This is a genomic window from Mycolicibacterium madagascariense, from assembly GCF_010729665.1.
GTDB lineage: Bacteria > Actinomycetota > Actinomycetes > Mycobacteriales > Mycobacteriaceae > Mycobacterium > Mycobacterium madagascariense.
In genome coordinates this window covers 57672-171672 of the sequence record NZ_AP022610.1, presented here as the reverse complement: position 1 = coordinate 171672, position 114001 = coordinate 57672, and the positions used below count along the sequence as shown (strand labels likewise).

At 66.4% G+C, this 114001-nt stretch carries 115 protein-coding genes and 2 pseudogenes (2 of these 117 only partly in view); 65 read left to right on the top strand and 52 right to left on the bottom strand.

What is annotated here, in order from left to right; all coding sequences use genetic code 11:
• Positions 1–2969, bottom strand: the 5' portion of a protein-coding gene (locus G6N60_RS00840) for an MMPL/RND family transporter (RefSeq protein WP_163731156.1). 31 nt of this gene lie to the left of the window's left edge; only the first 2969 of its 3000 coding nucleotides appear in the window; the start codon lies at positions 2967–2969; its stop codon lies beyond the left edge, outside the window.
• A gap of 115 nt (positions 2970–3084) precedes the next feature.
• On the opposite strand from G6N60_RS00840, the gene G6N60_RS00835 reads away from it, so the two are divergent.
• Both G6N60_RS00835 and G6N60_RS00830 read left to right on the top strand, forming a co-directional pair.
• Complete coding sequence (locus tag G6N60_RS00835; protein WP_163731152.1) at positions 3085–4299, top strand: cytochrome P450; 1215 nt, start codon at positions 3085–3087, stop codon at positions 4297–4299.
• Between the two features lie 73 nt (positions 4300–4372).
• Entirely contained in the window at positions 4373–5035 is a 663-nt protein-coding gene (locus G6N60_RS00830) for a TetR/AcrR family transcriptional regulator (protein WP_163731149.1), read from the top strand.
• 21 nt (positions 5036–5056) lie between these two features.
• On the opposite strand, the gene G6N60_RS00825 is transcribed toward G6N60_RS00830, so the two are convergent.
• The 4 genes from G6N60_RS00825 to G6N60_RS00810 form a co-directional block, all read right to left on the bottom strand.
• Positions 5057–5701, bottom strand: coding sequence for a UbiX family flavin prenyltransferase (locus tag G6N60_RS00825; protein ID WP_163731146.1), 645 nt, complete (start codon positions 5699–5701; stop codon positions 5057–5059).
• A gap of 37 nt (positions 5702–5738) precedes the next feature.
• Complete coding sequence (locus G6N60_RS00820; RefSeq protein ID WP_163731143.1) at positions 5739–7283, bottom strand: UbiD family decarboxylase; 1545 nt, start codon at positions 7281–7283, stop codon at positions 5739–5741.
• Between the two features lie 55 nt (positions 7284–7338).
• Positions 7339–7791: a DUF1931 family protein gene (locus G6N60_RS00815; RefSeq protein ID WP_163731140.1), complete on the bottom strand. Its 453-nt coding sequence runs from the start codon at positions 7789–7791 to the stop codon at positions 7339–7341.
• 144 nt (positions 7792–7935) lie between these two features.
• The gene (locus G6N60_RS00810) at positions 7936–9666 is read right to left on the bottom strand and encodes a PucR family transcriptional regulator (RefSeq protein ID WP_163731137.1); all 1731 of its coding nucleotides are present in this window, start codon (positions 9664–9666) and stop codon (positions 7936–7938) included.
• Positions 9667–9956: 290 nt separating this feature from the next.
• Here G6N60_RS00810 and G6N60_RS00805 point away from each other — a divergent pair, with 290 nt between their 5' ends.
• From G6N60_RS00805 to G6N60_RS00730, 16 genes are all read left to right on the top strand, one after another.
• A complete protein-coding gene (locus tag G6N60_RS00805) occupies positions 9957–10643 on the top strand; it encodes an MEDS domain-containing protein (RefSeq protein ID WP_163731134.1) in 687 nt (228 codons plus the stop codon).
• Positions 10610–12091, top strand: coding sequence for a ferritin family protein (locus G6N60_RS00800; RefSeq protein ID WP_163731131.1), 1482 nt, complete (start codon positions 10610–10612; stop codon positions 12089–12091). Before G6N60_RS00805 ends, G6N60_RS00800 begins: the two co-directional genes overlap by 34 nt.
• Before the next feature lie 7 nt (positions 12092–12098).
• Positions 12099–12335, top strand: coding sequence for a hypothetical protein (locus tag G6N60_RS00795; protein ID WP_163731128.1), 237 nt, complete (start codon positions 12099–12101; stop codon positions 12333–12335).
• Between the two features lie 7 nt (positions 12336–12342).
• The gene (locus G6N60_RS00790) at positions 12343–12660 is read left to right on the top strand and encodes a Rieske (2Fe-2S) protein (RefSeq protein WP_163731124.1); all 318 of its coding nucleotides are present in this window, start codon (positions 12343–12345) and stop codon (positions 12658–12660) included.
• A complete protein-coding gene (locus G6N60_RS00785) occupies positions 12657–12947 on the top strand; it encodes an MmoB/DmpM family protein (RefSeq protein WP_163731121.1) in 291 nt (96 codons plus the stop codon). The genes G6N60_RS00790 and G6N60_RS00785 overlap by 4 nt, the downstream gene beginning before the upstream one ends.
• Positions 12944–13948 carry a ferritin family protein gene (locus G6N60_RS00780; protein WP_163731118.1) on the top strand — a complete coding sequence of 335 codons (1005 nt, stop codon included), beginning with the start codon at positions 12944–12946 and terminating at the stop codon, positions 13946–13948. The genes G6N60_RS00785 and G6N60_RS00780 overlap by 4 nt, the downstream gene beginning before the upstream one ends.
• Before the next feature lie 211 nt (positions 13949–14159).
• Positions 14160–14426, top strand: coding sequence for a hypothetical protein (locus tag G6N60_RS00775; RefSeq protein WP_163731115.1), 267 nt, complete (start codon positions 14160–14162; stop codon positions 14424–14426).
• 3 nt (positions 14427–14429) lie between these two features.
• The gene (dnaK, locus tag G6N60_RS00770) at positions 14430–16319 is read left to right on the top strand and encodes a molecular chaperone DnaK (protein WP_163731112.1); all 1890 of its coding nucleotides are present in this window, start codon (positions 14430–14432) and stop codon (positions 16317–16319) included.
• 18 nt (positions 16320–16337) lie between these two features.
• A complete protein-coding gene (locus tag G6N60_RS00765) occupies positions 16338–16844 on the top strand; it encodes a nucleotide exchange factor GrpE (protein WP_246240147.1) in 507 nt (168 codons plus the stop codon).
• A gap of 7 nt (positions 16845–16851) precedes the next feature.
• The gene (locus G6N60_RS00760; RefSeq protein WP_163731105.1) at positions 16852–17757 is read left to right on the top strand and encodes a DnaJ C-terminal domain-containing protein; all 906 of its coding nucleotides are present in this window, start codon (positions 16852–16854) and stop codon (positions 17755–17757) included.
• On the top strand, positions 17754–18071 hold the full coding sequence (locus G6N60_RS00755; protein WP_163731102.1) for a chaperone modulator CbpM: 318 nt from the start codon (positions 17754–17756) through the stop codon (positions 18069–18071). Before G6N60_RS00760 ends, G6N60_RS00755 begins: the two co-directional genes overlap by 4 nt.
• Positions 18053–20677 (top strand): ATP-dependent chaperone ClpB, encoded by a 2625-nt coding sequence (clpB, locus tag G6N60_RS00750; RefSeq protein WP_163731099.1) that lies wholly within the window; start codon positions 18053–18055, stop codon positions 20675–20677. Before G6N60_RS00755 ends, clpB begins: the two co-directional genes overlap by 19 nt.
• A gap of 12 nt (positions 20678–20689) precedes the next feature.
• Positions 20690–21142, top strand: a complete 453-nt coding sequence (gene trxA, locus G6N60_RS00745; RefSeq protein ID WP_163731094.1) for a thioredoxin — start codon at positions 20690–20692, stop codon at positions 21140–21142.
• Positions 21139–21402, top strand: a complete 264-nt coding sequence (locus tag G6N60_RS00740) for a UBP-type zinc finger domain-containing protein (protein ID WP_163731091.1) — start codon at positions 21139–21141, stop codon at positions 21400–21402. The genes trxA and G6N60_RS00740 overlap by 4 nt, the downstream gene beginning before the upstream one ends.
• Positions 21395–23083 carry an FAD-dependent oxidoreductase gene (locus G6N60_RS00735; protein WP_163731088.1) on the top strand — a complete coding sequence of 563 codons (1689 nt, stop codon included), beginning with the start codon at positions 21395–21397 and terminating at the stop codon, positions 23081–23083. Before G6N60_RS00740 ends, G6N60_RS00735 begins: the two co-directional genes overlap by 8 nt.
• Before the next feature lie 144 nt (positions 23084–23227).
• Positions 23228–23506 carry a hypothetical protein gene (locus G6N60_RS00730; protein ID WP_163731085.1) on the top strand — a complete coding sequence of 93 codons (279 nt, stop codon included), beginning with the start codon at positions 23228–23230 and terminating at the stop codon, positions 23504–23506.
• A 33-nt stretch (positions 23507–23539) separates the two neighbouring features.
• Here G6N60_RS00730 and G6N60_RS00725 read toward each other — a convergent pair whose 3' ends face one another.
• The gene (locus tag G6N60_RS00725) at positions 23540–24313 is read right to left on the bottom strand and encodes an alpha/beta fold hydrolase (protein ID WP_163731082.1); all 774 of its coding nucleotides are present in this window, start codon (positions 24311–24313) and stop codon (positions 23540–23542) included.
• Between the two features lie 204 nt (positions 24314–24517).
• Between G6N60_RS00725 and G6N60_RS00720 the strand changes: the two genes are divergently transcribed.
• Positions 24518–25363, top strand: coding sequence for an aldo/keto reductase (locus tag G6N60_RS00720; protein ID WP_163731079.1), 846 nt, complete (start codon positions 24518–24520; stop codon positions 25361–25363).
• A gap of 150 nt (positions 25364–25513) precedes the next feature.
• Here G6N60_RS00720 and G6N60_RS00715 read toward each other — a convergent pair whose 3' ends face one another.
• Positions 25514–26188, bottom strand: coding sequence for a TetR family transcriptional regulator (locus tag G6N60_RS00715; RefSeq protein WP_163731077.1), 675 nt, complete (start codon positions 26186–26188; stop codon positions 25514–25516).
• 681 nt (positions 26189–26869) lie between these two features.
• Here G6N60_RS00715 and G6N60_RS00710 point away from each other — a divergent pair.
• On the top strand, positions 26870–28279 hold the full coding sequence (locus G6N60_RS00710) for a hypothetical protein (protein ID WP_163731074.1): 1410 nt from the start codon (positions 26870–26872) through the stop codon (positions 28277–28279).
• A gap of 93 nt (positions 28280–28372) precedes the next feature.
• Here G6N60_RS00710 and G6N60_RS00705 read toward each other — a convergent pair whose 3' ends face one another.
• The 3 genes from G6N60_RS00705 to G6N60_RS00695 all read right to left on the bottom strand — a co-directional run bounded on the left by G6N60_RS00705 (position 28373) and on the right by G6N60_RS00695 (position 30269).
• Positions 28373–28723, bottom strand: coding sequence for a hypothetical protein (locus tag G6N60_RS00705; protein WP_163731071.1), 351 nt, complete (start codon positions 28721–28723; stop codon positions 28373–28375).
• 172 nt (positions 28724–28895) lie between these two features.
• Entirely contained in the window at positions 28896–29531 is a 636-nt protein-coding gene (locus G6N60_RS00700) for a TetR/AcrR family transcriptional regulator (protein WP_163731067.1), read from the bottom strand.
• 120 nt (positions 29532–29651) lie between these two features.
• Entirely contained in the window at positions 29652–30269 is a 618-nt protein-coding gene (locus tag G6N60_RS00695) for a carboxymuconolactone decarboxylase family protein (protein WP_163731064.1), read from the bottom strand.
• Between the two features lie 364 nt (positions 30270–30633).
• On the opposite strand from G6N60_RS00695, the gene G6N60_RS00690 reads away from it, so the two are divergent.
• The 5 genes from G6N60_RS00690 (at position 30634) to G6N60_RS00670 (ending at position 34012) form a co-directional block, all read left to right on the top strand.
• On the top strand, positions 30634–31176 hold the full coding sequence (locus G6N60_RS00690; protein WP_163731060.1) for a cupin domain-containing protein: 543 nt from the start codon (positions 30634–30636) through the stop codon (positions 31174–31176).
• Between the two features lie 42 nt (positions 31177–31218).
• Positions 31219–31659, top strand: a complete 441-nt coding sequence (locus tag G6N60_RS00685; RefSeq protein ID WP_163731057.1) for a TIGR03618 family F420-dependent PPOX class oxidoreductase — start codon at positions 31219–31221, stop codon at positions 31657–31659.
• Between the two features lie 147 nt (positions 31660–31806).
• Positions 31807–32379, top strand: coding sequence for a TetR/AcrR family transcriptional regulator (locus tag G6N60_RS00680; protein ID WP_163731054.1), 573 nt, complete (start codon positions 31807–31809; stop codon positions 32377–32379).
• Between the two features lie 145 nt (positions 32380–32524).
• Positions 32525–33481: an NADP-dependent oxidoreductase gene (locus tag G6N60_RS00675; protein ID WP_163731050.1), complete on the top strand. Its 957-nt coding sequence runs from the start codon at positions 32525–32527 to the stop codon at positions 33479–33481.
• Between the two features lie 219 nt (positions 33482–33700).
• The gene (locus G6N60_RS00670) at positions 33701–34012 is read left to right on the top strand and encodes a hypothetical protein (protein ID WP_163731047.1); all 312 of its coding nucleotides are present in this window, start codon (positions 33701–33703) and stop codon (positions 34010–34012) included.
• Positions 34013–34028: 16 nt separating this feature from the next.
• Here G6N60_RS00670 and G6N60_RS00665 read toward each other — a convergent pair whose 3' ends face one another.
• The gene (locus tag G6N60_RS00665; protein ID WP_163731044.1) at positions 34029–35090 is read right to left on the bottom strand and encodes an isopenicillin N synthase family dioxygenase; all 1062 of its coding nucleotides are present in this window, start codon (positions 35088–35090) and stop codon (positions 34029–34031) included.
• A 453-nt stretch (positions 35091–35543) separates the two neighbouring features.
• On the opposite strand from G6N60_RS00665, the gene G6N60_RS00660 reads away from it, so the two are divergent.
• Together G6N60_RS00660 and G6N60_RS00655 are read left to right on the top strand one after the other, a co-directional pair.
• Positions 35544–36479 (top strand): DUF1214 domain-containing protein, encoded by a 936-nt coding sequence (locus G6N60_RS00660; RefSeq protein WP_163743236.1) that lies wholly within the window; start codon positions 35544–35546, stop codon positions 36477–36479.
• An 8-nt stretch (positions 36480–36487) separates the two neighbouring features.
• Entirely contained in the window at positions 36488–37816 is a 1329-nt protein-coding gene (locus G6N60_RS00655; protein WP_163731041.1) for a DUF1254 domain-containing protein, read from the top strand.
• Between the two features lie 73 nt (positions 37817–37889).
• Here G6N60_RS00655 and G6N60_RS00650 read toward each other — a convergent pair whose 3' ends face one another.
• Positions 37890–38810 (bottom strand): NAD-dependent epimerase/dehydratase family protein, encoded by a 921-nt coding sequence (locus G6N60_RS00650; protein WP_163731038.1) that lies wholly within the window; start codon positions 38808–38810, stop codon positions 37890–37892.
• A 10-nt stretch (positions 38811–38820) separates the two neighbouring features.
• Positions 38821–39741 (bottom strand): acetoacetate decarboxylase family protein, encoded by a 921-nt coding sequence (locus G6N60_RS00645; protein ID WP_179969620.1) that lies wholly within the window; start codon positions 39739–39741, stop codon positions 38821–38823.
• 162 nt (positions 39742–39903) lie between these two features.
• Here G6N60_RS00645 and G6N60_RS00640 point away from each other — a divergent pair, with 162 nt between their 5' ends.
• The 3 genes from G6N60_RS00640 (at position 39904) to G6N60_RS00630 (ending at position 42290) form a co-directional block, all read left to right on the top strand.
• Positions 39904–40485: a TetR/AcrR family transcriptional regulator gene (locus tag G6N60_RS00640; protein ID WP_163731035.1), complete on the top strand. Its 582-nt coding sequence runs from the start codon at positions 39904–39906 to the stop codon at positions 40483–40485.
• A 116-nt stretch (positions 40486–40601) separates the two neighbouring features.
• Positions 40602–41570, top strand: a complete 969-nt coding sequence (locus tag G6N60_RS00635) for an alpha/beta hydrolase (RefSeq protein ID WP_163731032.1) — start codon at positions 40602–40604, stop codon at positions 41568–41570.
• Between the two features lie 33 nt (positions 41571–41603).
• The gene (locus G6N60_RS00630; RefSeq protein WP_163731028.1) at positions 41604–42290 is read left to right on the top strand and encodes a type 1 glutamine amidotransferase domain-containing protein; all 687 of its coding nucleotides are present in this window, start codon (positions 41604–41606) and stop codon (positions 42288–42290) included.
• Between the two features lie 12 nt (positions 42291–42302).
• Here the strand turns inward: G6N60_RS00630 and G6N60_RS00625 are convergent, their stop codons facing one another.
• The 8 genes from G6N60_RS00625 to G6N60_RS00590 all read right to left on the bottom strand — a co-directional run bounded on the left by G6N60_RS00625 (position 42303) and on the right by G6N60_RS00590 (position 50680).
• On the bottom strand, positions 42303–43403 hold the full coding sequence (locus G6N60_RS00625) for a CaiB/BaiF CoA transferase family protein (RefSeq protein ID WP_281355609.1): 1101 nt from the start codon (positions 43401–43403) through the stop codon (positions 42303–42305).
• 10 nt (positions 43404–43413) lie between these two features.
• Positions 43414–44562 (bottom strand): acyl-CoA dehydrogenase family protein, encoded by a 1149-nt coding sequence (locus tag G6N60_RS00620; RefSeq protein WP_163731021.1) that lies wholly within the window; start codon positions 44560–44562, stop codon positions 43414–43416.
• Between the two features lie 118 nt (positions 44563–44680).
• The gene (locus tag G6N60_RS00615) at positions 44681–46324 is read right to left on the bottom strand and encodes an AMP-binding protein (protein ID WP_163731019.1); all 1644 of its coding nucleotides are present in this window, start codon (positions 46322–46324) and stop codon (positions 44681–44683) included.
• 21 nt (positions 46325–46345) lie between these two features.
• Positions 46346–47209, bottom strand: coding sequence for an alpha/beta fold hydrolase (locus G6N60_RS00610; protein ID WP_163731015.1), 864 nt, complete (start codon positions 47207–47209; stop codon positions 46346–46348).
• A 9-nt stretch (positions 47210–47218) separates the two neighbouring features.
• The gene (locus G6N60_RS00605; RefSeq protein ID WP_163743231.1) at positions 47219–48097 is read right to left on the bottom strand and encodes an SDR family oxidoreductase; all 879 of its coding nucleotides are present in this window, start codon (positions 48095–48097) and stop codon (positions 47219–47221) included.
• A 30-nt stretch (positions 48098–48127) separates the two neighbouring features.
• Positions 48128–48562 carry a type II toxin-antitoxin system Rv0910 family toxin gene (locus G6N60_RS00600; protein WP_163731012.1) on the bottom strand — a complete coding sequence of 145 codons (435 nt, stop codon included), beginning with the start codon at positions 48560–48562 and terminating at the stop codon, positions 48128–48130.
• Positions 48563–48598: 36 nt separating this feature from the next.
• Complete coding sequence (locus G6N60_RS00595; protein ID WP_163731009.1) at positions 48599–49795, bottom strand: lipid-transfer protein; 1197 nt, start codon at positions 49793–49795, stop codon at positions 48599–48601.
• Between the two features lie 21 nt (positions 49796–49816).
• Positions 49817–50680 carry a MaoC/PaaZ C-terminal domain-containing protein gene (locus tag G6N60_RS00590; protein WP_163731006.1) on the bottom strand — a complete coding sequence of 288 codons (864 nt, stop codon included), beginning with the start codon at positions 50678–50680 and terminating at the stop codon, positions 49817–49819.
• A 153-nt stretch (positions 50681–50833) separates the two neighbouring features.
• Here G6N60_RS00590 and G6N60_RS00585 point away from each other — a divergent pair, with 153 nt between their 5' ends.
• Together G6N60_RS00585 and G6N60_RS00580 are read left to right on the top strand one after the other, a co-directional pair.
• A complete protein-coding gene (locus G6N60_RS00585; RefSeq protein ID WP_163731002.1) occupies positions 50834–51865 on the top strand; it encodes an AraC family transcriptional regulator in 1032 nt (343 codons plus the stop codon).
• 161 nt (positions 51866–52026) lie between these two features.
• The gene (locus G6N60_RS00580) at positions 52027–52242 is read left to right on the top strand and encodes a hypothetical protein (RefSeq protein WP_163730998.1); all 216 of its coding nucleotides are present in this window, start codon (positions 52027–52029) and stop codon (positions 52240–52242) included.
• A gap of 240 nt (positions 52243–52482) precedes the next feature.
• On the opposite strand, the gene G6N60_RS00575 is transcribed toward G6N60_RS00580, so the two are convergent.
• Entirely contained in the window at positions 52483–52935 is a 453-nt protein-coding gene (locus G6N60_RS00575; protein WP_163730995.1) for a hypothetical protein, read from the bottom strand.
• A gap of 874 nt (positions 52936–53809) precedes the next feature.
• Positions 53810–54823 carry a helix-turn-helix transcriptional regulator gene (locus G6N60_RS00570; protein WP_163730992.1) on the bottom strand — a complete coding sequence of 338 codons (1014 nt, stop codon included), beginning with the start codon at positions 54821–54823 and terminating at the stop codon, positions 53810–53812.
• A gap of 63 nt (positions 54824–54886) precedes the next feature.
• Between G6N60_RS00570 and G6N60_RS00565 the strand changes: the two genes are divergently transcribed.
• Positions 54887–55327, top strand: a complete 441-nt coding sequence (locus tag G6N60_RS00565; RefSeq protein WP_163730990.1) for a VOC family protein — start codon at positions 54887–54889, stop codon at positions 55325–55327.
• 720 nt (positions 55328–56047) lie between these two features.
• Positions 56048–57001 carry an SPFH domain-containing protein gene (locus tag G6N60_RS00560; protein ID WP_163730987.1) on the top strand — a complete coding sequence of 318 codons (954 nt, stop codon included), beginning with the start codon at positions 56048–56050 and terminating at the stop codon, positions 56999–57001.
• Between the two features lie 156 nt (positions 57002–57157).
• Here G6N60_RS00560 and G6N60_RS00555 read toward each other — a convergent pair whose 3' ends face one another.
• From G6N60_RS00555 to G6N60_RS00530, 7 genes are read right to left on the bottom strand one after another with little or no spacing between them, the layout of a single operon-like run.
• Positions 57158–58057, bottom strand: coding sequence for a PDR/VanB family oxidoreductase (locus G6N60_RS00555; protein WP_246240146.1), 900 nt, complete (start codon positions 58055–58057; stop codon positions 57158–57160).
• A gap of 59 nt (positions 58058–58116) precedes the next feature.
• On the bottom strand, positions 58117–59145 hold the full coding sequence (locus tag G6N60_RS00550) for a Rieske 2Fe-2S domain-containing protein (protein ID WP_163730980.1): 1029 nt from the start codon (positions 59143–59145) through the stop codon (positions 58117–58119).
• Between the two features lie 22 nt (positions 59146–59167).
• The gene (locus G6N60_RS00545) at positions 59168–59932 is read right to left on the bottom strand and encodes an SDR family NAD(P)-dependent oxidoreductase (RefSeq protein WP_163730977.1); all 765 of its coding nucleotides are present in this window, start codon (positions 59930–59932) and stop codon (positions 59168–59170) included.
• Between the two features lies 1 nt (position 59933).
• Complete coding sequence (locus G6N60_RS28440; protein ID WP_246240145.1) at positions 59934–60350, bottom strand: VOC family protein; 417 nt, start codon at positions 60348–60350, stop codon at positions 59934–59936.
• Positions 60311–61429, bottom strand: a complete 1119-nt coding sequence (locus G6N60_RS00540) for a C45 family autoproteolytic acyltransferase/hydrolase (RefSeq protein ID WP_246240143.1) — start codon at positions 61427–61429, stop codon at positions 60311–60313. The genes G6N60_RS28440 and G6N60_RS00540 overlap by 40 nt, the downstream gene beginning before the upstream one ends.
• Complete coding sequence (locus tag G6N60_RS00535) at positions 61426–62250, bottom strand: polysaccharide deacetylase family protein (protein WP_163730974.1); 825 nt, start codon at positions 62248–62250, stop codon at positions 61426–61428. The genes G6N60_RS00540 and G6N60_RS00535 overlap by 4 nt, the downstream gene beginning before the upstream one ends.
• Positions 62247–63707 carry an APC family permease gene (locus G6N60_RS00530; RefSeq protein WP_163730971.1) on the bottom strand — a complete coding sequence of 487 codons (1461 nt, stop codon included), beginning with the start codon at positions 63705–63707 and terminating at the stop codon, positions 62247–62249. The genes G6N60_RS00535 and G6N60_RS00530 overlap by 4 nt, the downstream gene beginning before the upstream one ends.
• A gap of 244 nt (positions 63708–63951) precedes the next feature.
• On the opposite strand from G6N60_RS00530, the gene G6N60_RS00525 reads away from it, so the two are divergent.
• The 3 genes from G6N60_RS00525 to G6N60_RS00515 all read left to right on the top strand — a co-directional run bounded on the left by G6N60_RS00525 (position 63952) and on the right by G6N60_RS00515 (position 65934).
• The gene (locus G6N60_RS00525) at positions 63952–64410 is read left to right on the top strand and encodes an Lrp/AsnC family transcriptional regulator (protein WP_163730968.1); all 459 of its coding nucleotides are present in this window, start codon (positions 63952–63954) and stop codon (positions 64408–64410) included.
• A 127-nt stretch (positions 64411–64537) separates the two neighbouring features.
• Entirely contained in the window at positions 64538–65032 is a 495-nt protein-coding gene (locus G6N60_RS00520) for a MarR family winged helix-turn-helix transcriptional regulator (protein WP_246240141.1), read from the top strand.
• On the top strand, positions 65029–65934 hold the full coding sequence (locus G6N60_RS00515) for an LLM class F420-dependent oxidoreductase (protein ID WP_163730965.1): 906 nt from the start codon (positions 65029–65031) through the stop codon (positions 65932–65934). Before G6N60_RS00520 ends, G6N60_RS00515 begins: the two co-directional genes overlap by 4 nt.
• Positions 65935–66500: 566 nt before the next feature.
• On the opposite strand, the gene G6N60_RS00510 is transcribed toward G6N60_RS00515, so the two are convergent.
• Positions 66501–66860, bottom strand: a complete 360-nt coding sequence (locus tag G6N60_RS00510) for an iron chaperone (RefSeq protein WP_163730954.1) — start codon at positions 66858–66860, stop codon at positions 66501–66503.
• A gap of 125 nt (positions 66861–66985) precedes the next feature.
• Here G6N60_RS00510 and G6N60_RS00505 point away from each other — a divergent pair, with 125 nt between their 5' ends.
• Positions 66986–68221, top strand: a complete 1236-nt coding sequence (locus tag G6N60_RS00505) for an IS256 family transposase (RefSeq protein ID WP_163730950.1) — start codon at positions 66986–66988, stop codon at positions 68219–68221.
• Positions 68222–68871: 650 nt separating this feature from the next.
• On the top strand, positions 68872–69294 hold the full coding sequence (gene arr, locus G6N60_RS00500; RefSeq protein ID WP_163730947.1) for an NAD(+)--rifampin ADP-ribosyltransferase: 423 nt from the start codon (positions 68872–68874) through the stop codon (positions 69292–69294).
• A 137-nt stretch (positions 69295–69431) separates the two neighbouring features.
• Here the strand turns inward: arr and G6N60_RS00495 are convergent, their stop codons facing one another.
• Both G6N60_RS00495 and G6N60_RS28390 read right to left on the bottom strand, forming a co-directional pair.
• Positions 69432–69824, bottom strand: coding sequence for a nitroreductase family deazaflavin-dependent oxidoreductase (locus G6N60_RS00495; protein WP_163730942.1), 393 nt, complete (start codon positions 69822–69824; stop codon positions 69432–69434).
• Positions 69825–69959: 135 nt separating this feature from the next.
• The gene (locus G6N60_RS28390) at positions 69960–70199 is read right to left on the bottom strand and encodes a hypothetical protein (RefSeq protein ID WP_220100358.1); all 240 of its coding nucleotides are present in this window, start codon (positions 70197–70199) and stop codon (positions 69960–69962) included.
• A 947-nt stretch (positions 70200–71146) separates the two neighbouring features.
• Here G6N60_RS28390 and G6N60_RS00490 point away from each other — a divergent pair.
• On the top strand, positions 71147–71569 hold the full coding sequence (locus G6N60_RS00490; RefSeq protein WP_163730938.1) for a hypothetical protein: 423 nt from the start codon (positions 71147–71149) through the stop codon (positions 71567–71569).
• 274 nt (positions 71570–71843) lie between these two features.
• Here the strand turns inward: G6N60_RS00490 and G6N60_RS00485 are convergent, their stop codons facing one another.
• Positions 71844–74192, bottom strand: a complete 2349-nt coding sequence (locus tag G6N60_RS00485; protein ID WP_179969619.1) for an arylsulfatase — start codon at positions 74190–74192, stop codon at positions 71844–71846.
• 245 nt (positions 74193–74437) lie between these two features.
• Between G6N60_RS00485 and G6N60_RS00480 the strand changes: the two genes are divergently transcribed.
• Positions 74438–74635 carry a hypothetical protein gene (locus G6N60_RS00480; RefSeq protein WP_163730935.1) on the top strand — a complete coding sequence of 66 codons (198 nt, stop codon included), beginning with the start codon at positions 74438–74440 and terminating at the stop codon, positions 74633–74635.
• 279 nt (positions 74636–74914) lie between these two features.
• Here G6N60_RS00480 and G6N60_RS00475 read toward each other — a convergent pair whose 3' ends face one another.
• Positions 74915–75796 (bottom strand): helix-turn-helix transcriptional regulator, encoded by an 882-nt coding sequence (locus tag G6N60_RS00475; protein WP_163730933.1) that lies wholly within the window; start codon positions 75794–75796, stop codon positions 74915–74917.
• Positions 75797–76057: 261 nt separating this feature from the next.
• Between G6N60_RS00475 and G6N60_RS00470 the strand changes: the two genes are divergently transcribed.
• The 3 genes from G6N60_RS00470 to G6N60_RS00460 all read left to right on the top strand — a co-directional run bounded on the left by G6N60_RS00470 (position 76058) and on the right by G6N60_RS00460 (position 79323).
• Positions 76058–77077, top strand: a complete 1020-nt coding sequence (locus tag G6N60_RS00470) for an aldo/keto reductase (protein ID WP_163730930.1) — start codon at positions 76058–76060, stop codon at positions 77075–77077.
• A 49-nt stretch (positions 77078–77126) separates the two neighbouring features.
• Positions 77127–78395 carry a M24 family metallopeptidase gene (locus G6N60_RS00465; protein ID WP_163730926.1) on the top strand — a complete coding sequence of 423 codons (1269 nt, stop codon included), beginning with the start codon at positions 77127–77129 and terminating at the stop codon, positions 78393–78395.
• A gap of 79 nt (positions 78396–78474) precedes the next feature.
• Positions 78475–79323, top strand: coding sequence for an alpha/beta fold hydrolase (locus G6N60_RS00460; RefSeq protein ID WP_163730923.1), 849 nt, complete (start codon positions 78475–78477; stop codon positions 79321–79323).
• A gap of 284 nt (positions 79324–79607) precedes the next feature.
• Here G6N60_RS00460 and G6N60_RS00455 read toward each other — a convergent pair whose 3' ends face one another.
• Both G6N60_RS00455 and G6N60_RS00450 read right to left on the bottom strand, forming a co-directional pair.
• On the bottom strand, positions 79608–80525 hold the full coding sequence (locus tag G6N60_RS00455; RefSeq protein WP_163730920.1) for an SAM-dependent methyltransferase: 918 nt from the start codon (positions 80523–80525) through the stop codon (positions 79608–79610).
• A gap of 54 nt (positions 80526–80579) precedes the next feature.
• Complete coding sequence (locus G6N60_RS00450) at positions 80580–82118, bottom strand: FAD-dependent monooxygenase (RefSeq protein WP_163730917.1); 1539 nt, start codon at positions 82116–82118, stop codon at positions 80580–80582.
• Between the two features lie 156 nt (positions 82119–82274).
• On the opposite strand from G6N60_RS00450, the gene G6N60_RS00445 reads away from it, so the two are divergent.
• On the top strand, positions 82275–82991 hold the full coding sequence (locus G6N60_RS00445; protein ID WP_163730914.1) for a TetR/AcrR family transcriptional regulator: 717 nt from the start codon (positions 82275–82277) through the stop codon (positions 82989–82991).
• Positions 82992–83215: 224 nt separating this feature from the next.
• Here G6N60_RS00445 and G6N60_RS00440 read toward each other — a convergent pair whose 3' ends face one another.
• Positions 83216–83842 (bottom strand): TetR/AcrR family transcriptional regulator, encoded by a 627-nt coding sequence (locus G6N60_RS00440; protein WP_163730912.1) that lies wholly within the window; start codon positions 83840–83842, stop codon positions 83216–83218.
• A 153-nt stretch (positions 83843–83995) separates the two neighbouring features.
• Between G6N60_RS00440 and G6N60_RS00435 the strand changes: the two genes are divergently transcribed.
• The 6 genes and pseudogenes from G6N60_RS00435 to G6N60_RS00405 form a co-directional block, all read left to right on the top strand.
• Positions 83996–84526 carry a carboxymuconolactone decarboxylase family protein gene (locus G6N60_RS00435; protein WP_246240139.1) on the top strand — a complete coding sequence of 177 codons (531 nt, stop codon included), beginning with the start codon at positions 83996–83998 and terminating at the stop codon, positions 84524–84526.
• Entirely contained in the window at positions 84523–85113 is a 591-nt protein-coding gene (locus G6N60_RS00430; RefSeq protein ID WP_163730906.1) for a carboxymuconolactone decarboxylase family protein, read from the top strand. Before G6N60_RS00435 ends, G6N60_RS00430 begins: the two co-directional genes overlap by 4 nt.
• 15 nt (positions 85114–85128) lie before the next feature.
• The gene (locus G6N60_RS00425; RefSeq protein ID WP_163730903.1) at positions 85129–86136 is read left to right on the top strand and encodes a hypothetical protein; all 1008 of its coding nucleotides are present in this window, start codon (positions 85129–85131) and stop codon (positions 86134–86136) included.
• 14 nt (positions 86137–86150) lie between these two features.
• Positions 86151–86927 (top strand): alpha/beta fold hydrolase, encoded by a 777-nt coding sequence (locus G6N60_RS00420; RefSeq protein ID WP_163730900.1) that lies wholly within the window; start codon positions 86151–86153, stop codon positions 86925–86927.
• Positions 86928–87781: 854 nt separating this feature from the next.
• Positions 87782–88517 (top strand): annotated as a pseudogene (locus G6N60_RS28435) (IS3 family transposase); the annotation flags it as partial.
• Between the two features lie 30 nt (positions 88518–88547).
• Positions 88548–88646 (top strand): annotated as a pseudogene (locus G6N60_RS00405) (integrase core domain-containing protein); the annotation flags it as partial.
• A gap of 110 nt (positions 88647–88756) precedes the next feature.
• Here G6N60_RS00405 and G6N60_RS00400 read toward each other — a convergent pair.
• The 4 genes from G6N60_RS00400 to G6N60_RS00385 all read right to left on the bottom strand — a co-directional run bounded on the left by G6N60_RS00400 (position 88757) and on the right by G6N60_RS00385 (position 92857).
• Positions 88757–89473, bottom strand: a complete 717-nt coding sequence (locus tag G6N60_RS00400; protein ID WP_246240137.1) for a DUF7064 domain-containing protein — start codon at positions 89471–89473, stop codon at positions 88757–88759.
• Positions 89474–89724: 251 nt separating this feature from the next.
• Positions 89725–90537, bottom strand: coding sequence for a phytanoyl-CoA dioxygenase family protein (locus tag G6N60_RS00395; protein ID WP_163730892.1), 813 nt, complete (start codon positions 90535–90537; stop codon positions 89725–89727).
• 72 nt (positions 90538–90609) lie between these two features.
• Positions 90610–92001 carry a phosphotransferase family protein gene (locus G6N60_RS00390; protein ID WP_163730890.1) on the bottom strand — a complete coding sequence of 464 codons (1392 nt, stop codon included), beginning with the start codon at positions 91999–92001 and terminating at the stop codon, positions 90610–90612.
• Between the two features lie 31 nt (positions 92002–92032).
• Complete coding sequence (locus tag G6N60_RS00385) at positions 92033–92857, bottom strand: enoyl-CoA hydratase/isomerase family protein (RefSeq protein WP_163730888.1); 825 nt, start codon at positions 92855–92857, stop codon at positions 92033–92035.
• Between the two features lie 247 nt (positions 92858–93104).
• Here G6N60_RS00385 and G6N60_RS00380 point away from each other — a divergent pair, with 247 nt between their 5' ends.
• The 6 genes from G6N60_RS00380 (at position 93105) to G6N60_RS00355 (ending at position 98620) form a co-directional block, all read left to right on the top strand.
• A complete protein-coding gene (locus G6N60_RS00380; RefSeq protein WP_170312539.1) occupies positions 93105–94037 on the top strand; it encodes a hypothetical protein in 933 nt (310 codons plus the stop codon).
• Positions 94038–94057: 20 nt separating this feature from the next.
• Positions 94058–94207 carry a DUF7156 family protein gene (locus tag G6N60_RS00375; RefSeq protein WP_163730886.1) on the top strand — a complete coding sequence of 50 codons (150 nt, stop codon included), beginning with the start codon at positions 94058–94060 and terminating at the stop codon, positions 94205–94207.
• Positions 94208–94234: 27 nt separating this feature from the next.
• A complete protein-coding gene (locus G6N60_RS00370) occupies positions 94235–95014 on the top strand; it encodes an SDR family NAD(P)-dependent oxidoreductase (protein ID WP_246240135.1) in 780 nt (259 codons plus the stop codon).
• Between the two features lie 49 nt (positions 95015–95063).
• A complete protein-coding gene (locus G6N60_RS00365; protein WP_163730884.1) occupies positions 95064–96260 on the top strand; it encodes a cytochrome P450 in 1197 nt (398 codons plus the stop codon).
• A 40-nt stretch (positions 96261–96300) separates the two neighbouring features.
• Positions 96301–97899, top strand: coding sequence for a class I adenylate-forming enzyme family protein (locus G6N60_RS00360; RefSeq protein WP_163730882.1), 1599 nt, complete (start codon positions 96301–96303; stop codon positions 97897–97899).
• A 73-nt stretch (positions 97900–97972) separates the two neighbouring features.
• Positions 97973–98620, top strand: coding sequence for a TetR/AcrR family transcriptional regulator (locus G6N60_RS00355; protein WP_163730879.1), 648 nt, complete (start codon positions 97973–97975; stop codon positions 98618–98620).
• A gap of 123 nt (positions 98621–98743) precedes the next feature.
• Here the strand turns inward: G6N60_RS00355 and G6N60_RS00350 are convergent, their stop codons facing one another.
• Positions 98744–99145, bottom strand: a complete 402-nt coding sequence (locus tag G6N60_RS00350; RefSeq protein WP_163730877.1) for a hypothetical protein — start codon at positions 99143–99145, stop codon at positions 98744–98746.
• A 484-nt stretch (positions 99146–99629) separates the two neighbouring features.
• On the opposite strand from G6N60_RS00350, the gene G6N60_RS00345 reads away from it, so the two are divergent.
• A complete protein-coding gene (locus G6N60_RS00345) occupies positions 99630–99962 on the top strand; it encodes a cupin domain-containing protein (protein ID WP_163730875.1) in 333 nt (110 codons plus the stop codon).
• On the opposite strand, the gene G6N60_RS00340 is transcribed toward G6N60_RS00345, so the two are convergent.
• The 4 genes from G6N60_RS00340 to G6N60_RS00325 are packed head-to-tail and all read right to left on the bottom strand — an operon-like array spanning position 99947 to position 102973.
• Entirely contained in the window at positions 99947–100831 is an 885-nt protein-coding gene (locus G6N60_RS00340) for an aldo/keto reductase (protein WP_163730873.1), read from the bottom strand. The two genes, G6N60_RS00345 and G6N60_RS00340, sit on opposite strands and share 16 nt — an antisense overlap.
• A gap of 48 nt (positions 100832–100879) precedes the next feature.
• Positions 100880–101647: a glucose 1-dehydrogenase gene (locus G6N60_RS00335; RefSeq protein ID WP_163730871.1), complete on the bottom strand. Its 768-nt coding sequence runs from the start codon at positions 101645–101647 to the stop codon at positions 100880–100882.
• A gap of 31 nt (positions 101648–101678) precedes the next feature.
• Positions 101679–102491, bottom strand: coding sequence for a carboxymuconolactone decarboxylase family protein (locus tag G6N60_RS00330; protein WP_246240133.1), 813 nt, complete (start codon positions 102489–102491; stop codon positions 101679–101681).
• A complete protein-coding gene (locus G6N60_RS00325; protein ID WP_197746904.1) occupies positions 102488–102973 on the bottom strand; it encodes a (R)-mandelonitrile lyase in 486 nt (161 codons plus the stop codon). Before G6N60_RS00325 ends, G6N60_RS00330 begins: the two co-directional genes overlap by 4 nt.
• 125 nt (positions 102974–103098) lie before the next feature.
• Here G6N60_RS00325 and G6N60_RS00320 point away from each other — a divergent pair, with 125 nt between their 5' ends.
• Positions 103099–103989, top strand: a complete 891-nt coding sequence (locus tag G6N60_RS00320) for a helix-turn-helix domain-containing protein (protein WP_163730869.1) — start codon at positions 103099–103101, stop codon at positions 103987–103989.
• Complete coding sequence (locus tag G6N60_RS00315; protein ID WP_220100357.1) at positions 103986–104786, top strand: shikimate dehydrogenase family protein; 801 nt, start codon at positions 103986–103988, stop codon at positions 104784–104786. The genes G6N60_RS00320 and G6N60_RS00315 overlap by 4 nt, the downstream gene beginning before the upstream one ends.
• A 43-nt stretch (positions 104787–104829) precedes the next feature.
• On the opposite strand, the gene G6N60_RS00310 is transcribed toward G6N60_RS00315, so the two are convergent.
• The 5 genes from G6N60_RS00310 to G6N60_RS00290 all read right to left on the bottom strand — a co-directional run bounded on the left by G6N60_RS00310 (position 104830) and on the right by G6N60_RS00290 (position 108065).
• Positions 104830–105108 carry a cytochrome C oxidase subunit IV family protein gene (locus G6N60_RS00310; RefSeq protein WP_163730866.1) on the bottom strand — a complete coding sequence of 93 codons (279 nt, stop codon included), beginning with the start codon at positions 105106–105108 and terminating at the stop codon, positions 104830–104832.
• A 3-nt stretch (positions 105109–105111) separates the two neighbouring features.
• Positions 105112–105633 (bottom strand): cytochrome c oxidase subunit 3, encoded by a 522-nt coding sequence (locus tag G6N60_RS00305; protein ID WP_308206274.1) that lies wholly within the window; start codon positions 105631–105633, stop codon positions 105112–105114.
• Positions 105634–105719: 86 nt separating this feature from the next.
• On the bottom strand, positions 105720–106487 hold the full coding sequence (locus tag G6N60_RS00300; RefSeq protein ID WP_163730862.1) for a hypothetical protein: 768 nt from the start codon (positions 106485–106487) through the stop codon (positions 105720–105722).
• Positions 106484–107188: a hypothetical protein gene (locus G6N60_RS00295; protein ID WP_163730860.1), complete on the bottom strand. Its 705-nt coding sequence runs from the start codon at positions 107186–107188 to the stop codon at positions 106484–106486. The genes G6N60_RS00300 and G6N60_RS00295 overlap by 4 nt, the downstream gene beginning before the upstream one ends.
• A gap of 253 nt (positions 107189–107441) precedes the next feature.
• On the bottom strand, positions 107442–108065 hold the full coding sequence (locus G6N60_RS00290; protein ID WP_163743215.1) for a TetR family transcriptional regulator: 624 nt from the start codon (positions 108063–108065) through the stop codon (positions 107442–107444).
• Between the two features lie 426 nt (positions 108066–108491).
• On the opposite strand from G6N60_RS00290, the gene G6N60_RS00285 reads away from it, so the two are divergent.
• The 5 genes in view from G6N60_RS00285 to G6N60_RS00265 are tightly spaced (each overlapping or abutting the next) and all read left to right on the top strand, a layout consistent with a single transcriptional unit that may run on beyond the window.
• The gene (locus G6N60_RS00285; protein WP_163730858.1) at positions 108492–109688 is read left to right on the top strand and encodes an MCE family protein; all 1197 of its coding nucleotides are present in this window, start codon (positions 108492–108494) and stop codon (positions 109686–109688) included.
• A complete protein-coding gene (locus G6N60_RS00280) occupies positions 109685–110713 on the top strand; it encodes an MCE family protein (protein ID WP_163730856.1) in 1029 nt (342 codons plus the stop codon). The genes G6N60_RS00285 and G6N60_RS00280 overlap by 4 nt, the downstream gene beginning before the upstream one ends.
• The gene (locus G6N60_RS00275) at positions 110713–111795 is read left to right on the top strand and encodes an MCE family protein (RefSeq protein WP_163730854.1); all 1083 of its coding nucleotides are present in this window, start codon (positions 110713–110715) and stop codon (positions 111793–111795) included. Before G6N60_RS00280 ends, G6N60_RS00275 begins: the two co-directional genes overlap by 1 nt.
• A complete protein-coding gene (locus tag G6N60_RS00270; RefSeq protein ID WP_163730851.1) occupies positions 111792–113165 on the top strand; it encodes an MCE family protein in 1374 nt (457 codons plus the stop codon). The genes G6N60_RS00275 and G6N60_RS00270 overlap by 4 nt, the downstream gene beginning before the upstream one ends.
• Positions 113162–114001, top strand: partial view of an MCE family protein gene (locus G6N60_RS00265; RefSeq protein ID WP_179969618.1) — the 5' portion only. The gene runs 375 nt beyond the window's last position; only the first 840 of its 1215 coding nucleotides appear in the window; it begins with the start codon at positions 113162–113164; its stop codon lies beyond the right edge, outside the window. The genes G6N60_RS00270 and G6N60_RS00265 overlap by 4 nt, the downstream gene beginning before the upstream one ends.

Genomic DNA, 114001 nt, shown 5'->3' with positions numbered 1-114001 from the left:
TCCCCCAGCAGCGTCGCGATGGCGGGCACGGTCACCGTCCGCACGACGAACGTGTCGAGTAACAGACCGCAGCCGATGACGAAGCCCATCTGGACCATGATCTCGATGCTGCCCACCATCAGGCCGAACATGCTTGCGGCGAAGATCAATCCGGCCGACGTGATGACCGAGCCGGTGCTGGCGACCGTGCGCATCACTCCGACGCGGATGTTGTTGGCCGACTCCTCGCGCAGTCGGGAGATGAGCAGCATGTTGTAGTCGGCACCCACGGCCACCAGGATGATGAACGACAGCAGCGGGACGGGCCAGGAGATGTCGTGACCCAGACCGTACTGAAAGACCAGCACGCCCATGCCCAGAGCGGCGGCATAGTTGAGCACGACGGTGGCCAACAGATAGATCGGCGCCAGCACCGCTTGCAGCAGCACGCCCAGGATCAGCGCCACGATGGCGAGGGTCGCAATGGCCAGCAGGAGGAAGTCCCGCACCATCAGTCGCTGAACGTCGAAGTTGATGGCCGGGAATCCCGCCATCGATACCGTGGCGTCGGCCAGCGACGTGTTGGGCGTCGCGGCCCTGGCGACGCCGGTGATGCGCTGGTCCAGTCTCATCGCCTCGGCGGAGTAGGGGTCGAAACCGGACTCGATCGCGAACCGCGCCGTCTTTCCGTCGGAGGAGATGAAGTGCCTGGCCACCTCCGCGAACCGTTGATCCCGCAGTGCAGTCGGCGGCAGATAGAAGCCCGTCGCCGCGTCCGATCCCGACGTGGCCCGCGCCGAATCCTGCAGTTGGGCCGCGACCCGGCTCATCCCACCCAGCATCTCGAGGTTGCTGTCGACCAGGGTGTGGACGCCGACGGCGAGGGCCCGCGCACCGGAGGCGAGCTGCCCGATGCCGCCCTGCAGGCGGGCCATCTGCGCGGGCAGATCCGCCCCCGGTCCGCCGAGCACGGTCATGCTTCGTTCAAGAGTGGTTGCAGCACTTTGCAACTGAGCAATCATGGCGGACGCCGGCGCACCCGCCGTCTGAGCGGTCACCTCGTCACCCAGATTGGCGACCTGATCGAAGAACCCCGCGTCGCGCAGGTCGATGAGCGTCTGCACGTGGTCGCGCAACGACCCGCACTCTGGCGTCGCCGCACAGAGCGGTGAGCCACCCAGCGCCGCCGCCAGGGGATCGATGACGGCGATCGCGCTCGCCGCCCGCTCGGCGAGTGGGCGGATCTGCGTGCCGCCCTCGACGAGGCGATCGACGTTGGGCCCCATGGCGTTCAGCTGACGCAGCGCCGGTTGGAAGCGTTGAATCGTCTGGCCGGCGTGTCCCGCCTCGTCGAGCAAACCGGTCAGCGGCGTCAGCGCGGATCGCACGCTGCCGTCGAGTTGGGTGAGACCGTCGGCCAACCGGTCGGCACCGGCCGCCAGCTTCGACAGATCGCCCTTGCGGGCATCGCCGCCGGCGACTGCGTCGGCGAGCTTGTCGCCGATCCGTCCGTTCTGCCACGACAGCTGAGCCTGATCCAACCGCTGCCCCGTCGGGCGGGTGACGCCCACGACGCGATCGACCCCGGGTATTTGGGCGACCCGCGAGGCCATCTCCTCGAGATCGGCGAGCCCCCTGCCGGTGCGCAGATCCGTCGGCGACTCGACGAGGAGGAACTCCGAGATGATGACGTCCTTGGGAAAGTGCCTGTCCAACAGGCGATATCCCTCGTTGCTCGCGGTGGTGGCCGGCTGGCCCTTGCGGTCGTCGTACGTCATGCGCAGGGTGAGCGCCACCCCGCCGAAGGCCAGCAGCAGCACCAGACTGATGACCAGCAGCGGCACGGGCTTGCGGACGACCGTCACCGCGATCCGGTTCCAGTAGGCGCGCGTCCTGTCCTGGCGTGGTTCGCCGATGCCGCGCTTGGCCGCCAGCACCAGCACCGGCGGCAGCAGCGTCACCGTCGCCAGGCACCCGACCACCACCGCCACCGCGCAGGCGGGGCCCGAGGTGGCGAAGATCGTCAGTTTCGCGAACGCCATCGCCACGAAGGCCAGGGCGACGGTCGCGGCCGACGCCAGGACGACCCGCCCGATGGTCGCCGTCGCGTTGATCACCGCCTCGTCGACGGCGACACCCCGCCGTCGCTGCTCGTGGTACCGGCTGATCAGGAACACCGAGTAGTCGGTGCCCGCGCCCAGCAGGATGACGGTCATGAACGCGATGGTGAACTGGGAGACCGGCATGCCCAGTTCGCCCAACGCCGACAGGACCCCACGGCCGACCCCGAGGCTCGTGCCGATCACGAGCAACGGCAGCATTGCGGTGAACACCGACCGATAGACCAGCAGCAGGATGGCCGCGATCAGACCGGCGGTGGCCAGCGAGATGTACAGCAAATCACGCTCCGCCGCGACGATCTGGTCGCTCATCGTGGCGGCCGGACCGGTGACGCGGGTGACCGTCGACGTGCCGTCGAACGCGCGCGCCGCGATGCGTCGGACCGATGCGACGGACTCGGCGGCCCGCGGTCCCCCCAGCGTCCCGTGGATGCCGACCGGCACGTACCAGGCCTTGCCGTCCGCGCTCACCGCCTCGCCCGCGGTCACCGGATCGGCGAGGAGATCCTGCACCATCTCCACGTTCTGCGAGTCGGCACGCAACGCGGAAACCATTGCGGCGTAACGGCTTCGAGCCTGCGGGCCAAGGCCTGCGGGGTCCTCCATCGCGACGACCACCGTCGTCGTCGACCCCTCCTCGCCGAATGCCCGGCCCATTCGGTCGAGCGTCTGAAACGACGCCACGTCGCGCGGAATGGGGTCCAACGACTGCTGCTGAACCACGGTCTCCAACTGCGGGAACAGCAGCGCGAGCACCACGGCCACTCCGAGCCAGCCACCGATGACGATGCCCCTGTGCGTGACGGCGTACCTCGCGACCGCGGCCAGGCGGCGGCTGTGGGCCTCCTCGCGATGCGGGCGCCTCACCATGGCCGTGCCGTCATCGTCCGGTCGGATCCGCTGTCCGCCATCCCGCCTCCTGAGCCACCAATGCAACGTGCGACATATTGCGTCGAGTGTTGCACAGTGGCTAGCGTGAGGTCGTATGCAGACCCTGGGGCCCCTCGACGTCGAGGGAATCGACTTCGCCTTCGACGATCAACCCGACCTCCACGCCGTACTCGCACGCCTGCGCGAGCGCCGGCCGTACGCGATCGTTCCGTTCGCGGGGGTCAGGGGTGTGCTGCTCCTGACCGACGAGCTGGTCCGCGCGGCCTTCCGCGACGAGACGACCTTCCCCGCCGCGCCGACGTATGCGATGACCACCGAGCCGGTGTTCGGCAGGACCGTGCTCAGCATGTCGGGCGCCGAACACCGCGCCAGCCGCAGTATCGTGTCGGCACCGTTGCGGCGCACCAGGATTCGAGATCATCTCCAGCCGGTGATCGAACCGGTCGTCCACCAGCTGATCGATCGGTTCGCCGCCCGCGGCTCGGCGGATCTGGTGGCCGAATTCACGCACCGCTACTCGCTGCTGATCATCAGCCGCCTGCTGGGTCTGCCCGTCGACGACGAGGCCAGGATCCATCGCTGGGCGCAGGCCATGATCCGGTACCCCTTCGACCCGCAGGCGGCAATCACGTCCGCCGCCGAATTCACGGCCTACGTCGCGCCGCTGGTGGCCGCGCGCCGCCGGGAGCCTGGCGACGACATGATCTCCCTGCTGGTCACCGAAACCACGGAGGACGGCGAAAGCTTTTCGGACGCAGACGTATCGACGTTTCTGCGGATGCTGTTCCCGCTCGGCGCGGACACCACCACGCTGGCGCTGGGCAACATCCTGTCGGCCCTGCTCAATCATCCCGAGCAATGGGACCTGCTGCGGTCCGACCCGCAGCGCCACCTGCAGTCCGCGGTGTGGGAGGGCCTGCGGTGGGAGCCGGCGGTCGGGATGCTGCCGCGTGCGTGCCCGGAGGCCGCGACCTGGCATGGGATCGACATCCCCGCTCTGACCCCGATGATCTTCGCCATCAACGCCGCCAACCGTGACCCGGCGGTATACCCGCGCCCCCACGACGTCGACATCACCCGCAACGCGATGCCGACCGTCTCCTTCGGTCAGGGCCACCACAGCTGCATCGGCAACTGGTTGGCCAACGCCGAACTCGTCACGGCGCTGGGGGCCCTGGTCGAGCGGTTGCCCGACCTCGCACTCGATCCCCGACAGGCCGAGACGTCCGCCGTCACCAGCCAGGTCGGCACCACGCTGCGCGGACCCAACGCGTTGCACGTGACGTTCACGCCCGCCGGGGGCCGCTGACCCGAACGGCGACGGTCTTCAGTCGACGTTCGCTAGGTTGTCAACGGGATGCCCCCACCGGATGGAGAACATCGTGACACCGCGTCGACTTCGCGTCAGCGAGCAGGTCGTTCGTCCTGCCTCCTGGGGTGATCAGCCGCCGGTCGACGACGACGAGGCGCGCCGGCGGCTGCTGGACGCAGCCGAGGCCTGCTACGAGCGGCGCGGTGTCAGTCGCACCACGGTCGACGACATCGCCAAGGAAGCCTCGGTGCACCGCACCACGGTGTACCGGTACTTCGGCACGCGCGACGACGTCCTGGCCTTCGTGCTCCTGCGGGAGACGGCCGACGTCATCGACAGCGCCGAACGGGCGATGTTGGCGGACGGGGCCTTTGGCGATCGGCTGCTCGATGCGCTCGACGGTGCCATCGGTGCCGTCGAACAATCCCGTTGGCTCAGCGTGCTGTTCTCCCCCGACAGCCTGACGATGACGGTGTCCGCCGCGGCGTCGGGTGCGTTCCGCGACCGCATTCGCGACGTGTTGCGGCCCCACGTCGAAGCGGGCAAGGCCAGCGGCGACGTGCGCGAGCAACTGGACCCCGACGCCGTCGCCGACTGGCTGGTGCGGGTGGCCCAGATGCTGCTGATGGACCACCTCACCACCCGGCCCGACGAGACCAGGCCCCAACGCCGCGCGCTGTTGCGCGACTTCGTCATCCCCGGCATCCTCACTCCCGCCCGAGAACGCCGCTGACGCTGGGCGTCCCTCAGCGGCCTAGACGCTTCTGCCGTTGCGCGGCGCCAGGTCGCGCCGCACCGGCTCACCCCAGCGAGCGACGCGGCCGGAATCCAGGTCGAACAGGTCCAGTACCCGTCCGACGGTGTGGTCGACGATGTCGTCGATGGTCTCGGGTCGATCGTAGAAGGCCGGCACCGGCGGAAAGACGATGGCACCCGCCTCGGTGACCGCGAGCATGTTCCTCAGATGCACTGTGGTGAGCGGAGTTTCGCGGACGAGCAGCACGACGCGACGGCGTTCCTTGAGACAGACGTCGGCGGCTCGGGTGAGCAGGCTGGTCGTCACACCGGTCGCGATCTCGGCCAGCGTGCGCATCGAGCAGGGTGCGATGATCATGCCCCGCGTCCGAAACGACCCGCTGGCGATCGCCGCACCCACGTCGGCGGGCGGGTAGCTCACGTCGGCCTTGCGTCGCAATTCCCGCGCCGAGTGCGAGGTTTCGTACGATCTGGTCATTTCTCCGGCTCGGCTGATCACCAGGTGGGTCTCGACGCCCACGGCGTGCAGTTCGTCGAGGAGTCTGACGCCGTAGACGATGCCGGTGGCACCCGATATCCCGACGATGATGCGGTGGGCGCTGCGGTCCGTGTCGAGATCCGTGGCATCGTTCAGGTCCAACATCTTTGGCTCCTCGTCGGCGCGGGCAGTGACGATCGGATCACTCCGGCGGGTAGCCGTAGTCCTGCCAGTGCGAAAGGACCCGTTGTTGCAACGCCTTGGGGTAGGCCGTGGTGAACGAGGCGACCTCGGGCAGGGGCCGACCTATCGCCTGAGCGTGCATGAGGCAGTTGTACAGCGCCTGCCCGCCCCGTCCGGTGAACTTCTCCGACGAGTCCAGGTAGGCGACCCAGAAGCCGAGTTTGGTCTTGCTGAACAGGATTTCGCCGGAACCGGGATGGCAGCGGGTCGCATACGCCCAGACGACCTGGGCCAGATCGGTCGGGTCGATGTCGTCACCCATGACCAGGATCTTGGGAAACTGCCACCCCGTGTGCGACGCGAAGATCGTCTGCCCGATGCGGTGCAGGAAGTCGTCGACGGAGAGGCCGGTGTCGTCGTGCCAGCTGTCGGGGACGGTGACCACCATCCAGTGGGTCGCCGAGTCCAGCGGGATCCAGCAGGCGGTCACGGGCAGCCGCGCCTTGCGACACAGATCCAGGGTCTCGGCCGAGATGCCCAGACCCCATATCGTGTGCACGTCCTCCACCGGCCGCCCCGGCGCTATCACCGGCAGTATCGCCCTGTTGCGGTAGGTCACGGCGGTCACGGTGAACAGCGGCCACGGCTCCGGCTCGCCCATCGTGTATCCGCCGTATTCGCCGAGGGGGCCCTCCATCGCGGTCTCCGTGTCGGAGATGAAGCCCTCCAGGACGATCTCGGCCGTGGCCGGCACGTTCACGTCGACCGTGTCGCACGCGACGAGCTCGACCGGCGCGCCGGTCAGCTGGCTGACGAAGTCGTACTCGTTGACGTAGGCGGGCATCGGTGCGCCGGCAGCCAACATCGCTGCCGGAGGTGCACCCAAGGCCAGGGCCCACGGCGTCGGCTTGCCTTCCTTCTTCCACATGTCGTGCACGATGCCGATGTGCTGCTCGGGGATCACGAGGCCGGTGAGGTGATTGCGATCCACCAGCATGGAGCGGTTCACCGACCAATTCGTCCAGCTGCCGTCCGGCGAGTGCACGATGTTGACGCCGGCCGTCTGGATGTAGCGACCACCGTCGCCATCGTGGATGTACGGCACCGGAAACCGGGTGAGGTCGACGTCGTCGCCGAGCATGACGTTCTGCTTGCACGGCGCCATCTCCCGGGACACCAGGACCGGCTCCAGCACGGGGCGCGACTTCGCCGCGACGTAGGCTTCGACGAGTTCCAGACCGGTGGCCCGTGGGTCGTGACCCATCATCATGGCCAGGCGCGCCAGATAGCACCCGGGCTGGCGGCTCGTCGCGGCGGGCGCCCCCATCGCCCGCAAGCCCGGATCCGCGCCAATGACGTTGGTGAACAACGGCGCAGCGGCCTTCGTCTCGGTGGAATGCCGAATGATGGCGCCCATCTCCAGGTTCCAGTCCACGGGTTGGTCGATCTCCTGGATCTCGCCGATGTCCCTGAGCGCTTCGACGTAGTCGCGAAAGCTGGTGAAGTGACGGCCGACGTGTGCCAGCGGGTCGCTGGGCACCGCGGGGTAAGGAGCAGTTCGCATGGATGTCTCGACTCCTCGGGTCGGGAAGCGTGGTGGTGCTCTGGACGCCAAGCCGTCAGAACACCAGTTGGAAGAGCGTGAACGCGCGGTTCCAGTGGTCGGGCGACGGTGTGGTCATGGTCGGGTCGATCACGCGGAACGACCTGGCGAGCGCAATGCTCAACCCGCCGAACAACTCTGGTAGCAGCTCCTCGGTCTCGTCGTCGAACGTCACGTCGGCCGGCGGTTGCCGCACGACCTGCCGCAGCAGCTCGCGGATCTCCGGTGCCTCCTCGAGTTCGTCGAATTCACGCATCCGTTCCTGGACTCCCGCCGTGATCGGTAGATCCTGTACGGCGATCACGTCCCGCCCGTTGAACCTGGCGGAGTTGCGTCCGGAGATGGCGATGCGATCGATCTCCTCGTCGACGAACTCTCGAAAGCGGCGGATGTCGTTCTTGGCGATCTTGATGCTCGCGACCGAGCGGAAGAGCCGCTGAAACACCGGGATGCCCGACGGGTGCGTCACGTATCACCTCCGGTCCAGGAACGTCACGACCAATGCCGCGAGGACCATGCTTGCACTGCGTCGATGCCCGGGAGAATGTGCTCGCAGGCCGAATGTCGCACTGCGGGTTGGGCCTTGCAGGTCATGGAAGGCCCGCCCGCCGCGCTAGGGCTCCTCGTGCCCCTTCTGATCCAGTGCCGGCGGCAACCCGGTCGTCCTGACGATCCGGGTCGCCAGATGCAGGTTCAGTCGGTCCTCGACGTCCTGCAGATCGCGGCCGGTGATCTCGCGGATCCGGCCGAGCCGGTAGCGCAGGGTGCTTCTGTGGATGGTGAGCGACCGGGCCGCGTCGTCGTAGTTGCCGCCGCAATCCAGGTAGTGCGTGAGGGTGGTGACCAGATCGGCGTTCTTGGTCTGGTCGTAGGTCAGCAGCGGACCGAGCCATTCCATGACGAAGTCGTGGACCTCCGGCCGGTCGCTGGTGCGATCGAGGATGCGGTACAGGCCGAGGTCCTCGAAGCGCCGCCCACCGTAGGGCGACATCGAATCCCGCTGAACCTGCAGTGCCCGTTGGGCTTCCGCGAATGACCGCGGCAGCTCCGAGGCCGTGGCGGCCACCGAGCCGACGCCGATCGATCCCTCGCCGGATGCGACCTCGGCCGCCACCGCGCGATAGAGCGAGCCCGGGTCGGGCGCACCGTCGGTCAGCAGTACGGTCATGGCGGGTCGTCGCACCGCGAGGGCGTGCATCCTCGCGTTGGCCGCCCACCGGCGCGCCGCCGTCGCGATCACGTCGCCGGCGACCCCCGGTTTCCAGTGCAGGACCGTGACGGTGTGGGGTACCCGCAGGTTGTGTCCGAGGGCCTCGGCTCGTAGGCAGGCGCTCTCGTCGTCGGTGCCGGCCAACAGATCTTCGAGGAGGTCGCGGCGCAGCCGGAGCTCCGTTTCGGCCAGCACGCGATGGTGGGCGAACTCCAGTGCCAACACGGTCGCGGCATGCTCCAGCGCGACGATGTCCAGCCGGTCGGCGACCTTGTTCGGATCGTGGACGCGCACCACGCCGAGGATGTTCGCCTTCTGCCTAATGAGCCAGAAGATCCAGTTGCCGTCACGCTGTGGCGTGCCCTGCGCGGCGGTGCGCCGCAGCGTCTCCTCGCGGTTGTCGCCTCCGATCGGTCGGTGCGCATCGGGCTCCGCTCCCCCCGACCACGCCCGCGGATTGCCGAAGACGTCCTCGACGACGACGTTCAGTGACGTCAGCTCCCGCAGCGCGTCGGCGATCCCCTGCACACCCGAGCCGGCGCCCGACACCGCCGTCAGCGTCGCGTGGATCAGGTCTTGTCGCTTCAGCTCGGAAACGGTGTCGGACAACCGTTTTATGGCGCACTGGCGATCCTCCATGAGCGCGCGCTCCTTCTCGAGGAGATCGGCACTCGTCATCGCGGCCGCCGTCTGTTGGGCCAGCGCCCTGAGCAGGAAGAGTTCCTCGGGCGTCGGCGCGCTCTCGGCCCGAACCACCAGCGCACCCTTGGTGCCCTCCACCGCCTGCAGCGCGATCACGTATCGAGACTGACCGTCGGCCAGCTCGACCGTCAGATCCGCACCCGGATTCGCTGCCACGTGGGCGTCCACGCGGCCGTCGAGCTTGCGGTCGGGCTGGCGACCGTCCGCCAGGGCCCCGTTGACGAAGCGGTACGTCGCGTCGGTGCGAAACGCGCCGAGGGAGGACACGGCATTGGCCGCCAACTCGAGTATCGACGCGGCATCGCGGCCGTCGAACATCAACGCCGAGAGGACGAGGACGCCGTAGAGGTTCGACAGCTGGGTCCGAGCCTGCTCCGATGAGCGCATGGCAAACTGGCCGAAGGAGAACGACCCGGGGACCTCGCGCGCCACAGTCAATTACATCCGCTCCCCAGCCCGAGTACAACCGATGATCGTGATGCCAACCTGTCACGAGCTGAACGTGGCGTCTTCGGCCCGTCAGGACAGAATCGTGGGTCGAACTCGACCTCCCGTGCCAAACCGAGCCTTGCCAGCGCGAATTCCCTTGCGGCACCGCTGCGGCGACGGCTGTGGGGTGCGCAGTCCAGCGAAGTTCAGCACGCCGTGACAGTTCCCTGGCCCCCCGGAATGGCATAGCATGATCTTGACCCAACACGACTTCAGATGACCGAGGTGATGCCGTGTCCGATGCCCTCGACGTGGGCGTCACCGGCATCGCAGCAACGCTGGGCGACCACATTTGCGGCCTTTACTCCACCGAGGCCCAGCGCGATCAGATCATGCTTCCGTTCCTTCGGGCCGGTCTGGCGGCCGGCGACAAGTGCATCTGCGTGGTCGACGGGGCCGAATCCCACCAGGTGGTCGCGGCACTGGATGCGCACGTCGACGCCGGAAACTGCATCGCCACCAAGCAACTCGAGGTCATCTGCGCGCCCGACATGTACCTGCGGTCCGGCGGCTTCTCGGCCAACGAGGTGATCGGCTCGTGGAAGGCCGCCATGGCCGACGTCATGTACGACGGTCGGTTCGACGTCGTCCGGGCGGTCGAGACCTGGTCCCGCCGGGAGGTGGTGCCCGACACGGCAGAGCTCGTGGTGCTCGAGTCCGAGATGAACCGGTTCCTCCCGCTGTTCCCCCAGGTCGTCATCTGCCTGTACGACATCAGCCGCTTCGGCAGCGGCATCATCGTCGACCTGCTCAAGACGCACCCCCGGATGCTGGTCGGCGAGATGCTCGTCGAAAACCCCTACTACACGTCACCCGACGCACTCGGGTACGGGGCGCAGCGGACGGGTTCGCAGACGAGGGACGACGAGATCGAAGGGGCGGCGAAATGGTACTTCGACGAGACGACTGGCTCGATCTAGCTCGCAAGGTCGACTGGACGCCCCGCTACGTCGACGAGCGGGACCTGTTTCCGGTCGAGCTCAGCGGCCATCCCTGGCTGCCCCACGACGCCTGGTCCGACTGGAACGAGGCCTACCGCACCACCTATCGCGAGTACGTCACGAATCAGCGCGAGAAGGACGCCGCCGTGCTCGGCGTGCGGTCGGCGTTGAACAAACCGCACCTGTTCGACGATCTCGATCCCGGTTGGGTGCAGCTGGTCAAGTTCCACAACGGTGCGGTCGCGCTCGCCGAGTACGCCGGCGCGGTCGCCGAGCTGCGGATGGCGCGCTTCGGCCGTGACAGCGCCTGGCGGATGATGTCGACCCTCGGTGCGCTCGACGAGATTCGGCACACCCAGATCCCGCTGCTCGTCGGCCACGACATGCTCGCCTACGACGGCAACTTCGACTGGACGCACAAGGCCTTTCACACCGACGAGTGGGTGGTCCTCGCCGCCCGGCACCTGTTCGACGACATGTTCCTCGCCGCCGACGCCATCGACAGCGCCATCCAGCTCAACTTCGTCTTCGAGACCGGGTTCACCAATCTGCAGTTCATGGCGATGGCCGCGATGGCGGACCGCGCCCACCATCATCTGTTCGAGAAGACGCTGGCGAGCATTCAGACCGACGAGGCCCGGCACGCTCAGATCGGTCTCCCGGTCATGCGGACGTTGTTGGAGAACGGTTCTCGGGAGCGGGCCCAGTATCTCGTCGACAAGATGTGGTGGCGGTGCTGGCGACTGTTCCTGGCGTTGACGGGCACCGCCATGGAGTACCTCACCCCGCTGCACGCGCGGACCCGGTCGTTCAAGGAGTTCATGAACGAGTGGGTGACCGAGCAATTCATGAAGAACCTCGCCGAGTTCGATCTCGAGAAGCCGTGGTTCTGGGACCTCTTCGTCGACGAACTCGACTACGCGCATCACAGCTTTCAGCTGGGGTTGTACACCTATCGCACGACGCTGTGGTTCGACGTCGCGCTGCCCGACCGGGCCGAGCGCGAATGGTTGAACGCGAAGTACCCGACGTGGGAGGCGACCTTCGGACCGCTGTGGGACCGGCTCGAGGACAACTGGGCGGCCGGCGGGGAGGCCAACACGCTGTCCTACGGGCTGCCCGCGCTGTGCAACCTCTGTCAGCTCCCCGCACTGTTCGTCCGCCCGGGGTGGAACACGGCCTGCACCCTGGAGTTCGACGGTAGGAACTACCTGTTCTGCTCGCAGCCGTGCCGCTGGATCTTCGAGCAGGAGAGCGCCCGGTTCGCGGGCCACCAGAGCGTGGTCGATCGCATCGTCGTCGGAAGCGCGCCGGGCAAACTGGTGGACCTGCATGGCTGGATGGGCCTCGAGGCGCCCGTCGAGACCGGCAAGGACCTGCGGCGCGGCCTCGACCCGTGGCGGCTCGATCCCATCCCGACGGTGTAGCGCGGCCGTGCGCATCTATCTGTTCGGTTACGCCAGTGACGACTTCCTGGCCAGGGTCGTGGTGACGCCCGACGAACGCACGGTGGCGCAGTTGGCGAGGCAACTGGTCTCGTGGGGCTGGGCGCCGGAGCGGAACGGGCCGCTGACCGTGCGCGACGAAAGGGGGGCTGCGCTCGACCCCGAGTCGACGATCGCGGCGGCCGGACTCGGCAACGGGGACGTCTTCACGGTGGAGCGGGGGTGAGGGCACGGTGACGGACTGGGTGGACGCGGGCACGCTCGACGACGTCTGGGAGGGCGAGATGTGCGCAGTGAGCCTGGGCGCCGTCGACGTCGTGCTGTGCCACGTCGACGGCGAGGTGCACGCGTATCGGGACCGGTGCCCGCATCTGGCCAATCCCCTGTCCCCAGGCGAACTTCGGGACAACCTGCTCACGTGCCCGGCCCACGAATGGGTGTTCGACGCCCGAACGGGACGTGGCGTCAACCCCGAAGGTACTGCGCTGCACCGTCTTTCGGTACGCGTCGACGGCGAACGCATCCTGGTGCACCTGGGGCAGCTCGGATGAGCAGTGCCGACGGGGTCGGACCGGTGCTGCACACGACGCCGTTCGCGCGCTCGGTCGTCTCGACGATCCGCGACGAGAACGACGGCGTCGTGGTGCACGACGAGGGCGCCTACCTCCGCGTGCTGGCGCCACGGGTCTGCCGGTTGTCGCGGACCGGGCTGGAGGCGACGACGGGGTCCTCCGTCCGATTTCCCGGTGAGTTGGAGGTGGTGATGTCGTCGTTCACCGGTGTCATGCACCTGACCGAGGACGGCGCGGTCTGGCGGCTCGCGGGTGAGCCGTCGTGACCCGACCCGATCGGCCGCCGGCCCGCAAGACCTACACGCGACTGCAGACGGGCCGGCGCATCCCCACCGAGTACGAGCTGACGAGCACCGACCTGCACTACAACTACCCCAGGCGCTTCGAACTGCCGGCCAACAACCCGGTCGTCGATTGGTACCACCGCTACCGCGAGGGTTCCGCCCTGCAGGCCCACGACTGGGAGGGTTTCGCCGATCCGCGCAGCACGACCTACCGGATGTACACCCAGCTGCAGGACGGTCGTGAAGACGTCATCGACGGACTGCTGCGCGAGGTCGACGACACGGGCTACGACGCCCGGTTGGACGACGAGTGGGTGGCGTTCCTCGACCGCTGGTATTCCCCCCTGCGCTTCCCGGTGCATGGATTGCAGATGCTGGCCGCCTACGTCGCACAGCTGGCGCCGTCCTCCAGGATCACCAGCTGCGCCGCGTTCCAGACGGGTGACGAGATGCGTCGGATCCAGCGGATCGCCTATCGCACAGTGCAATTGGCGACCGCACCCCTGAGCGACGAGGCCGTGGCCCGACAGCGGGCGGCCTGGGAGGACGCCGCCGCGTTCCAGCCGCTGCGCGAACTCGTCGAACGCGCGCTCGTCGCCTACGACTGGGGCGAGTCCTTCATCGTGACGAACGCGGTCGTCAAACCCCGCCTCGACCGCCTCGTCAATCAGCACGTCGCAGGCACGCTCGCCACCGCGAACGGCGACCCGATCCTGGCCAGCATCCACTTCTCGCTCGACGAGGACGCCCACTGGCACCGTCAGTGGACCGCAGCGCTGATCCGGCACGCCGTCGCCGACGACGCCGCCAACGCCGAGGTGCTGTCGGGCTGGATCGAGAAGTGGACCCCGCTGGCGTCCGAGGCACTCGCAGCCCTGGCCGGCGTCACCGCTGAGGCGCCGGTGCCGCTGGACCCCAGCGCGGTGACGGCAGGCATCGAGGACGCGGTCTCGCGCGAGGTGGACGCGGCGCTGACCCGCTGACGTCGCTTCGCCCGCGCAGGGTGTGAAGGCCTGGTGCTGGCAGGACCAATCCGGATCGACGTTTCGGTCCCGCTGGGTGCACGCGCTCGTCGAATCTGATTGTCAGACTCGGTATTCCGAGGTCACCCGGCGACTCAGCACCGTCGAGTCAGTGGTGGCGGGTGCCTCGGGCACGAGAACTCTCCGAAACCCAGGCGAAGGAATGTCCGTGATGCGAATCCGCGAAACGACGCCATGGCCCGATGAACTGCGGTACCGCCGAGCCGCCTGGCGCTGTTCGGGCGCCCTGATGGGTGCGCTCATCGGGTGGATCCTCGGGCTCTTCAACACGATCGAACCGTTGACCTCGGCCATGGTGTTGGCCGCCTGCGGCCTGACCGCGGGTGCCTGCGTGGGCGCCGCGGCCGGGTTCCTCGTCCAAGCGCTACCGCGCGGTCAACGCGCGCTCCTCTCCGGCACCGGCAATGAAAGGGACTAGACGATGGCAACAGCGGTAGGCATCGACCTCGGCACCACCAACTCGGTGATCGCCGCCTGGCAGGGCGGGGAACCGGTGGTGATCCCCAACACCGAGGGGGCGCGCACCACGCCGTCGGTGGTCGCGTTCACCGAGAACGGCGAACGCCTCGTCGGACAACTGGCCCGGCGGCAGTCGATCATGAACCCCAAGGGGACCATCTATTCGGCGAAACGTTTCATCGGTCGCCGCTTCGACGAGATATCGGAGGAGGCCAAGGCCGTCAGCTTCGACGTGGTCGAGGGCGACGGTGGCGCCGCCCGGTTCGAGGTGCGCGGCAGGCAGTACTCACCCGAGGAGATCAGCGCGCAGGTGCTGCGCAAACTCGTCGAGGACGCGAGCAAGTTCCTCGGGGAGCGGGTCAGGGAAGCGGTGATCACCGTCCCGGCGTACTTCAACGACGCCCAGCGCAATGCCACCAAGGATGCCGGTCGCATCGCCGGACTGGACGTGCTGCGCATCATCAACGAGCCGACGGCCGCCGCCCTGGCCTACGGGTTGGACAAGAAGGGCCACGAGACCGTGCTGGTGTTCGACCTCGGCGGCGGCACGTTCGACGTCAGCCTGCTCGACGTCGGCGACGGAGTGGTCGAGGTGCGCGCCACGGCAGGTGATTCCCACCTCGGCGGTGACGACTTCGATCGCCGGCTGGTGGACCATCTCGCCGAGGAGTTCCAGCGCGAGAACCACATCGACCTCCGCAAGGATTCCCAAGCCCTGCAACGGTTGTTCGAAGCCGCCGAGAAGGCGAAGGTCGAACTGTCCTCGGTGACCCAGACGCAGATCAACCTGCCGTTCGTCACCGCAGACGCCAACGGCCCCAAACATCTCGTGATGACCGTCAACCGGTCCACGTTCGAGGAGCTCACACACGATCTGGTCGAACGCTGCATGGCTCCGGTCAAGCAGGCGATGGGCGACGCCAAGGTGACGGCGAACGACATCGACGAGGTCATCCTGGTCGGCGGGTCGACTCGCATCCCCGCCGTCCAGGACCTCGTCCGTCGCCTCACCGGCGGCAAGGACCCGAACATGACGGTCAACCCCGACGAGGTGGTCGCCATGGGTGCGGCGATCCAGGCGGGCGTGCTCAAGGGCGAGGTCTCCGACGTGCTGCTGCTCGACGTCACCCCGCTCTCGCTGGGCGTCGAGACCGCCGGTGGCGTGATGACGAAGATCCTCGAGCGCAACACCACCATCCCCGCCCGGCGCAGCGAGGTCTTCAGCACCGCGGCGGACAATCAGCCGGCCGTGGACATCGTCGTCCTGCAGGGCGAACGCGAAATGGCCGCGGACAACCGCGTTCTCGGCAGGTTCAAGCTGGAGAACATCCGTCCGGCCCCGCGCGGCGAGCCACAGATCGAGGTGACCTTCGACGTGGACGCCAACGGCATCCTGCACGTCACGGCCCGCGACCAGGACACCGGTGCCGAGCAGAGCATCACCATCAGCGAACAGTCGAACCTCGATCAGCACGAGGTCGACCGGATGCTCGCCGAGGCCGAGGCCCACCGCCGCGAGGACGAGGAACTGCGCAGGCACGTCGACGCGCGCAATGCGCTGGACTCGGCGGCCTATCAGGTCGAGCGTCGGCTGGCCGAGTTGGGCGACTCGGCGGCGCCGCACGACCGGGCCCGCGCCGAGATGCTGGTCGCCGACGCCCGGCAGGCGGTCAGGGACGAGACACCGCTGGAGCGGCTGCAATCGCTGACTTCTGAACTGCAGCAGGCACTTTACGGCCTGCAGCCCGTTTCCGCCGGCGGTACCAACGGGCACCAGGCGACGTCGAGCAACGGCCACGGTGCCTCCGTCGGCGCCGACGACGTGGTCGACGCCGAATTCGATCGGGGCTGACCCGCCATGGTCAGCCCGATGGAGCACACGACGACCGACGAGGACCGCGACGGGCAGAGCCCGTCCGAAGACGTTGCCGCACAACCAGACCTGGACGCCGAGCTCGCCAAGGTCGAGGACCGTTGGCGACGGGCGGTCGCGGATCTGGACAACCTGCGCAAGCGTTACGTCCGCGAACTGGAACGCGAGCGGGCGGCGGAGCGCTCGCGGGTGGCCGCCGCCTGGCTACCCGTCGTCGACAATCTGGAACGGGCGATCGCCCACACCGGTGACCGGTCCGACGCGATCGTCGAGGGCGTGCGCAGCATTCTGGACGAGGGGCTGCAGGTGCTCGAACGGCTCGGCTATCCCCGCGACGAGGAGTCGGGGGTGCCGTTCGACCCGCAGCGCCACGAGGTGGTCGGTCTCGTCGCGCACGCCGACGAGGCGCCGGGGACGGTCGTGGAGGTGCGGCGGCCGGGTTACGGACGTGGTGCCGATCAATTGCGGCCGGCTTCCGTGGTCGTCAGCAGACCCAAGGAGTGAGACGCCGGTGGCGCGCGACCTCTACCAAGTCCTCGGAGTGTCCCGGGACGCGACCGCTGACCAGATTCAGCAGGCATTCCGCACACTGGCACGCAAGTACCATCCCGACGTCAACAAGGATCCCGCGGCCGAAGACCGGTTCAAGGAGATCAACGAGGCGTATCACGTGCTGTCGGATCCGGACACCCGCACGCGGTACGACCGCTTCGGTGACGACTTCCGCCACGTCCCAGAGGACTGGGACGAGCGTACCGCTCGCGGTGGCGTCGGCGGCGCGGGGCGGTCCGGTGCGCGGGTGCGCTACGGGCAGGGTTTCGGCGGTGGCGGCATCGACATCGAGGACCTCTTCGGCGACATCTTCCGGGGCAGTGGCGGATTCGGACCCATTCCCGGTGCCGACCAGGAGGCGGTGCTGGAGCTGACCGTCGAGGAGGCCTATCGCGGTGGTAGGCGCCAGATCTCGCTGGACGGCCGCAGCTATGGCGTCACCATCCCCGCCGGCGTCGTCGACGGGCAGCGCATCCGGCTGGCCGGGGAGGGCGGCCGGGGCAGCGGCGACGGGCCGCCGGGAGATCTCTACCTCAGGGTGCACATCACGCCGGATCCGCGCTTCCGGCTCGACGGCCGCGACGTCACGGTCGATCTGCCGGTCACGCCCTGGGAGGCCGAACTGGGCGCCACCGTCGCGATCCGGACACCCGGCGGCGAGGCGAAGGTCAAGGTGCCCCAGGGATCGTCGACCGGGCGGCGGCTGCGGCTGCGGGGCGAGGGCATGCCCCATCCGCACGGCACGCCGGGGGACCTCTACGCCGAGATCAAGGTCATGGTCCCACCGAAACCCTCGGCGGCAGAACGTGATCTGTTCGAACAGTTGGCGACGGTGTCGACGTTCGACCCGAGGAGGGGACGATGAGCACCCCGGGCCACGCGCTGGCACGCCGACCCGGCCTGCCCCTCGAGGCGTTCGCCGCGCGGTGCGCCCTGCATCCCGACCTGGTGCGCAGACTGGTGGCGCTCGGCCTGGTCTCCTGCCAACGGGATCATCGCGGCGATCTGCGGTTCGGACCAGCCGCGGTGGTGACGATCGCCCGGATTCAGCGGCTCAGGACGGGGCTCGGATTGAACTACGCCGCCATCGGATTGGTGCTCGACCTGTTGGACCGCATCGACGAGCTCGAAACAGCCTCACGACGAAGGAGGACGCCATCGTGGACGTCACCAAGCTGACCCAGAAGTCCCAGGAGGCGCTGGCCGAGGCCCAGGGCATCGCGACCAGGATGGGCCACGTCGAGGTCGACGGCGAGCATCTGCTGACGGCGCTGATCGACCAGCCCGAGGGTCTGGTGCCGCGACTGCTGGATCACGCGGGGGCCGACGTCGCGGCCCTGCGCGCCGACCTCGACCGCGAGCTGAACCGGCGTCCGCGGGTGAGCGGCCCCGGCGCCGCCCCGGGTCAGGTCTCCGTCACCCGGCGGCTCGCGACGCTCCTGGAGGCCGCCGAGCGCGAGGCGCAGCGACTGCGCGACGACTACGTGTCCGTGGAGCATCTCGTCATCGCGCTCGCCGAGGAGGGGACGGCGAGCGCGGCCGGCCGAATCCTGCTCTCGCACGGCGTGACCCGCGATTCCTTCCTGACCGCGCTGACCAAGGTCCGGGGGAATCAGCGGGTCACGTCGGCGTCGCCGGAGGGAGCCTACGAGGCGCTGGAGAAGTACGGGCGCGACCTGGTCGCCGAGGCCCGCGCCGGCACGCTGGATCCGGTCATCGGACGCGACGCCGAGATCCGCAGGGTCATTCAGATCCTCAGTCGCAAGACGAAGAACAACCCGGTGCTCATCGGTGATCCTGGCGTCGGCAAGACCGCGATCGTCGAGGGTCTGGCCCAGCGGATCGTCCGCGCCGACGTGCCGGAAGGTCTGCGGGACAAGACGATCTTCTCCCTCGACATGGGCGCTCTGATCGCCGGCGCGAAGTACCGCGGCGAGTTCGAGGAACGGCTGCAGGCGGTGCTGTCGGAGGTCAAGGCCGCCGAGGGTCGCATCCTGCTCTTCGTCGACGAGTTGCACACCGTGGTCGGCGCCGGGGCGACGGAGGGCTCACTGGACGCCGGCAACATGCTCAAGCCGATGCTTGCCCGCGGTGAGCTGCACATGATCGGTGCCACCACCCTCGACGAATACCGCACGCACATCGAGAAGGACGCCGCGCTCGAGCGTCGGTTCCAGACCGTGCTCGTCGAGGAGCCCGACGTCGAGGACGCCCTGTCGATCCTGCGCGGGCTGCGCGAACGCCTCGAGGTGTTCCACGGGGTGAAGATTCAGGATGCCGCACTGGTCGCGGCGGCGACCCTGTCGCACCGCTACATCACCGATCGCTTCCTGCCCGACAAGGCGATCGACCTGGTCGACGAGGCATGTGCGCGGCTGCGCACCGAAATCGACTCGATGCCAGCGGAGTTGGACGAGATGACCCGCCGGGTCACTCGGCTCGAGATCGAAGAGGCGGCGTTGGCCAAGGAGACCGACGCGGCCAGTCAGGCCCGGCTGGCCGACCTCCGCCGAGAACTCGCCGATCTGCGCGCCGAGACCGACGCCCGGCACGCCCAGTGGGACGCCGAACGACAGGCGATCCGGCGGGTGCAGGAACTGCGCGGTCAACTCGAGCAGCTCCGGCACGAGGCCGACGAAGCCGAACGCGCGTACGACCTGAACCGCGCCGCCGAGTTGCGCTACGGGCAGATCACCGAGCTGGAACGCAAACTGCATGCGGCAGAGGAACAACTGGCGACCAAGCAGGGCGAGAAGCGGTTGCTTCGCGAGGTCGTCACCGAAGACGAGATCGCCGAGATCGTCGCCGCGTGGACCGGCATCCCGGTTGCCCGACTGCAGGAGGGCGAGCGGGAGAAGCTGCTGCGGCTCGACGACATACTGCACGAACGCGTCATCGGCCAGGACGAGGCGGTTCGACTGGTCGCCGACGCCGTCATCCGGGCCCGCTCCGGAATCCGCGACCCGCGCCGCCCGATCGGCTCGTTCATCTTCCTCGGTCCGACCGGGGTCGGGAAGACCGAGCTGGCGAAGACGCTCGCCGCCGCACTGTTCGACAGCGAGGACAACACCGTCCGCCTCGACATGAGCGAGTACCAGGAGCGGCACACGGTGAGCCGATTGGTCGGGGCGCCACCGGGTTACGTCGGTTACGAGGAGGGTGGTCAGCTGACCGAGGCGGTGCGGCGCAAGCCCTACTCCGTGGTGCTGCTCGACGAGATCGAGAAGGCGCACGCCGACGTGTTCAACACGATGCTGCAGGTGCTCGACGACGGCCGACTCACCGACGCGCAGGGACGTCGGGTCGACTTCCGCAACACGGTGGTCATCATGACGTCCAACATCGGATCGCACCACCTGCTCGATGGGGTCACCGCGGACGGCGAGATCAAGCCCGACGCCTACGACCGGGTGATGGCCGAGCTGCGCGCGCACTTCCGGCCCGAGTTCCTCAACCGCGTCGACGACATCGTGCTGTTCACCCCGCTGTCCATGCTGCAGCTCGAGAGAATCGTCGAACTCCAGCTGACGCAACTACGGGATCGATTGGCGCAGCGTCAGATCGAGCTCGTCGTCACTCCGGAGGCGCGTCGGCTGATCGCCCAGCGTGGCTACGATCCGGTGTACGGGGCCCGCCCGCTGCGCCGCTACGTCGCGCACGAGGTCGAGACCAAGATCGGCCGGGCACTGCTCCGCGGTGACATCGGCGGCGGCGGGACGATCCGCGTCAGCGCGCAGAACGACGAACTGGCCGTGGACTATTCGGCATCGGCCGTGGCGGCCTGACGGAGGGATGACATGGAATCCGACATCATCACCTGCCCGCACTGCGCCACGCGCAACCGCGTCCCCGCGGCGGCCACGGGAAGGCCGCGGTGCGCCCACTGCCATCAGTGGTTGCCCTGGATCGCCACGGCCGGCGACGCCGACTTCTCCGACGTCGCCGAGCAGGCGTCGGTCCCCGTACTGGTCGACCTGTGGGCTACCTGGTGTGGACCGTGCCGCATGGTGAGCCCCGCGTTGGAGCAGCTCGCCCGGGAGCGGGCCGGCCGCCTCAAGCTGGTCAAGGTGGACGTGGACCAGGCGCCACAGACGTCGCAGCGGTTCTCCGTGCAGGCCGTCCCGACGCTACTCCTGCTGGAGCACGGACACGTCCTGAAGAGGCAGTCCGGTGCTGCTTCCATTGCGGCACTTCGCAACTGGCTGGACGAGACGCTTACGACCAAGGAAGACAAGGAGGCACGAACATGACGTCTGTGTACGTCGATCCCGACGTGGCGGCGATCCGCCCGGTACGTCCGCACTCGACCGGGTGCGAGGAATGTCTGCGGCTCGGCACGCCGTGGCTGCACCTGCGGCTGTGCCTGACGTGTGGGCACGTCGGCTGTTGTGACTCGTCACCCATGCGGCACGCCCGGGCGCACGCGCATGGGATTGGGCATCCGATCGTCCAGTCCTTCGAACCCGGCGAGAATTGGCGCTGGTGCTACGTCCACGAAGTCTATGTCTGAGGTGATGGTCGACCAGCGCGAATCTGACGCGCTCGTCGAAACCCCAGACGTGTACGGCGCGTACCCGCGGTTGTCCGACGACGAGGTCGCGACGCTCGAAGCAGGCGGCGCCCGGCGCACCATCGACACGGGCGAAGTCCTCGTCCGCGAAGGCGAGCGCGCCGACTACTTCTTCGTCATCCTGTCCGGCAAGGTGGCGGTCACCACCCTCGACGATGCGGGTCATCGACGCGTGCTGAGGGTGCACGGGCCAGGACGGTTCCTCGGCGAACTGGGTGACCTCGAAGGCCAGGCCGCGTTCTACACCGCCGAGGTCGTGGAGCCCGGTGAGGTACTCGTGGTTCCGACCGAACGCGTGCGGGCGCTCGTCGCGGGCGATCCGGCGCTCAGCGATCTGATCCTGCGCGCCTACCTGTGTCGGCGCTCGCTGCTCATCCAGGAGGGCGTCGGGCTCCGGATCATCGGCTCGTGCTTCTCGCCCGACACCGTCCGGCTGCGTGAGTTCGCCGCGCGAAACCGATTGCCGCACCGTTGGTTCGACCTCGAACGCGACGCAGGTGCCGAACGCTTGCTCCAGCGTTTCGGGATCACCACCCAGGACACCCCGGTGGTGATCTGGGGCGGTGCGGTGCTGCGCAACCCGAGCAACGCCGAACTCGCCAGGCGCGTGGGACTGTCGGTGCCGGACGCGACGCCCGAGGAAGCCGACGTCGTCGTCGTGGGCGCCGGTCCGGCGGGGCTGGGCGCAGCGGTGTACGGCGCATCGGACGGGCTGGCCACCGTGGCCATGGAACGGATCGCGACCGGCGGTCAGGCGGGGACGTCGTCGAGGATCGAGAACTATCTCGGATTTCCCGGAGGCATCTCGGGCGGCGATCTGGCCGAACGTGCAGCCCTGCAAGCCGTCAAGTTCGGCGCGCGAATCCTGGTGTCCGCGGAGATCGTGCGGCTGGACTCCAGCGACGGGCACCACCAAATGACCATGGCCGACGGGGCGACGATCGTGGCCAGGGCCGTCGTCCTGGCGATGGGCGCCAGATACCGCAAGCTCCCGGTCCCGGGACTCGAATCCTTCGAGGGCAACGGCGTCTACTACGCCGCCACCGTGCAGGAGGCCTTGCTCTGCGGCACCGGCCCGGTGGTGATCGTCGGAGGAGGCAACTCCGCGGGCCAAGCCGCAGTGTTCCTCGCCGGCCGGGTGGCCAGGGTCTACGTGGTGATCCGCGGTGACGATCTGCGAAAGACCATGTCCCGCTACCTGATCGATCAGATCGAGCGGCATCCCCGCGTGACCGTCCGATCGTGCACCGAGGTGCGTGAGGTGCACGGGGACGACAAGCTCAGAGAGGTCGTGGTCGAGGACAATCGCACCGGTGAACGGGAGTCGATCCAGACCCGCGCACTGTTCGTGTTCATCGGCGCCGATCCCCACACGTCGTGGCTCGCCGACACCATCCGACTCGACGACCGCGGCTTCGTCCCGACCGGCCCGGCGGCCCTCTACTCGGGCGCCTCGGGTGCGCAGCCGCATGCGCCGCGACAGCCCATGATGCTCGAGACCAACCGCACCGGGGTGTTCGCCGTGGGTGACGTACGCAGCGGTTCGGTGAAGCGGGTCTCGTCCGCGGTCGGAGAGGGGTCCATGGCCATTCGGCAGATCCACGAGTACTTCGGAAACTGATTGCGCGGAACAGCTTCGCGCACCGCGCCTGAGCGTTGGCCCCCGACCGTCTGAGGAAGTGCCGAACGGGTGGCGGTGCGGCTGAACGGCGCGGACTCTGGAGTCAGGGGAGCCGTATGCGCTCCCGCGATCGAGGAACGTCCCATGTCCATCACGTCCAGATATGCCGCACCCACGGTGGTGCTCGCCGGAGTAGCCCTGTCGCTGTCCTTCGCGCCGATCGCCGCCGCCGACGGGGCCGACACCGCCATCGACGACCTGCAGGCCCAGGGGTACACGGTGCAGATCAACTATCTCAACGGTGCCTCCGAGGAGCTGTCGTACTGCTCGGTGGTCAACGTCAACGATCCCGACAGCACGCCCCAACCACCATCGGAGACGACGCTGTTCGTCGACGTGTCGTGCCCGAATCACCACGACTGAGCAACGCGCGTCTCGGCGCCTCGAGTTCGACCGTCACCCCGTGGCGCCGAGGATGAGCCGCACCGTCTCCTCCGGTTGATCCCAGTGGGGGAAGTGCCCACAGTCGGCGAACCAGTGCAGGGCCGCGTCGGGAAAGGCCCGCATCGCGGCGTCGGCCTCGCTCGGCAGCGTCACGCGATCGTTGCGTCCCCAGCCGATCGTCACCCGGCCCTTCAACGACCCTGCCGGTGCCCCAAGCTGTTTGGGCCCGTGCACCAGTGCGCGCACCGCGTCGTCCAGGCTTGGCGAGCTGGCGAAGTTGCGCAGTTCCCCCAGCACCAGATCCGCGGGGAGCCGCCACGGCTTGGCGGAGAACTGCAGCAGCAGCGCGGTACGCCCGACGGCGCTCTTGGTCAGGGCGGGCAGCAGCGGCTGAATGCGCTTGACCAAGGCGAGCGACGGTCCCACCGTGGCGCCGAAGATCTTGACCTGCCGGTCGGACCAGAACCCTCCCGGATCGAGCGCGACGAGGTCACCGCCGTGACCGCGGCGGGCCATTTCGAGCACCATGCGGGCACCCATCGAACTGCCGACCACGTCGACGTCCCCGAGATCCTGCTCCGCGATGAACTGCTCCACGGCGTCGGTGAGGGAGGCGACGGAGACCTCGCCGGTCAGGGGTGGGCTCTGGCCGAAGCCGGGGAGGTCGACGGCGATCACCGTGCGCTCGCGGGCCAGGGCGGGGACGACCAGGTCCCAGTTGTGCAGGTTCGAGATGCCGTGGACGAGCAGGAGCGGTGTGCCTGATCCGGTGCGAACTGAGTGCATGCCTACGGATTACCCCGGCCGGGTGAGCTAAACGGATCTCGCCGCGATGGTGACGAGATGCCGGCACCTGACCCACGAGGCCCACCGGCGCGACGCGGTTGTGCACCATCGGGCCCAAGTGCGGTGAGCGATGGCACCGGCAGAATGGGGCGGTCCGGTGGATCGGGGAATCTAGTGGTCGAGTGGGACGCGAGAGGCGGTCGAATGGTGAATCCAGCCCGAACCGTCGCGTTGCGCGCCGGGGAGAAGATCGCGGCACTCGGACAGGGGACGTGGCACTTCGGCGAGAGCACGGGGCGGTGGTCCGACGAGGTCGCCTCGATCCGACTCGGCATCGACCTGGGGATGACGGTGATCGACACCGCCGAGATGTACGGCGACGGCGCGGCGGAGTCCTTGGTCGGCGAGGCGATCGCGGGACGGCGCGACGGAGTGTTCCTGGTGGACAAGGTGTTACCGCACCACGCCACCCGGGAAGGCACCGTACGCGCGTGCCAGGCCAGCCTGCGCCGGCTCGGCGTCGACCACATCGATCTCTACCTCCTGCACTGGCGGGGACGCATACCGCTGGCGGAGACCATCGAAGGCTTCGCGGAATTGACCCGCGACGGGATGATCCGCCATTGGGGCGTCAGCAATTTCGACGTCGACGACATGATCGAACTGTCGGGGATCCGCGGTGGCGACGGGGTCCAGACGGATCAGATCCTCTACAACCCGACCCGTCGCGGCCCGGAGTACGCGCTGCTGCCCTGGCTCGACCTTGCGGGGGTGCCGACCATGGCCTACTCGCCCATTGAGCAGGGCCGACTGCTCGATCACCCGGCACTGCGATCGATTGCGTTGCGGCACAACGCCACTGCAGCGCAGATCGCACTGGCCTGGGTGTTGGACCGCGACGGCGTCATCGCCATTCCGCGCGCCGGCACACCTTCCCACGTTCGGGAGAATGCCTCCGCCCGGGACATCGAACTGACTCGCGACGACCTCGCCGTTCTCGACCGGGCATTCCCGCCGCCCACTCGGCCGCGCCCGCTGGAGATGCTGTGATCTCGACCGTGCTCGCCTGCGCGTCTGGCGGCCCCCGCGCGGGCGCCAGACCCCTCGACTGGCGCCCGCGTGACCTCGGCATACTGTAGGCGTCTACAGCATCACAGAAATGCTCGTGCTCGGCAATCGCTCGACGGTCGCCCGTCTCACCTAACCCGTCTCTGAGCCGTCGTTCTCCGAGCCGTCGTTCTCCGAGCCGTCCGTCTGCACGCCCACGGCGAGGAGCGAGGTGAGCAGCAGCTCGAACGCCCGATCATGGTCAGCCTGGGCAGCACCGACATCTACACCGTCATCATCGGTTGACGCGGCGCGCCTGTTCTCCACACGCTGAGCCAGTACCGAGCCCCGAACCAGCAGCGACACCGCCGCGAGGGTGTCCAACGCCTGTTGACGATCCAGTCCGCCGGCCATCATCGAGGCGACGGCCATGTCCATCTCCCGCTCACGGAGTTCTCGCGACGTCGGGCCGAGCGTTCCGCGAATCAGGATGAGGTCGGTCAGCACCGGATTGCCGAGCAATGCTCGACGCGTCGTGCGCGCCTTGTCCATCATCGACTCCCGCCAGTCACTCGACGCGACGAAGGCGGGTAGCTCGCTGCGCTCCAAGGCGACGTCGGTCATGGCGTCGAGCAATGCCTCCTTGTTGGGCACGTGCCAGTACACGCTGGTCACTCCGACGCCCAGCGATCTGGCGACCAGGGGAATGCTCAACTCGTCGACGGAGCAGCGCGCGGCCACCTCGAACGCGGCCGCCACGATCGTCTCCGCGCTCAGCGTGCCACGCGCCGTGCGACCCGACGGCCGCCGCGAGGCCGAACGTGGCACGTCATCCCCTCATCTTCGGGCCGACCGCACGATGGGACGGCATTGCGCAACGGCCCCATAGTGCTATACGCGGTGGCGCGCCGTCCGACGACCGCCCTCTCTGCGGTCCATGCCAGCCACCCGCACCGGACGTTTGCCACCGCGCGACGATCTCCTCGATCCCGGCGTGACCGCACGCATCCGACGGATGGAACGTCGATCGCATGGGCGCGCGCTCGCCGACCTGGCCGCCTGGGCGCCCGAGCAAACCACATCCAACGACGGCGGATCGAGCCCATCTCAGCGAGGACGTGCGGGGGTGATCGGCACGCTCGGCCAGGAGGCGCGGGCGGTGCTCGGCGACCAACCGGCCGCACGCGCATTCCGTGTGCGAGTCGGCCTGCCAAGCCCGCGTCCTGAAATGCCAACTGGTGCAGTGCTTTGCGCTGGCCATCCCGGCAGGGTGGCCTAGTATAGAGACGGAGTGCAATTATTTTGTAAAGCCGTTCGGCGCCCACACCGCAGGCCCGTCGACCACCGTCATGTCGCGAAAGATTTATTTGACGCCGCTCCCAATTCGTGGGCTATAGTCGCCTCAGCGTCGCCGTCCAGCAAACTGCGGTCACGCCCTTGGGTCTCTCTGGTACGGGTGTCTACTCGTCCTTCTTCTCTCTGAAAGCTGGTCTGATGCAGGTTCTTTGCGTGTCCGGACGGGTCTCGACATCGGCGACGATGGTGGTCGCTGCGGCCGTCGTCTCCGTTGGCGTACTCGGTGTCTCACCGACGCCGGTACCGAACCGATTGGCGGCCCAACTGACGTCCGCCGCCCACGCGGCCGCCGGCACGGTGCAGCACGCCGAGACCGCGCTGCACGACGGGCTGAAGGCGACGGGGCCGACCATCGCCAGCCTGCTCGCCACGTCCCCGGGCGCGCTGTCCACGACCTCGCTACATCAGCTGGCAGCCGTGGCGACCAACCCCGCGGCGATCAAGCCGTTGCTCGCCTCCGGCGCCGTGGTCGGTGGGGCCGGCGCGGGACAGGTGCTGGCAGCCAACGCGCTCGCCGGACTGCCCACGGTGAATCCCGCTGACGTCGACGCGGTGACCGGGGCGATTCAGGCGTTGATCGATCAGTTCCTGGTGTCGTTCCTCAAGGCGCCCGCCGCCATCGGCGTGGCCCTCCAACGCGTTGCGCAGGGGAACGTCAACGGCGCCTTCGAGAGCCTGGAAGACCTCGTCATCCAGCCCATCAAGCTCTTCGTCGCCTCGAAGTACCCGCAGCAAGCGGCCAACGCGATCGGACGATATGTATACAGCCAGGTGGCCGCCGCGGTGATCGCAGCACCCAAGATCTTCAGCGCTCAGGAGGATCGCATCTTCGACCTGTTCACCTCGGCCCGGGCCAGTGTGGTCGACGCGGTGCAAGGAGTCATCTCGTCGCTCGGAACGCTGAACCCCGCCGCGATCGCCGGTGCGGTCACCGCCGGTCTGAGCAACATCGCCAACACCGCCGTCGCCAATACCTTCGGCCCCGACGGTGGCTTCGCCATCGCTCGCGACGTCGTCAACGCTCTATTCAAGGCAGCCTTTCCCGACCCGCCCGCCGTGACCAACACCGTGGTGACCAACACCGCCGTCGCCCTGACGACTCGAGCCTCCTCGACCACGACCTCCGCTCAGTCCTCCACCGGCACAACGGAATCAAGCCCGTCGACCACCACCCATGTCGAATCCACCCATGTCACGTCGGCGGCGACCGACGACACGGCCTCGGGCACGAGCACTTCGGCGTCGGACGCGACCGCTGCCGAGTCGCACACGTCCGATACCCCCAAGGTGACTGCACAGGACACCCCGGCCACGACGGACGGCAGCACCACAACGCACACCACCGCGGCCAAGCCCAACGCCAAGAAGGCGTCGACGAAGACCGTGGACGTCACGTCGGGCAACAAAGTGCAACCCCACGACACGACCGGTGCCTCGGGGACATCGCACGGCGCGTCGTCAGACGAACCCTCGACCGCAACCGATACCTCGGCGACGAAGGACTCCTCCGCTACCGCGACGTCGGATACCCATGCGGCAGCGGACAAGTCAGCGTCGAAGTAGACGACGGGTAACGGGCCGGATCGGCATTAACGCCGCGGCGCCATGTCGGTCCGCGGCCCGCTCCCCTCGACCGTCACGAAGCCGGTTGACCGGCTAGAGGCAGCGAATCGGGTGGAAGAGATCGAAGAGTGGACCCGCGCACGGCCCCACCCAATCCGGTGGCGGTGCGTAGCCGGGCGGCGGATACCAGCCGGCCGGTGGCACCCAGTCGCGCGGCGGATACCAATCGCGGGGCGGCACCCAGCCCCGGCCGGGATAGCCGTCGTTCCATCCCGCCCATTCGGGATGGTGCCAGCCGTCGTGCCACCCGGCGCCGTGCCATCCGCCGTGGTTCTGGCAGTAGTACCCGCAACCGGGATCGGCGGACGCCGTCCCCACCCCGGTGAGGCCCATGCCAAGGACAACCGCCGCCGCCGACACCGCGGCAACTCGTCGTACTCTCATCGCACACTCCTCTGTCATCGATCCCCGGCCTACTGACACGGTCACCGCTGAGCCTGAAATGCGGCTGAAAAACGGCTCGAAATTCGGCATCTTAAGGTGATCTTCAGCTCTTGATCGAAGACACCCGCTGTGGCACAGCGCCATTCGCACTGGGGCCGAGCCGATCGTGGGTCTACCGACGGGCCGCCGCGCGTCGGGGTCGAAGATCCGCGATGCGGTCGAGGGCGTCGTCGAGCGCGGTCTCCAGAGGGGCGGTGTCGCGGTGGACCTGCGCGAGCAGCATCCCGCCTTCCACCGCGGCCAACAGCACGGTCGCGAGACGTTGGGGGTCGGCCTTGCGGCGCAACTCCCCCCGGTCGTACATCGCCTGCAGGCCCGCGCGGATGGCCGCCTCCCACTGGTCGAACCCCCCGGCCAGATCGGCTCGGCAGTCCGGAAAGGGTTCGGCAAGTTCGCCGACCAGCGACCCGATCGGGCAGCCGCCGGCGCAGTTACGGCGGCGTTGGGTGTCGACGACGAAGTCTCGCCAGGCCCGTAGTCCCTCCATGGTGTCCAGACCCTCGAGCGTGCCCAGGAGAGCGTCGATGCGGTGGGTGATGACGGCCCTGATCATGGCTTCCTTGTCCTGGAAGTAGTGATACATCTGCGAAGGCCCTACGCCAGCGGCCCTTTGGACGTCACCGGGACTGGTGGCGGCGACGCCGTGGTCGTACATCAGTTGCGCCGCAGTGGCCACGATCCGTTCGCGGGTGGCGCGTCCCTTGGGGGTGAGCCGGTGGGTGCCGGTGCCCGTTTCGTTCGTCGTCATCGTCATCGACCAGGTGAGGCGAGCCCGTCGCGTGCGGGCCCGGCGTCCTGATCCCCCTTCCGTTTTCGGCTCATTCTGTTCGGTGTAAAAGCCAGAGGGCCTGTCGCCGGCCCGGTTTCGTCAGGGGCTCGTGGAGACGGGCGCCGCGGATGTCCCGGCTGGATTGGTATCCCGTCCGCCGATCTTGTCGGTGGTCTCCAGCGGGACGCGACAACCGTTGAGCCACAAGCCCATGAAGATGAAGTAGGTGATCGAGAAGATGTACTTCCGTGTCCAGTCCTCACCAAAGGTGCTCAGCAGTTCGCCGAGCGTCTCGTCGGTCAGGGTATGCGCGCTGGCGAACTCGTCGACCGCCCGGCCCAGCAGAACGTAGGCCGAGTCGATGCCGGTGACGGGCCCGTCGGAGGCGATGGCGGCGATCTCGTCCTCGGTGAGCCCCACGTTGCGACCGATCGTCGAGTGGACCTGCCACTCATAGGGCGCGTCGAAGTCCTTGGCGACGCGCATCATGCACATCTGCCGGTGCTTGGGGTTGATGCCCTCGGGGCCGAAGATCGCGTTGACCGTGTCGATCACGCCCGGGAAGTGCGCCCCCGTTCCGGCGAACATCTTGACGACGTTCAGCGTCGCGTCCGGCTGATAAGTGCCCCCAAAGTAGGCCTCGGTGACCTCCTTGATGACGTCGTCATCGGGCAGCGGCACGGTCACCGTCGCAGCGTAGGTCGTCGGAATGTTCATCGCTGTTCGTCCTCCTTCGCCTGCCCGCGGGCAGGGTGGCCAGCGGGTGGGTGCCCGATGTCCTAGTGGTCATCGCCGCTGCGGCCAGCGTACCGCCGTGGTGGGCACTTTATGAACTCCTAGATACAAAACAGGATGACACATCGAGCCGCAGTCGCCCGGGGTTCTCAGCGCGTGGGCGCGGGCGTCTCATGGCGCACGTGCTCAATCACATGGCATCGCAGGGTTTTAGAAGTCCTTGGACTCGTCGGCACCTTGGTGGCGCATCGGTTGACATGATCGACACTTGGCGCAACTATGTACCTTGAGATACAGAGAATTCACTGCCGCTTCGAGCCCGCATCGACACAGGAGAAGCCTCGACATGAAGATCCGGCGAATCACCACCGCCGAAGCGCCCACCGGCGTCGTGACGCAGACCGACGAGGTCTTCGACACCTCGACCGTCCAGGACCTCACGCACGCGTTCGACCTATGGGGTTTCGACGAGGTCCCCGAGTTGCCGCTGCGGCCCGAGCACGTGCTCGGCGAGTACGAGGAATTGGGTCTCTTCGGTCCACGCGGGGGAATTCGCGTGGACATCCAGGTCGTTCCCCCGGTCGTCGGCGATGAGCCCCCGGACCTGTCGGCGATCGCGGGGAACCTCGATTTCGGCACCGGTGGCGGGATGACGCCGGGCGAGGAGGGGGCCGGCATGCACCGCACCGACACCGTCGACTTCGTCGTGGTCCTCGAAGGCGAGACCAACGTCGCCTATCCGGGCGAGGACGGCGACGTGCACGAGTTCACCATCAGGGCCGGAGACTTCCTCGCCCACAACGGAACGTTCCACCGGTGGCACAATCGATCCGGATCGAATTGCACGCTGATGCTCATTCCGATTGCCGCCGAGCGCACGACCGAATGACGGCAGCCACCCACTCACCACGCCGATCAAGGAGCACACGCCATGACGACGCTCGACCAAGCAGCAGCGCTATCCCGTGACGAGCAGGGCCTGGTCGTGGTGTCGACGTTGCGGGCCAACGGCACCATTCAGTCCTCGCTGGTCAACGCCGGCGTCCTGGCCCACCCCGCCACCGGGGAGACGATCTTGGCCTTCGTCGCGGTAGGTCCGGTCAAGTTGGCGAACCTGCGGGCTCGACCGCAAGTCACCTCCACGTTCCGCAACGGGTGGCAGTGGGCGGCGGTCGAAGGGCGCGCCGAGCTCGCCGGGCCCGACGATCCCCAACCCTGGCTGGACGCCGATGGGCTGCGGACGCTGCTCCGGGAGATCTTCACCGCAGCAGGCGGTCACCACGATGACTGGGATGAATACGACCGGGTGATGGCCGAGCAGCGACGCGCAGCGGTGCTCATCCGACCGGACCGGGTGTACGGCAGCCAATGACGTTGCGTGACAGCGTGTTTCAGTTCTTCATCGAGATTGCCGCGGACCTCGATACCCCGTCCGCACAGTGAGGTCGCCGGGGCGGGACAGCCCCAATTCGTCGCTGACGTGGCCGTATTGCGCTGACGCTACGGTAGCGTTTTGGCCGTGGCGGGCAATTCCGATGGGCGGGTGGAACGGTCCAAGGCTGCGGTGCTGGCGGAGACGTACCGCCAATTGACGCTCAGCGGTCTCGGCGGGGTGAGCGTCGACGAGGTGGCCCGCAACTCCGGCGTCGCCAAGACCACGATCTACCGTCATTGGCCGTCGCGCTCGGCGTTGCTGATCGATGCGTGCTCGCGGATGGGCGGCCCGCAGCCCGCGCCCGACACCGGTTCGGTGCGCACCGACCTGCTGGCCTTGGCCACGGCCGTCGCCGAACAGCTGTGGACGGCGGCCTGGCCGTCGGTGTTGCCCTCGATCATCGACGCCGCGGAGCGTGACCCGGACATCGCAGACATGTTCGCCCAGCTGCATCAGGGCAACATGGCGCCCTTCCGCGAGGTGGTCGCGCGGGGACGCGAACGCGGAGAACTGCGGCCGGACACGGTCGTCGACGACGTGGTCACCGCGGTGATGGCACCGCTGTTCTATCGCCGCTGGTTCGCCAAAGAACGCGTGGACGACGCCTTCGTCCACGCCACCGTCGACCACGCCATCCGCAGCGCACAGCAGACCTAGGAACCAGCAGGCTCCGGCCGACTGCCACGCACCGTTCCGGTGTGACGACTTCGCTGACCTCTGCGGTTGACCGTTTCGCTACGGTTCAGTAGCGTTCTAGTAGAACGCTACCGTAGCGTTTCATACATCGAGATCGAGGTATCCCATGTCCCTTCAGAAGGCGTATCGGTTGCACTCCTACGGCGGCCCGGAGTGCGTCCAGCTCGACGACGTCGAGGTGCCCGAACCGGGTCCGTCGCAGACGCTGGTCGCGGTGCACACCGTCGGGATGAACCCCTTCGACTGGAAGATCCGTGAAGGCTTCGGGCGAATGATGGGTTTGCAGCTGCCGACCACGTTGGGAGTGGACTTCGTGGGCACGGTCGAAGCCAACGGGGACGGTGCCTCGCGGTTGGCTGCGGGTGAGCGGGTGATGGCCATTTCGAACACCTTGGGCGCCTTCGCCGAGTACATCGCCGTCGACGAAGCCACCCTGGCACGGGTGCCGGAGGGACTGAGCGACGTCGAGGCCGCGGCGTTGCCGATTCCTGGCTTGACGGCCTGGCAGACGGTGCACCTCGCCGGTGAGCCAGGCCCAGGAATGCGCGTGCTGATCAACGGAGCGTCCGGGATCGTCGGTTCGCTGGCCGTACAGCTGGTCAAGGCGGCCGGTGGATACGTCATCGGTGTGGCATCGGGCAAGAACCGCGACTACGTCCTGAAGCTCGGCGCCGACGAGTTCCTCGACTACCAAGGCGAACGCGTCGAAAACCGTTTCACAGACGTCGATCTCGTCCTGGACTACGCCCTGGCGGGCAGCCCCGACGACACCGCACGGCTGTGGACGGTACTCACTCCCGGGGGTGCGGTCGTCAGCGTCGCCGACCCCACCATCCTGGACAACGTTCCGGCGGGCTACCGCGGCTACTTCCACCAGGCCGTGCCCGACGCGGCCGCACTCGAGGAGATCGCCAATCGGGTCGTCGCCGGTGACCTCACCATCACGATCGCCCAGGTGTTCCCCCGAGATCGACTCATCGAGGCCATGGAGCTCAACAAGGCCGGCGGCACCACCGGACGGCTGGTCGTCGACTTCACCGACACCACGGAGTCACGCCACTAGGGCCGCTCACCCGCTTCGCGGAGCCCAGCTTCGTTCAGGTGATCATCAGGCCCGGGTGCGAAAACGACGAACCATGGTCGACAGCTGAAGGTTTCCTTCGGGCAACTGTCTTACAGTTGCGTGATCGTTTGAATTAATCTTGACTGATTCATACCCGCAGTGGTCGGTTCGGGATCCGCCCGACAGTGCCTGGGCGGATCCATCAGAAGGAGGCCTCGGGTGAAGCTGCAACGCGTCAAGTCGACGGCTGGGTATCTTGGTGCCGCCGCCGTGATCACCGCACTGGGCATCTGTTTCTCTTCTGGCATCAACGCTCCCCATGCCGTGGCCGGCGGTTCCGGCGATTCCCCGACGACGAACCTCACCACGCAGCCGAGCGTGCCGGTGATGTCGATCAATCCGACCGCAATGAGCTTGGGCTCCACGGTGACTCAGTCCCCGGCGGCTACCACACTCGGCGTGGCGTCGGCCTCGCCGACGTTCAAGGCCACTGCCGCGGCGGGGTGCGTCAACAACGGGCAGTGCCCCTAGGCGCCAGCGCGCAGTGTCAACGCGGTTGACTCAACGCTTCTGATCCTTGGGCCGCCAGCACTCGGGCGGCTTCTCGGACTGCGGTGACGTTGGACTTGCCTTGGCGGGAGCCGGCCAATTTCGCGGAGATGTGGGCGCCGACGGTGATCGGTTCATAGGCCATGCCGTCGTCGCCGTCGAGGAACGCGGGTGCGGTGGTGATCTTGGCGTCGACGTTGCCATCGTGAAAGAACGCCGCCGAGCGACGCCGCTCGATGCGGCCGTCCACGATCGGCGGCTTGACGCGGTGCAGCGTCGACATCCACCGGTCGTTGGTGATCCTTGCCATCAGGTCGCCCAGATTGACCAACAGTGCACCGTCCATCGCCACGACGTCATGCCAGCGTCGGTCGGTGCCCAAGACCTGCAAGCCCGCCACCTGATCGGCCCACAGTACCGTCACGATTCCGAAGTCGGTGTGTTCACCCATCCCCGTGAGGTCACCGTCGAGATCCAGAAGTCCTTGCGGCAGTGCGTAATTGTTCATCCGCAGCACGTCGACGGAATGATCGGTCAGCCGCCGAAAGTAGTCCGGATCGAGATGCAGCGCCGCGCAGAAGACGTCGGTCAGCACCCGCGCGACGCGCCCGGCCTCGGCGAAGTAGTCCCAGACCGACGACTCGAAGTCGCGCACCTCGGTGGGCCACACGTTGATGCCGTAGTCCGCCTCGTCGAGATCGAGGTGAGTGAACGACCGCGCCTCGGCCCCCACGTTGTACGCCTCGAAGAAGTCGTTCATCCTCGTCGCCGACTGCACGCCCAGTGACAGACTCAACGACTCGCTCTTGGGTGGGCTGTAACCGCGGTTGCCCGGCACCCGGTAACCCTTCTTGGTGTCGATGTCCAGCGCGAAGAAACCGTCCATGGCCGTCGTCAAACCGTCGATCACCGAGCGTTCCATTCCGTGCCCCAGGATCTGCATGAAACCCACCCGGCGGCAGGCATCGTCGACGGCCTCGGCCACCGTGTACTTGGCGCGGTCGTCCCCGCCGGTGACCCAGGGGCTGATGTCGATCGCGGGTACCTCGAACGAGCTCACCGATCGTCCTCCGTTCCTCGGTGCCAGGCGTGCGTGCGATGGATTCTAGTGCAGTACGACTGGTCGAGCATGACGTCGGCCTTCGAGATCGACTGCGCCACTTGATCAGTGATCATGGCACCGCGATGGCGGCTGGTCGACGACGAACCCGCCCACGTCCTGATGGTGATTAGCGAGTCCCGTGAGCGGTCTCGCCGCATCGCGATTGATCGGCCGAGCAGCTCGATCGAATTGGGGCGTTGGTGTCGTGGGGCGGCGCTTTCCGGCTACGTTGAGCGGATGGGTCGGCAACTGCTGGGCATGATCGGCGTGGCGGTCGTGCTGCTGTGTGCCGGATGCGGTTCGGATCAGCAGGCACCCGCTTCGTCGTCCAGCGGCTCCCCCTCGGGCAGTCCCACGTCGTCTACGGCGGTCTCCGAGCCACCGCGGACCACCCCCGATGGGCTGCTCTTGGTGTCGCCGGACAATTTCGTGCGCGCCGAAAGCGACATGGAGATGGCCAACGTGGTCCGGGAGAACGGTTTCGGTCAGTTCTTCCACAACCGCGACGTCACCCCGATCGACAAGCAGCTGGTAGTGCGGGCCAACCGCGACACTCTCTATTCCGCGGCGGTATTCGACGTGGCGGCCGCCCCGGTCACGATCACGATGCCCGATCCCGGGCAGCGATTCATGTCGATGCAAGTCATCACCGAAGACCAGTACGTTCCCGCCGTCTTCTACGGCAAGGGCGAGCACACCCTGACCCAGCACGACGTCGGCACCCGATACGTCATCGCCGTCATCCGCACCCTGGCCAATCCGAACGATCCCACCGACCTGGCCACCGCCCGCGCCCTACAGAACGCCATCGGCGTCAAGCAGGATGGCAAGGGCACCTTCGAAATTCCACGCTGGGATCCCCTGAGTCAGAAGACGGTTCGTGACGCCCTTCTCACGTTGGCGGCGACACTGCCCGACACCAAGGGCATGTTCGGCACCCCCACCGATACCGATCCGGTGCGCCACCTGATCGGCACGGCCTCTGCCTGGGGTGGCAACCCGCCCCGCGATGCGATCTACCTCGACGTCACACCGGCCCGCAACGATGGCGCCACCGTCTACCGCCTCACCGCCAAGGACGTTCCCGTCCAGGCGTTCTGGTCGATCAGCGTCTACGACAAAGACGGTTACTTCACCCCGAACTCGCTCAATGCGTACTCGCTCAACGACATCACCGCCGCCAAGAACCCCGACGGCTCGATCACCGTGCAGTTCGGCGGCTGCACACCCACCGTGGCGAACTGTCTGCCCGTCACACCAGGCTGGAACTACATGGTGCGGCTATACCGTCCCCAGGCCGCCATCCTCGACGGAAAGTGGACCTTCCCCGATGCCCAGCCGGCCTAGACTCCACCATGACCGCAGCTGAGCAGGCCCGCGAGATCGCCAAGGAGGCCTACGTCTACGGCTTCCCCCTGGTCGACGACTACCGGATCCAATACTCGTACTTCATCGACACCGCGGACCCCGAATACAAGGGGCCGTTCAACCAAGTTCACAACACCGCCCGCGTGTACACCCCGGCCGACACCGCGGTACAAACCCCCAACTCCGACACCCCGTATTCACAGCTCGGGGCGGACCTGCGCGCCGAGCCGCTGGTGCTGACGGTGCCGCCGGTCGACGCTGGCCGCTACTACAGCCTGCAATTCATCGATGCCTACACCTACAACGTCGACTACGTCGGCACCCGCACCACCGGTAACACCGGCGGCACCTACCTGCTGGCCGGACCCAACTGGACCGGCGAGACTCCGGCTGGGATCGACAAGGTCATCCGCTCCGACACCGACTTCATGGTGGTCTTCTATCGCACCCAGCTGCTGGGGCCCGACGACCTGAGCGCCGTCGAGACCATCCAGAACGGCTACACCGCACAACCACTGTCGGCCTACCTCCACCAACCCGCGCCGCCACCACCACCCCACATCGACTTTCCCGTACCGCCGAACACCACGCAGGAGGCGACGTCGCTGAACTTCTTCACGACGCTGTCGTTCGTCCTGCACCACGCGCCGACCCTGCCCGCCGACCGAGGCATCCGCGAACGGATGGCCAGCATCGGCATCACGGGTGACACCCTCTTCCGACCCGAGGCGCTCGATTCGCCACTGCGCCAAGCGTTTCAGGACGGCATGGCCGACGCTCGAGCCGAGCTGAGCACCTTCGTGCAGACCAAGCTCGACACCGGCGAGGTCACCTCCGCCGACCTGTTCGGCAGTCCAGCCGAGATGGGCACCAACTACCTGTACCGGATGGCCGGCGCAGCGCTGGGCATCTACGGCAACACCAAGACCGAGGCGGTCTATCCCGGCTTCGTCACCGACGACACCGGCGCACCACTGCTCGGCACCAACGCATACGCCTACCGCTTCGCCCCCGCGCAGCTGCCGCCGGTCAACGCATTCTGGTCACTGACGATGTACGACGCCACCACCAGCTTGCTGGTCGCCAACCCCATCGACCGCTACCTGATCAATTCGCCGATGCTGCCCGACCTGGTGCAGGATCCCGACGGCGGCCACACCCTGCACCTGCAACACACCGCACCCGCGCAGAACGTGCAGGCCAACTGGCTCCCCACCCCCGCGGGCGCATTCCGCATCATTCTGCGTCTCTACTGGCCCAAACCCGAAGTGCTCGACGGGCGATGGGTTGCCCCCAAACCGCACCGTGTCGCCTAGCTGAGACGATTACTCCCCGCTCGTCGGTAGTCGCCCATAGACCTCGTCGGTGACGGGCTCGAAGTGGATCGCGTCAGGCTCCGAGGATCGCGGCGATTCCCTCGCGGTACGTCGTGACGGTGTATTCGGGGAATCGGGCGGCGAACTTACTCGAGTCGAAGACGTTGTCGTCGCGGTAGCGCGGGAGCAGCTCGCTGGCCTCCTCGACCGCGGCGTTGAACCACCCGCCGATCATGAATGCGATCTCGGGGACCGTCGTGTACCGGATGCGGCGCCCAGTGACGTCCGAGCAGATGTCGATCATCTGCGCATAGGTGAGCCGTGCGGGATCGATTGGTAGATGCCAGGTTTGGCCGAAGGCATCGGGGGTGTTGCCAATCAGACCCATGCCGCGGCTGGCGTCTGGGGTCCAGATCAGGGTTCTCTTGGTGTCGGCGCTGACCGGGATCATCGGTCGCTTGTTCTGCCTGATCCGGTCGAAGACCGCTGAGTTCGTCAGGCTCTGGGTCTTGCCGGGGCCGTAGAACTCCGGAGCCCGGCAGATGGCGGCTTCGATGGTGCCAGCACGCATTTCATCGAGCAGCATGTTCGCGATTCGTGCGCGCACGGTTGCCTTGCGACCGACGGGCTCGAAGGGGGTGTCCTCGACCTGCGGTGCGGAAGTCCGCGGATACATGTAGGTGTTGTCGAAGAAGACGAGCTTCGTGCCGTGTTTCTGGCAGGCGGCAATGGTGTTGGCCATCATCACCGGGAATTGCTTCTCCCACAGTGTCGAGTCCAGCGGCAACCCGACGGTCAGGTAGGCCACGTCGCTGCCGGCGACGGCCGCGGCGGTGGCGTCGGCGTCCATCAGGTTGGCCGGGAACGGCTGATCGGTGTCGTGCACTTTGGCCGGGTGGCGGCTCACTAGGCGGATGTCCTCGGCGACGTCGTCGTGGAGGTAATGGGCCAGCTCCTGGGCGATTTGGCCGTTGGCTCCCAAGATGGTCTGCATCAGTCGCTTCTCACTTCGCCGGGAACGAGACGGGCACGGGAATGTGCAGGGCGTTCTGGCATTCGGTGACGACGTCCAAGCGCAGTGCCCTGATGGGCCTGAGCGAGCGCACGTCGTCGCTCAACCGCCCGGAGCCCAGTGTCAGAGATGCGAGTCCGGGCAGCAGCTTGCTGCCTTCGGCAAGGACGTTGGTCTGGCTCAGGGTGGCGTTCCAGCCGCCGTTGAATTCGGTGTAGGAGGTCAGCGTCGACACTCGGGTGCCGCTGGGGACCTGCTTCTGCTTCGGGGTGGCGACGTCTATCGCGATGTCGGTGCCACCTTCGTCGTTCGCGACCGTCGCGGTGGTTCGCCGCTGGTCGATGTCGACGTCGATCTCGGTGACCCACTTGGGAAAGCCGTAGCCGTCGTGCCCACGGATGTGGGCGATCTCGGTGTTCACGGGCAGCGACAGGACGTAGGCGTGCATCGAGTCATTGCCCAGCGAGGCGAGCAGGTCCGCAGCGCCGAGCCTGCCGTGACGCGCGGGGCGGACTGCGATTCCGACGGTGGCTTCGGTGTAGAAGTCGATGTCGCACACGTCATATCGAAAGAACACCACCGAGAACAGCCCGACGCCAGGGACGATCTGCAACGGGTCCAACCCGCCGGGCAGACGGGACCGCAGCGCGGCGATCGGCGCGAGATAGGTGAGCTGCGCCTTGGACATCGCGTAGTAGAAGTTCGGCGTCCGCGTCGGGCCGATCGCCGATTGCACCTGCGTCTTGGGCAGTGCCCGAAAGAAGTCGACGCCCCGCACGCGCGGGTCGGCGGCGACGGTAGCCAGATCGGTGTCCATGCGGTAACGGTCATACAACCCGCCCTTGGGGACGGCGACAGCGCGGCCGCCCAGGTCGACCTCCACCGTCTCCGCAATCATCGGGTTCGTGTCCATCACCGCTCCTCGTTCCAATGTGTGCATTGCTTACATATCACGGTAGAGACTAGTGTAAGCACTGTCAACATCGATGCGCGGTGACGCGGCGCACCTTGGGGGAGATCGCCCGACGCCGTGCGCCATGCTTGAGTCGGACGAGTCAGGAGGACCCGCATAGCCATGACGGCGACCACTAAGACCAGCTATCACCACGGTGACCTGCGCGCCGCGCTGTTGAGCACGGCGATGACGATGCTGGAACGCGGTGAGCCGTTTTCGATTCGCGCCGTGGCGCGCGAGGCTGGCGTCTCTCCCACCGCTCCGTACCGCCACTTTCCCGATCGCGAAGCCCTGGAGTCCGCGTTGGCTGCCCGTGGGTTGCGCGATCTGAAGGCCGACCTCTCCCGAGACCGCGCGTTGCCGAACACGATTGACGAGCTGGCCGACCTCGGCGTCGGCTACGTCGAGTTCGCGCTGCGGCGACCCGCACTGTTCCGGCTGATGTTCGGCAATGAGTGCGACCACGCGAGCGAGGAACGGGTGCAGGCGGCCGCCGCGGTCCACGAGTTGCTGGCAGAGGCCATCACGCGTGTCTTCCCCCACTCCGATCCCCTGGACCTCGCCCTCGGCGGCTGGGGGCTGGTGCACGGGCTCGCGTACCTCTACTTGGACCGCAAGCTGACCGGTCCATCGATCGAAGACGTTGCGGCACAAGTCCGTTCGTCCTTCATCGCCGTGCTGACCGCCCAGCGTTCCGGGTAGTCGCGGCGAACGTGGTCGTTGACTCTGCGCCGAGGCCGCGCTAGCGTCGATGTAAGCGGTGCGCACATTGGACGCCCTGCCTCGTCCCGACAGCTGCAGAACTTGGAGATCCCACCATGCCCGACCTGCCGCCGCCGATTGCCCCCTACCTCGAGCCCGAGGCCAGGGAACTGTCCGAGCAGACCGATCCGCACCCGCGGATCTACGAGGTGCCGCCCGAGAAGGGTCGCGAGATCCTCGCCGACCTGCAGAGCGGCGAGGGCGTCGAACGCCCCGAGGTCGACGAGGAATGGGTCGAGGTGGATGCCGGCCAATGGGGCTCCGTGCGCACCCGCATCATCCGGCCCAAGGGTGTTCGGGGTCCGCTGCCGGTGGTGTTCTACATCCACGGCGCCGGCTGGGTCTTCGGGGACGAGCACACCCACGACAGACTCTTCCGCGAACTCGTCGTCGGCGCCGGTGCCGCCGGGGTGTTTCCGGTGTACGACCGCGCACCCGAGAAGCGCTATCCCACCCAGGTCGAGCAGAACTATGCCGTCGGTGAGTGGGTCGTCGAGCACGGCTCCGACCACGGACTGGACACCACGCGCATCGCGGTCGTCGGCGAATCCGTCGGCGGCTGCATGTCCGCCGTGTTCGCCCTGATGAACAAGGACCGCGGCGGTATCGACCTCAAGGCCCAGGTGCTGCTCTACCCCGTCACCAACGCCGATTTCGCCACCCCGTCGTACCTCCAGTTCGCCGAGGGCTACTACCTCACCCGCGATGGCATGACATGGTTCTGGGACGCCTACACCCCCGACGAGACCACGCGTGCAGAGAAGTACGCCTCACCGCTGCAGGCCACACTCTACGACCTCGAGGGCCTGCCCACCACGCTGGTGATCACCGACGAGGCCGACGTGCTGCGCGACGAGGGCGAGCAGTACGCCAACAAGCTCCGCGAAGCCGGCGTCGACGTGACCTCCGTGCGCGTCGCCGGGATGGTCCACGACTTCCTCCTACTGGATAGCCTACGAAACACCAAGGCCGCCAACGTCGCCCGCGGATTGGCGATCGACGCACTGCGGAAAGCACTGCACTAGAGACGACCTCACACGCACCAAGGACGACGACGAATGACGAAGCGAATCCTCAACGTAGTGACCAACGTCGCCCACTACGACGACCCCAACCACCCAACCGGCCTCTGGCTCTCCGAGCTCACGCACGCCTGGCACGTCTTCGACGAGCACGGTTTCGAGCAGACCCTCGTCAGCCCCGCCGGCGGCAAGGTGCCACTGGAACCCAGGTCGCTCAAGTTCCCCAACTACGACAAGACCGCCAAGGCGTGGCGCGCCGACCCCGCCAAGATGGCGCTGCTGCAGAACACCAAGAGCCCCGACGACGTCGACTCGGCCGACTACGACGCCGTCTTCTTCACCGGCGGCCACGCCGTCATGTACGACTTCCCCAATAGCCATGGCCTGCAACGCATCACCCGGGCGATCTACGAGCGCGGCGACGTCGTCGCCTCGGTGTGTCACGGCTACTGCGGCCTACTCGACACCACGCTGTCCGACGGCTCCTACCTCATCGCGGGCAAGAAGATGACGGGCTTCGCCTGGCAGGAAGAAGTCCTCGCCCGCGTCGACAAGCTCGTCCCCTACAACGCCGAGGAGCGGGCGAAGGAACGCGGCGCCCGCTACGAGAAGGGCAAAATCCCATTCCTGTCCTACACCGTCGTCGACGGCAACCTCGTCACCGGGCAGAACCCCGGCTCGGCGAAGGAGACTGCCAAGAAGGTCGCGGCGCTCCTCCACTGACGCCGAGGACTCTCACGATCGGCAGACGCCCCACCGCTGCAGGAGGTCCGACACGGCGTCGCTCCCGGTGGCCAGGGGCTGCGGAACGGGCGCGGGCGTGCGACTGAACCGAGGCGCTGGGGCGGGCTGACGCAGACCGTCGACGTCGATGAACGCGTCTCGAGATCGATGGTGGGCGTGCTCATGTGCTTCCCATGGCGACAAGACCGGGGAGACGCAGGCATCGGAATTGGCGAACACCTCGGCCCACTCGTCGCGGCTGCGTTCGAGGAACGTGTCGGCGATCAATGCCTTCAGCTCGGGCCACCCGGTGCGGTCCAACTGGAAGGGCAGCGCGTCTCCATCGATGCCGAGCAGCGTCAACATCTCTTTGTAGAAGGGTAATTCGACGCAACCGACGGCGACGTACCGACCGTCGGCGCACTCGTAGGTGTCGTAGAACGGCGCAGCACCGTCGAGGGTGTTCTCCCCGCGCGGCTCGTTCCACAAACCTTGAGCGTGCATGCCGTGCATGAACGCCGTGTAGAGGGCGGCGCCGTCCACCATCGCCGCGTCCACGACTTGGCCCCGTCCGGACGTCGACCGCTCGTGCAGGGCAGCCACGACGCCCAGCGCCAGCAGCATGCCACCGCCGGCGAAGTCTGCGACGACGTTGGCCGGCGGCACGGGGGCCTGCCCCGATCGACCGACGAGATCCAACACGCCGGCCACCGCGATGTAGTTGATGTCGTGGCCCGCGGTCGACGCCAGAGGCCCCGACTGTCCCCAGCCCGTCAGTCGGCCGTAGATCAGGCCGGGGTTGCCGCGGGCCAGGTCTTCTGGACCCAACCCGAGCCGCTCGGCGACACCGGGCCGGAAGCCCTCGACGAAGACGTCTGCAGCCGAACAGATCTCGAGCAGCCTGGCGTGATCCTCGGGATCCTTGAGGTCCATGGCCACGGCATGCTTGCCGCGGTCGAGGGGACCCGGCGGCGGCACGATGCCGCCGGATCCGGGTGTCCGGCGGTCGATGCGCAACACCTCGGCACCCAGATCGGCGAGCACCATGCACCCGAACGGCGCGGGGGCCAAGCCCGCGAGCTCGACGACCTTGACCCCCCGCAATGGTCCCACCGCCGTCAACTCAGAGACTCTTGGCGATGATCGTCTTCATGATCTCGTTGGTCCCGCCATACACCTTTTGCACCCTGGCATCGGCGTAGAGCCGGGCGATGGGGTACTCCTCCATGTAGCCGTAGCCGCCGAACAGCTGCACGCAACGGTCGACCACCTGGCACTGCTGCTCGGTGAGCCACCACTTGGCCTTGGCGGCGGTCGGGATGTCGAGCGCCGCGTCGAGGTGTCGCACGATGCAGTCGTCGAGGAACGTCCACGCGATCGTCTTGACCGTGTCGCACTCGGCGAGGACGAACTGTGTGTTCTGAAATCCCAACAGCGGCTTGCCGAATGCCTTCCGTTCCCGGGTGTAGGCCAGGGTGAGGTCGACGGTCTTCTCGATCGCCGCCGCGGCCGCGATCGCCAGGAACAGGCGCTCCTGCGGCAGCTGCAGCATCAGCTGCAGAAAGCCTTGGCCCTCGTGGTCGCCGATGAGGTTGAAAGCCGGCACCCGGACGTCGTCGAAGAACAGCTCGCACGTGTCCTGCCCATGTTGGCCGATCTTCGCGAGATTGCGGCCGCGCCGGAAGCCGTCGCGGGTGGATTCCACCGCGATGAGCGACACTCCCTCGGCGCCGCGAGCAGTGGGGTCGGTCTTCGCGGCGACGACCACCAGGTCGGCCAGCATCCCGTTGGAGATGAACGTCTTCGCCCCGTTGATCACGTAGTCGTCGCCGTCCCTGACCGCGGAGGTCGTGATCGACTGCAGGTCCGAGCCCGTGCCCGGCTCCGTCATGGCGATGGCGGTGATGATGTCGCCCGTGGCCATCGGCGGAAGCCACCGCTGCTTCTGCTCCTCGGTGCCGTAGGCGTTGAGGTAGTGCGCGACGATCCCGCTGTGCAGCATCCCGCCGAAACTGGGCGCCATGGCGCGGACCTGTTCGATCGAGACGACCGCGTCGTGGGCGAAGGTGCCACCCCCGCCGCCGTACTCCTCGGGCAGACTCATGCACAAGAGGCCCAGTTCACCTGCGCGACGCCATATCTCACGATCGACAAGCTGCTGGGCACACCACCGCGGCTCGTGCGGGGCGCACTCCTTCTCGAAGAACGCCCGCGCCAGATCGGCGAGCGCATCCAGATCCTTGTCCATCCACGCAGCACGGTGACCAGTCATGGCGCACCCCTTTCCTCATTCGCTTTACGTCGGTGATTCGACGCTATGGGCTCGACACCCGTCCGGCGATGACCGTCGGTGCCAAACTCTTGACCGAAACGATTGGCGCGCCGTCGATTCAGTCGGGTGATCGTGGCGTGGACCTCGTTTCGTCGCTGGCCGTGGTGCCCTCGTCGAGCCGGCCCTTGAGGACCTTGCCGGTGGGGTTGCGCGGCAGCGCAGGGAGGAAGCGAACGTCGCGGGGCACCTTGAAGCGCGCCAATTCGGCCTTCACGTAGTCCTTGACCTGTTGTTCGTTCAGTTCCGCGCCCTCGCGGACGACGACGAAGCACCGCAGTCGCTGGCCGTAGTGCTCGTCGTGGACGCCCACGGCGGCGGCTTCCAGGATGTCGGGGTGCGCGGCAAGGGTCTCCTCCACTTCACCGGGGAAGACGTTCTCGCCACCGGAGACGATCATGTCGTCGTCGCGTCCGTCGATGAAGAGTCTGCCGGCGCGGTCGAAGTGTCCGACGTCGCCGCTCGCCATCAATCCGGCAATCGTGTCCTTGCTCCCGCCGCCGGTGTAGCCCTCGAATCGAACGGCGTTGGCCACGAAGATGCGGCCCGTCACCCCGGGTGGCACCTCGGTGCCGGTGTCGTCGAAGATCTTCACGCGCGTGCCATGGACGACCCGTCCGACGCACCCTGGCTCGTTGGCGAGATCCTCCGGGGTGGCGATGGTGGCGTAGGCGACCTCGGTGGACCCATAGAGGTTGTAGAGCACCGGACCCAGTGCGGCAGTGGCGCTCTGGCAGAGCGACGCTCCGAGTTGAGAACCCGCGACGAAGACGACCCTGGGCGACGTCGAACCGCCGCCGGCGGCTGGGAGCGATTCGACGAGACGTCGCAGCATCACCGGGACCACGATCCACGCCGTCGTCCCGTGCTTCCTCACACCGTCGAGGGTGGCCTGCGGGTCGAATCGACGTCGAAGCACCAGCGTCGAGCCCAGTGCCACGGCGAGCACGGCGTGCGCGAAACCCAGCGCGTGGAACATCGGCACACAGCACTCGGTCACCTCACCGGCGCGCAGCGGCACCTTGTCCAACAGGCCGCCGATCGGAATCAAGGAGCGCGGTTCGGTTCTGTTGGCTCCCTTGGGCGTTCCAGTGGTACCACTGGTCAGGATGACGATCTTGGGCAAGCTTCCGCTGGGCGGTGGCGGGGTGGGGTCTGCGTCGGCAACGGCAGCCAGGCTGAAGTCGGTCACAGCGGTGTCGGTCCACGCCGTCCAGAGACCATGACGAGGCTCGAGTCCCGCGACCGCGGCGGTGTATTCCTCGTCGTACACGACGAGATCAGCGCCTTCCCTGCCGACGACGGCCCGCACCTGGGTGGCGCCGAAGTCGGTGTTGAGCAGGATGATTCGTGCCCCGCACTTGGCGCCGGCGAAGACCGCCTGCAGGAAGCCGCGATGATTGCGGACCAGGATGGCCACGCCGTCACCGGCCTGCAGACCCTGCTGGCGCCACCGGTTGCCGACCGCGTTGGACGAGGCGTCGAGTTCTGCGAAACTCATGGTGCCCAGTTCGTCGATGATCGCAGTCCGGTCGGGATGGCGGATCGCCGCGATGCGCACCGTCGCGCCGAGTGCGCCGTAGGATCTGTACGCCGCCACGCACGCCGCGACGCGACGGGGTTCGAGAGGTTCCACCAGCCCACTGCGGATCATCGGACCCGCCGCCCACAGTTCCTCGCAGACCCTGGACACGAGCTGAGTCATGGGGTGCACGAACACGTTCTCCTAGGCCGTACCGGCGCGTCGTGGGGTGGCGGTGGCGGCGAGTTCGATGGCCAAGGCTGCTACCCGTTCCGGTGCATCGAGTTGAGGGCAGTGCCCGCTACGCTCGAGCACCACGAGGCGGCTGCCGGGGATCATGCGGTGCAGCCGGCGGGCGGCGTCGACGGACACCAGCAGATCACGCCGGCCGTGGAGAACCACGGTGGCACAATCGATTCCGTCGAATGGTCCATGGGCGTTCACCTCCCCTACCGTCCGCCGAGCCACGGCGATCAACCGCTGCGCGTCGCGCCGGGTGCGAATGCCCTTGGCGAAGCTGTCGATCGTCTCCGGATCTGCTGAGCGCCAACGTCCGTAGAGCACGATGCGGGCGACCAGGGTGACCCCCGCGCGTCGCACCATCGGTGGAACGGGTAGAGCCACCAACGGTGTCAGGAGGAGGAGGTTCTGCACGATCACCGCCCGCACCAGTGGTGTCCAACCGGTCCCGGCGGCGTCGATGGCGACGACGCCGCGGATCGGTAGTCCCTTGACGGTGGCAGCCGCCCGCACCGTGAGCAATCCCCCCAGCGAGTTGCCGACGAGCACGACGGCCGACGTGGCGCCGTGCTGGGCCACGACAGCCTCGACGAACTCGTCCCACTGCGGCAGCAGCGGGCCCCAACGAGTCGAGTCGGCCGCACCGAATCCGACGAGGTCCACCGCGACGGCCGTCCTCCCCGCGCGCTCGAGCAGGGTCAGGACGGGTCGCCAGCAGTCGGCCGAGTCGGCGAACCCGTGCAGCAGCACGATCGTGGGTCCTGCACCGCTGACGGACAACTCGCGGGTTTCTACACCGGCGTAGATGGCGCGTCGTTGCACGATCATCGGTGGCGGCTAGCCCCAGTGCCCGAGCAACGCCGGCAATTCGTCGACGTCCCACGGCCCGTCGGTCTCGACTGTGTCGGCGAACGTCCAACCCTGCAGCAGCGAGATCGCTCCGCCCTGCACGGCCAGCACCTTGCCGTTCAGTGGGCACCCCGGCGTCGCCAGGAACGCCACCACCGGCGAGATGTTCTCCGGCGCAAAGGCATCGAACTCTCCCTCGGGAACCTCTTCGGCGAAGATGGCTCCCATCCCGGGGGTGGCCAGAGTCAGGCGGGTGCGTGCGACCGGTGCGATGGCGTTGACCCGGACGCCGTAGCGTTCCAGTTCGGCGGCGGCCACCAGCGTCAGCGCCGCGATCCCCGCCTTCGCGGCGCCGTAGTTGGCCTGCCCGGGCAACACGGAGAACGTCCCCGACGCCGACGCGGTGTTGACGACGGCGGCGGTGGGTTGTCTGCCCGCCTTCGACTCCTCCTTCCAAAACGCGCCTGCGTGGTGCAGCAGGTTGAAGTGACCCTTGAGATGCACGTCGACGACGAGGTCCCACTGGGATTCGTCGAGCCCGGCGATGAAGCCGTCTCGGAGGATCCCGGCATTGTTGACCACGACGTCCAGGCCGCCGAACTCCGAGACGGCCTGGTCGACGAGCTTCTTCGCACTCTCCCAGTCCGACACGCTGTCGGTGTTGACGACTGCCCGCCCGCCGGCTGCCACGATCTCGTCGACCACGCCTTGCGCGGGGCCGGCGTCGGCGCCCTCCCCGGAATTGCTTCCGCCGAGATCGTTGACGACGACCGCGACACCCCGACTGGCCAACAGCAGCGCGTGCGAACGGCCGATTCCGCGGCCGGCACCGGTGACGATGGCGACCCGATTCTCCAATGAACCCATCATGATGGTGTCCTCCCTTGTCTTGGGTGGTCAGCTGACGAGGGCGGCCAACTTGGTCAGGGAGGCGTCGAGTTCCTTCTTCGAGGCGCGTTCGATGGCCTTGCCGATGGCGCCCACCATCATCGCGGAGATGAATTCGGCATCCAGCGTGCACACCGAGGAGGCGTCACCGTGCGGCTGCACCGACAGCGTCAGAGCGACTTTCGCCCCGGCCATGCCCTCGCCGGAGATCGTGAGCGAGTGCGGCGCGTCGTAGGCGTCGGTGGTGAAGTTGATCGTGTTGGCCATCCCCATGATGGTGAGTACCTCGGTCATCTGAGCGCCCTCGGACAGTTGGGTGGGCGGTTCGCCCTTCCAACTGGTGTGCAGCGTGTTCCACTCCGCGTACCGACTGGGATCGGCGATGATCGCCCAGACCTTGTCCGGGGTGGCGTCGATGTCCTTCGACGTGGTGGTCTTGGCCATGAGTCTCTCCTTGGTTTCGTGAAATGGGTAGTGCGGTCAGGCGGGTGCGCGGTAGGCGGTGACGACGGCACTGCCACCGAGACCGATGTTGTGTTGCAGCGCCACGGTGGCGCCTTCGACCTGGCGGGCATCGGCCAATCCGCGCAGCTGCCAGGACAATTCGGCGCACTGCGCCAGACCGGTCGCTCCGAGCGGGTGTCCCTTGGAGATCAGCCCGCCCGAGGGGTTGACGACCCATCGGCCGCCGTAGGTGGTGTCGCCGGCCTCGATCAGCTCGTGGCCCCGACCTTCCCCGCACAGGTCGAGTGCTTCATAGGTGAGCACCTCGTTGGGGGCGAAACAGTCGTGCAGTTCGATGACGTCGACGTCGTCGGGGGTGATGTCGGCCTGCTCGTAGACCCGTCGGGCGGCTCGCCGGGTCATGTCCGCGCCGACGAGGGTGATGACGCTGCCGGACTCGAAGGTGCCCGGCGTATCGGAAACCACTGCCTGGCCGATGATTTCGACGGCCGTGGCGCCAAGGTCGTGCTGGTCGACGAAGCGCTCGCTGGCCAGGATCGCCGCCCCTGATCCATCGGAGGTGGGCGAGCACATCGGCCGGGTCAGACCCGCGGCTTCGTAGACCATCTTGGAGTTCTTGATCTCATCCAGGGTGTAGCTGTCCTGGAATTGCGCGTAGGGGTTGTTCAGCGAGTGTCGATGATTCTTCTCAGCGACCTGCGCGAAGTGATCGGGCTTCGAGCCGTACCGATCGTTGTGCTCCAAGCCGGCGGCCCCGAACATCCACGGTGCGGGCGGGAACCAAATGTCTCGCAGTTCCGCCATCGCCTGCAGATGATCCTGCATGGGGTTCTCGCGGTCGTTCCAGGTCGAGCCGAGTGAGCCCGGCGCCATCTTCTCGAAGCCGATGGCCAGCGTGCAGTCAGCCAGCCCACCGCGAATCGCGTTGGCCGCCAGGAAGAGTGCACTCGAGCCGGTGGAACAATTGCTGTTGACGTTGAACACCGGGATCGCGGTAAGGCCGAGACCGTAGACGGCCCGATGCCCCGAGCAGGACTCGCCGTAGCAGTACCCGGCGTAGGCCTGCTCGATCTGGTCGTAGGCGATGCCGGCCTCGGCGAGCGCCCTGGTGCCCGCCTCCAGCGCCATGTCGGGGTAGTCCCATCCCTCGCGACGGCCGGGCTTCTCGAACTTCGTCATACCGTTGCCGATGACGAAGACCTTGTCAGTCATGGTGTTTCCTCTTCTCAGGGGCTAGCCGAACTCGGCGAGACCGTCGGTCAGGACGTACTTGTCGGACCGCTCGTCACCGGTGGTCTCGAAGACATGGGTGCGGTGACCGTCGACGGTCGGGTTCCAGATGTTGGTGACGATCGACTCCCCGGGGCGTCCGGGTGAGCTCATCCGCACCGCCAGACGTTTGAGTGCCCCCGGATCGTCGGGGCTGATCGTGGTGATCAGCGCATGGGACACGAACGCGATGGTGCACAGGCCGTGAATGATGATGCCCGGCAACCCCATCTGTCGGGCGAAGTCGTCATCGAGGTGAATCGGCATGGGGTCCATCGCCGGCTCGGCATATCGGAACGTCTGGTCGTCGTCGAAACGTTGGGCCACGACGTGATCCGGCTCCCGGGACCGGCAGTCCTCGGGGAAGGCGTGCTCGGGGCTGGCTGCGCCCACGGTGCCCGAGAACTGGCCACCACGGAAGAAACCGATGAAGAATTGCTCGTTGACCAGATCCCCGCGATCGCTGCGCGTCTCCATCAAAGTCGTGACCACCACCCCGGAGTTCTTCCCGGTGACACCGATGGGCCTGGCCCGCACGGTCAGGACCTCGCCCGGCTCGATCTGACGATGGAAGCGAAAGTCATGCTCGCCGTGCAATATTCGCAGCATTAGATCATCTGGCACGACCGACATGGTGGCCTCGGCCATCGTCGCCATCGCGGGTACTACGGCGAACACCGGCGGGGCGAACGTGCCGTCGAGATGCACGGCGATCGGATCATTCGTCGCCTGGGCGTAGGCGATGGTCTGGGCGCGTTCGACCTTGAACTCGACCTCCTCGCCCCAGTGGCCCAGGCGCGCCAGGTCATAACCCTCGTTGTCTGCCATGGTCTCGACGGTAGGTGCCCTCGTCGACGCAAGACATGACCCGCTCACCCAACGTCTTGACTCAAACGCTCGTGCGGATCGGCCGCCGGAGTTGGCTTGACAGGCGGTCTACTGTCCGCAGTGGGTGTGCGGGCGCTTGTCGAGGAGGTGTCGGTGGTCGCAGAGGCCGAGGTCAGCCACACCATCCCATTCCAACGGGTGCAGGCATTCGTCGGGCTCGCCGAGCGCCGAGGCTGGGATCTGGAAGCGTTACTGGGTGCCGCGGGCATACCGGCATCACTGCTGGGCGAGCACCGTGCGCGGCTAACCGGGGGGCAGGTCACGGCGCTGCTCGGGGCGCTGTCACGGGCCACCGGTGACGAGCTCCTGGGTTTGGGTCTGGCACCCGTTCCGCCAGGCACACTGCGAATGCTGCTCTCGGCCATCATGTTTGGCACCAACGATCTGAGCACGGCGGTACGCCGGCTCAACCAGTTCGAGAATGCGGTGCCGGGCGTACCCCGACTGCGACTCTCCATCGACGGGGACGCCGCCGTCGTCGACGTCGACATCACCGACAAGGTCGACCCCCTCGACTTCGCCGTCGAAGCATTGCTCGCCACCCTGCACCGGACCCTCGGGTGGCTCATCGGGCGCCGCATCGAACTGGTCGAGGTCTGGCTTCCGCACGAAGATCGTCGTCACATGCGTGATTACGACGTGATCTTCGATGCGCCCGTCGTCTTCGCCGCCCCCAACCCCGCCTTGGTGTTCCCTGCAGACACGGTGTCGACCAAACTGTTGCGCAGGCCCGACGAGTTGGAGCAGTTCTGGCGTCACGCACCGGCGATACTGCTCGCGCGTAGCCACTACGGGACGTCGACGTCCGACGCCGTGCGGCGGATATTGGACGAGGTCGACTACGGCATACGCCTGGGAGCCGACGAAGTCGCCGCGCGTCTGGCAATGAGCCCGCAGACGATGCGCCGACGCCTGCGCATGGAGAACACGTCGCTCAGCGACATCCGTGATGCGTTGCTGCGCGACGTCTCGATCGCGAGCCTGGTGCAGGGCGAGGAAACGATGGCGGCGCTCTCCCGGCGGCTGGGCTTCTCCGAACCCAGCGCCTTCACGCGTGCCTTCAGCCGTTGGACCGGTCAACCGCCCCGGGCGTACCGCGTCAAGGACACGCCAAAGCTGTTGTGAGAGAAGTGGTTGCGAGCCGCGAGCATCGACCCGGGCCGCCAGCTCATGCCGTCACGGCGAGAGCATCGTCGAGAGGTCTCGCGCCCGTCTCGGAATGACGTGGTGTATTGCGCCACCGCGACCTCTATCGTGAGGCCACCTTGGCGCGTAAGTTGCCGCCTATGAGCCTGAAGAAGTTGCTCGACCTCTGCGTCGTCGCCGCCGGGGTCTACCTGATCGCCATCGGCCTGTTCGATATGCACCCAGAGTTTCCGCGGTGGGGGTGGATCGTGCTGGGCTGCGTCCTTCTGTTGTCGAAGGGCATTCAGTTCTATCTGGCGGTCTTGGTGAGACGTCGCCGCGAATCCGCGTCGGGGGGCACGCCACGACGTCGGTGATCTTCCGCGTCACCGACGCGAAAGGCTGATGCAGGCGAGAGATTCAGCGTCACCTCGACCTCGAGTCGGCTGCGCGACAGCTCGACGGGGGAGGTGTCGGATCCTTGGGTGTGGTCGGGCGGAAACGACGTCGCCGTAACACGTTCTACCTGAAGCTCATCGACCCTCCGCGCGACGGTCATCCTCGCGGTCAGGCCGGCCGACCACCTTCGTGAAATGATCGCCCCGACCGTAGCGCCCCTAGTGCGGGACGCCGTTAGTGGTTCGAATGACGTTGAACTGCGGCGGATTCGTCGTGGTTGGGGGTGCTGAACTCGTACTCGGCGGCGCCGAGCTCGTCGGCGTCGCGGTCGGGACGTATTGCTTGGTGGGCGGAGGGGTGTAGGTCGTCGGCGCCTTGGTGATGGTCGTCGATGGACGGGTCGGCGGCGCCGGCGGCGGGCTGGCGGGAGCGCTTGGGGCGGGCGGCGGCGGCGGGGGTGGTGCCGACGTGGCCGTCGCCGGCGTCGACGTGGTGGTCGCAGGAGCCGGCTGCGGATTCGATGGCGCCGGCGCGGCCCCACCGCCCGCGAGCTTGACGATCCCCACGACGATCAGCAGTGTGACGCCGATGGCCGTACCGATCGCGAGGATCTTGCCGCTATCGGTGTCGAACCATCCTGTACCGCCCGAGCCCGGCTCGCTGTTTGCCATGACGTAGTTCATCCTCCCGACGGGTTTCGGGACATTAAAACGCCAACCGTCGCTCGCGGCTCGCGCTGACAGTATTTCGGCAGCTCGCGAGCAGCTTTCTGAAAGCGACCGCACCTTTCAACGGCCGGCGTCGCTCCAGCTAGGAAAAGGCCCCGGGGGCCGATGGTGGTTGCCGGTTCTGGCGTGCACGCACGACGAACGACGCCCGAAAGCGGGGCCGTGATCGCGCAACCCTACCTGCGGCCTCCATCTCTTCGAGCGCAGTCTGATTCGGCGGCACCTCGAGTTTCTGGTCGACTGCCAAACAGGTATCGAGCCCCCGCCGGCGGTCATCCGCGGGGTCGGCGAGTTCATCAACTCGGTTGGCCCGCAACAGAACACCGCGGCATCACCTCGCCAGTCACCGGCCGGCAGTTTGTTCCTTCATCTAGGTCGTCGATTAGCCGCGGTGAAAAATCGGTTGATGGAGTGTGCGGCCGTCGCGTTGACTGAGGCGTATGAACGAGGGGGAAAGACAACGTTTGGCGGCAATCCTGACCGAGCATTCAACGATCACGGGCGATGTTGCGTACGGTTGGGATACCGTGCGCACCAATGCAATTGCTTCGTTGTGGGGGCGTACGTCAGCAATGGGGATCGTCGGCGCTCCGACATGGGTCCTGCGAGCCGAGGTCTCTCGCTGAGGCACGATGTCACGGGTGTGGGCTGCTTGTCGGAGCCGCGTCAACGTAGCCGATGGGACGCACCGATCCCGTCGGCCGAGCACGGTCATCGTTGCGGCACCCGCCTCGTCGGGGTCGAAGAGCCCACACGATCGACGCTCTGGCACGACACGGGCGCACTCAGGAACCGTCTTGCCACAGGTGTGGGTCGATCACGTGCCCGGTTCTGGCTGAGACGCCGCGATGAGATGCTGACCCAACGCAAATACTCTGTCCCGCAACGCTTGCGGGTGTTCGATGACGAATGGGCGGTCGAGGGCGGCTAGCCTGCCCGCGACCCATTCGAGGCGTTCAGCGTGCAGGAACACCCGCACCCATCCCTCCCCGTGGTCAGTGGCGGGTATTGGCGTCACCGAGGCCAGCATCTCCGGAATCAGAGTCCGCACGTGCGCGACGTCGGCGCGGATGCGCACCGACACGGGGTATCGGTGCGGTGTCGCTTCGAGCGGGCCGCGGAGTTGATTCGTCGGGTCGGCGCTTGCTGGCCTCGTGAAGGTGCCCTCGAGCAGCCGCAGATCAGCGATTCGGTCGACGCGGAACGTCCGCGCCGCCTGGCGCGTCCGGTCGAATCCGGTGAGATAGAGCAACCCGCGGTGGGAGACCACACCGTGCGGCTCGACGATGCATTCCCGAATGCGCCTTTGCCGCGAGGTGTACCCGAAGGCGACCGGGCGTCGACCCCGCACCGCTCCGGCCAATTCGAGCAGCGTGTGCGCCTCGGCGCCGGCGTCGTCACCGCCGCCCGTAACCTGCGCGTCCTCGCCACCGGTGGGGAGGAAGTCCAGGGTGTCGACCACGGCATCGATGCGTCGGGCCAGCGCCGTGGGTAGCACCCGGCGGACTTTGGCCGTCGCCGTCTGGACTGCCAGCGTCGATGCCGGTCCAGACCCCGATTGGCCCGTCAAGAGCAGTCCCCAGATGACGGCGAGGGCTTCCTCATCGCCCAGCATCAGCGGTGGCAGGCGCGAATGGCGAGCCAACCGGTACCCGCCGTAGGGCCCGCGTACCGACTCCACCCCGATGTCGAGCTCGCGAAGGTGGTCGACATAGCGGCGCACGGTGCGCTCGTCGACGGCCAACCGCTGCGCCAAGTCGGCGACGGTGCGCGTCCCACCGCCCTGGAGCAACTCCAAGAGCGTCAACACCCGTGCAGTTGGCCGCCCCATGTCGAAAATCTAGACCTGGGTACCGGACAGAAATTGGCCGGTATCGCGATTACCGTTCGCGGCATGGCCACGACCAACACCATTCGGCTCGCTTCCGTCCGCGTGATCACCCACGATGTCCCCCGCGCGGTGGCCTTCTACGAGGTGCTCACCGGGGCAACGCCCAACTATTTGACCGCAGACTTCGTGGAGCTGGTGACGCCCTCGGCGACACTCGCCGTCAGCCATGCCAGCCGGGTTCCGCTCATCGCCGGCGACACCCCAGGCGAAAGCGCCAATGACACATCCATCGTCGAATTCTGGGTCGATGACGCCGAGGCCTTGTTCGCCACTTTGCACGCGACGTATGGCGATGAGCTCGACGTCGTACAAGCCCCCACCATGATGGCGTGGGGCAATGTGTCGATTCTGATCCGCGACCCCGACGGGCTACTCATCAACCTCTACACGCCGGCGACGCCCGAAGCGCAGCAGCTGCAGCAGAACCGGACCCCCAAGCTGTAGTCGCCAACACGCTGGCCAGCGACGTCGAGGTTGCTGACCTGGATCGTCAGATCCCGGGTTGCGACTTTCGACGCTTTCGCTCGGCGCGTTGATACTTCACCAACGCGACCAGCGCCTTGGGATTGCGGGCGAACGCACGTCCTGCCTGAACTCCCATCTTGATCTTCTGGCCGAATGTCGGTTCCTGCTCAGACCCCACGCTGCCACCCTTCCTGGAGTTGCTCGTCGCCCCGAACCATAGCGGAGCCCTCAGAGGGTCGATGCCAGCGCCGGGCGGATGCCGCCGACGCACCGCATGGGCAGGCAGCAGCCATGATCAGGTCCACGGTCGTGGCGTGCGAGGTCGTCGTGTGATCCTTCGGAGTGACGGTTCAGGCGGTCAAGCCGCGGGGCGTCGAGGTCGACGACGTCGATGTGTCCACCCTTGTCGGCGGGCGCGTCAATCCCTTGGGCGTGTCTCCGGTTGCAGCCCAGGGGGTTTCGCACAAGACGAGAAGCGGTTGCGGTGCCCAGGCGGCACCGCGGTCGACGAAGACGTTTGTCCGTTCACCCAACCGGGTCCGACCAAGGTGACGACGAGTCGACGATCTCAGACGGGTCGCCCAGGCGGTGCATCGATTTCGTGGAGGTCCGCTCCTGCTGGCCTCGTTCACTGCGAGAATGACCGGACCGCAACAGCTAGGGTCTCGACCCATAGCGCGAAGAACTTAGGAGCAGCGCATGTTCATGACGATTAGTCTCGCCGTCCTAGTCATCGCTACCGCCGCTTGCATCGTCTTCTGGCGCATTACTCCGAAGACGGTCATGCGTGGCAATGACCCACGTCCAGAGCCAAATTGGCGAAAGCCTGGCGCCCTAGCCATCGCGAGCGCCTTGGCATTCATCACCGTCGTAACGTTCGTCTTGTCTTCCTTCGTCGTCGTATCCACTCGAAACGTCGGCATTGTCACCACTTTCGGCAAGCCAGTCGGCACCATCCCCAACGGGCTGCACTTCACCTGGCCTTGGCAGTCAGTGACCGAGATGGACGGGTCCATCCAGATCGATCAGCACAAAGACGATGACGGCGGTGACGGACACGGAAACTCCATCGTCGTCCGCCTGGGAAACAACTCCAACGCGTGGGCGGACACATCGGTGCGTTGGGAGATCAAACTCGATGCCGCCGACGATCTCTTCCTGCAGTACAAGACCTTCGACAACGTTCGCGCCAACCTGATCACTCGTAACTTGCAGGTTGCCCTGAATGAAGTGTTCGCCACCTACAACCCGTTGGCGACGATCGCAGTTGGCACTCCCGCCCCCGCGGCGCCAACTACGTCGGAGTCGCAACTCCCAACGCTGGCTACGCGTGCCACCGACATCATGCAGGCGAAGGTCGGGGACCAGGTCAGGGTGTTCGAGGTGCAGATTCCGACCATCGCATTCGACAACGAAACACAGGCCAAGATTGATCAGCTGAACCAGCAGCGGGCTGCTACGGCAGTCGCGATTGAGTCTCAGCGAACCGCGTCCGAGCAGGCCAAGGCGAATGACAACATCGCTGCCTCGCTGCAAGACCCCAACGTCCTCGTGAGCAAGTGCCTAGACGTGGTGAAGGAAAAGGGCGGCTCGCCACTGGGGTGCTGGCCAAACTCGACGAGTGCGCCCATCCTCACCGTGCCCAAGCCCTAGCAGGGCCGAGGCCACACCACCAAGGAGAGCGTCGAGGCGATTCAGGCGCCGCTGCCCGGGTTGATTCGATTGTCCTTCGGCTGCCGGGCGTGGACCCGCAGTCACTTCCGGGCCTCTGCAGGTCAGTTCGCCTCGTGGCCGACTCGGGCGGCTGCCCTAGAGGTCGAGCACGAGCCGGGGACTGGCGGCACGGGACACGCAGATCATCATGGAGGTGTTCTGCCGTCGTTCTTCTGCGGTGAGCAGATCGTCGCGATGGTCGACCCTGCCGGCGAGGACCTTCGTCTCGCAGGTCCCGCACATCCCCATTTCGCACGACGACGGAGCGGCGACGCCGGCGGCCCTAATCGCTTCGAGCACAGGTACATTCGGCGTCACCTCGACCTCTAGCCCGCTGCGGGACAGCTCGACGAGGAAGGTCGCGGACCCCTCGTCGTGGACGGGCGGAATCGAGGTCGCCGTGAACCGTTCCAGGTGCAGTTCGTCGAGCCGCCCCGCGGTGCTCATCTTCGCGGTCAGCGCGTCCATCAGGCCGGCCGGTCCGCAACAGAACACCGCAGCACCACCCGAGGCCGTCATCACCGCACCGAGATCCGGTCGGCCATCGACGTCCTCGGCGATGAACCGCACTCGGTCGGCGTTCAATGCCTGAACTTCGTCGACGAAGGAGAAGTGCCGTGCGCTGCGCGCGCAGTACACCAGATCCCACTCCCTCCCCTCGCGTTCGACCGCGTGGATCATCGGCAGCAGCGGGGTGATTCCGATGCCACCGGCGAGGAACAGGTAACGTTCCGCGTCGACCAAGGTGAACGCGTTGCGTGGCCGACCGGTTTCGACGACCACTCCCGGCCGAAGCTCGCGGTGGGCCTCGACGGAACCGCCTCGCCCCGAGGGTATTTCGAGAACGGCGATGCGGTAGCGATTGGTATTGGCCGGATCGCCGCACAGCGAGTACTGCCGCGTGATGCCCGACGGCAGGTGGAGGTCGAGGTGCGCGCCCGCAGACCAGTCGGGCAGATCGGTGCTGTCGACGGCGCCCAGCTCGTAGGAGGTCACGCCCTCGGATTGGTAGCGAGTACTGATGACCCGCAACCGGAGTCTGGATTGATCAGGCGTCACGGCCGCCGCGTTTCGACTCGACCCATCAGCTCGTGGAAGCACCGACGGTAATTGAGCGTGAACTTGTCCGACGGCACCGAGAATTCCTGAACTTCGTTGTCCCACGGTATCTCCCGCGGATCGAGATTCTCGACGATCGGCACGTCTTCGAGATAGACCATCTCCTCCAGGCGCAGACACTCCTGCAGGCTTTCTCCGCGATAGCCGACCTCGTTGGCGACCCCCCAGAAGATCGTCACGTGCTCGTAGCTGATCGGCGAGGGGAAGCCTGCCACGATGCGTCGTCCGAGCTTTTCGTAGTCGTAGGTGATCGACGCCAATCCGGGGGCCACGCAGTGGTAGCGCATCATGCAGTTGCCGTCATTGGCCCATTCCCCGCTGCCCGCGTCCAAGGGCCGGTCCATCCAGGTGTCGAGGCCGTCGCGATGGACGTCCAGAGGCTCCACCACCTCCGGGCTCGGACCCATCGACACCACGTGCACGAAGGGGAAGTGCGCCACGTCGCGGAAGTTCTCGATCGTCACCCCGACACCGACCGGAGAATCGATCGGATCGGCGGCCAGCCACTGGAAGTCCACACCCCGCCACTCGGGCAGGTCGTACATATCGGTGATCGGATCTTCGAGCACCGTCCAGACATGGCCGTACTTCTCGACGGCCGGATAGGTGGTCAGGTGAGCCTTCGGCGGGATCTTGGACTGGTCGGCGAGCGACGGAACCCGAGCGCACGCTCCGGTGGAGCTGTCGAACTCCCAGCCGTGGTACGGGCAGCCGATCGACTCCTCGTGCACCCGTCCGATCGAGAGATCACCACCCCGGTGCGGACAGCGCCGCGATTGAACCGCGACGACACCGGAACGGTTGCGGTACACGACGAGTTTCACGCCAAGCAGGGTCGCCTGCTGCGGTGTGTCGAGATCTGCGATGCGGGCGACGGGGAACCAGGACCGTCGCATGGCGGCCTCGGCGAGTTCGCGCTTGCTTGCCGGTGCCGCGGACGTCGGTGCGGTCAGGGTCGAAGTCATCAGGAGAAACCTTTCGCGTTGATCAGATGCCGACGATGAGTGCGCCGCCGTTGACCGGAATCGTCTGGCCGGTAATGAATCCCGCGCCATCCGAGGCGAGAAACGCTACGGTGGCGGCGATCTCGTTCGGTTCGGCGACCCGCCCCAGTGGGACGGCGGCCACTTCGGTGGCGTAGTAGTGATCGGGGATCATGCGGGTGTGGACCGCGCCGGGAGCGATCGCGTTGACCAGGATCCGGTCGGCCACGAGTTCCTGAGCCAGGGCCTTCATCAAGCCGAGCTGAGCGGCCTTGGACACCATGTAGCCGTAGGAATGCCCGTCGGGAACTTGGCCCCATTGCGAGGAGATGAAGATGACCCGGGGCGCGTGGCTGCGACGCAGATGGGGCACCGCCGCCCCGGTGATGTCGAATGGGGCCAGGACGTTGACGTCGAGGTAGGGCTGTAGGTCGATCGACGTGGTGTCGGCGAGGGTCGTGAAGTCGTGCACGATGCCCGCGTTGTGCACGACCACGTCGAGGCGATCCCACTCACTCGTCACCGCGTCGAGGAGACGCTCGGACGCCTCCGGCGCGGTGATGTCCCCGGCCACGGTGACGACCTCGGCGCCGAGATCTTCTCGCAATCCCTTTGCCACGGAGTCGAGTTCGCCTTGGTCGAGGTCGGCGAGGACGAGGTGGGCGCCAAGGGTGGCCAGAGTGCGGGCATGTGCGGCGCCCATGCCGCGGGCGGCCCCGGTGATGAGGGCGACCCGCCCGTCGAGGCGGTGGCTCAGAGTCTGGCTCATCTCAGGCATCCGTGGGATGCGGTTCGGTGATGTAGAGCATGTTGCCGTCGGGATCGAAGAACGGTCGGTATCGGTACCAGGTGCCGCTGGGGTGCTTCCACTCGATCCGCGCGTCGACCCACTCCACCTTGCCGTCGAGGTGGGCCTCCGCCTCGTCGAGGTCGTCCACCTCGAAGGCGAAGGAATCGATCCCGGGGGCGTTGTCGGCGTTGACGGCGGTGCGCCGCGGCGCGTGCTCGCCGGCCTCGGACTTGAAGATGTAGAGCGTCAGGTTGCCGAAGTCGATGGCCGCCCACTCCTCGACTGCCTCGTAGGGCAGGTGGAACGGCAAACCCAGTGTGCCGTGGTAGAAGTCGACCAGGGCGTGGACGTCCTTGGTCAGGATGTCCATGTTGTCGATGCGTTTGAGGTTGAGCATGGGAATCTCCCTGTCGGACTGGTTTTTCGCGGGAAGGTGCAGGGCCCGCCGTCGTGGACGGTCATGGTGCCGGCGGTGACGTCGAGGGCGACGGTGGCCAGTGTCTGAAACCGTGCGGCAGCGGGTAGGGCGGCGTCGGCATGACAACACAGACCCCCGCCGCCGAGCAGGTGCGATTTCATCGCCTCCACGATGGCGTCGATGCTGAGGTCGAAGCGTCCCGAGAGCCGTCGGCGGAGCATGTCGTATCGCAACACCGTATCCGGGCCGGTGCGCAACTCGGTGTCATGGTGGGCAGCCGGACTACTCAGGAAGTGGTTGGTATGCAACAGAAGTCCGTCGGCGTCGGGCATCGCATAACCGATGCCGCCGGGGTGACACTCCACGCTGACCGCGGCACTCTCGTCGCCAGCGGTCGCGATCAGCGTGAGCGACGTGGACGCGGATGCCCTCGCCGTCGACAGCCGCAGCAGCGCCTGGTTGAGATCGGCCGCATCGTCGAGGACGGCGCGGGCCAGCACGTGGACCGGAGCGCCGATTCCGTGACCGTCGGCCGCATGATGGAGGATGTTGAACAGGACACCGAGCCCTCGGGTGTTGACGCCGATCTTGCCGACGATGCCGAACTCGGTCAGCGTCGTCGTGACGTGTCCGTCGGCATGGGGGATTTCCCAGACGAACCACGAGTCGGCGAGGTCGGCGTACCAGTCCCAGGCCTGCACCGCGATGGGCGCAGCCGGACCCAGCCACACCACCGTCGAGCACTCGTTCGGGCCGAGAGTACCGACGTGGGCGAGGATTTCGGTGCGTGCATTGACCGCCGCGATCGCGGTGACCGGTAGGTTCGACCCCTCGGCGATACCGTGAATCTCTTCGGCCAGCGCGGGAGCGATCTCCGCGATCTGCACCAGCGCCAGCTCGCCGAGACCCTCGAGGTCCACCGGGCCGCCGGCGGCGGCGTCGAAGAGTCGTTGATACGCCTGGACCGTGGTGGCGATCTGGGTGGCGAAGGTGCGGCCGAGTTCTACGCCGCGCTCGACCGGCGCAGTGACCGTGGAGCGGAAGGTGCGTACGGTCACGGTGAGACTCCCAGGGTGGGTGAGGCGTGGGTGGCGACGTCGTCGAGGCGGGCGAACCAGACGTCGCCGGCGGACGCGATGTGATCGATGACCTTCTCCAACTCGGCCATTCGATAGGGCCGGCCGATCACCTCGGGGTGCATGGTGAAACTCGTATGCCGGCGTTCGGCCTTGGCCGACTCGAATTCCGCAATCCAGCTGCGGGTCATCTCGGCGGGGTCGGAGACGTTTCCACCACCATCGATGTTCCATCCGTACCGCGGCCAGTCGTCGAGTGACCAGTGCACGGGAATCTCCAGGATCGACAGGTCCTCCCAGCGCTCGAGGTACGGTCGGTCATCGCCCATGCAGCTGGAGTCATAGCGAAACCCGTTGTCCACCAACAGGCGCAGTGTCTCCGGTGTCAATTCCCACGAGGTGGAGCGGTAGCCGACCGGGCGAGGCGCGCCGGCCTTCTCGAGCGCGTCCAGGCCGCGGTGAATCTCCGCGGCCTGCTGCTCGGCACTGACCTTGTCGCTGCGCAGATGTAGATAGCCGTGGTGGGCGACCTCGTGTCCATCCTGCAAGAGCGTCTCGACCAATCCGGGATGGACCTGCGCGGTGTATCCGGGCACGAAGAACGTGGCGGGAATGTCGTAGCGGCGCAACAACTCCAGGATTCGTGGCACACCACGGACCACTCCGTAGCGGCCCTCGGAGAGGATGGTGAGGCGGCGAGCGTACTCCTCGCCCTCGCCGAGCCAGCCGGCCTCGGCGTCGACGTCGAAGGTGAACGACACCGCGGTGGTAGCACCGCCGGGAAAGGTGTTCTGGGCGCTCATGCCGCGTCCACCTCGGCACCGCGGTTCGTTGCCGATGCCGGCCCGTCGTCGGTGGCCTTGAACTGAAACTTCCTGCCCTCCTGCACGATCTGGCGGTAGGCGAACAGCAGCACGGAGATCGACAGCACCACCACACCGATCAACAATTCCTTGACGCCGCCGTAACCGGTGATCTGTGCCGAGAGGGCGCCGACGACCACCAGCACCGTGTCGAAGGCGGCCAGGACCGCGGCGACGTAGACCCACTGACGGCCGAGTGTGATGGGCCGTTCGGCGTCGGGTTGGTCGCGGCGCAGGTTGATGAACCCCGTCAGCGCCAGGACGTGGCAGATGAGGTAGCCGAGGATGCCGGCGACGATGACGGCGAGCGCCTGCCCGACGAACAGAATCAGTACCACGTTGACGACCAGGTCCAGCGTCATCGCCCGACCGGGCACCTTGAAGCGGTTGAGTTTTCCGAGCTGCTTGATCGTGAGTCCCTCGATGGCACTGCCGTGCAGAACCCGGCCACCATCGGCGGTCGTCATCACCATCAGCAGGAGCAGACCGGCGATCAGACAGACCGTCATCAGCCAGGCCGATCCGGGGACGAGCTTCTCGAACGCGCCGAGATAGAACGACACCGGGGCCGCTGCTGCGTCGGCTTGCTTGGTGAGGCCACCGACACCGAGGGGCACCAGCAGGTAGACGACGATGACGAAGATGCCGGCCAGCCGCAACGCGATTCGGGTGTCGCGGTTCGTGTCGCGGAACTCGGGGACGAACGTCGCGACGGCTTCGATGCCGTAGACCGACCAGGCGAAGACGAACATCCAGGCGATCGCGGTGCGCCAGCCGGGGAACCCGCTCGCGGCCAAGTCCCAGTGCAGATTGGTCAACGACCAGTCACCACTGATCAGCGGGGCGGCCGCGAACAGGACGAGGGGAATGAGCACGAGGATGCCGGTGGCGTACATGATCCACATCGCCGGACGCATGCCGAGCACGTTCAATGCCCAACCGAGCAGCAGGACGCCCAGGGCCACGACGTGCGGGAACCCGATGGTCGCCAGGCCGGTGGAGAAGGTCCAGGTCTGGTTGGGGAACCACTCGGCCTGGGTGAGGGTGCCGATTTGAAGGCCATAGATGGCCAGCGAACTGGACCAGGCGAACCAGTAGCCGTAGGTGGCCAGCGGGCCGGCCAGGGTCGTCTTCCTGCGCCAGCCCTGGTTGGCGTACATCGAGATGCCGCCGATCTTCTCGCTGAACATGCCCGCCATCTCGGAGTAGATGTAGTTCTGCAGACACGCCACGACGGCGACGGTGGCCATCAGCGCCAACGCGGTCCACGCGCCGATCAGGCCGATGCCGTAGCCCAGGCTGATGAAGAGGGCGGCGGGAATGGACAGGCTGATGGTGAATCCGTCCCACCAGCGCAGGGTCTTCTCATAGGCCGGGTGGCCTTCGGGAGCGGTCATCGACGATTCTCCTGAGTCTTCGGACTGCGGTTTGCGTGTTCATAGCGGCTGTTACTGCGCATTGCGTGGAAATCGACGCGATTATCTGCGCGTTCGCATGATGGACGACGCTAGCACCGCACTGTGGCGGTGGCAACACCGAGACTGCGCATTCATGCAATCCACAGGAACCAAATCTGCGCAACGCGTTAGCGCAGACGTGGCCGTGTGACGTAATCCGTCGGGCAACCACTAGATTGCAGACATGGCGGTTTACGAACTCGATGACTTGGACCGGGCCATCATGCGTGAGCTCGAGGAGGACGGCCGGCGGGCCTTCCGCGAGATAAGCCGTTCGGTTGGCGCGTCGGAGGCAACCATCCGCGCCCGGGTCAAACGCCTACAGGACCTCAAGATCCTCCGCATCGTCGCCTTTGCCGATCCCGAGCAACTCGGCGGCAGCCAACTGGCACTGGTGTTCCTCACCGTCGAACTCGCGCGGCACGAAGAAATCGTTGGCCAGTTGGCCGATCTCCCGGAGGTGAGCTACGTGTCCACGCTGCTGGGGCGTGCCGACGTCTGCGTCGAGGTGTCCACCAAGGACAACGCGGACCTGTGGACCTTCCTGCGCGACAAGGTCGGAACCATCGAAGGAATCACGCACGTGGAGACGATGTCGATCCTCAAGGTGCACAAACTTCGGTACACCTCGCCCGCGATCTGAGCGGCGACGTCACCTTTGCGATTGGTGCGTGGAGGGGCCGTCATTCTGAGCTCGTTGCCGAGCCACGTGATTTCGTTGTGCCGTGACGCGATCCGATAGTTGCTTGAGTGCTATTGTCTAGTACACGATGCAATCGCGCACAAAGAAGACTCCGCCGATAAAATCCCGGCCCGGCAACGATGAGTTGGGTTGGCAGCTGTCCTTCGCGCTGTATGGTGCGGCCAACCGAATGATCCGGCTGCACAAGCCATTTCTGGAGCCGCTAGGTCTGACGTTCCCGCAATATCTGGCGATGCTGGCCTTGTTGGACACCGCGCCGCAGACGGTAGGCGTGCTGGGCGCCCGTCTGGACATGGACGCCGGCACCATCACGCCACTGGTGAAACGTCTCGAAGCCAACGGGATGGTCACCCGCGTGCGCGACCGTTCAGACGAGCGCCGGGTGCTCGTCGACCTGACCGCCAAGGGTAGGGCGCTGGAACCGGACATTCGTGGAGTCAACGCGAAGATCAAGGCGGCCTGCAAGCTGACCTGGGAGGGCATCGACGAGCTTCGACAAACCCTCGACGATCTCGCCCACCCTGCGACCGATAAGACTCCGCCAGATTCAGAAGAGGGATGACTAGAGTGGGAAAGACTGCGACCGTTCAGTTTCCAAGCCGTGTGGGGGTTTGGTGGAACAGCGAACCCTGGCCGATCCGCGAGGCACAGGGCATCGCGCGTGACATCGAAGCATTGGGGTTCGGATCGCTATTCATGCCCGAGGGCGGCGGCAAGGACGCTCTCGTCGAGTCCGCAGCCTTCCTGGCCGCCACCGATCGACTCGTCGTCGGCACCGGTATCGCCAACATTCACTTTCGTATCCCGATCCCCGCGGAGACCGGCGCACGCACCCTGGCCGCCCTCCATCCCGGGCGCTTCGTGCTGGGCTTGGGCGTGGGCCACGCCCCCTTCGTCGAAGGGAACCTGCAAGGGTCCTACCGCAAGCCGCTGGCCACGATGCGCACCTATCTAGAGCGGATGAACTCCGTTCCCGCCGACATCGAACAAGGCGCCAGGCCGGCCCGCGTGCTCGCCGCCCTCGGACCGAAGATGGTCGAGCTCTCCGGTGAACTCGCTGACGGCGCCCACCCGTATTGCGTCACGCCCGAACACACCGCGACGGCACGGGCGATCCTCGGCCCCGACAAGTGGCTGATACCGGAACAAGCCGTTGTCCTCGGCGGCGATTCCGACGATCAAATTCGCCGGGCACGCACCCACGTCGGGTTCTACCTCGAACTGCAGAACTATCGGAACTCATTGCTGCGCCAGGGATTCGACGAATCGGACCTGCAGTCCGGTGGGTCTGACCGGCTGACCAAGGCGCTGGTCGGCATGGGTAGCGCCGAACACGTCGCGGCCTCCCTGACCGCACACCTCGACGCCGGAGCCGACCACGTCGTCGTCCAGATCGTCGGTGATGGACCCACCAGTGACCCGCGGCCAGCCTTGCGCGAACTCGCCGCGGCATTGCAGCTCTGACGGGAAGGGCGCGCAGTGCCTCTCGGATCTGTTAGTCGCCAAGATTCGACTCGGATGGTGCCGGGGTGTACGCCGACGTGACCGCCGGTGCGATTGGTGCGCGCCACGATGTCGAGCTATGCCTCGGTAAACATCAGTACTCCACCGAGGGAATGTTTGTCTCAGGCAGTGATACTGCGGCCGCCAGACTCCGTCGAGAATCTTCGAACTGCCGGTGGTCAGTTGGTTGCCGGTCTGCGATGGCACAAGGCAGACGGGAGCTCAAGGTGCAAGAGCTCTTCTTGGGCCCTGAAGGATCAGACCCGTCGCGAGCGGCACAGATCGCCAACCACGACCCTCTCTACTGCTTTGCAAGCGTTCTCGATACTCGACAATCGAGACGTTCACATTTTAGGTCATGAGTTCAGGTCACACACCGAATGTTGAAGCTGGCCATTCAGTTGCGGCACAGACGTGAGACTTCCATCGGGACATACGCTTGCTTGCCCGGGGGGTCAAAGGGCTCTCCGTGCACCAAGTGCGGCCAGTGCCCTTCGATGCAACCGTCTCGCCGCGTGTGAGGGAATCTAGGAGCCGGTCGCCTCGAAGTCCGCGATCCGGGCTTGCATCAACGTCTCGAGCAGGTCCACCGGGAGTTCGCGGTCGTAGGGTAGCTTGACGAATCCCGCGCCCGACTCGTAGCCGGCCGCTTCGACGATCGCCTCATGAGTGGCGAAGAATTCCGGCTTGAAGCGAAGCGAGCAATGGTTCTTGAAGTTCTGCAGCATCCAGAGGTTGGCCTTGTCGCCACGTACATACACCGGCACGTTGTACTTCAGTTCTTCGCGAGCCTGCGGGTCGGCTTCGCGGCTTAACTTGCGCAGCGCCTCGAGATGCGGGCGTTGAACATCAGTCAACTGGGCGAAGAAGTCATCGGTTGCGTCCATCAGAGTGGTGTACGAGTCGGACCTGATCAGGATGGCCGGCGTGTCGTAGCCGAGTGATTGAAGGTCATCGCGTGATTCTTCGAGAGACCGACCAAAGTCACTCGAGCAAAGAAGGAACACACGCGATGACCGATGCCCACAATATCGACCTGCCCGCCGTGCTGGCCGAACGACTCACCACTGCCCACCCCGACGTACTCCGCGAGCTGCTCACCACGTTCATCCACACCCTGATGGGTGCCGAAGCCGACGCACTGTGCGGCGCCGGATACGGCGAACGCAGTACCGACCGGACGAACTCCAGAAACGGATACCGACACCGCCAATTCGACACCCGCACAGGCACAATGGACCTCGCGATCCCCAAGCTGCGGCACGGCTCCTACTTCCCGGACTGGCTGCTGGAACGGCGCAAACGCGCCGAGCGGGCCCTGACGACGGTGGTCGCGACCTGTTACCTGCTGGGGGTGTCCACCCGGCGGATGGACAAGCTCGTCGAGGCCTTGGGCATCACCAGCCTGTCGAAGTCGCAGGTGTCGGTGATGGCCAAGGAGCTCGACGTCGCGGTCGAGGCTTTCCGCAGTCGGCCGTTGGACGCCGGCCCGTACACCTTCGTCGCCGCCGACGCCCTGGTCTTGAAGGTCCGCGAGGGCGGCCGGGTGGTCAACGTGCACGCGTTGATCGCCGTCGGAGTCAATGCCGAGGGGTACCGGGAGATCCTGGGCATCGACGTGTCCACCGCCGAGGACGGCGCGGGCTGGTTGGCGTTCTGGCGATCGTTGACCGCCCGCGGCCTGTCCGGGGTCAAGCTGGTGACCTCCGATGCCCATGCCGGGCTGGTGGCCGCGATCGGGGCCACCCTGCCCGGGGCGGCCTGGCAGCGGTGCCGTACGCACTACACGACCAACCTGATGGCGGTCACTCCGAAGTCGTCGTGGCCGTGGGTGCGCACCCTGCTGCATTCGGTGTTCGATCAGCCCGACACCGAATCGGTTGCCAGTCAATATGATCGGGTCATCGACGCGTTGGTCGACAAGCTTCCGAAGGTGGCCGACCACCTGGAGGCCGCCCGCCCGGACCTGTTGGCGTTCACCGCGTTCCCCAAGCAGATCTGGCGCCAGATCTGGTCGAACAACCCCCAGGAACGACTCAACAAGGAGATCCGCCGGCGCACCGACGTCGTCGGCATCTTCCCCGACCGGGGCGCCTTGATCCGCCTGGTCGGCGCAGTGCTGGCCGAACAACACGACGAATGGGCCGAATCGCGGCGCTACCTCGGCCTCGACGTCCTGAGCAAATCACACGCCATCAACGACACCCCGACCGAACAGGAGGACGTGCCCGCGGCCCTGACCGCCTGAACCATCACCTCGAAGAATCACACGACGACGTCGTACACCACGCCCCTGGACTTGACCAAGTCATCGACACTTCGTCGTTTGGGCATCGGCATGGCGCAACGGTAGCTCGTAGCCCAACTGAGGTGAGGTTGTTCGCAGTTGGCTCGCCACTCGGGAGGCACACGTCGGCTGTGGCGATCGGTGAGCTGGGCGGAATGGTTGCGCAGGATTGGTGGTAACTCGACGCGCTTCGGCCATCAGGGGGCGGTTCGCCTGCTCGCGTACGACCCCGCTGGAACCCGCCGCATGACACGCACCAGCAGGGCGCTGTTGACTCGGGGTCGTTGGTCGGGTGGGGGTGAGAAGTCTCAGCCGACCGGGCGGGGGCGTTACTGGCGAAGGCCGCGCCGAGTGGGGTGAGATAGCCAAACCCGTTGCAGCACCTCATGTTTCGACGCCGTTGACGACGGTCGGTGCACTCCGAGGAAGATACTGCGCGAACCGGCGATCGACGCGCGCGCCAACCCTCGGATGCCGTTGCCATACGGAGAACGGCCTGTAAATGCGCGCCCGCTCTACCTCCAGGATAAGGCGTGGTAAGGGGCTTGCGGCAAGGCCTGGGTGGTGGGGCATGCTTGCCCGTCCAAGTCGCTCCTGCGAAGGGTCTGTGTGTGTCCAAGGTGCTCGATGACGGTCCGTTCTTTCACGGCACGACCGCGGATTTACGGGTGGGCGAGCTTCTCACCGCGGGTCGCCGCTCCAATTACCGCCCCGAGATCGTGATGAACCACGTCTATTTCACCGCGCTGGTGGACGGAGCCGGTCTGGCAGCCGAACTAGCCGCGGAGCTCGCCGAGGACCACCCCCTGCCGAGGGTCTACCAGGTGCAGCCCACGGGGGAATTCGAAGACGATCCGAACGTGACCGACAAGAAGTTCCCGGGCAACCCCACGCGGTCCTACCGCAGTACGGCCCCGCTGAGAATCGTCGAGGAGATCACCGAATGGACGCGGCTCTCACCCGAGCAATTGCAGACGTGGCGGGATCGACTGTCCGCGCTCCTCTCAGACGAGCGCGGTGACATCATCAACTAGGCGCCGGCTCAAATTACGTGGTCTAAAACGAGCGCTTTTGTCTCGCATGTAGGGAATGCAGACGGCTCAGATCCTGTCTTGTCGGGGATGTCTATCGAGGCGTACGTGGAATCGCTGCACGCCGGGATACTTCTCGCCTAGAGAGGTGGCGGCGAGGTCAATACCAATGCTGCTTCGTTGTACGGGAACAGCCGATAGAGCAATCGGGGTGCAGGCGGGATGAGGGGAGCGGCCTCAGCTTTACTGACGATGCGCGGGCTGCCCAACGCGAGGGCGTTGCCCCGCTTGTGCAGGACCGTCGGGCCGCCGGCCAAGACGTTCTTGACCCAGTCCGTGTCAGGACCGTATCCGATGAGAACGACGAAGCCGCCACGGGTCTCGAACACCAAGAGGGGCGTTCGATAATGCTTGCCCGACTTTCGTCCGGTGTGCTCGAGCGTCCCTAGGCACGGAAGCCACGGCGTGAGCGAGCGAGCCGCGGGATTGGTGACACGGCGATTGAACTGTGCGACAGCTCGAGGCACTCTCATGACGAAGATTCTTTCTCACCTCATGCACTTCTGGTCCGCTCGGGTAGCTGCAGCGGGTTGGTGTGAAACCACACTTCGTCGAAACCCCTTCAGGCTGACTCTTGCGCTCGAGATGGCGGCGAGCAACTCGTCCAGTCAGCAGGCTGAGAGACCGCGGGACTGCCTGTCCTGAGGGAACTCGTTGCCGCACAACGCTTTTGGGCGGTCTTCCTGCGGCGCTGCAGGAATCGAAGACGACGCCGAGGACGATCGGCCGACCATGGTGATCACCGGGGAACGCGACACCAGGCCGACGGTGAGCGTAATGCCGTTGGCGGCCATCAGAAACCCGGCGACGGGATCGACAGTGCGGGTCCGCCCCGCCGAATAGGCCACGCGCAGCCCCGAGGCCACCGTGCTCAGCAGCAGGGCAGCACCGAAGCCCGGCTGCTTCGGGCACCGTAGTAGACGGCAAGCCTCATCACGGCGCTGATGAGGCCGCGGCGCAGATTCCCAGCGCCTTGCGGTCGTTCCCCCGCCCCTCTCTAGGGGAGGTCCGATCGGCGGAACGGAGGGGCTACCAACGCGATCGTCAATTTCCATACCACTCGGACTGGTTCTATGTGACAATTCCGTTCGTCACCACAGGGGGCTGGACTCGACTGGGGGTTGGGCATGACGCCTACTGGTTGATCGACGGCAACGCCGACGTGTGCGGGGCTCATTCGCCGTAGTCGAGCCGGTCGGTGGGTTCATCGATGCCCTTCGCCGGATTAGTGGGCCATGGTGCGACCGTGGCCGGGTGTGAAGGATTCGGACCTTTGATCACCGACATCTCGAGCTCTAACGTCTCAACGTGTCGGGGCCAATCTCACTGCGACACAACGATTCCGCTTGTTGATCCGGTGTATCACGCCTGAGACCCTTTGTCGCGCAGGCGATGCGGACGGGTAATGATCGGCAGCCCGACTGAATGCAGGTGCGGCTTGCACCGCAGTGACCACATGCTGAAAGGGCAGTTGCCAATTGCATGATGGCCGCGGTCATGTGCCCTGTCCATCCGCTGTTCCGCTCGAAAGGAACGCAAGGAAATTAACGACCTTTCTTCACCCAGGAGATCATCCCGCTAGGAGTAGTCAGGCCGGCCGCTTCAACGGCGAAGACGCTAAGGAAGCTGCCAGACGTCTCTGACGCACGCCGTCGCATCGCAATGGCACGGCAGTGGCCGTGCAGGCTGGAACATCCGCGCATCGAGCGGCTCCGCGCCGCAGCCAACCCACCCACACCATGTGAGTTGGGTTTTCCGTGGAGGCAAACACAAATTTTCTAGACAGGGTCACGACATGCAGGTTGGACAGAGTTTTCACGTCTCGGCGGTGGCCGCGACGTTCGCGTTGGCGGCGGCAACCATGTGCACGGCGGTACCGGCACACGCAGATGACGCCGTGGGTTCCTCGTGCGGGGCCAATCAACTCGGTGAGATTTCGACCAGTGGCGACGGTACGGTCGTTCGTTGCCTTGCTGACGGAGGCGGTTTCAGCTGGATGGGAGATACCGGCGCTACCAGCACCATCGCCGACCTGGAAAGCCAGGGCTACAACGTACGGATCGATCGGGTGGGCAGCGGTCCAATCTCAGGTTGCAAGGTCACCAGTGTCCGCAACCCGGTCACGACCACTCGCAGCGACCATGACGAGAGCACCACGGGCCTCGCGGAGACCATCGTGCTCAACAAGACAGTCAACGTCTCGTTGGACTGTTCCTGAGGGCAAGGGCGGCGAGCGTAGCCCTGGCCTACGTCAACTGACGACACCCCGAGCCGCAGCAGCCGCTGGATGCTTGCGCGTCGAAACGTTGCGCCGCTTGGCGTTTGGCCGCCTGCTGCTCGCGCCGGGCAATGCGCACCTAGGCAGCTGGGCGAGGCGCTGATGGGCGCGACGAGTCAATGCGATCGGGCCAGGCGGTGCAGGTCGGCCCAAGAGAGAGGAGACGGTCAGGCATCGGAAGCTGCCGTTCACGCCGAATGCCCCTGCCGCACTACTACTGTCGTGCCATCGCGAGGTTGAACCGTTCCTCCGGTGTGATGAGGTGGTCGTGCGCGTCGTCGCCGATGTCGAGCTGAACCCACTCGATCCTGCCGGTGAAGCGATTGCCGGTGGGTCCATAGTCGGGTGAGGCAGGTGATCCAGTGTCGCAGCCCACGTCGCACGCCTCGTCGGCGGAATACCCCAGGGGCTGGGTCTTTTCGACACGACCCTTCCCCACGGGTCTTCCGTCGTAGAACAGCGCGACGTCACCGCCCTTGGCCAGACCGCCACCGTCATAAGTGAACTCCATCCGCACCTGGTGTCTACCCGACGGGATCGGTTCCTCAGCGCTGGTGATGAAGTACTCGATGCCGAAGAAGTTGAAGCAATACTTGAACTTTCCCTCGTGCGCGTAAAGCGACCATCCGCCCACGCTGCCCCCCTGGGTGACGATGACGCCGTGGGCCCCGGACTCTGCGACGACGAGGTTGGCTGTGACGGTGTAGGACTTGTTCTTCAACGTCAGCACGCAATTCTCGCTGACCCGCATCCCATCGAACAATAGTTGTGTGGTGCCCTTGATCAGCTGCGGCCGCCCCGCGATGTCGGGGTTGATCCGTTCGAAGCCACGATCGTCTAGCGGTACGACGTCGTACTTGACGGCCTCGATCAGCCAGATCCGTTGCAGCTCGGCGAGTTTCGCGGGATTCTCGGCTGCCAGGTCGTGCGCCTGGGTCCAGTCCTGAGGTCCGTAGAGTTCCCACACGTCCTCGTCGAAGGGCGGCGGTGTTCCGGTCTCCCAGGGCGTGCGGTGCTTGGTCACCGCGGTCCAACCCTGGTGATAGATTCCGCGGTTGCCGAACATCTCGAAGTACTGCACCTGATGGGATTCGGCTGCGCCGCCGTCGCGGAGGGTGGCCATCATGCTGACCCCCTCCAGTGGTGCCTGGGCGATGCCGTTCACCGCTGCTGGGGCGGGCAGACCGGCGGCGTCCAGGATGGTGGGGGCGACGTCGATGACGTGGTGGAATTGGTTTCGCAGCCCGCCCTTGTCAGCGACGCCGTTGGGCCAATGCACGATGGTGCCGTTACGGGTGCCACCCCAGTGCGAGGCGACCTGCTTGGTCCACTGATACGGGGTGCACAGTGCGTGCGCCCAGCCGACCGCGTAGTGGTTGTAGGCCTTGGGGGTGCCGAAGTCGCTGATCTTGGACAGCAGGAACTCGGCGGTCTCGATGCCACCCATGCCGTTGAGGGAGGCCATCTCGTTGAAGCAGCCGTTCATCGTGCCCTCGGCAGAGGCGCCGTTGTCGCCGATGATGTAGTAGATCAGCGTGTCGTCGAGGAATCCCAGGTCCTCGATCGCGTCCACGACCCGGCCGACCTCGTGGTCGGTCTGCTCGAGAAAGCCCGCGTAGATCTCCATTTGCCGGGCCAGCACCGGTTTGAGCTCCTCGGGCATGTCCGTCCACGCCGGGATCTCATCGTGTCGAACAGTGAGGTCGGCGTCCGGGGGGACTACGCCCAACGCCTTCTGCTGGGCGAAGATGTGCTCGCGTAGGACGTCCCACCCTGCGTCGAACCTTCCCTTGTAATTGTCCGACCATTCCTTGGGGACGTGGTGGGGGGCGTGGGTAGCACCCGGTGCGTAGTACATGAAGAACGGCTTGTCCGGAACGAGGGCCTTCTGCTGGCGCACCCAGGTGATGGCGCGATCGGCGAGGTCTTCGTTGAGGGTGTAGCCCTCCTCCGGGGACTTGGGTGGTTCGACGGCGGTGGTGCCCTCATATAGGCCGGGGTAGTACTGATTGGCCTCCCCGCCGACGAAGCCGTAGAAGTATTCGAAACCCGACCCGGTGGGCCATTGGTGGAATGGCCCGGCGGGTGACACCTCCCAGACCGGGACTTCGTGACACTTGCCGAACTGCGCGGTCGAATACCCGTTGAGCCGAAGCGTTTCCGCGATGGGTGCCTTCTCCTTGGGGCGGACGCTACTGTTGCCCGGCGCCGAGGTCGCCATCTCGGTGATCGCGCCCATGCCCACCGAATGGTGATTGCGTCCGGTCAGCAGCGCTTGGCGGGTGGGTGAGCACAGCGCGGTGGTGTGGAACCGGTTGAGCTTCACCCCGCCCGCCGCTAGCCGCTCGGCCACCGGGGTGTTACACGGTCCGCCGAACGCTGACGACGCACCGAAGCCGACGTCGTCGATCAGCACGATCAACACGTTCGGCGCATCCGCGGGTGGGCGCAACGTCGTGATCGGCGGGTAGGCGGTGTCGGGGTCCTTGGCGTCGTAGGTCGTCAGGCCGACGTGCTTGGGGTCGGGAATGGGGAGATGGTCTCGAGAAAGCGGGGAGGTCACGGTTGCCCTTTCTGCTAAAGACAGCGGCCGTTGGCGGGCTCTTGGGCGGAGCGCCCCGATGGGGGTGAACCTGGATAGGACGATAAGCCTCCCGCCCCATCCCCGTGAGCCGTTCGCACGCTCGGCGACCTGCTGCCTCAGTCCGGCAGAATTCTCATCCAGGTTTCTAGGGTCTCCCCTTTATGAGTTCTAGAACCGAGCGGTCTCATAGACGGGCCTCGCTGCACGTCCTGTCCTCGGAGATCGTGCAGTTCGAATCGGAGAACCGGGGCTTTAGTTTCTCGCTCACCGAGGACGGCAGGATACCGCTGGCGGCCTACCTGGCCGGGCATGGCCTCGTCGACACCTGCGTACCTCGAGATCTCAATGCGCCCGTTGGTCCTGCTGCACAACGACTTCGGTGGTTTTCGGTGGGCGAGCCCTTTCTCGACGTGTCGCGGTGAGATGCGAGCGTCGCCAGGCGCACGTCAGCTGACAGGGCACGGGTTGAGCATCACCACTTGTCGAGATGCAGCGAGCATTGACGAGAATCGCCGGGGTACTTTGATGGGACCTCGGCGCGTCGCGGGATCTGAGCAATCTTCGCTGCATCGCTCATGGGCAATGTCGAACTTGCCGGTCGTCAAACGGTCGCCGGTCTGCGCGCACTAAGCTGATCACCACGGTCACAATGGTTCTGCCGCCGAACGGCTTGAAAGCCATCGTCGCGACGGCCTGGGTCATCACTCGACGGAATTCTCGTGATTCGTTGCCGTCGCGCGGTCGTGGTGCCCATCACGGGATTGGGGACCCACGACGGCGAGGAGTCGAAGCTGGTCCCTGCTGGAGGTCCCAGCTGGCGGCGCGAGCACGACGAGCTGCTGACCATCGGTGGCGGCCAGCACTTCGCAGTCCAAGACGATGGGACCGACCTGTGTGAGGAAGGTCTTGCGCTGGCCGCGCCGTACCGCCACCTCGTGACGCGTCCACAACTCGCCGAATTCCGGGCTGCGCTCGAGCAGGCCGTCGACGAGTTCATGCATGTCGGGGTCGTGGGGCCGGCGAGCCCATGCCGCACGCAGGTCCGCGACGCGGCTGCGGCTGTGTTGGGCGTGTTCGTCTGGCGGAATCGCCGCGCGGGAGCGTGGATCGGTGAACCAACGCCAGCACATGCTGGCCTGAAGGCCGGTACGGCCGATTGGTATTTCGCCCATCAGCGCTCTGGCCATGTCGTTTTGGGCGAGCACGATCTCGGTGTCCGAGCAGATGAAGGCGGCCGCGTCGCGCAACTGATCGAGAACGAAGAGTAGTGCGGGCCCTACGTGCAGGGAACGCCCTAGGCGGTCGGGGACGGCATGACCGGCCAACCGGTACAGGTGGTCGGTCTCATCGTCGGTCAGGCGCAGCGCGCGAGCGAGCGCGCGCACGATCTGCGGGGACGGCTGAGTGCTGCGGGCCTGTTCGAGGCGGCCGTAGTAGTCGACCGACATGCCGGTGAGGTGGGCTACGTCTTCGCGCCGCAAGCCGGTGCTGCGGCGGCGCGGACCGGGCGACAACCCGACGTCTGCGGGACTGATCACCTCACGTCGGCGTCGCAGGAACTCGGCGAGTGCGTCACGATTCATTCACCCAGTGTCCTCGCGGCGTCCGGGCTGAACCAGGGACTCACAGTCCGCGGTCAAGCGCGTCCTAGTCAGGCCGCCGTGGGCGAGTGAGACTGGCCTCGTAATTGTCACACAGGGCACGACCGGTTGGCGCTGATTGGCGCAGCCATCTCGACTGATTAAGACACATGAGAGCCGTTCTGCGGCAACGTATCCCGGCAGCGAAGCCGTGCCGCGCATACCGAAGATCCCTAGTCGGGCCCAACAGATCAGGAGAACGCCATGCGGTATCGCACCCTCGGCCGAACCGGCATCAAGGTCAGCCCATATGCGTTGGGCGCCATGATGTTCGGCGGGGTCGGCAACCCCGATCACGACGACTGCATCCGCATCGTTCACCGCGCACTGGATGCCGGAGTCAACGTCATCGACACTGCTCCGGCCTACTCCGGCGGAGAGTCCGAGGAGATCGTCGGCAAGGCACTCAAGGGCCGACGCGACGACGTCATCCTGGCCACCAAGGTGCATCGGGTGGTCGGGGATGATCCCAATCAGGGCGGCAACTCCCGGCGGTGGATCACCGCATCGATCGATAAATCGCTGTGCCGCTTGCAAACCGATTACCTCGACCTCTACCAAATCCATCGGCCCGACCCCGACACCGACGTCGAGGAGACGCTGTCGGTGCTGTCGGACCTGGTGCGCAGCGGCAAGGTGCGCGCCATCGGGAGCTCGACGATGCCCGCCTCGGACATGGTCGAGGCCCAATGGATCGCCGCACGCCGCGGCTTGGAACGGTTCCGCTGCGAGCAGCCCCCCTACTCCATCCTCGACCGCGGCATCGAGGCCGAAGTCCTGCCGGTCGCACAGCGCTACGGCATGGGCATCCTGGCATGGAGCCCGCTGGCCCAGGGACTGCTCACCGGCCGCGCCCGCAAAGGCCGGCAGACCGACCTGCGCCGCGCGGCGATCTTCACCCACCTCAGCGACGAACGCCGCCTCGACGCCGTCGAGGAGTTGACCACGCTGGCCGATGATGCCGGGCTGCCGCTGCGGTACATGGCGCTCGCGTTCGCCGTCGCCCACCCCGGCGTGAGCAGCACCATCATCGGCCCACGCACCCTCGATCACCTCAAGGACCTGCTCGCCAGCGCCGACCTTGACCTCAGCGACGACATCCTCGACCGCATCGACGACATCGTCACCCCCGGCACCGACGTCGGCGCCCTCGACATGGCCTACCGGCCACCCGCGCTGCTCGACCCGACCCTGCGCCGGCGCCCGGCGCACGCGGCGTCCTGATCACGACCGACGACACCCGGCACACACCGTCCACCGAAAGGAAGAACCCGTGCCCCATCACACCTTCGGCAACGCCGACGTGCCCACGTTCACGTGGGCCGAACGCGACCGCCGCTGGGACCTTGCGCGCGCCTTCATGGCCCAACACGGTTTGACTGCGCTGCTGGTCTATGGCGAACACGAGGACGCCGGTGCGTCGCAGTTCAACGTCGACACCTGGTTCACCAACGATCGCCCCGGCGCCACGGTCCTGATGCCCAGGGATGGGGAACCCATCGCGTTCCTACCGATGCCGCTCTACGTACTCGACCGGTTGGAAGCCACGCGGCGTGGTGGTCGGTGTTGGGTGTCGGCGGAAGGCATCCGCATCGGCCGCACTTCGGACCAACTCGCCGACGCGTTGATCGCCCTCGAGCTGACTACGTCGAGGATCGGGGTCATCGGGTTGGACCCCTACGTCCCCTGGCATCCTCACGGCGTCATCCCGTATCAGTTCTGGCGCGACATCCTCACCGCCTTCCCCGGCATCGATTTCAGACCCGTCGGCGACCAGTTCGGGCGGCTCATCATGGCGCTCGGCGGCGAAGAGCTGGCGGTGTTGCGTCATGCCGCACGACTCGGTGAGGAAATCGTCGACGCGATGGTGGTCGCGGCCCGCCCCGGGGTGCCCGAAGCCCTGGTTTATGCGGCCGGAACTGCCGCCGCCAACATGCATGGGACGGTCATTCCCGGAATGCATCTGTGTTCGGGAGCGGAGTTCGCCGCATCTGGCCCTCCCCACTGGGGATTTCGACCAGGAAATCCACGCTCACTGCGCGAGGGCGACTTCCTCGCCGCCGAGGTGTTCAGCTGTTTCGGTCAGCTCCAAACGCAGCACCAGGTCGCGATCACCCTCGGCGAGGTGCACCCCGACGTCGAAGCTGCCGCAGCGGTTGCCCGCAGGTGCTATGAGGCCGGTCTCGCGACGCTCACCCCGACAGCGACCTTCGGAGAGGTTGCCGAAGCGATGCTCGCGCCGGTGGAACTAGCCGGCGGATGGGTCCGCGGCCCCCAGATCCACTCGCTGAATCCGTTCGGCGCGATCGCCCGCTACGGCGGTGGCTATCCGGTCGACGGAATGGAGCAATACCCCCGCGTCGGGTCGTCTCCGACAGCCTGCGCCGATCTGCAACTGCGGCCCGGGATGTCCTTCGCGTTCGAACCCAGTTGCGGATTCGGACGCCACGTCGTCACCCTCGGCGGAACCGTCATCGTCGGCGACGCCGGCTCGATCGAGCTGAATCCTCGCACCGCCCACTTGCTGCGCGCCCGAAACTAGCTGCCGAACAACGTCTTTGACACACCCTCACGACGTCAAAACCCCGCAGACAGACAGGAGCATGATGCACACGGAGACAGTGACCTCAGCCGACGGCACCACCATCGGGCACCGCCGCTACGGTAGCGGCCCAGGCGTGGTGCTCGTCCAGGGCGCGATGGGAGTCGCCCAGCACTACGACCAACTGGCGCAAGCGCTCGCCGCCCAGTTCACCGTCCTGGTGCCTGACCGGCGTGGACGCGGCACGAGCGCGAAGGCGTTCACCGACGCGCACACCCATCAACGCGACGTCGAGGACGTGCAGGCCGTGCTCGACGCGACCGGCGCCCGGCTGCTGTTCGGGCTCAGCTCCGGAGCGCTCATCGCCATCGAATCGGCCAGGCAACTGCCTTCGGTCACCGCGGTCGCGCTCTACGAGCCACCGTTTCAACTGCACGGGATGCCGACCGCGCAGATCGAGCGTCTCTCACGCGAGGTCGACGCCGGGCGACTGGACGCGGCCTTCGTCACCCTCATGCGCATCGTCAAACTGGCGCCGGCGCCCCTCCTCGCCCTTCCTCGACCGCTGCTGGCAGCGGCCGTCCGCCAACTGATGCGCTACCAGGCAAGGAGGCCGCCGAACGACTACGCGCCCATGACCGAACTCATCCCCTCGACGCGGTACGACCTGCGCGTGCTCACCGGAATCGCCGGCCGCATCGATGACTACCGCGCACTGAACAAGGACGTACTGCTACTCGGGGGGACCAGAAGCCCCCGATACCTTCGCGAAGGCTTGACCGCGCTCGAAGCAACCCTCCCCCGCAGCCGCCGCGTGACCCTGCCCCGAATGGACCACACCGGACCCTGGAATGCCGACCAACACGGTCAACCCGACCGTGTGGCAAGCGAATTGGCGGCATTCTTCCTGCGTGCCGACCGCGGCTGAACCGACATGGCCCCGGGATGCGTGCGAGTCCTTCGAATGCCGCGGTGGTGCCCTCAAACCGCCGACGCGAGACTGCTGAAGGAGGACGCCTTCGAAGACAATCGGCCCGATCAGGCTGTTGGACAGCAGGATTGGCACGATCTTCGCTCCAGTATGGGCATTCGTCGAAGCACGAGCACCACAGCCGACACCGCGCTCAGCTTGGGGTGCTTGACATCGGCCAAAGGCATCGGGGTGTGGCGCCGCTCTGGTCCTTGCGTGGGATGCAGGATCGATGCAATTAGTTACTCGCGGATGGCGGACACGTACTTGATGTCGCCGAAGGCAAGCATGGACGGCGCCTCTGGGACGTCGAAACCGTTGTCGGCGTACAGCTCTGACGTAGTGCGCACTGTGGTGTGCCAGCCGCGGGCTGACAGATAGGTGGCGGCGTCGTTGCGATCACCGGTGTAGATCAGATCAGGCCAGTTGATGTTCAAGCCCAGCTGTCGCCAGCCTTCGTCGAGCTTTCGGCCGCCATTCTGTACGCGGTCGCTCGTGTCGGGGACGTAACCGGTGGCGATACGGCTGCCGGGGGCGCTGAGGGTGGTGATGGCGTCGAACAGCCGGTCTTGGGTCTGTGGTGGCAGGTAGTCGAGCAGTCCTTCGGCGATCCACGCGGTGGGCTGGGTCGAGTCGAACCCGTGGTCGTGGAGGGCGTCTGGCCAGTCGTCGCGCAGATCCACCCCGACGGCGCTGTGCTCCACGGTCGGGGCCACACCGAGTTCGGCGAGGGTCCGGGTCTTGAACTCGACGACCCGCGGCTGATCGATCTCGTACAGGACGACTCCGGTCGGCCAGGGGAGCCGGTAGGCGCGGGTGTCGAGTCCGGAGGCCAGGATGACCGCTTGGCGCACACCGGCGTGGGCGGCTTGGAGGAAGAATCCGTCGAAGTATCTGGTGGTGACTGCGGTGCCTTCGTTGAGGCGCTGCGCTGTGTAGGCGGGATCGTCGACGAGTTGGACGTCGCCGTTCATCAGCTGAATGAAGACATCGATCCCGACGGAGGTGACCAGCGGTTCGGCGTATGCGTCGTCGATCAAGGGGTTGGGGCCCTTGGAGGCCAGGGCGCGTTGGGCCGCCACGGCGGTGGCGGTGACTCCCACACCCGACGCCAGATCCCAATTGTCGCCCTCGAATCGCGGGCTGTTGCTGTTCGTCATGGTGCTGCTCCTATCCATGGGTCGGAGTCACGGCGACGACGTCGCGTAGTGGGGTCACCGACGCCCCTGTGGGTCGGTCGGCGGTGTGAACCATCGGGCCGCGGCGTGGGCGGCCTGCGTGGGGTCGGGGCGGTCATCGCACGCCCAGGCGACTACTCCGTCGGGACGCACCAAGACCGCGGCCAGGCCGAGACGGTCCTTGACCTCGGTGCAGAGGTAGTCGATTCGTCCGCGAAAGTCCGCACCTGGGATCGCCTGCAGCGGTGCGGCGGCGTCGAAGTCGAGCAGGAGGCCCCTGCCGTCGTGCAGGAGGGCGGCCAGTCGTGTTCCGTCGGGGAGCTCGAAGTCTGGTGCGCTGCGCCCGATCAGGGGATGGTCCCCGGGAATGTCGTAGCGCTGGGATGCGCTCCACAACCGTTCGGCGAAGTAGGTGGCGCCGTCGGTGGTGTCGATGAGATCACGCACGATGGCGTTGATCGCCCGAGCCTGGGGCGTGGGCGCCATGATCGCGGTTTGCGCACGTGACCAGTCCAGCACGTGGGCAGCGATGGGGTGCCGTTCGATGGTGTAGGTGTCGAGCAGGTCCTCGGGTGCTTCGCCGCGAATGGTGGCGGCCAGCTTCCATCCCAGGTTCATCGCATCGCCCAGCCCCGTGTTGAGGCCTTGGGCTCCCAGGGGGGAATGAATGTGGGCGGCGTCGCCGGCGAGCAAGATCCGGCCGTCGCGGTAGGTGGTGGCTTGTTGTGCGCGGTCGGTCCACGTCGCTGCCAGGTGCAGCGCAGTCAACGTGGTGTCTGTCCCCGACACGCGGCGCAGCACCGCCTGAACGTGGTCCAGGGTGACTGGGGCGGTGCGGTGAAACGCGCCGCCGTCGAACTCGAGCATGGCGAGGAAGCCGGGCTCGGACTGTTCATAGAGGCCGGTCGGTGTCAGGGTGCGTCCCGGGTTGAGCTTGTCGGGATCGGCGATGTCGACCTGGGCCATGTAGCCGGTGAATTGCGGGTCGGTCCCGATGAACGGGAAGTGACCGACCTTGCGCACGGTGCTACGGCCGCCGTCGCAGCCGACCAACCAACGACCGCGTACCGACTGGGTTCCCGTCCGCACGATCACCTCGTCCTTGGTTTGGGTGAATTCGTCGACGCCGTGGCCGCGCTGGACGTGTGCGCCCAGGCTGGTGGCGCGCTGGGCCAGCACGGTCTCGATGTGCTCCATCTCGGCGGCCATGTTGGTCTCGGTGGGGCTGGGCAGGTGATACGGCCACCTTGAGAGGTCGATCTTGTCGTCCCTCAGCGGGATGCCCGCGAAGTGGCCAGGATGACGTTGCGCCAGGGCGCCCGATGAGCCGCCCTGGCTGTCGGCGCCACCATCGTCGTCTCCTGAGCCCGTGATCGCGGCGAGCAGCCCGCGGCGGTATAAGGCGTCGGTGGCGGGCACGGTGAGGCCACGCAAACCGAAGGGAAGCCTCTTGTGCGGCGACCGCGGATCTGGGGCGCGCTCGAGCACCAGCACCGAGCAATCGGCCAAACGCAGTTCCGCTGCCAGGAACAACCCCACGGGTCCAGCACCGGCGATGATGACGTCATAGAGCACGGCAGTCCCCCTTTGCGCCCTCGGGTGGGCGGCGGTCGGCACGTCGATCGAACGGCTCGAACGTCATAGCGGCTCGGCACCGACGAACAGTGTTCGTAACAACGAACATAGTTCTACATACTGACTGTTGTTCGTGTCAAGGTAGGATTCCGCGGCATGGCTCGTCCTGATCCCCAGCAGCGCCGGGCTGCTCGGCATGCGCGACCGGGTGGCGCGAGTGCGCCGCCACGACCACGAAAGGACCCCATCACCGTCGAGCGGATCATCGACGCGGCGTTGCAGATCGTGGCCACGCAGGGTCACGACGCCCTGACCATGCGCAGCGTCGCCCAGGCATTGGGCACCGGGCCGGCATCGCTCTACGTTCACGTGGTCAACAAGTCCGACATCGATGAGCTACTCATCGGCAGGCTGTGTTCGGAACTCGTTCTGCCACAACCACAACCAACCCAGTGGCGGGAGCAACTCTTCGACGTTTGCGTCCAGATCCGCGACCAATACCTGAGATACCCGGGTATCGCGAGCGCCGCGTTGGCCACGGCGTCGACCAACCTCGACACCCTTCGCGTGGCCGAGGGGATGCTGGCAATTACGCTCGCCGGTGGCGTTCCTCCCCAGCGCGCGGCATGGGCCATCGACGCGCTGTCTCTGTACGTCGCCGCCTACACCCTGGAACTCTCGCTAGTCCACCAGCGACGACACGATGACGACGAGAACTGGGTCGTCGACCGCGAGGAGCTGATCCGCCGGCTCACCGCCCTACCGGCCGACGAATTCCCACACACCCGGCGCCATGCCGCAGAACTGACCGGCGGCAGCGGACACGACCGCTTCGATTTCACGATGCACCTCTTCATCGACAACCTGAACTAGTCGCACGTGCAGCTGGCCCCTTACTTCGAAACTGGATCACGCCATGGGGATTCATCGAGGTTCACGGCGAGGCCACATCGAGATTCACGACGAGACCACCTCGTCTCGGCTCGGGAACTCATGATGGTGATTCGACACCCACGGAGGCGCCCCGCAATGATCGACCACCAGCGGCGCTTAGTTAAATTGGGTGTTTCGCTTTCGGAACTGCTGATGCCGTCGGGTCAGGGGTGGGCCGGTGATGTACCGGTGACGAAGAGCACCCTCTCGACGGCGCCGGGCACGTTCGCGACCGCCTCGGCTCCGCCGAGCGCCAACCGCATGAGATAACCGGGCAGCACGCACAACAGCACCTCAGCCATTGCCGTGGGTTCGTGGTGAGCGGTGTCGTCGGTACGGGTGCCGTGTGCTCCCCCATCGGGGGCGGCGTGCGGGTCGCCGCTCAGCGTCGCCAACGCGCTGGTGATGGCCTCGCGCAGGTGGTCGGCCAGTGGTGGATTGCGCAAGGCTTCAGACCAGACCAGCACGGCGATGGCGGCGAAGCCGTCCTCGCGATGGCGCGTGGTGACGAATTCCAGCACCGCCGTGAGTGCCGCCTGCGGGCTGGCGCCCTCTCCAATGGCCTGTGCCAGGACTGCGACCACCTGATCGAGATTTTCTGCGGCGATCGCCTCGATGACCTCATCCTTGCTGGCGAAATAGCGGTATACGGCGCCCGAGGAGATACCGGCCTCGGCGACCAAGTCCTGCATCGACGACGCATGGAACCCGTCACGGACGAAGCATCGGCGGGCCGCGGCCATGATGTGCGCGCGCCGTTCCGCGCGGTACTCACTCGTCACCTTGGGCATGGCTCCACCGTAATAGAAAAAACACGAGCGTTCGCGTTTGACAGAGCAGTCCGCCCGGTGCACGCTTAAAAGCGAACGATCATTCGCGGATAATTGGGGTGGACGGGAGACGACGTGAGTACGGAGGGCGATTTCGGAACGTTCGGCCGATACGTGGAGACGCCGGTCGAGGCGATGACACCGCAGACGAAGGAGGCCTACGACTTCACCCGCGAACTGCGGGGGCTCGTGCCGGGACCGCACAAGATCTGGCTTGCCAACCCCACTCTGTCAAAGACGATCGTGCCGACGGGGGCGTATTTCCAGCGTGAGTCGACCTTGACGAAATCGGAGATCGAGATCGCGACCAACGTCGTCAATGCGCGGTGGCGTAGCCCCTATGCCAATTACGAGCACGAGCTCATCGGCGAACGTGACGGACACTTGGATCCGCGCCGGGTCGAGGCGCTGATCGCTGGACTCCCAACGTCTTTCGACGATTCGCGGGAACAAGTCGTCTACGAGCTCGCGTCCGCGTTGGTCGCCCCGCGGATCGTGCCGATGGGCTTGTACCGGCGCGCCAAGGAACTGCTTGGGGATGCGGGCATCGTCGACGTGGCGGTGCTGTTGGGCTGGTTCACCATGGTGTGCATGACGCTCGGCGCCTTCGACGTGCCGGCCAACGCCGAGGGTTTGGACCAGTGAGCATCGACGGAAACGGCCTGGGTGGTCGGCTGACGCTCGCCGACCCGGATTCGCTGACCGGCGCGCAGCGTGAGTTGTTCGACCACATCACCGCCAACGCCGTGCCGTGGGCGACGCGAACGGGTTTCGCGGCAAAGTTGGCTGACGGGCGCCTCATTGGACCGTTCAACCCCAGCTTGCTCAGCCCCCAGATCGGTACCGCATTCCTTCAATTGCAGGCGACCGAAGAGCAGCACACCTCACTCGACGAGCGGGTGCGCCAAGTGGTGATCTTGACCATCGGGGCGCTGTGGCAGGCCCCCTACGAGCTCTATGCGCACCGCGCGGTCGCGCGCTGCGCCGGCCTGTCCGACGCGGTCGTCGCTGCGCTGGCCGCCGGCGAGATGCCCGAAGGTCTCACCCACACTGAGCAGACCGCTCACCGGCTGGCGAGAGCGCTGTCCACCGCGCATCGCGTCGACGACGACCTTTACCGCCTGGCCGAGCAGACGTTAGGTCCGCCAGGCGTTTTCGAGCTCACCGTGCTGGTAGGCCTCTATCACACCGTGTGCGCCATTCTCAACGTCTTCGCCATTCCCGCTCCCTGAGGACCAAGGACCATCATGGCCATTGCGCCGCTGCCCACCGTCACACTGACTCCGGTGGCCTACTTTCCGCAGAAGTACTTTCTGGAGAACCTGGCCGTCCGGATGGACCAGTCCGTCCTGATCACTGCGGTGCTACAGAAGGAACTCTGGTGGGTGCCACCAGCGGCTCCCGGTGCCGTCGTCGAGCCGGTCCTGGTACACACCTTCGAGCACCCCGTGACCGGAATCGTCGAGATCGCCCCCGACGTGTTCGTCATCAGCCTGACCGAGGCCTACACGACTCACGAATCACATTTGGTGCGAATCGATTTCACCAGGTGGACACCAGGCACACCGGTCCATCCAACGATCGTCTACACCTTCGACGACCGTGTGCGCGGCCTCAACGGCAGCTGCCTACTCGGACCAACGGTGATGGCGATCGCCGACTGCTTCGCCGGTCTCATCTGGCGCGTCGACCTCGCCGACGACGCCCGCAGCGCCACCGCGCGGATATGGCTGTCCGACGACACCATGGCGTTCGACCCCGACAGCGGCGTTCCTCCCCCACCGCAACCCGGCGTCAACGGCGTGCGCTACGGCGCACAGGACGGCTACCTGTACTACACCTCCACCGCGCAGAAGGTGTTCATGCGCGTGCCCGTCGACGCTGCCACCCTCGATCCGGCCGGGCCTGCGCAGTTCGTCGCGGCGATCGACAACGCCGATGACTTCTGCCTCGACGAGGAAGCCGGATTCGCTTACGTCACCAGGCATCGCGCCAACACCTTCGATCGAGTGCCGCTCACGCCGCGGCACGGCAGCGAAGTCCGCCACATCGCCGGTGATCCGTTCGACGACACTCTCGTCGGGCCGTCCAGTGCCGCGTGGGGACGCGGCGCAGGAGACCACGGCCACGTCGCCTACCTCACCACCGACGGCGGGACCACTGCTCCCCCCGACGGCGTCACCCGTCGGGCCGCGCTACTTCGCGCCGAATTCACCTACCCGACCGCGGCCGCGAGCGCCTCGGACCCATCATGACTCCACACGTTGACATGGTCATCGCGGGCGCGACATCCATCGAGACCTACGTCGACGGAGACGGCCCGGCGATCGTCCTCCTACCGTCCTACGGACGCGACGGGGGAAACGATTTCGACGCATTGGCTGCGACGCTGGCACGAGCGGGGTACCGGGTGTTGCGTCCTCAACCACGCGGCGTCGCCGGCTCGTCCGGTCCGATGACTGCCGTGCGCTTCGACGACATGGCCCGCGACGTCGCTGCAGTGATAGCAGCCCTGGCCGACGGGCCCGCGGTCGTCCTCGGCCACGCCTTCGGAAACTTCGTCGCCCGTGCGACCGCGGTCCATTACGCGGACCAGGTCGCCTGCGTGATCTTGGCGGCAGCATCTGGGAAAACCATTGCACCCGAGGTTGATTCGGCACCCATGCGCGCCGCGGACCCTACCCTGAGTGAAGGCGAGCGGCTCGCAGCGCTGCGCTTAGCGTTCTTCGCTCCCGGTCATGACGCGTCGCAATGGCTCACCGGCTGGTACCCCGAGACCTTGGCCATGCAGGTCGACTGCGTGCGCCACGCGGACGTGAACCGCTACTGGGGCGCTGGCAACGCGCCAATCTTCGAGATCATTGCTGCACTGGACCCGTTCCATCAACGCGCCGAATGGGGCGACCTGCGCCACCGATATGGCAGCCGCGTCACCACCACGGTGATCGCCGACGCCAGCCACGCACTGTTCCCCGAACAACCTACGGCTATCGCCGATGCCATCACCAAATACCTTGCCCAACATCACACATTCGGACGACTCTGACCCCGCCATCCCCACCCACGCAGCCATCTCCGGACAAGCCCCGGTCGCCGTCGGCAGACCCTGCACGGGAATCCCCGCCCGCCTGGCCCGTCAAGGCGATCGTCACGCTCCCTTTTCTCAGTGTCGTGGGCTTCATACAGGGGCGTCGTCGACGCAGCATCATTCGCGGTCACGCGGTGATCCGACGTGATGTCGCCGCCCAATAGCAGCGGCGGAGGACACACACGAGGACAACTCAACGACGACGACACAACACAGCGCCTGGGAGCCTGCGACAGTGCAGCCGATGTCGAGATGCAATTAACACTGACAAGACACGCCTGGCTACTTTGACAAGACTTCGGCGTGTCGTCTGAGCTCGTCAATCTTCGTCGCATCTTTCTGTCGGCCGGCCGGTATACGGCCGCCCGACCGGCGCATACCTGAGTCGGGACTGCCGCTCGCTGTCTCAACGGTTCCGCACTCTCGCCGACTGTGCGCCCCGCCGGTAAACGTTGACCGCATCGGCGACGCCGAATCGTCTGATCGATTACAGCTCCGTCCAACGCTTGAAAACACTCGGGTCGACATGAACTGTTGTGCCACGGCGGTCCGGAGCGTCGGTTCAGTCCAGGCTTCTTCGCGCTCCCGGGAACACAGTCGTGCCACGCGGACTGGCGGCGACGCAGGACTGCGTTGCGGCTGCTGCGATCTGCGTCAGCACTGCCGCGGCACGTCACGTCGCAAGAGTCTTGTGCAGACCTTCCTGACATCCGGACCATGCCAAGATGGTTCCGTCGTGAATTGGAGAAGGTGGGCCAAGTTGGGCGACGGCCTCTAATGCCCGGTTGATCCCGATCCGGACTGAGATGTTGGAGGACAACTACCGGGTCTGGGGCGTGCGAAAGCTGTGGAAGGCCGCCCGCCGCGCCCGCCACGACGTGGGCCGTGATCAGGTCGGGTGGCTGATGCGTGCGGCCGGAATAGAGGGGGTGCGTCGCGGCAAACAAGTGCGCACCACCAAAGCTGACCCAGGTGCGCCGCGGCACCCCGCATCTGGTGAAGCGCAAGTTCACCGCCACGGCGCCTAATGCGTTTTAGGTCAGCGACTAGACGTCCGTGCCGTCGTGGGCCGGGGCAGCGTATGTCTGCTTTCTCACCAATGTCTTCAGTCGAATAATCGTGGGGTGGCCGCTTCCGCCGCACACGCGGATTACCATGGTGCTCGATGCCACTGAGATGACGCGCTGGTCACACGGGAATACGTTGGCGGGCTTGCGAGGTCATTCCGATGCCGGGTCAGTCCACGCCCATCCGCTACGGCCAGAACGCCTGACCGAGATCGGCGCGGTGCCCTTCAGCGGGACCGTCGGGGACAGCTTCGACAACGCCCTAGCCGAGACGGTGAACGGCTATTACAAGGCCGAGCTGATCTACGGACCCGTCCGGGCCGGCCCGTGGAAGACCGTGGAGCTGGCCACCCTGGGATGGGTGCACTGGCACAACACCCGCCGCCTGCACTGTTATCTCTAAGACCTACCGCCCGCAGAGTACGAGGCCACGTTCCACGATGACGAAAGGACCGACCAACCCCTTTTGGGAATCCAATAGTTCGAGCCTCCGGCAGACCCAATGCAATCAGAAGCCCTTGCGCCCTGGCTCGAGCACTACAACACTCGACGACGTCACAGCGCACTCGGTGGCCTCCCGCCGATCAGCCGACGGACACCAACCTCCTGACAGGCTACATCTAGGCGGCCGACAGACGGTCCGTTAGCGAGACAGCCAGGCTTTTGCGCTGATCGCCGGGACAGCCTCAACCACCCGCGCGGAGGGTCGATCGCCATCATTCAACGCATGGTTCGCCAGGCATTCATCGGCCAAACATCTTGGTCCTCACCATAAATGGTCCGACCGTCCACGGTGAATTCCATCAGCGAGTTCACGCACACACTGGTGGCGGTTGGCAGGATCATTCGACTGACGGCCCGGCCGTGTGCGATTAAGGGTCGCCCGTCGTCGTCGACCAAGTCGATCGAGACGTCCGTAATCCACTTGTCGTGGGGGTGGCGGCGCACCTGCCGCGCACCCGACGCGAGGTAGCGAACAGCGCCGCCGCGACGGACGTAGCCGGCGTACACGTCGTCGGTTCGATCGCTGTCGCGTCGGGGCGTCGAGTAGGCCAGCAGCGAGGTGTGATCGTCGGCGAGCCAGGTGTAGGCCATCACTTGATAACCGCGTTCGCGACGCGGCCCCCAGGACCGATCACGCATGGCGTAACAGTCGATGTCGATGCGGTCGCCATCCAGAATCAGACAACCGGTAACCCGTCCGGTTTGATCGAAGTGCGACGCCTTCGGATACGGCGGGGTGCCTGGGCGTAGCGGTACTGGGCGCTCGCTGCCGGTGAACCGCAGGCGGGCCTGCAGACGCTCACGGTCGTCGAAGGCCAGATCGTAGGTCTGCCCAGGCTCGACAGTGCTCACCGTGTTGCCGTTGGCGAGGACGAGCCGGTGGGCGTCGGCGACCACCGGTGGTTTGAGCCAGTTGAACTGCTCGAAGAACAAGATCTCCCACGGGTCGGTGCCTTTTGGATCCCAAATCCAGCAGCCACCGGTGGTGACGCCGGCACTGGGCCGGACGCCCGAGTAGAGCCACCCACCGAGGCCCCGTTCGGGGGCGAAGAACGAGAACCAGTAGGTTTCGTTGAAGTAGAACTCGCCGCCCGGGGTGTGCAGACCGTCATCGGATGGCATGAATTGCTCGGACTCCGGTACGACGGGACCGGGGATGGCGTTCGCGCGCGCCGGGCTGGCCGTCATCGCGGTGCGGGGGTTGTCGAAGCGGCGGCGTTCTCCGGGATGAAGTTGGCGGTGCCGCCGGACTGCCCGAACCCCATGATCTCGCGCAGCCATGGGCTCAGCGTGGCGCGCAGGTCCTGGAGGATGCCGCGGTGCCATTCGAATTGCGGGGCCAGAAAGGAACGCGCGAAGAACGCGAATGCCCCCGAGCGGGGGGTCGTTCCGGTGTTGGCGCCGGTCTGGTGGTGAATGCGGCCCTCCATGAACATCATTGATCCAGCAGGCCCGCACAGTGGGACCGCGCCGGGATGCGTTCCATGCCAAGCTGGAGGGCCGCTCTCACGGTGCGTTCCCGGCACGTAGCGAGTGGCGTTGTCGGGGGTGAAATCGTCTAGAGCGAACGCCACGTTCACGGTGCATGGGTAGGGCGGCCACGGGGCCGGGATCGGGTTCTGGTCGGCGTGCAACGCCATCGCACCGGCGCCAGGCAGGGTGGTGTTGGACGTGAAGTTCGACAGTCGCACGCTGTCACCAAGCCAACCAGTGACCACGGCCCGAAGCGCTGGAAGCTCGAGCATCTCGCGGAACACTGCATCCTTGCCGGGCAAGTTCCGAACCCGAACGTTGAGTTCGTCTGGGTCATAGGCAGATCCACGGACTTGGAAGCCGTGGGCCTCGTCTTCGCGGGCGCCGCGTTCGAGCGCTTCCTTGGCCCGGGCGATCATGTCGGAGTCGATCGCGCCCTCGACGACCACCACTCCGTCTGCCTCGAGCGCAGCACACACACGCTGGCCCACATCAGCATCTGAAACCACGACGTGCTCAACCATTGCCTCGTCCTTCTCCTCGATGGGTGACGATCCACGAAATCCGTTGACCGCGTTGGCCGTTCCCGATACCGATCATGGCCGTTCCAGCGGGTCGAACGTACGTTCGACGAGCCTACCCATCGCCGGACGCAGGATTTGCATCTCCCGCAGCGTCCGGCGGTGCAGTACTCGTACCACCGAAGCGACGTCGACGGTGCCCGAGTTGAACCGGCCGAGTAAGGCGGCGATGCCCTCGGCCACCGAATCCGGTCGGGCGCCAAGCACATCAGCCAAGTCCTCGAGGTCGGCGACCTCGGCCGCGGGGCCGAGCCGATCCATCTCGCGCAGGTACTTCAACATCCTGGCAATGCCCTTGCTGCGCAAGATGACGAAGGGGTCCGTGCTACGCGGGACGACGATCTGACCCAGCTGCGCCAGCGCCGCGTCGTACCACCAGGCGAGGGCCGTAACCGGCGCATCGAGCGTGGTGGGTCGTTGCAGTTCGACGTCGAGCACGTCGGCCATCGCGTCACCGAACAGTCGACGGTGCAGCGCGGTGTAGATCAAGGCATTGCCGACTTCCCCGAGCGGATCGGAATGCCCGACGGAGTGGTGGCTGAGCACCAGGATCCTCAGCTCGGCGAACACGCGGTAGTACCGCACCCGGGAGACGTCCACCGGCCTGCCGCTGAACCTGGCGTAGTCGTCGAATCGCTCGAGAAGGTCGGTAAAGGGCTCTTGGACCGCGCGAACACTCACCCACGCCAGGTCGTCGTGGGGATCACCCAGGTGGGCCAACTCCCAGTCGAGCACCGCGCTCACCCGGCCGTCTCGATACAGGAAGTTTCCCGGTCCAGCGTCGCCGTGCACGATGACCACCGGTCCCGACGCCTTCGGAACGTTGGCCTTTAGCCAGGCGAAGCCAACCTCGATGAGCGGGTCGGGCGGCGCCTCACTGGTGCGATAAAACCTTTCCCACCGGTCGATTTCGACGGCGACGTGTGCGGGTAAGTCACCTGGATTCACCCCCTCGTCCAGATCGAGTCCGCGTGGCTCGATGGCGTGCAGTGCGGCCAGGATGCGCATGAAGTCCGTCGCAACCTCGACGCGCTCGTCGGGGTCCTTCAATCGAGAGAACCACGTCTCACCGGCGACGCGCTCGGCAAGGATCGCCTGTTCCCTCGGGTGGACCGCATGGATGTGCGGCGCCGGCACAGCGCTGTCAGCCATGGCAGCGAAGAACGCTGCCTCGCGGCTGAGGGTGAAGGGATCACCCGTCACGGTCGGGTCCGTGCGGTCGTAGCGCAGGAACAGCTCGCCGGCTGATCCGTCGGGGTAACGCACGTCTAGGAACCAGGCCTCCCGTCGGCCGCCGCCGGGGCGCCGGTCGACCGAGACGATGGTGGCGCCCAAGACGTCCTGCACCCAGGCCAGCAGGTCGGCGCTGAGGGTCGACGCGTCATCCTGCTGCGCAGTAATCGTCATCGTCGTCTGCCTGTCCGCCTGATGCAATTCGTCATCTGTTGCAGTACCTCGGTTCACGGCCATCGCGGAACGCGGCCATCGCTTCGGCCTGATCCTGGGTCAAGGCCGTCAGCACCTGCTGTCGGTTCTCCAGTTCGACCGCTGCGTCGAAGGACGGGATTTCCAGCGAGAGCCACATTCCCTGTTTGGTCAGGGCCAACGACAACGGAGGGGCCGCCAGTAGCGCGTCGACGGTTTGCGTCACGCGGCCAGCCAAATCCTCCGCCGCGACCACGTCCGCAACGAGACCGATACGCAGTGCCTCTGCTGCGTCGAACCGTCGACCGGTCAGCATCAGCTCATGCGCACGACCGGCGCCCACCAGCCTCGGCAACATCCACGACGTTCCTATGTCGCACCCCGAGAAACCCACTCTGATGAACGACACCGCGAAGACGGCGTCGATCGATGCAAGCCGCACGTCGCATGCGCAAACCAGGGCCAGACCACCGCCAGCCGCGGCGCCGTTGACCGACGCGATGACGGGCTGCCGTAGCGACCTGATGCGCTGAACGAGCGAGGCAATGTGCCGCTGCACGGCCAGCTTCGCGTGAACGTCATGGCCGACGGTGTCATCTGCGTATCCATCGAGATCGAGGCCTGCGCAGAATCCCCGTCCAACCCCTCCAAGGACGACGACCCTGCACTGCGGATCGCTGCCCGCTTCGGTCAACGCCTCGTGCATCGACTCGACCATCGTCGCGGTCAGAGCGTTCAATCGGTGCGGCCGGTTCAGGTCGATGGCAACTACCCCGGCGCGCGGCCGGGACAGCCTTACCTCCGGCGCCGAGCCCGCGGATCGCGCGGTCGCATTCACCGCGCACCTCGGTCACGAGTTCGATGACACGGCGTCTGCACCCGGTTCATCCCTTCTGGCACGGCATTTCATGCACTGACCGACGATCGATGCCGCGGCCGTGGGCGACCATGGAGCCCCGAATCACGTCAGGGAGACCCATTGACTGCCGAAAACATACAGCTGTATGTTACATCGGAGTATGGCCTATGTCACGTCGCGGGAGCGATGTGACTTGAATCGCTCCCTGCTCGTGGATGGAGGATCGATGACGTTTCCGTTGACCGTGCCGCCGACCCCGCCGGCACTGCTGCATCCCAGCGGTGTCTGGTTCTTCAACTGGGTCATCCCCATCCTCGGAGGTCTGGTCGTGCTGCTCGCGGTGATCGACACCATCAGCCGCCGGCGCCTGACGTGGGGCTTCCTGTTTCTGACCAACAGCATGTTGGTCTATTGGATGGAGACGATCGGAGACTGGGGTCAGGAACTGATCTACAGTCCCACCTTCGCCCAACACCACCTCTTGGAGTGGTTGCCGCTCAAGACACCTCACGATCCGTTGTTCATGCCGTTCGCCTACGCCTGCTACTGGACCGTGCATGCCTGGCTCGTCCTGAAACTGGGCCAGTTCCTGGTCCGCCGCTACGGCTGGAGCCTGCTCAAAGCCATTGCCGTGTTAGCCATCCCGGTCAACTACGCGTGGGACTTCCTCGTCGAATCGACCGCCGCTGCGATGGGTTGGTGGGTCTATGACCCGGGCTTCGGGCCCCACATGGACTTCGCCAACGGGGGGAAGTTCACGCTGCTGTGGACGATCGGGATCATGTCGTTCTGGCCGAACCTGATCGCCTACTGGGCCGGGAAGCCACCGGTCCGCACGTTGAACCACTTCGAACGCTTCATCGGGCTCCAACGGTTCACTCGACCCAGGCCGCCGGTCCAGGATGCGGGGCACCCCCCACGGTCTGGGGTCAGCGGAGGAACTCTGGTCGCCGACCAGAGGACGATGGCTCCGGTCAACCGCACCGCCGAGTTCGACGCCTTCCTCGACTATCAGGTGACCATCTCGCGGTGGAAGTTCGAACTCGCCCGGTTCGCTTCGTGGTTCGTCGTCTTTCAGATCTCGTTCTTCGCCATGACCGTCTTGCCCCTTCTGTTCATGCGGGTGGCCACTGGCAGCCACAGCATCTACGTTCCCTGACACGCAAAGCGAGGACACCCGTGAGTCCCACCGACGACGACCGCCTGCACGCACTGATGCAGCCCCCGGCAACGGCGCAAGCGCTGCGCCGCGAGACGATATACCTGCTGCTGAGCTGTTACGGCTTGATGTCGATCCTGGCCGTCGTGGTGTACCTGTGGCCGAGGTGACCCCCGCGGCATTCGCGAGCCAGCATCGTGGATGAACCCCTGATCGGGCGGGTCGCCCTCGTTACCGGGGGCTCCCGCGGCGTGGGTCGGGGCATCGCGCTGCGGCTGGCCAGCGACGGCGCGGCCGTGGCCGTCAACTACCGGAGGGACGCCGACGCCGCGCGCCGGGTCGTCGAGGACATCACCGCCGCGGGCGGTTGCGCAAGGGCTTACCAGGCGTCGGTGGCCGACGAAAGTTCCGTTACAGAAATGCTTTCGGCTATCGATGGTGATCTCGGCGCTCTCGACCTGTTGGTCAGCAACGCCGGGACGGCATCGCGTGGCACCACCATCGCCGACACCGACCGATCGGAATACCAGCGTCTTCTAGACGTCCATCTGCTCGGGCCGTTGGCCCTGATCCGAGCGGCCCTGCCGCAACTCCGAACGGCGGGCCGCGCCGACGTGGTCGCGATCTCCAGCACTATTACCCGCGAGCACCATCGGGGTGCTGCGGCCTACACCCTGGCGAAGAGCGCGCTCGAAGCCGCGGCGTTCACCCTCGCTCGCGAGGAGCGCGCACACGGCATCCGCGTGAACATCGTGGCACCCGGCCTCGTCGCAACCGACATGGGCGAGCGGCTCGTCGCCGCCACGGCCGGCGCCACCATCGCCGAGCTCGAACCGTCCTACCCCTTCGGTAGGACCTGCCGCCCACCGGACGTCGCAGGGATCGTCGCGTTCCTCGCCTCGCGGGACGGTGAGTACATCACCGGTCAGCGAATCACCGTCGACGGCGGTACGCCCGACGTCGGCCTCTTCGCCTAGAAGTCCGTCGCTCCTCGACCCCATTCATCCACCAAGGAGGCTGACCCCGATGACTACCGCCGACAGCCGGCCAAGTCAGGCCGAAACCACTCTGAACTACGACTACACCGCCACGCAGCCCGTCGGCACCCACTTCGCGACCTACGACCACCTCAGATCGCAGTCCCCCTGGTACCGAAATGAGTTCGGGCCGGGCTTCTGGGAAGTCGTGAACCATGAGGGAATTCTTCAGGTGTTGCAGGATCCGGAGACCTTCTCCAGCAGCGTGGTCACCGCGATGGATCCCGATCCCCAGTACAAGTGGATCCCCGAAATGCTCGACGGCGACGAGCACCGGCAGTGGCGTCGCCAACTCGGTCCGCTGTTCGCACCTAAGGCCATCGAGCGGCTCGACGACACCGTGCGCAGCCGCGCGATCGAGTGCGTCGACGCCGTCGCCGACAAGGGACGCTGCGACTTCATCGCCGATTTCGCAGCACGATTCCCCTCTACCATCTTCCTTCAGATGATGGGACTTCCCGCCGACGAGCTCGACCAGTTCCTCGCCTGGGAGAACGCCATCATGCACAGCACACCCGACCCTGCGGGACGCGACAGCGCCGCCAACGCCATGGGCGCCGTCATGGGTCGCTTCGCGAGCGTGATCGCCGAGCGACGTGCCGAGCCACGCGATGACATCGTCAGCAAGGCATTGCATTACGAGATCGAGGGCCGCCCCGTCAGCGACGCCGACCTGCTCTCATTCTGCCTGCTGATGTTCATGGCCGGACTCGACACCGTCACGGCGACTCTCGGATGGATCTTCTGGCACCTGGCCGACCACCCTGCCGACCGGCAGCGCATCGTCGACGCGCCCGACACCATCTCGACCGCGGTCGAGGAATTCCTTCGCGGCTACGCGATCGTCACCTCGGCGCGCCGCGTCACCACGGACACCACCGTGCAGGGTTGCCCCATGAAGGCCGGGGACATGGTGAACCTGCCACTGCACGCCGCCACCCGAGACGATGCCGCGTTCGTCGACGCCACCTCAGTCGACATCGCGCGAACCCCCAACAACCACATCGCCTTTGGCGCAGGGCCACACCGATGCCTAGGGTCACACTTGGCCCGCCGCGAGCTGCGCATCGCGCTCGAGGAGTGGCACAGGCGGATCCCGACCTACCGCCTCGATCCCAATGTTGCGCTGTACGAGACCGGCGGCCAAGTCGGCCTGCAATCGCTCCCCCTGCGATGGGAGACTTAGCGGCCGCGAACGCCCGACGGACGGAGGAACCGACGACTCCATGACTCGATTCGACTATGCGCAACTGCGCGACGCGTGGTACCGCCAGGGCTGGTTCTCCGAATCGACCTGCGTCGACGCCTTCGCCACGGGCGCACTCGAAAACGGCACTGAGCCCGTCACTTTCGTCGTCGACGGCGAGACCTTCGACCCGACCATCGCCGCCGTCCACCAGGCGGCGTTGGCGTTGGCAGCGTCCTTGCAGGAATTGGGTGTGGGTCAAGGCGATGCGGTGGCTGCCCAGCTGACGAATCGGCCCGAATGCGCGATCGTGTACCAGGCCGTGCTGCTATGCGGTGCAGTGTTGGTGCCGATACCGCACGTCTACGGGATTGCCGAAGTGCGGTTCATTCTGACTGAGGCAGAGGCCGCGGTGCTCTTCATGCCCGACCGCTGGAGATCGACCCCCTTTCGCGAACGAGTTCCCGGGATTGCCGACATTGCGACGCTACGTCACGTCGTGCTGATCGACGCCGAGCCGGGCCCCGGCTTCTCGACGTGGTCGGAGCTCGACCGCTCCGCCGACGAATACGTTGCGCCTTCCGTGCAAGCTGACGACGTATGCCTGTTGATGTACACCTCGGGCACGACCTCGGCGCCCAAAGGCGTTCAGCACTCCCACAACTCGCTGCTCGCCGAACATCGGACCATGCCAGCCCTCCTCGCTGGAGGTCCCGACGACGTGCTGCTGGTGACGTTCCCGCCGGGCCACATCGCCGGGGTCGGCAGCATTCTGCGGCCGCTGCTCTCGGGGAACCATACGGTGTTCATGGACGGCTGGGACGCGGCCCGGGCGGTGGAGGTAGTGCGCCGATTCCGGGTGACGGCCACCGCCGGTACCCCCTTCCATCTCGCCGGCCTCCTCGACCTTGGCGATACCGCCGGGGGGCTGGCGACGTTGCGGCAGTTCTTGATCGGCGCGGCACCGGTGACCGAAGAACTGGGGCGCCGCGCGGCAGCGGCCGGCATCAGCACATTCCGTAGCTACGGCTCCACCGAGCATCCGACCGTCACCGGACTCCACACCGGCTGCGATCGATCAGCACGGCTAAGCACGGACGGCGAACCTCTGCCAGGGTCTCGGGTCCGCATCCTGGGGCCAGACGGCGCCGAGTGTCAGTGCGGTGACGATGGAGAGGTCGTGGTGCAGGGTCCCGAACAATTCGTTGGATACCGCGACCATGCACTCGACGCCGATGCCTTCACCGCCGACGGCTGGTTCCGCACCGGAGACTTGGGCCACGTCGATGCGGCGGGGCGGCTGAGCATCATCGACCGCATCAAGGACGTGATCATCCGTGCCGGAGAGACGATCTCGTCGGGACAAGTCGAAGACGTCCTCAACGCGCACCCCGGAGTGGCGGAGGCAGCGGCAGTCGCCGCACCGCATTCCCATTACGGCGAAGTCGTCGCCGCGGTAGTGGTGATGAAACCATCGATGACCGTCGACCTCCCCGGCATTCAGGCCCACTTCGCAGCATCGGGCCTGGCCCGCCAAAAGACACCCGAGCGGCTCGTCGTCGTCGACGCCATGCCACGCACGGCGCTTGGAAAGGTACGCAAGGCGGAGCTTCGCGCGCGGTACTTCGCGAAACCGTAGCGCCGTACTGACCGGCGCGGTCTCGGGGATCAGAGACCATCTCGGACCCTGATCGGCACGTTAAGGTCGACCCGTGCCCAAGGCATCACCAAAGCGCGGTGAGCGCTCCCGCCAGCAGATCCTCAACGCCGCGCGGGAGATGTTCTCTCGGGTTGGCTTTGCGGCCGCGAGCACCGGGCAGATCGCCCAAGCCGCCGGCGTCGGGACGCGGGGCGCGGTCTACCACCACTTCGTTGACAAGTCCGCACTGTTCGCCGCAGTGTTCGAGGAGGTGCTCGAGGAGCTGATGGCACGGCATGTCGATCGATTCGTCGGGCTTCCCTCGGACGGCTTCAGCCGACTCAAGCGGACGATCGACAGCTATCTCGATACCGGGTTGGACAGCGACCTGCGCAGGATCGTTCTCGACGCACCCGCAGTACTCGGATGGGAGCGGTTCCACGCAGTCGGCTCCTCCTACGGCCTCCACACGATCCGCCAACTCGTCGTCGACGGAGTTCGCGATGGGAGCATGCGCGCCGTGTCACCGGACGCGATGGCGCACCTTCTACTGGTCACGTGCGAAGAGGCTGCGCTCTACGTCGGCAACGCCGATGACGTCACCGCCGCCCGTATCGCCGTCGGCGAGGCTCTCGACGCCCTACTCGAAGGGCTCCGCAACCTAGGTAGTGACACGATGTCCGAATTGACGCAACCGCGCCCCGAACGAGAAGGATATTGATTCGCCACAGACGTCTCACGGACTCCGCTGAAAAGGTCAAGTCCTCGCCGTATTGACCACGGTGACCCAGTTGCTCCTTCGAGGATGCCCTCACCGCAGCCGGTCTGCCCGCCTGCCGCGCCTTCACCCACGAGGAATGGCTTGCCCACCCCAGGGACGCGGACTATCCGGGGTCCCGCCGATCGAGATCGTCAAGATCGGCGACGGCGATCCGATCCCCCTTTCGTAGACAATGATTCCGCTCCGCCAGAGGGAATACGCGTGCTGGGCTTCGCCCACATGCTGGCCGGGCCGCCTAGGCGTGCAGTCTCGGTAACGGCGGAACAGATACCGGAGTGACTCGGTGGTGGTGTCCGTCGCGGTCGCGATGCGGCCCAGCGACAGGTCGACATCGGCGTGCTCCTCGATGAACGCCATGGCCCGCCGCAGCCGCAGCAGACTGTCCTCGCGCCGTCGGGTTCCACGCGCCGAACCCGTGGTGTGCGGGAGCGCCGACAGCACACTGGCCGCCAGATAACGGGACAACGCCCCTGCCATCAAGGTGCGCGACTTCGGCCAGGATCTGCTTGTCCACCGCGATCAGGTCATATCGGGCGTGCGTTTTGTTGATTTACGTTGCATCTCGACAGCGGAACATGTCGAGACGCACCGAAGATTGACACGGCACGCCTGCCTCCTTTGACAAGACTTCGGCGTGTCTCGCCAGCGCGCTAAAGTTACGCGCTCCGTCGTAGGCTTCTGCCAGAGACCGATGCGCAGGCAGGACCGAAGGGGTGGAATGCCAGGAGAATTCAGTTCTCAAAGTGGCCGACGCGTGGTTACCGGGGTCGGTGCCGACGGCCGGTCAACCATCGTCTCCGATCGACCTTGTGGGGCCCGCGGTCAACGGCCCGATGGTTCCGTGGTGACGGACATGTGGCGTGTGGAGCGCCTGCCAGCACACGTCGACGACGACGGGTCCCTAGGCGACGAGGTCAGTGCGCCTTCGCCGGGTGGATTGGTAGTCAAGATGAGCACCATTCCGCCCGGTGGCCGGTTCGACCGCGCTTCCTATGCTCAGGTCATGGCATACGCCTTTGGTGCACAGGCGGTTTCCTCCGATCCGAAGGTGATTCCGGGAATGCACCGAACCGACACCGTCGACGTGGTCACCATCGTCGCCGGGGAGTTGCACGCCGTCCTGGAGGCCGATGAGACGGTGTTGCGTGCCGGGGACACCATCGTGCAACGCGGCACCATGCACGCGTGGCAGAACCGTTCCCAGCATCCGGTGACGCTGGTGTCGGTGATGATGGACGCACCGCGGTCACACCGCGACGCCGGGGATCAGATTCCGTCGTAGACGTCGGGGTTGGGTCCTACTCGCCCGTCGGCGCCCCTGTCGAGGGCGTCGATCGCGGTGAGTTCCTCGGTGGAGAGTTCGAAGTCGAACACGTTGATGTTGTCGATCATCCGTTGCGGCTGAGCGGATTTGGGGATGGCGACGTGCCCGTGCTGCACGTGCCAGCGCAGGACGACCTGGGCGGGGCTCTTGTGGTGGGCGGCGGCGATCCGGCTGATCGTCTCGTCGGTCAGGGGCTCACCGCTGTGGCCCAGCGGGCTGTGTGCTTCCACGGCGATGCCGTGCTGGCGGGTCGCGGTGACCGCGGCGGTGTTGGCGAAGTAGGGGTGCAGCTCGAACTGGTTGACCACGGGCACGTGTCCGGTCTCGTCGATGATGCGCTGCAGGTGGGCGGGCTGGAAGTTCGACACCCCGGCGCTGCGCAGGCGTCCCTCGGCGACGAAGTCGGTGATGGCCGTCCAGGTGGAGACGTAGTCGCCACCGTAGAGGGTGGGCAGCGGCCAGTGGATCAAGAATAGGTCCAGGTAGTCCACCCCGAGGTGGGTCAGGGTCTGGTCGAAGGAGCGCCGCACGTCGTCGGGTCCGTGGTTGCCGTTGGCGAGCTTGCTGGTGAGATATAGCTGCGCACGCGGGATTTCAGCGGTGGCGATGGCCCGGCCGACGCCGGCTTCCGTGCCGTAGGACTGGGCGGTGTCGATGTGACGGTAGCCTGCGCGCAAGGCGTGGCCGACTGTCGTGGCGGTGATGTCGACGTTGGCGGACGTGGAGGTACGGTCGGGTTGGACGGCCAGCGTGCCGAATCCGAGCTGCGGGATGGTCGTGCCATCGCGTAGGGCGATGGCGGGGATGGGGGTCCGTGTCGTGATCATGGGTTTTTGTCCTAGTCGAAAGTCGTTGGAGGTGGGTTCGTTTGGGGCTCAGTGGGCGGTGAAGCCGCCATCGACGGGCAGTGCGGCACCGACGACGAAGCTGGCGCCGGGGCTGCACAGCCAGAGCACGGCGGCAGCGATCTCTTCGGCGCGGCCGAGGCGTCCGATGGATTGTTGTTTCATGATCTCGGCCATCGCGTCGGCTTGACCAGTGAGCATGTCGGCGACCATGGGGGTGTCGATGGTGCCGGGGCAGACCGCGTTGATGCGGATGCCCCGGGAGGCGTATTCCACGGCGGCGCTCTTGGTGAGCCCGATCACCCCGTGCTTGGAGGCGTGGTAGGCCGCGCGTTCGGGCAAGCCGACCAGACCGCCGAGTGAAGAACAGTTGACGATGGCACCGCTGCCCTGGGTGCGCATCTGGCGCAGTTCATGCTTCTGGGCGGCCCACACACCGCGCAGGTTGACCGCGTTGACGTGGTCGAAGTTCTCGGCGGTCTCCTCGGCGGCGTCACTGGGCGGGGCCTGGATGCCGGCGTTGTTGAACGCCATGTCCACACGGCCGAAGGTGGCGACGGTCTGCTCGATCATGGTGGCCACCTGGGTCTCGTCGGTGACGTCGCAACCGATGCCGATCGCGACCAGTCCTGCGGCGGTGAGCTTCTGCGCCGCCGAGTGGGCGGCATCGGCGTCGCGGTCGGCCAGGGTGACCGAGGCGCCGGCTTCGGCGAAGGCCTGGGCGGTGGCCAGGCCCATGCCGGAGGCGGCGCCGGTGACGACGGCGACCTGACCGTCGAAGTCGTAGGTGGGGTTCATCGTGGGTGCTCCAATGTCGTTGGTGGGCAGTTCATGTGGGTCGGTTCTCCAAGACGTCCTTGACGACCGGCAGCGCGGTGAACACCTTGGGCCAGCCGACGTAGAACGCGAGCTGGGTCAACGTCTCCCCGGCCTGGGCGGTGGTGAGTCCGTTGTCCAGCGCGCGGCCCAGGTGGTAGGTGATCTGGGCGACCTGCCCAGAGGCCACCAAGGCGCTGACGGTGACCAGGCTGCGGTCGCGTGGTGACAGGTCCGGTCGCAGCCACAGATCTCGGAACAGGACGTCGGTGGTGAAGTGCAGCACCCCGGGAGCGATCGCGCCGTAGGTCTGCTGGTTGGTGTTCTGGCGCGCCGACTCGGCGACCTCGTCCAAGGCCAGTAGTTCGGGTTGGGCTGCCGGCAGCTGATCAGCGCCGATGCCGCGGGCGGTGAACAGGTCCTTGGCTGCGGTCGCCGCGGACATGGCGTTGGGCCATCCCGCGTAGAACGCCAAATGCGTAATGATCTCGGACAATTCGGCCACGGTCACACCATCGTCGAGTGCCTTGGCCAAGTAGTGCGGCAGCTGCGCGGACTGGTTTGCGGTGATCAGCGCGGAAACGGTGACCAGGCTGCGGTCGCGCGGTGACAACTCCGGGCGCATCCATAGATCGCCCTCGACGGTCTGGTCGCGGTAACGCTGCAACGCCGGTGACACCGCCGTGAGGTCCTCCACCGGCCCCGCGGCCCCTACCGGCGCCGAGGCGGGGCCCGGGCGCGGCGAGGAGGATGGCGTGCAGGCCGTCGTCAGAACGGTCACCGCTGCGATGAGGGCCGCCATCACTGGGGGTCTGCGCACGGTCACGCGCCGTACTGCTCGTCGGTGACGTGCTCGAGCCAATCGACGTTGACGCCCTCGACCGCGTTCTGGATGGCGATGTGCGTCAAGGGAGTTTCAGCGGCGGCGCCGTGCCAGTGCTTGACCCCGGGCGCGGTCACGATGACGTCGCCCGCGGTGATCCGTTGCTTGGCACCGCCCCACTCCTGGACCCACCCGGTGCCCTCGATGACGACCAGCGTCTGCCCGGCCGGGTGGGTGTGCCACGCGCTGCGGGCACACGGGCTGAAACTGACCTGCCCACCGGAGGTCGGGCTGTAGTCGGTCGCCCCGAACAGCGGTCTGACGGTGACCTCGCCGGTGAAGGTCGCCGCCGGCCCCGGGTTCGGAGGCCGCTCGCCGGCCGGTGAAACGTGCATGCCCGGTTCGGCCCGCGACGGGGCGGGGTCGGCGAGTTCGAAGGGCAGAGCGGTCGCCAGCGGAGCGGCCAACGTGAGGATTCGTCGCATCGGAAACGCCTTTCGTGAGTGCGTGACCTTCAGACAACGCCGGTGAGCGGCCCAGTGCCAGGTGCCGCTGACCCAGGTAATGGCAGTACACCCCTCACGCCGCACGAGGGTTCTAGCCTGGAGGAATGGACAGCGTCGAGGACATCCGTGCGTTCCTCACCACCCGCCGCGCCCGCATCACTCCCGAACAGGTGGGCCTGCCGGTGTACGGACGCCGACGCGTGGCCGGTCTGCGCCGCGAAGAAGTGGCCACTCTCGCCGGGGTCAGCGTGGACTACTACAACCGCCTGGAACGCGGCAACCTGACCGGGGTGTCCGACAGCGTGCTGGAGGCGCTCGCCGCCGCACTGCGGCTCGACGACGCCGAACACGCGCACCTCTACGACTTGGCGCGCTCGGCCAACCCCACCCCACGGGCTCGCCGCATCCCGCGCGCCAGAGTCAGCCCCAGCATGGCGCGAGTGCTGGCCGGCATGACCGAGACGCCGGCCATCATCCGCGACGGTCGCTTGGACATCCTGGCCGCCAACCGGCTCGGACGCGCCCTGTACGACCCTCTCTACAGCGACCCCGTGCGCACACCCAACTTCGCCCGCTTCACCTTCCTGGACCCACGCGCCCCGAGCTTCTTCCCCGACTGGCAGGACTCCGCCTACGTCTCGGTGTCACTGCTGCGCATCGAAGCCGGTCGCCACCCCCGCGATCGGTCCCTGTCCAACCTGGTGGGCGAGTTGTCCACTCGCAGTGAAGACTTCCGCCAACTCTGGGCCGCGCACGACGTCCGATACCATACCGGAACCAAGCGGTTCGACCACCCTGCCGTCGGTGAATTCACCCTCAGCTACGACGACCTGCACCTGGCCGACAACGCAGGCCTGACGATGAGCGCCTACACCGCCGAACCGGGATCCACGTCGGCGGACGCCCTCACTCTCTTGGCCACCTGGGCCGCCACGCTGGATGTTGCCGACACCCCCGTTCGGATCGACGACACCGCCGGCAACGGCGAGCGATGATGCTCGAATTCCTCAGCGGTGAAACACGATTGTTTCCCATCATCGGTGACCCCATCAGCTACGCCGAATCCCCGCAAAGCCTGACCCGGAGCCTTGCGGCGGCAGGTCACAACGGCGCGTGCGTCCCCATGCAGGTGCCCGACGGGGAACTTGACGTCGTGATGGCGGCCCTCGCGCGCATTCCCAACGTCGACGGGGTGCTCGTCACCATGCCCCATAAACGCAGTGCCTTTCGCTACTGCGCCACCACCTCCGAGCGGACGAAGCTGCTCGGCGTCGTCAGCGTCATGCGACGCAACTCGGACGGTACGTGGCATGGCGACATGCTCGACGGCCTTGCGTTCGTGAAGGCGCAGAAGGATGCCGGCGCACGACCCGAGGGGGCACGGGTGCTGCTCGTAGGTGCCGGCGGCGCGGGTAGCGCGATCGCCATTGCGATGCTGCAGGAAGGCGTGCGGGAGTTGATCATCCACGACCAGGACGACACCCGCAGCAGCGAATTGGTCGAACTGCTCGCTGGACTCGGCGACGGTCGCGTCAGCGTGGGCGGCCCGGACCCCACGGACTGCGACATGGTCTGCAATGCCACCCCAATGGGGATGTCCGCCGACGATCCCCTGCCCATCGACACTGATGCCCTCGCACCGTCGATGTTCGTCGGCGACGTCATCGCCGGTCATGGAATGACCCCGTTGGTGAAGGCCGCCCGTGATCTTGGCTGCCCGACCGCCGGCGGCAGCCAGATGGTCGCTGCCGTCCAGGATCTAATGGTCGCCTTCATGCTCGGTTCGGGGTAAGCCGTTCCCCGGAGGGGCCCGAGGAAATATCGGACACGGCCCCTCAGCCGCGGCCAAAGTAGCAGCCCAGCAACAGCGCGAAGACCGCGATCGCCCAGCCTGCGGTCGTCGCCTGCAACCAGCGCGGCGCGCGCTTGATCTCCATGAAGTGCCACATCACCAGAACCGTCTTGGTCGCGGCGATCAGCAACACGACCACAGTGACGGTGGCGTCGAGCACGTGCGCGGCACCACCGTCTCGAGCGGTCAACCAGGACACGACGGTGACGGCGACGAGCAGAGCCCAGACGATCACCAGCGGGCAACGAAGGTAGGCCACCATTGATTACCTCATCAGGTAGAGCAACGCGAAGAGAATGAGCCACAGCACGTCCACCATGTGCCAGTACGTGGCGGCGGTCTCGACGAACGTGACGTCCGGCGTGGTCGATCGCCGCAGGCTGCGAATGACGAACGACAGGATGACCAGGCCGAGCATGACGTGACACAGGTGCAAACCCGTCATCACGAAGTAGAACGTGAAGAACAGATTCACCCCCGGAGTCACACCGCCGAGGATCTCTGGCACGTACTCGAACAGCTTCACCACCGGGAACGCGGCACCGCACAGCAGACCGATGACGAACAGCCGCAGGGCATTTCGGGTGGTACCGGTACGCGCCGTCGACACGCCGAGGGCGACGAACAATGAACTGGTCAGCAGCACGAGGGTGTTGATCGCCCCCATGTCGAGGTTGAGCCGGGCCTGGCTTCGCAGGAAGAGGTCGTGGTGCTCACCCCGGAAGTACGCGTAGGAGACGAAGTAGACCCCGAAGATCAGCAGATCGCCGACGACGAAGAACCACATGCTGGGCTCTCCGGGAAGGTGACTGTGTCGCTTCAGGTTTCGCGCATCAGTGACTGTCCCGGCAGGGCGCTCCGCCGCCAGATCGGTCATCGGTAGGCCCTGGGTTGGCACTCGAGCTCGGTCTCGGGCTGGTCCCTGATGGCCCGGAAGATGCAGACGTAGACGATGATCTGCCACGGCACGTAGAGCACCATCGCGAACCAGAACGTCATCACCCCGTTCCAGCCGAACGGTCCCGATCGGGCGATCCACACGGGTGCGGCCATCAGTTCGGTCAGGTATTGCCAGACGGTGTAGTAGCCGAGCCACTTCGGCAGGATGCCGTGTTCGTCGAGGATGATGGCCAGGCCGAACGCCATCCACATGACGCAGAAGCAACCCAGGGATCCGATGTAGGCGAGATAGCCGAAGTCATAGAGCATGGCCAACGTCGAGGGGCTGTATCCGGGGCGGAACGCGCCCAACCCGAAGCAGAACATCGGGAACAACATCCCGACGATCGCGCCCACCATGGAGCCGACCATGATCGAGTACCGAAACACCGGACTCACCGACATGCGCTTGACCTGTAGGAGATACACCGCATTCGTCAGCGGCGCCAGACCGAAGGACAGGGTGAGGATCACGCAGGCCAGTAGCAGGTCGTGGGACTGCATGAACGCGACGACCTGAGTTGAGGAGCTGCTCGGCGAACGCGGGGGCATCATCGAGCTCAGCGGGACGAAGACGACGCCGAACAAGGTGAAGAAGAACGGCACGACCCAGAAGGCGATCCACTGATCCAGCTTGCGGTTTCCCCGCCCGGCCCGGGCAGGCCCGGGCGGGGGCGTCGCGGTGGCGACGTCCTCGCTCATGCGAGGACCTCCTGTTCGCTGCCCTGACGGTTCACCACGCCAACCAGGACCAGGAACATCACGACGACGTAGCCTGCGAGCACGACCAGGCGAAGCGTGAAGGACAGGACTCCGTTCCAGGCCAGGGGTCCGGTCTTGACGAGGATGGAGAACGCTCCCGGAACCAGGAGCACCGCGGCGGCGACGTTGAAGTGCGCCACCCACCGGGGGAAGATCGGCGTGGGCCGCTCGTCGAGGTAGACGCTCACCGCGAGACACAGATTCTGCGCCACGATCGTCCCGACGGGGGCAATGAAGAAGAACCACGCCATGTCGTTGAGCAGACTGATCAACTGAGGTTCACGGTCCGGGCGGAATGCCGCGACGCCCCAGCAGTAGTCGGCGAGGATGAACGCCGTCGTACCGGCTCCCACACAGATGACGTAGGCATGGGTGAAGACGCTGCTCGAGGTCCCCGTCCGCGACATCTGGACCGCGGTGACGGCGAACATGGGGACCAGTGACCCCGCAATCAGGTTCACCAGCACCACGACACCGAGGATCTGCGTGTCGTGATCGCGGAAGAACGTCGCGACCTGCTCGGGGGTCATCGTCGGCGACAGCGGCGGTGCGATCACCGGGAACAGGACGAAGCCCAGGGCGAACAACGCCATCGCCGGCGGCGCCGTCCACAACAGGATGCGTTGTCCCCTGGTGTTCATTCGGCCCCCGTCCCGTTGCGCCGCGGTGCACGCCGCGAAACAGGTCTAGCACGTTCGCTGACAGATACCAACGAATTTCGCGGCTAGGCAACGGTCGCACCGGCGGTGACGACTGCTCGACGGTCCGGCCCATCTGCACGCCTTGCCGCCGCGACGGCGGCCGATGACGGCCCCGCACTGCCCGCACCGTGAGGCAGCGTGGCGACGCGGCCCCGCGGCTCGTCACGTCAATCGGACTCGAGCCAGGAGCTGGTTAGTTCGAGCGAGTGCGCTCGAGGCTGCGCAGCGTGCTCTTGACGAACTTGCTCAAGATGAGGTCGCGTTCTGGAGTGGGTTCCCGGTTGGAGGTGAGCAGGGCGTAGACACCGACGAGGAAGAAGGCAGCACTGTCGTAGGGGTCGACGTCGTCATGGAGTTCCCCGCGGTGTCGTGCACGCTCGATCTCGGCGGCGAGAAGGACGAATATCGGATGCCGCCCCCACTCTTCCGGCGGCCGCGTCGAGGAGAAGTACAGGCCGATCACGTCGCGGAAAAGCCCGCCGCCCCACTGCCGTTCGAGCGCCAGCACCCGCACGACGATTTCGTTCAACACCGCCGGCAGCGTGTGGCGGGAGTCCAGGAAGCGACTCAGCTCTTCGGCGAGCTGCGCTTCGTCGCGACGGATCAACTCCAGTAGCACGTGCTCCCGGGACGGAAAGTGGAAGTAGAAGGTGCTGCGCGACACGCCTGCGGCCTCGACGATCGCGTTGATGTCCGCACCGACGAAACCGGCTCGTTGATACTCCACGATGGCGGCATCCAGCAACCGGGCGCGGGTTCGTTGACGCTGCACGTCGCGACTCGAAGCTCCTTCCGGCACCCGATCATTGTGCCGCAGCCCTCACACAGCACCAGGTGCTGCCCAGATGTGGGCCCGCACCGAGGAAGGCTTGGTCAAAGGACGGCATCGCAGCCTCGGACCCCGTCATCGCTCGAATTGGCGCGTGGACTGGTGGCGGTGCACCGCGCCATCGCCTGAAGTGGCGATTCTGTTGTCATCTGTCAGTGAGCGTGCTAGACCTACCCCTGCGACGGGAGCGCAGAGCCTCGCCGCGGGACGCGTCGACCAGGACGGGGTTGCCATCGATACCAAAAGACGACGAACCTCGTCGTCGACGCCCCCGATCGCGACGGCGCGAGCAGCCGCCTCCGACGCGTCGGCCAGGAGTGCACCGCCGCCGCCGCGGTGGACCCCGGGCCGCCCGGGGCACGTCGAGCTGCTCACCGGTGGTGGGTGCGCAGCCAATCGTCTGCGGGCGGTGTGATGAGTTCGACGCGCGCCCGGATCATGGCCGGTTCGGCCATGGTGACGTTCCTCTTGGCCATCGTCGCGGTCGCGCTCACCCTGTTCGCCGGCGGCCTCACCGAGTCGCTCCCCGTCACGGTGTTGTCTCCCCGCGCTGGCCTCGTGATGAACCCCGAGGCCAAGGTGCAGTACCGCGGGGTGCAGGTCGGCACGGTGGCCTCGATCGAATACCTACCCGACGGTCAGGCCGCCCTGCACCTGGCCATGCAGCCATCACGGCTCAAGGAGATCCCGGCCGACGTGGTCGCCGACATCGCCTCGCCCACCGTCTTCGGCGCCAAGAGCGTCGCGCTCGTGCCGTCGGATGACTCCTCCTCGGCCGGGTCGCTGCAGCCGGGTCAGGTGCTACGGGGCGAGCACGTGATGGTGGAGGTCGACACCCTCTTCGAACAGCTCGACTCCGCGCTCTCCAGCATCGACCCCATCGAGCTCAACGACACCCTGGCCGCCGTCGCCACCGGCGTCCGCGGCCACGGCGAGCAGCTCGGCTCGGCGATCGACGACCTGCAGGCGGTGCTGCACGAGGTCAACGCCCACGGCGACGCGCTGCGCAGCGACCTCGCCCTCGCCGCCCCGGTGACCGGGGCCTACGCCGACGCCGCCCCGGATCTGTTGCGCATCGTCGACGACACCAGCCGCACCGGCACGACGATCGTCGAGCATCAGCGCGACCTGGACGCGCTGCTGCTGTCGGCGACCGGGCTGGCCACCCTCGGCAACGACGTGCTGAGCACCAACGGTCGACCGTTGAGCGACGTGCTGCGACTACTGGTCCCCACCACCTCGCTGACCAATCAGTACCGGACGGCGCTGACCTGCGGTTTGCAGGGCATGAACGTCTTGGCCCACACCAAGCCGCTCGACGTCCCCGGCGTCGAGGTCTCCGCGGGTCTGCTGTGGGGATTGGACCGCTACCGCTTCCCCGCCGACGTACCCAAGGTCGCCGCCACGGGCGGCCCCCAGTGCACCAACATCCCCACCATTCCCTACTTCGGAGCGATCCCACCGTTCGTGGTCGCCGACGTCGGCACCAACCCGTGGAAGTACGGCAACACCGGAATCCACCTCAACACCGACGTCCTCAAACGCATCCTCTTCGGTGGTCCCATCGACGGCCCGCCCCGCAACAGCGCCCAGATCGGTCAGCCCGGATGAGCGCCCACCCCTGGTCCGCGCTGGCCAAGTTCGGGGCGTTCGCCGTGGTCATGGCCATGGTCACCGCCGCGCTGTTCGCGATGTTCGGTGACTACCGCTCCGCGGACACGGTGTCCTATTCCGCGGTCTTCCTCAACGTGTCGCACCTGCATGCCGGGGAGACCGTGCGCTTCGACGGAGTGCGCGTGGGAACCGTCACCGCACTGACGCTGCAACCCGACAAGACCGTCGTGGTCGACTTCGACGTCGACCGCGGTCTGTCGCTGACCGACGGCACCCACGCGGAGGTCCGCTACCTCAACCTGGTGGGGGACCACTACCTGGACCTGGTCGACGAGCCCGCCTCCACGCGGCTGCTACCCGCCGGCTCACGCATCCCCCCGCAACGCACCGCACCAGCCCTGGACCTCGACGAACTCCTCGGCGGCCTCAAACCGGTGATCCAGGGCCTCAACCCACGCGACGTCAACCAACTCAGCGCGGCCCTGATCCAAATCTTCCAGGGTCAAGGCGACACGGTCGCCTCGCTCACCGAGCAAACCGCATCGTTCACCAACGCGCTCGCCGACAAGAGCCACACGGTGCAGCAGCTGATCGACACCCTGCAGACCACGTTGGCCACCGTGGCCCGTCAGGGTGACCAATTCTCCGGCGGCATCGACAAGATCCAACGACTGGTCACCGAACTGGCCGCCGACCGAGAACCCATCGGCGCGGCCATCGACTCCCTCAGCGCGGGCACCAACTCCCTGGCCGGCCTGCTCACCCAAGCCCGACCCCCCTTGGCCGCCACCGTCGACCAACTCAGCAAGCTGGCTCCTGCGCTAGACGCCAAGCGAGACCGATTGGGCACCGTCCTGGCGAAGTCCCCCGAGAACTACCGCAAACTGGTCCGCATCGGTGCCTACGGCTCCTTCATCAACTACTACATCTGCTACCTGGACGTCCGGGTCACCGACCTGCAGGACAAGACCGCGGTGTTCCACGCCTTCCGGCAGGACGGCGGAAGGTGCAGTGAACCCTGATGCACAAGTACCGCGGAACCGGTTTGGCGCGTGCCGGATTCATCGCCGTCGTCCTGATGGCATGCATCATCTTGGTGGGGTTGTCCCCCACCGTGATCACCGCGTGGGCGACCACGGTGCGCTACGACGCGGTCTTCAGCGACGCCAGCGGCCTGACCGTCGGCAACAAGGTCACGATCTCCGGGATGGACGTCGGCGCGGTATCCGACATCACGGTCATCCGCGGTGGGGCCAAGGTCACCTTCACCGTGAGCGCCGACACCACACTCGGCAGCCAAACCACCGCGCGGATCGCGACCGGCACCCTGCTGGGCCAACGCGTCCTCACCCTGGATTCCCGCGGAACCCCCACGCTGGCACCACGATCCACGATTCCCATGTCCCGCACGTTCTCCCCCTACACACTGACCGACGCCGTGGGCGAACTCACCGCCAACACCGCGAGCACCGACACCGCCAGCCTCAACACCTCGCTGGACACGCTGGCCTCGACCCTGGACCAGATCGCCCCGCAGCTCGGCGGCACACTCGACGGCGTCTCACGCATCTCCGCGGCACTCAACGACCGCGACACCGCGCTCGCGCAGCTGCTGCGCAGCGGGAGTGACGTGACCTCGATCCTTGCCCGACGCAGCCAACAGGTGAACACGCTCATCCTGGACGCCGACGACCTGGTCGGCGTCTTGGCCGAGCGTCGCCGCGCCATCGTCGAACTGCTGGCCAGCACCTCGGCGGTGTCCCAGCAACTCACCGGGCTGGTCAACGACGACGAGGCCAAGCTGGCACCCACCCTGCAACGCCTCAACCGCGTCACCGAGGTGCTCGAACGCAACCGCGACAACATCGCCAAGGCCCTACCCGGCCTGGCGAAGTACCAGCTCACCTTGGGAGAGACGGTGTCCAACGGGCCGTTCTACAGCGCCTATGTCCCCAACCTGGACTTGCCGCAGATCCTGCAGCCCTTCCTGGACTACGCCTTCGGGTTCCGCCGCGGCGTCGACGCGGGCCGCCCGCCCGATACCGCCGGACCCCGCGCCGAACTCCCCTTCCCCTACAACAGCATTCCCCCACAACCGCGATGAGGATCCCCGGCACGCACAGGAACCGACTGGGCGCGCTGCTCGTCATCGCGGTGATCGGTGCGGGCGGCGTCCTGGTGCAGCATCGGCTCACCGCCCCCACCCAGGTCGTCGCGACGTTCTCCTCGGCCACCGCGATCTACCCCGGGGACGACGTCCGCGTCGCCGGGGTGCGGGTAGGAAGGATCGACAGCATCACCCCCCGCGGAACCCAAGCCACGGTGGTCATGTCCGTCGATCACGACATCGCCATCCCCGCCGACGCGCGGGCAGTGATCGTCGCCCAAAACCTCATCTCCGCGCGCTACGTGCAGCTCACCCCGACCTACACCACCGGTCCGACCATGGCTAGCGGCGCTCGAATCCCGTTGGACCGCACCGCAGTTCCCGTCGAGTGGGACGAGGTGAAGCAACAGCTGAACCGCCTCGCCACCGACCTGGGGCCCAAGCCCGACCAGTCCGCGACCTCGGTGCAACACTTCATCGACAGCACCGCGACGGCGTTGGCGGGCAATGGCGAGAAGTTGCGGGCCACCCTCGCGCAGCTGGCCGGCGTCGCGCGCATCCTGCGCGAGGGCGGCGGCGACATCGTCGGCATCGTGGAGAACCTGCAGACCTTCGTCGCGGTCCTGCGCAGCAGCAATGAGCAACTCGTCGAGTTCCAAGGCCACCTGGCCAGCCTGTCGAGCACGTTGAACGGCAGCCGATCCGACCTCGACGACGCCCTGACCAACCTGTCGGTGGCGCTGGGCGAGGTGCGACGCTTCGTGGCGGGGTCGAGGAACCAGACCACCGAACAGGTCCAGCGCCTCACCAACGTCACCACCAACCTCGTCCAACACCGCACCGAACTCGAACAGGTGCTGCACGTGGCGCCCAATGCCTTGGCCAACAGCTACAGCATGTTCGACCCCCGCACCGGCGGGGCCGGTGGCGTCTTCGTGGTCAACAACTTCTCCGACCCGGTCAAGTTCCTCTGCGGCATGGTCGGCTCCGTCGCCAACGTCACCGCGCCCGAATCGGCGAAACTGTGCGCGGACTACCTCGGACCCGCGCTGAGCAAGGCCAACTTCAACTACGTCCCCTTCCCCATCAATCCCATCCTGGAAGCCGTCCCGACCCCCGACAAACTCATCTACAGCGACCCCAAACTCGCACCAGGAGGCCCGGGGCCGGACTCACATCCCGCCCCCACCCCGGCGACGTCGGCCTACGGCGGCGACGACCCACCCGACGCCCCGCCGCCACCAGCTCCCGCCGACACGGCGCCGACTCCCCCGCCAGGCGCCGCCGACACACCACCGTTGCCGTCGTCACCTCCGACCCCAGGGCTGCCCGCGTTGCTGCTTCCCGCCGAACGGCCCCCGTCATGAACATCCTCAGCCACCGGTCACGGCTTCGGGTTCTCGCCGCGTCGATCGCGGTCGTGCTGACGTCCTCCTGCGCCTACGACGGGGTGAACTCCCTGCCCCTGCCGGGGACCCGCGGTCACGGCAGCGGGTCGAGTACCTATTACGTCCAGGTCGCCAATGTCGGCACGCTGGAACCCAATTCGCCCGTGCTCATCGACGACGTCACCGTCGGATCCATCGAGCGCATCGCCATCGTCGACCGACACCCCCTGATCACCATCACCGTCGAGCGCGGCGTCGTCGTCCCGGGCAACGCCGTGGCCGCGGTCGGGCAGACCAGCCTCCTGGGATCGATGCACGTGCAACTGGGCCCACCGCCCGGGCAGGCACCCGTCGGCGCCCTCCAGCAGGGCTCGACGATTCCCCTCAACGCGTCCAAGACCTACCCCTCCACCGAACGCACGCTGGCCTCGCTGTCGGTGGTCGCCAACGCCGGCGGCCTCGGCCAGATCGGCGACATCATCCATGCCCTCGACGTCGCACTCAAGGACCGCCCCGAGACCGCGCGCGCCCTGATCGACGAACTCAGCACGTTCGTCGGCACCCTGAACGACCAACGCGACGACATCATCACCACCATCACCAACCTCGACCGGTTCACCACCACCCTGGCCGGGCAGTCCGCGACGATCACCCACGCCCTGCAGACCATTCCCCCGGCGCTGGACGTCCTGCTGCGAGAACGACCCCGCCTCGTCGAGGCACTGAACAGGCTGCGCGTCTTCAGCGACACCGCCACCCACGTCATCGACGACACCCAATCCGACCTCGTCACCAACCTGCAGAACCTGGCACCC

Bases quoted from the DNA above. Each gene is read 5' to 3' on its own strand.
- G6N60_RS00835 (WP_163731152.1), top strand. From the start codon at position 3,085: ATGCAGACCCTGGGGCCCCTCGACGTCGAGGGAATCGACTTCGCCTTC.
- G6N60_RS00825 (WP_163731146.1), bottom strand. From the start codon at position 5,701: ATGTTGGACCTGAACGATGCCACGGATCTCGACACGGACCGCAGCGCC.
- G6N60_RS00820 (WP_163731143.1), bottom strand. From the start codon at position 7,283: ATGCGAACTGCTCCTTACCCCGCGGTGCCCAGCGACCCGCTGGCACAC.
- G6N60_RS00800 (WP_163731131.1), top strand. From the start codon at position 10,610: ATGGTACTTCGACGAGACGACTGGCTCGATCTAGCTCGCAAGGTCGAC.
- G6N60_RS00785 (WP_163731121.1), top strand. From the start codon at position 12,657: ATGAGCAGTGCCGACGGGGTCGGACCGGTGCTGCACACGACGCCGTTC.
- G6N60_RS00775 (WP_163731115.1), top strand. From the start codon at position 14,160: ATGCGAATCCGCGAAACGACGCCATGGCCCGATGAACTGCGGTACCGC.
- dnaK (WP_163731112.1), top strand. From the start codon at position 14,430: ATGGCAACAGCGGTAGGCATCGACCTCGGCACCACCAACTCGGTGATC.
- G6N60_RS00765 (WP_246240147.1), top strand. From the start codon at position 16,338: ATGGAGCACACGACGACCGACGAGGACCGCGACGGGCAGAGCCCGTCC.
- G6N60_RS00755 (WP_163731102.1), top strand. From the start codon at position 17,754: ATGAGCACCCCGGGCCACGCGCTGGCACGCCGACCCGGCCTGCCCCTC.
- trxA (WP_163731094.1), top strand. From the start codon at position 20,690: ATGGAATCCGACATCATCACCTGCCCGCACTGCGCCACGCGCAACCGC.
- G6N60_RS00740 (WP_163731091.1), top strand. From the start codon at position 21,139: ATGACGTCTGTGTACGTCGATCCCGACGTGGCGGCGATCCGCCCGGTA.
- G6N60_RS00735 (WP_163731088.1), top strand. From the start codon at position 21,395: ATGTCTGAGGTGATGGTCGACCAGCGCGAATCTGACGCGCTCGTCGAA.
- G6N60_RS00730 (WP_163731085.1), top strand. From the start codon at position 23,228: ATGTCCATCACGTCCAGATATGCCGCACCCACGGTGGTGCTCGCCGGA.
- G6N60_RS00725 (WP_163731082.1), bottom strand. From the start codon at position 24,313: ATGCACTCAGTTCGCACCGGATCAGGCACACCGCTCCTGCTCGTCCAC.
- G6N60_RS00720 (WP_163731079.1), top strand. From the start codon at position 24,518: ATGGTGAATCCAGCCCGAACCGTCGCGTTGCGCGCCGGGGAGAAGATC.
- G6N60_RS00705 (WP_163731071.1), bottom strand. From the start codon at position 28,723: ATGAGAGTACGACGAGTTGCCGCGGTGTCGGCGGCGGCGGTTGTCCTT.
- G6N60_RS00700 (WP_163731067.1), bottom strand. From the start codon at position 29,531: ATGACGACGAACGAAACGGGCACCGGCACCCACCGGCTCACCCCCAAG.
- G6N60_RS00695 (WP_163731064.1), bottom strand. From the start codon at position 30,269: ATGAACATTCCGACGACCTACGCTGCGACGGTGACCGTGCCGCTGCCC.
- G6N60_RS00690 (WP_163731060.1), top strand. From the start codon at position 30,634: ATGAAGATCCGGCGAATCACCACCGCCGAAGCGCCCACCGGCGTCGTG.
- G6N60_RS00685 (WP_163731057.1), top strand. From the start codon at position 31,219: ATGACGACGCTCGACCAAGCAGCAGCGCTATCCCGTGACGAGCAGGGC.
- G6N60_RS00675 (WP_163731050.1), top strand. From the start codon at position 32,525: ATGTCCCTTCAGAAGGCGTATCGGTTGCACTCCTACGGCGGCCCGGAG.
- G6N60_RS00655 (WP_163731041.1), top strand. From the start codon at position 36,488: ATGACCGCAGCTGAGCAGGCCCGCGAGATCGCCAAGGAGGCCTACGTC.
- G6N60_RS00650 (WP_163731038.1), bottom strand. From the start codon at position 38,810: ATGCAGACCATCTTGGGAGCCAACGGCCAAATCGCCCAGGAGCTGGCC.
- G6N60_RS00645 (WP_179969620.1), bottom strand. From the start codon at position 39,741: ATGGACACGAACCCGATGATTGCGGAGACGGTGGAGGTCGACCTGGGC.
- G6N60_RS00640 (WP_163731035.1), top strand. From the start codon at position 39,904: ATGACGGCGACCACTAAGACCAGCTATCACCACGGTGACCTGCGCGCC.
- G6N60_RS00635 (WP_163731032.1), top strand. From the start codon at position 40,602: ATGCCCGACCTGCCGCCGCCGATTGCCCCCTACCTCGAGCCCGAGGCC.
- G6N60_RS00630 (WP_163731028.1), top strand. From the start codon at position 41,604: ATGACGAAGCGAATCCTCAACGTAGTGACCAACGTCGCCCACTACGAC.
- G6N60_RS00620 (WP_163731021.1), bottom strand. From the start codon at position 44,562: ATGACTGGTCACCGTGCTGCGTGGATGGACAAGGATCTGGATGCGCTC.
- G6N60_RS00615 (WP_163731019.1), bottom strand. From the start codon at position 46,324: ATGACTCAGCTCGTGTCCAGGGTCTGCGAGGAACTGTGGGCGGCGGGT.
- G6N60_RS00610 (WP_163731015.1), bottom strand. From the start codon at position 47,209: ATGATCGTGCAACGACGCGCCATCTACGCCGGTGTAGAAACCCGCGAG.
- G6N60_RS00605 (WP_163743231.1), bottom strand. From the start codon at position 48,097: ATGGGTTCATTGGAGAATCGGGTCGCCATCGTCACCGGTGCCGGCCGC.
- G6N60_RS00600 (WP_163731012.1), bottom strand. From the start codon at position 48,562: ATGGCCAAGACCACCACGTCGAAGGACATCGACGCCACCCCGGACAAG.
- G6N60_RS00595 (WP_163731009.1), bottom strand. From the start codon at position 49,795: ATGACTGACAAGGTCTTCGTCATCGGCAACGGTATGACGAAGTTCGAG.
- G6N60_RS00590 (WP_163731006.1), bottom strand. From the start codon at position 50,680: ATGGCAGACAACGAGGGTTATGACCTGGCGCGCCTGGGCCACTGGGGC.
- G6N60_RS00580 (WP_163730998.1), top strand. From the start codon at position 52,027: ATGAGCCTGAAGAAGTTGCTCGACCTCTGCGTCGTCGCCGCCGGGGTC.
- G6N60_RS00575 (WP_163730995.1), bottom strand. From the start codon at position 52,935: ATGGCAAACAGCGAGCCGGGCTCGGGCGGTACAGGATGGTTCGACACC.
- G6N60_RS00570 (WP_163730992.1), bottom strand. From the start codon at position 54,823: ATGGGGCGGCCAACTGCACGGGTGTTGACGCTCTTGGAGTTGCTCCAG.
- G6N60_RS00565 (WP_163730990.1), top strand. From the start codon at position 54,887: ATGGCCACGACCAACACCATTCGGCTCGCTTCCGTCCGCGTGATCACC.
- G6N60_RS00560 (WP_163730987.1), top strand. From the start codon at position 56,048: ATGTTCATGACGATTAGTCTCGCCGTCCTAGTCATCGCTACCGCCGCT.
- G6N60_RS00550 (WP_163730980.1), bottom strand. From the start codon at position 59,145: ATGACTTCGACCCTGACCGCACCGACGTCCGCGGCACCGGCAAGCAAG.
- G6N60_RS00545 (WP_163730977.1), bottom strand. From the start codon at position 59,932: ATGAGCCAGACTCTGAGCCACCGCCTCGACGGGCGGGTCGCCCTCATC.
- G6N60_RS28440 (WP_246240145.1), bottom strand. From the start codon at position 60,350: ATGCTCAACCTCAAACGCATCGACAACATGGACATCCTGACCAAGGAC.
- G6N60_RS00535 (WP_163730974.1), bottom strand. From the start codon at position 62,250: ATGAGCGCCCAGAACACCTTTCCCGGCGGTGCTACCACCGCGGTGTCG.
- G6N60_RS00530 (WP_163730971.1), bottom strand. From the start codon at position 63,707: ATGACCGCTCCCGAAGGCCACCCGGCCTATGAGAAGACCCTGCGCTGG.
- G6N60_RS00525 (WP_163730968.1), top strand. From the start codon at position 63,952: ATGGCGGTTTACGAACTCGATGACTTGGACCGGGCCATCATGCGTGAG.
- G6N60_RS00520 (WP_246240141.1), top strand. From the start codon at position 64,538: ATGCAATCGCGCACAAAGAAGACTCCGCCGATAAAATCCCGGCCCGGC.
- G6N60_RS00515 (WP_163730965.1), top strand. From the start codon at position 65,029: ATGACTAGAGTGGGAAAGACTGCGACCGTTCAGTTTCCAAGCCGTGTG.
- G6N60_RS00510 (WP_163730954.1), bottom strand. From the start codon at position 66,860: ATGGACGCAACCGATGACTTCTTCGCCCAGTTGACTGATGTTCAACGC.
- G6N60_RS00505 (WP_163730950.1), top strand. From the start codon at position 66,986: ATGACCGATGCCCACAATATCGACCTGCCCGCCGTGCTGGCCGAACGA.
- G6N60_RS00495 (WP_163730942.1), bottom strand. From the start codon at position 69,824: ATGAGAGTGCCTCGAGCTGTCGCACAGTTCAATCGCCGTGTCACCAAT.
- G6N60_RS00490 (WP_163730938.1), top strand. From the start codon at position 71,147: ATGCAGGTTGGACAGAGTTTTCACGTCTCGGCGGTGGCCGCGACGTTC.
- G6N60_RS00475 (WP_163730933.1), bottom strand. From the start codon at position 75,796: ATGAATCGTGACGCACTCGCCGAGTTCCTGCGACGCCGACGTGAGGTG.
- G6N60_RS00470 (WP_163730930.1), top strand. From the start codon at position 76,058: ATGCGGTATCGCACCCTCGGCCGAACCGGCATCAAGGTCAGCCCATAT.
- G6N60_RS00455 (WP_163730920.1), bottom strand. From the start codon at position 80,525: ATGACGAACAGCAACAGCCCGCGATTCGAGGGCGACAATTGGGATCTG.
- G6N60_RS00445 (WP_163730914.1), top strand. From the start codon at position 82,275: ATGGCTCGTCCTGATCCCCAGCAGCGCCGGGCTGCTCGGCATGCGCGA.
- G6N60_RS00440 (WP_163730912.1), bottom strand. From the start codon at position 83,842: ATGCCCAAGGTGACGAGTGAGTACCGCGCGGAACGGCGCGCGCACATC.
- G6N60_RS00425 (WP_163730903.1), top strand. From the start codon at position 85,129: ATGGCCATTGCGCCGCTGCCCACCGTCACACTGACTCCGGTGGCCTAC.
- G6N60_RS00420 (WP_163730900.1), top strand. From the start codon at position 86,151: ATGGTCATCGCGGGCGCGACATCCATCGAGACCTACGTCGACGGAGAC.
- G6N60_RS00395 (WP_163730892.1), bottom strand. From the start codon at position 90,537: ATGGTTGAGCACGTCGTGGTTTCAGATGCTGATGTGGGCCAGCGTGTG.
- G6N60_RS00390 (WP_163730890.1), bottom strand. From the start codon at position 92,001: ATGACGATTACTGCGCAGCAGGATGACGCGTCGACCCTCAGCGCCGAC.
- G6N60_RS00380 (WP_170312539.1), top strand. From the start codon at position 93,105: ATGACGTTTCCGTTGACCGTGCCGCCGACCCCGCCGGCACTGCTGCAT.
- G6N60_RS00365 (WP_163730884.1), top strand. From the start codon at position 95,064: ATGACTACCGCCGACAGCCGGCCAAGTCAGGCCGAAACCACTCTGAAC.
- G6N60_RS00360 (WP_163730882.1), top strand. From the start codon at position 96,301: ATGACTCGATTCGACTATGCGCAACTGCGCGACGCGTGGTACCGCCAG.
- G6N60_RS00345 (WP_163730875.1), top strand. From the start codon at position 99,630: ATGAGCACCATTCCGCCCGGTGGCCGGTTCGACCGCGCTTCCTATGCT.
- G6N60_RS00340 (WP_163730873.1), bottom strand. From the start codon at position 100,831: ATGATCACGACACGGACCCCCATCCCCGCCATCGCCCTACGCGATGGC.
- G6N60_RS00335 (WP_163730871.1), bottom strand. From the start codon at position 101,647: ATGAACCCCACCTACGACTTCGACGGTCAGGTCGCCGTCGTCACCGGC.
- G6N60_RS00325 (WP_197746904.1), bottom strand. From the start codon at position 102,973: ATGCGACGAATCCTCACGTTGGCCGCTCCGCTGGCGACCGCTCTGCCC.
- G6N60_RS00320 (WP_163730869.1), top strand. From the start codon at position 103,099: ATGGACAGCGTCGAGGACATCCGTGCGTTCCTCACCACCCGCCGCGCC.
- G6N60_RS00315 (WP_220100357.1), top strand. From the start codon at position 103,986: ATGATGCTCGAATTCCTCAGCGGTGAAACACGATTGTTTCCCATCATC.
- G6N60_RS00310 (WP_163730866.1), bottom strand. From the start codon at position 105,108: ATGGTGGCCTACCTTCGTTGCCCGCTGGTGATCGTCTGGGCTCTGCTC.
- G6N60_RS00305 (WP_308206274.1), bottom strand. From the start codon at position 105,633: ATGTGGTTCTTCGTCGTCGGCGATCTGCTGATCTTCGGGGTCTACTTC.
- G6N60_RS00300 (WP_163730862.1), bottom strand. From the start codon at position 106,487: ATGAGCGAGGACGTCGCCACCGCGACGCCCCCGCCCGGGCCTGCCCGG.
- G6N60_RS00295 (WP_163730860.1), bottom strand. From the start codon at position 107,188: ATGAACACCAGGGGACAACGCATCCTGTTGTGGACGGCGCCGCCGGCG.
- G6N60_RS00285 (WP_163730858.1), top strand. From the start codon at position 108,492: ATGAGTTCGACGCGCGCCCGGATCATGGCCGGTTCGGCCATGGTGACG.
- G6N60_RS00280 (WP_163730856.1), top strand. From the start codon at position 109,685: ATGAGCGCCCACCCCTGGTCCGCGCTGGCCAAGTTCGGGGCGTTCGCC.
- G6N60_RS00275 (WP_163730854.1), top strand. From the start codon at position 110,713: ATGCACAAGTACCGCGGAACCGGTTTGGCGCGTGCCGGATTCATCGCC.
- G6N60_RS00270 (WP_163730851.1), top strand. From the start codon at position 111,792: ATGAGGATCCCCGGCACGCACAGGAACCGACTGGGCGCGCTGCTCGTC.